Below are 111,947 nucleotides of genomic sequence, written 5' to 3' on the forward strand. Positions count from 1 at the left end.
CCCGGTCCCATCCCGAACCCGGAAGTTAAGCCCTTCAGCGCCGATGGTACTGCACGGGAGACTGTGTGGGAGAGTAGGACACCGCCGGACACTTTGTTAGGGGAAAGGCCCCGCCAGAAATGGCGGGGCCTTTCTCATTTCGGGAGCCGGTAGCGCAGCCATACGAGCCCGTCGTCGAAGCTCTGGCTGGCGATGCGTTCAAGGCGGTCGATCACGCACGGCTGGGAGCCGTACCAGGTCTGCGTTCCCTTGGAGCCCGCCAGCAGCGGATGGACCAGGAGGCTCACCTCGTCGATGAGCCCGGCTTGGAGGAGGGCGCCCGTGAGGGCTCCGCCGCTGTCCACCCGGACGATGTTGATGCCGCCCAGCGTGCCGATGGCGGTCATGGCCGCGGGGAGGTCGACCCGTTCGTTCCCGATGACGAGCTCGCGTACCGAATTGCCGTCCGGCGGTGGCGGGGTCGTGTCGGTGTGCAGGGCCAGGACGTCCGACCAGTGGCCGGCGTTGCGCAGGGACTCCCATTGGCTGACCCGGCCCTTGCCGTCGACGACGATGAGGAGCGGGCCGTCCTTGGCCGGGCCGGGGCCGCGCGCGTCGGCGAGTGCCGCCTCCTGGGCGAGGATCGTGTCGGCCCCGGTGAGCGTGGCGTCCTCGTGCCAGCCGGCGGCCAGTTCGTAGAAGCGTTCGATGTCGGGCTGGAAACCCGTGGTCGCGCCGTCCAGGGAGACGGCCACGTGAACAACTAGATAGGGGCGTCCGTAGGGAGCCCCAGTGGCGAGGGGTGACATGGTTTCAATTTACGGGCGCCCGCCGACACCCCTCGGGCATTCGCGCCGATCCGCGGGCCCGTCATTTCATGGACCGCGTCAGGGGCGCGGCCAGGCGCGTCCGGTGACCCGTTCGATGTCGGTGTTGAAGCGCCGGAGGAACGTGGCGAAGGTCGCGACGTCGTCCGGCGTCCACTCGCTCAGGATCTTGTCCAGGCCGCGGATGTTGTGGTCGCGGTGTTCGTCGAGGCGCCGTTCGCCGATGTCGGTGATGCGGAACTTGCGGGCGATGCCGCCGTCGGGATCGGGGATGCGCTCCAGCAGGCCGTCGCGCATCAGCGCCGAGGTCTGCCGGTTGAGGGTGGAGGGGTCCAGTCCGAACGCGTCGCTGAGCTCCCGGATGGTCATGGGGCCGTCGGAGCGGATGCGGCTGAGCAGGATGTAGCCGCTGCGCTCCAGCCGGTCGTCGCGCCCGGTGGGGGTGTTGACGAGGTGGCTGTGCCGGCCGAGCAGCATCGTCTCGTACTCGATCAGGTGGATGGGCCTCTCCATGCCGTCAAGCCTATGTCCATGTGCGTGATGCATATCCCATGTATGGGCCACGCTTTGTGCATCATGCACTTCGTGTGTATCGTGCACATGTCTTACTTCTTCGATCTATCAGGAGAACCTCCGTGGACGACCCCAAGTCCGCCGCGCCCCTCGACGCCCCCGTCAAGGGGGGAGGCGGCATCGTCGCGGTCCTCGCGGTGGCGGGTATCGTCGCCGCGCTGATGCAGACGCTCGTCGTCCCGCTGATCGGCCAGCTTCCGCAACTGCTGCACACCTCGGCCTCGAACGCCTCCTGGGCGGTGACGGCCACCCTGCTGGCGGCGGCGGTGGCGACCCCGGCGATCGGCCGGCTGGGCGACCTGTACGGCAAGCGCCAGATGTTGCTGCTCTGCACGATCCCGCTGATCCTGGGCTCCGCGCTCTGCGCCGTGTCCGACTCCCTGCTCCCGATGATCGTCGGACGCGGGATGCAGGGCATCGGCATGGGCCTGGTGCCCCTGGGCATCAGCGCGATGCGCGACCTGCTGCCGCCCGAGAAGCTCGGGTCGTCGATCGCGCTGATGAGCTCCTCCATGGGCATCGGCGGCGCGCTCGGCCTGCCGATCGCCGCCGCGGTCGCCGAGAACACCAGCTGGCGCGTGCTCTTCTGGGCCTCGGCCGTGCTGAGCGCCCTGATCACCGTGCTGATCTGGATCCTGGTGCCCGCCACCCCGGTCCGCGCCGAGGGCCGCTTCGACCTGATCGGCGCGATCGGGCTGGGCGGCGGCGTGGTGTGCCTCCTGCTCGGCGTGTCCAAGGGCGCCGACTGGGGCTGGACCAGCGGCACGATCATCGGCCTGTTCGCCGCCGCGGTCGTCGTCCTGCTGGCCTGGGGCTGGTGGGAGCTGCGCTCGCACGACCCGCTGATCGACCTGCGGGTGACCGCCCGCCGCCAGGTGCTGCTCACCAACGTCGCCTCGATCCTGGTCGGGTTCGCGATGTACGCCCAGTCGCTGGTCGTCATCCAGCTTCTCCAGCTGCCCGAGGCCACCGGCTACGGGCTGGGCCAGTCGATGCTGGCCGCCGGACTGTGGGTCGCTCCGTCCGGGCTGATGATGATGCTGATCTCCCCGCTGGGCGCCGCGCTCTCCCGGGTCCGCGGGCCCAAGGTCACCCTGGGCGTCGGCAGTCTGGTCATCGCCGCCGGGTACGGCTCGTCCATGGCCCTCCTCGGCTCGCCCTGGGGCCTGCTGGTCGTCACCAGCATCTGCAGCGCCGGCGTCGGCCTGGCGTACGGCGCCATGCCCGCCCTGATCATGGGTGCGGTGCCGCGGTCCGAGACCGCCGCCGCCAACAGCTTCAACGCCGTCATGCGGTCGCTGGGCACCTCGGTGTCGGCCGCGGTGGTCGGCGTCGTGCTGTCGCAGATGACCGTCACCCTGGGCGGATACGCGCTGCCCTCCGAGGACGGGTTCCGCACCAGCATGCTGGTCGGCTGCGGCGTCGCCCTGCTGGCCGCCGCCGTGACCCTCACGCTGCCCCGTTTCCGTACCGGCCCCGACGCCGGAACGGAGGCCCCCGTGGCCGAGCCCGCCGTGATCACCGAAGGCGCGGCCCGGCGATGAGCCCCGGCGCGGCGACGGCTGAGGCCGTCGCCGCGGTGCGCGGCACGGCCCGCGTGATCGTCGGCTGATCGGCCGCCTGATCTCGCGGGCGGCCGCGCGGCAAAGACGCAACCTTTTGACAAGACCGCGTCGTTAGACTCCGGCCTTTCTGGATCATCACGACGGAGAGCGGGGACGCGCATGGGTCTGTTCGGGCGCGGCGGGAACGTCGAGCAGGACGACGACGAGAGGGCGGACGGCTGGGACGCGATCACCGCCGCCCTGGACGGCCTCTATCCCGATGTCAAGCCACGCCACGTCGGCTACACGCCCGGGGTGCACTTCGGAAGCGGCCTTCAGGGGTGCAGCGCCTACGAGGCGGCGGGCCACTGGCACTACGTGACGTACGGGCTGACCGAGCTGTGGGACAAGGAGAGCGACGACCCCCAGATCAGCGGGTACGGCTTCGAGTTCACCATGCGCGTCGTCCGCGCCGCGGGGGACCCCGAGCCGCCGACGTGGCCGTTCAACGTCCTGGAGCAGGTCGCGAAGTTCGTGCGGAGCCAGGGTGCGGTCCTCGGTGACGGCCACCGGATGGACACCCGCAACTCCATCACCGGCGATCCCGCCTGCGGCCTGACCGTGCTGGCGTTCACCCTCGATCCGCAGCTTCCTCCCCTGGCCACGCCGAACGGCCGGGTGGAGTTCCTCCAGCTCGTCGGCGTCACGGCCGGAGAGCTGGCGAGGATGAAGGAGACCAGCACCGCCGAGGTGCTCGCCGAGCTCGCGTCCGGCAACCCCCTGCTGGTCACCGACCCGGCACGCGGCTGACGATCACAGGCCCTCGCCGAGCCGCCGGGTGGCGCCGCAGCCCAAAAAGGCGCGGCTCCCTTGAGCCTCCCGGCTCGAACGGCCGGCCGCGGGGGCGCGCCGGGACCGGCGGTGGAGGGCCGTGTCTCAGCGGTGGAGGGCCACGTCGAGGGTCGCGGCCCACTGCTGGAGCAGGCGGGTGCGGCGCGCGGAGTCGTCGGTGAGCAGGTCGGCGAGCCCGAGCCCGCGGACGAGGTCGAGGGTGGCCTGGACGGTCTCCCGCACGCCGGGCACGCTCTCGTCGACGCCGAGCGCCTCCACCGTGAGGCGGTGCGCCTCGCGGCCGAACCGTGCCTCCAGCGGGACGACCTGGGCGCGGAGCTGCTCGTCGGAGCTGGCCGCCACCCACAGCTGGAGGGCCGCCCGGAAGAGGGGGCTGGTGTACATCTCGCCGAGGAGGGTCAGGACGTCCAGCGTGGACGGGCGTTCGTCGGTGAGGGCGTCGAGCCGTTCGCGGACCTGGTCGACGCGGACGTCCGAGCCGTACTCGACGGCGGCCGTCACCAGCTCCTCGCGCGTGCGGAAGTGGTGCTGGGCGGCGCCGCGGGACACCCCGGCCCGCTCGGCCACGACCGTGACGGTGGTGCCCGTCCAGCCGACGGAGGCCAGGCATTCGATGGCCGCCTCGAGCAGCCGCTGCCGGGTGGCCCGGCTGCGGTCCTGCTGAGGCTCGCGGGGGAGCGCCTGCGTCGTCATCACGACCAGTGAACCAAACGACCACGGGTAAAAACAATCAAGCGCGATTGATTTTTTTATGCGGGCCTGGCAGGGTTCGGGCTATGAGTCGACCGTTGCGGATCGGGAACGCCTCGGGGTTCTACGGTGACCGCTTCACCGCGGTGCGGGAGATGCTGGAGGGCGGCCGGCTGGACGTCCTGACCGGCGACTACCTGGCCGAGCTGACCATGCTGATCCTCGGCCGGAGCCGGCTGAAGGACCCCGACGGCGGCTACGCGTCCACGTTCCTGCGCCAGATGGAGGACACGCTGGGCCTCGCCGCCGAGCGGGGCACCACGATCGTCACCAACGCGGGCGGGCTCAACCCGCGCGGCCTGGCGGTGCGGCTGCGCGCGCTGGCCGAGCGCCTGGGGGTGGACGTCGAGATCGCCCATGTCGAGGGCGACGATCTGCTGCCGCGGGCCAAGGAGTTCGGCCTGGCCGATCCCCGCTACGGGGAGCCCCTGACGGCGAACGCCTATCTCGGGGCGTGGGGCATCGTCGAGTGCCTGAACGCGGGGGCCGACATCGTCGTGACGGGCCGCGTCACCGACGCCTCCCTGGTCGTCGGCCCCGCCGCCGCGCACCACGGATGGGAGCGCCACGACTGGGACGCGCTCGCCGGGGCCACCGCCGCGGGGCACGTGCTCGAATGCGGCGCGCAGGCCACCGGCGGCAACTACGCGTTCTTCCAAGAAATCTACAATGTAAAGCCGCTGGGCTTTCCGCTCGCCGAGATCCACACCGACGGCTCGAGCGTGATCACCAAGCACGACGGCACCGGCGGCGCCGTGACCACCGAGACCGTCACCGCCCAGCTGCTCTACGAGATCGGCGCCCCCGCCTACCTCGGGCCCGACGTGACGACGCGCTTCGACACGATCGAGCTGGGTCAGGACGGGCCCGACCGGGTGCGCATCAGCGGCACCAAGGGGTCGCCGCCGCCCCCGGCCACCAAGGTGTGCCTCAACCACCTCGGCGGCAACCGCAACGAGATGACGTTCGTCCTCACCGGGCTCGACATCGAGGCCAAGGCAGACTTCGCGAAGGCCCAGCTCGAGGCCGCCTTCGGCGACGCCCGCCCCGCACAGGTCGAGTGGACGCTCATCGGCGCCCCCGCGCCCGACCCGGCCACCCAGGGCGAGGCCACGGCGCTGCTGCGCTGCGCCGTCCTGGACCCCGACCCGCAGAAGGTCGGCCGCCCGTTCAGCGGCGCCGTCGTCGAGCTGGCGCTGGCCGGCTACCCCGGCTTCACGATGACCTCCCCGCCCGGCAAGGGCGGCCCGTACGGCGTCTACAAGCCCGCGTTCGTGGCGAACGAGGAGATCACCCACACCGCCGTCCTGCCCGACGGCACCAGCGTCATCGTCCCGCCCGCGCGGGTGACGGCCGACCCGTCGCTGAGCTCCCTCGCCGCCGCCACCGCTGAAGCCGCCCCCGCCCACACCCCGCCCGCCCCGTCCGGAGCGACCGTGCGGGCGCCGCTGGGCAGGGTCGCGGGCGCCCGCAGCGGCGACAAGGGCGGCGACGCCAACATCGGCGTCTGGGCGCGGACGGACGAGCAGTGGGCGTGGCTGGAGGAGTTCCTCACCACCGAGCGGCTCCGCGCCCTGCTGCCCGAGACCCGCGCGCTCACCGTCGCCCGCTACGAGCTGCCCAACCTGCGCGCCCTCAACTTCGTCGTCGAGGGGCTGCTCCAGGAGGGGGTGTCGGCCTCGACGCGGTTCGACCCGCAGGGCAAGGCGCTGGGGGAGTGGCTGAGATCCCGGCTCGCCGACATTCCGGAGGCCGTCCTGAGCACGGAGGAGGCGCGTTGACGCTCAAGAGCACGCTCGACCCGAAGGGCCCGGACTACCGGGCGCGGCGCGAGGCCATGCTGGCCAAGCTCGCCGACCTCGAGGCCGAGCACGCCAAGGCCCTGGAGGGCGGCGGCGAGAAGTACGTGGCGCGGCACCACGAGCGCGGCAAGCTGCTGGCCCGCGAGCGGATCGAGCTGCTGCTCGACCCCGACTCGCCGTTCCTGGAGCTGAGCCCGCTGGCGGCCTGGGGGAGCGACTTCCCGGTCGGCGCGAGCGTGGTGACCGGCATCGGCGTCGTCGAGGGCGTCGAATGCATGATCGTGGCGAACGACCCGACCGTGCGCGGCGGGTCGTCCAACCCGTGGACGGTCAAGAAGAGCTTCCGCGCGTCCGACATCGCGCTGGAGAACCGGCTGCCGGTCATCAACCTGGTCGAGTCCGGCGGCGCCGACCTGCCCACGCAGAAGGAGATCTTCATCCCGGGCGGGCGGATGTTCCGCGACCTGACCCGGCTGTCGGCGGCGGGCATCCCGACGATCGCGCTGGTGTTCGGCAACTCCACCGCGGGAGGCGCGTACATTCCGGGCATGTGCGACCACGTCGTCATGGTCAAGGAGCGCGCCAAGGTCTTCCTGGGCGGGCCGCCGCTGGTGAAGATGGCCACCGGCGAGGAGGCCGACGACGAGGAGCTGGGCGGCGCCGAGATGCACGCCCGCCGGTCCGGCCTGGCCGACTACATGGCGGTGGACGAGGCGGACGCGCTGCGGCTGGGCCGCCAGATCGTCAAGCGCCTCGACCACCGCAGGCTCGGCCCCGCGCCGGGCCCGGTCCGCGAGCCGCTCTTCGACCCGGAGGAGCTGGCGGGCATCGTGCCCGAGGACCTCAAGACCCCGTTCGACCCGCGCGACGTCGTCGCCCGCGTCGTGGACGGTTCGGAGTTCGACGAGTTCAAGCCGCTGTACGGGACGAGCCTGGTGACCGGGTGGGCGCGGCTGCACGGCTACCCGATCGGAATCCTGGCGAACGCGCAGGGCGTGCTCTTCAGCGAGGAGGCGCAGAAGGCGGCGCAGTTCATCCAGCTCGCCAACCAGAGCGACACCCCGCTGCTGTTCCTGCACAACACCACCGGCTACATGGTCGGCAAGGAGTACGAGCAGGCCGGCATCATCAAGCACGGCGCCCTCATGATCAACGCGGTGGCCAACAGCAAGGTGCCGCACCTGTCGCTGGTCATGGGCGCCTCGTACGGGGCGGGCAACTACGGCATGTGCGGCCGCGCGTACGACCCTCGCTTCCTGTTCACCTGGCCGAGCGCCAAGTCGGCGGTCATGGGGCCGCAGCAGCTCGCCGGGGTGCTCTCCATCGTCGCCCGCGCCGCCGCCGAGGCGCGCGGCCAGGTGTACGACGAGGCGGGCGACCAGGCGATGCGCGAGATGGTCGAGACGCAGATCGAGGCCGAGTCGCTGCCCTACTTCCTGTCCGGGCGGCTGTACGACGACGGCGTGATCGACCCGCGCGACACCCGTACCGTCCTCGGCCTGTGCCTGTCGGTGATCCACAACGCGCCCGTCTCCGGAGCCGGAGGCTTCGGCGTCTTCCGGATGTGAGCGAGTGACTCAGAACGTGATGCCCCAGAGCACGATGATCGGCAGACTGCTGGTCGCCAACCGCGGCGAGATCGCCCGCCGGGTGTTCCGCACCTGCCGCGACCTGGGCGTGGGCACGGTCGCGGTGTTCTCCGACGCCGACGAGCACGCGCCGCACGCCACCGAGGCCGACGCCGCCGTCCGGCTCGCCGGCGCGGCGCCGGCCGACACCTACCTGCGCGGCGACCTGATCGTCGAGGCCGCCAGGGCGTCCGGCGCGGACGCGGTCCACCCCGGCTACGGCTTCCTGTCCGAGAACGCGGGCTTCGCGCGTTCGGTGATCGAGGCCGGGCTGACCTGGGTCGGCCCGCCGCCCGCCGCGATCGAGGCGATGGGCTCGAAGATCGAGGCCAAGAAGCTCATGGCCGCCGCCGGCGTGCCGGTGCTGCCCGAGCTCGACCCGGACGCGGTCACCGAGTCCGACCTGCCGATCCTGGTGAAGGCGTCCGCGGGCGGCGGCGGGCGCGGCATGCGCGCCGTCCGGACGCTCGCCGAGCTGCCCGAGGCGGTGGCCGCCGCGCGGCGCGAGGCGCAGTCGGCGTTCGGCGACCCCGCCGTGTTCTGCGAGCCGCTGCTGGAGAACGCCCGGCACATCGAGGTGCAGATCCTCGCCGACCGGCACGGCACCGTGTGGGCGCTCGGCGAGCGCGAATGTTCCATCCAGCGCCGCCACCAGAAGATCGTCGAGGAGGCGCCGTCCCCGGCCGTCGGCGGTGAGCTGCGCGCGGAGTTGTGCGCCGCCGCCGTGAACGCGGCCACGGCCATCGGGTACGAGGGCGCCGGGACCGTCGAGTTCATGCTGAACGGGGACGGGCGCTTCTTCTTCCTGGAGGTCAACACGCGCCTCCAGGTCGAGCACCCCGTCACCGAGTGCGTCTACGGGCTGGACCTGGTGCGGCTGCAGATCGAGGTCGCCGAGGGCGCGCCGCTGCCCGCCGCCGAGCCGCCCGCGCCGCGCGGCCACGCGATCGAGGTGCGGCTGTACGCCGAGGACCCGGCGGCGGACTGGCGGCCCGGCTCGGGCACCCTGCACACGTTCCAGGTGCCGGACGTCGACAGCACGTTCGCCAACCCCGAGGGGTACGGGCTGCGCCTCGACAGCGGCGTGCGGAGCGGCAGCGAGGTCGGCGTCCACTACGACCCGATGCTCGCCAAGGTGATCGCCTACGGCCCGACCCGCGCCGCCGCCGCCCGCCGCCTGCGCGCGGCCCTCACCGGCGCCCGGGTGCACGGCGTCACCACCAACCGGGACCTGCTGGCCCGGATCATGGCCGAGCCCGCGTACCTGCGCGGCGACACCCACACCGGCTACCTCGACGAGGTCGGCCTGGACGTCCTCGCCGCGCCGCTCGCCGGCGAACGCGCCGTACGCCTGTCCGCGCTGGCGGCCGCGCTCGCCGACGCCGCCGCCAACCGTGCCGCCGCCCGCGTCCAGGGCGGGCTCCCGTCCGGCTGGCGCAACCTGCCGTCGCAGCCCGAGCGCAAGTCCTACGAAGGCCCCGGCGGCACCGTCGAGGTCGCCTACCGCCTCGCCCGCGGCGGCCTCGTCGCCGAAGGCCACGAGGGCGTGCGCCTGATCGGCGCGACGCCGGACGAGGTCACGCTGGACGTCGACGGCGTGCGGCACGCCTTCGCCGTCCGTGCCGTGGGCGGCCACGCCCACGTCGACTCCGCGCTGGGAGCGGTGTCGCTGCGCGCGCTGCCGCGCTTCGCCGACCCCAGCGACCTGGTCGCGCCCGGTTCGCTGCTCGCCCCGATGCCCGGCACGGTGGTGCGCGTCGAGACCGAGGCGGGTGCGGCCGTCGCCGACGGCCAGACCCTGCTGGTGCTGGAGGCGATGAAGATGGAGCACCGCATCGCCGCGCCCGCCGCCGGCACCGTCGCCGAGCTCAACGTCGCCCCAGGGCAGCAGGTCGAGGCCGGAGCGGTCCTCGCCGTGATCGCCGAGACGTCCGAACAGACCCCCGAAGGGAACCCCTCGTGAGCTTCATCGAGACCGACGAACGGCAGGCGCTGCGCGCCGCCGTGGCCGAGCTCGGCGCCAAGTACGGGCCGTCGTACTACGTGGACAAGGCCAAGAGCGGCGGCAAGACCGACGAGCTGTGGGCCGAGGCGGGACGCCTGGGCTACCTCGGCGTCAACGTGCCCGAGGAGTACGGCGGCGGGGGCGGCGGCATCGGCGACCTCGCCGCCGTCTGCGAGGAGCTGGCCGCCGCGGGCTGCCCGCTGCTGCTGATGGTCGTGTCCCCGGCCATCTGCGCCACCATCATCGCCCGCTCCGGCACCGAGGAGCAGAAGAAGCACTGGCTGCCGCGCTTCGCCGACGGCTCGGTCAAGATGGCGTTCGCCATCACCGAGCCCGACGCCGGCTCCAACTCGCACCGCATCACCACCACCGCGCGCCGTGACGGCGACGGCTGGGTCCTCAGCGGCCAGAAGACGTTCATCTCCGGCGTGGACGAGGCGGACGCGGTGTTGTTCGTCGCCCGCAGCCAGGACCAGAAGGGCACGCTGCGGCCGTCGTTGTTCATCGTGCCGACCGGCACCCCCGGCTTCACCTGGACGCCGATCGAGATGGAGATCGTGTCGCCGGAGAAGCAGTTCATCTGCCACCTCGACGACGTGCGGCTGCCCTACGACGCGCTGATCGGCGACGAGGACGGCGGGCTGCTGCAACTGTTCGCCGGTCTCAACCCGGAGCGGATCATGGCGACCGCGATGGCGGCCGGCATCGGCCGCCTCGCGCTGGACAAGTCGGTCGCGTACGCCAAGGACCGGCAGGTCTTCAAGACGCCGATCGGCGCCCACCAGGGCATCGCGCACCCGCTCGCCCAGGCCAAGATCGAGCTCGAGCTGGCCCGGCTCATGGGGCAGAAGGCCGCCTGGCTGTACGACGAGGGCGACGACATGGGCGCGGGCGAGGCCGCCAACATGGCCAAGTACGCCGCCGGCGAGGCCGCCGTCCGCGTGGTCGACCAGGCCATCCAGACCCACGGCGGCAACGGCCTCACCACCGAGTACGGCGTCGGCATGCTCGCCGGCGCGGTGCGGCTCATGCGCATCGCCCCGGTCAGCCGCGAGATGATCCTCAACTTCGTCGCGCAACACTCGCTGGGGTTGCCCAAGTCGTACTAGAAGATTGGCCGAAGGTGGCGGATCGCTGGCAGGGCCGTACGGCTCTCCTTATGATCTTGGTGATTTTCGCCGATTCCTCAGGGGCTCCCCGTGTACGGCCCTCCGCCGCCTCAGCTCCCCGTGCCCTCCCAGGGTCCGCCGGCCTCCGTCCCGGCGGACGCTGCGGCGCCGCGCGGCCGGCGGCTCCTGGCCTGGTCGATCGACAGCGGCCTCCTGGTGGTCGTGGCGTTCCTGCTCGGCGGCATGACGTGGACGCGGTTGCAGGCCCACGTCGCCGAGGACGTGACCGGCAAGACGTGGTCGGCCGTCTCCGCGCTCCTGCTGTCGGGCGGGAACGTGGAGAAGGCCGCGACCGAGTTCGGCGCCGAGGTCTGGGGCACCTGCGTCTCGATCATCGAGCAGGCGCTGCTCCTCCTCGTCCTGGCCGAACTGCTCCACCAGGTCATCGGCACCGCCTGGGCGGGCCGGACGGCCGGCAAGGCCGCGATGGACCTGCGCGTCCGCAGCGCCGCGGCCGACGCCAAGCCCGCCCGGGCCGCCGCCGTCCGCCGCGCCCTGGTCGCGACCGCGGGCGGCACCGGCCTCTACGCGGCCGCCTGGGTGCTCCTGCTCGAAGGGCTGTTCTTCTTCGCCCTCCTGCTGTGGCTCGCCGCCGTCGCGGTGTTCCTGGCCAACAGCGTGCCCGCGCTGGCCGGCGGGCGGCGTCGCACGGCGGCCGACCTCGCGGGCGGCACGGTCGTCCAGCCCGCGCGCGGCTACCAGCGGGCCGCCGCGGCGACCCGGCAGGGCGCCGTGCGCGCGTGGGACGGCGCCCAGGCCGTGGGCCAGGTCGCCGGTCAGGCCGCGCAGTCGGCGGGGCAGGCCGCCGGTCACGCCGCCCACGCGGCGGGGGACACCGCCCGGGAGAACGCGGCGCGGCTCGCCCAGCACCAGCGCGTGCGCCAGGTGGCCGAGTCCGACGCCGCCCGCCGGGTGCGGGACCTCAGCCGCCGCGCCGGCCGCCAGTCGGCCGGCAAGGTGCGCGAGATCGCCACCGGTGAACGCGCTCAGCAGGCGCAGGACGCGGGCAAACGTTTCGGCGGCCGCGTCAAGGGCGCCTACCAGGAACGCAGGGCCGCCCGCGCCGCCTTCGGGCCGCAGGAGACCGGCCCGGAGGCCATCGTCCCGCCCCCGGCCGGGGCGCCTCCCGAAGGCCGGACGCCCGCGCTGCCCCCGCCGCAGCCGTCCTACGGCCAGCCCGCCTGGTACGACCCACAACAAGCGCCGCTCCCGCACGCCCACGACCCGTACGGGCAGGTTCCGCCTTCGCCACCTTCGCCACCTTCGCCCCCGGCTCCGCCACCGTCGCCCCCGGCTCCGCCGGTCGGGCCGCCCCCGGCTTAGGCTTCGGGGCGCGGGTGAGCGGGTCCGGCGAGCGCGGTGAGCTGGTCGTCGAGCGACGCAGGCGCCGACAGGCGGTTGTCGATCGCGGTGTGGGGGACCGGCGGCGGCACGCCGGGACGCATCCGTTCGACGAAGGCGCCGAACGCCTCCAGCTTGCCGGTGTCGCGGGCCAGGCCACGTTCACCGAGGCGGTGCCGCAACGTCGCCGCGTCGGTGCCGATCCACACCAGCCGGACCGGGGCGCCTCCGAGCGCGGCGGTCCAGGCCTCCCAGCGTTCGCGCGAGTGGATCTGACCGGTGAACGGCCCGCTCAGCAGCACCGGGCAGCCGTACGAGCGGATCTCGCGCGCCGTGGCGGTCATGCCGTCGTACTCGTGCCGCTTGACGTGGTCGTCGTACCACGGGCCCTCGCGTTCGCCCGGGTCGCGCCCGTACGCGGCCAGCGTCGCGGCGACGAACGGGCCGTAGAGGGTGTCCTTGTCGAGCAGCGCGGGCACGGGCCGGAGCCGCGCCAGCAGCGACCGGCACACCGTGGACTTGCCGGAGCCGGGCGGCCCGGCCACCACCCAGACCGTGCCGGGCGCGGTCTCGGCGGTCATGCCGGGATGCGCACCTTGTCGGACGCGAGCCGGATGATGCGCTCGTCGTCGACCTCGTGGCCCAGGCCCGGCTGGGTGAACGGGACGCCGACGACGCCGCCGGACGAGCGCACGGGCGGGGTGACGAACGCGGGACCGCCCGCCGGGTCGGACACGTCGCTCGGCAGGTCGCAGCCGGGCAGCGCGGCGAGCGCCACCGCCGCCGCCTGGCCGATGCCGAACGGCCCGGCGCCGGTGCACCAGATCCCCCAGCCCGCCGCGTACGCGCGGTCGTGCGCGGCACGCGCGGCGGTCAGCCCGCCGAGGTCGCCGAGCCGCAGGTTGAGCGCGCGGCCGGCCTCAAGGGTGATCGCGGCGTCGAGCGTCTCGATGTCGCCGACGGCCGGCGCGACGGGCGCCTCGACGCGGCGTTGCAGCCGGGCGTGCGCCTCCAGGTCGCCGGCCGGGAAGGGCCGTTCGATCGCCAGCACGCCGTAGGCGTCCAGCCCGGTCAGCACGCCGAGGTGCTCGTCGGTCTCGCCGTAGTCGTGCCCGGCGTCGACGATCAGGGCCAGCGCCGGGTACGCCTCGCGGATGAGCCGGACGGGCTCGATGTCCCAGCCGGGCCGGATCCGGACGGTGACGCGCGTGTGGCCGGCGCCGACGGCGCGGTTGACCCGGGAGACGACGGTCTCCAGGATCGGCTCGGGGCCGATCTGCGCGCCGGTGACGATCGAGGTGCGGGTGCCGCCCAGCGCGTGCGCGAGCGGCAGGCCCCGGGAACGGCACCACAGGTCCCAGCAGGCGATGTCGATCGCGGAGGCGGCCGGGCGCCCGCCGAGCTCGGCGGCGGCCGACACGTCCTCGGGCCGTTCCCACTCCAGCCCGATCAGCGCGGGGCCCAGACGTTCGGCGACGTCGGACCAGACCTCGGTGAGGTCGCCGCTGCCGTCAGGACCGTTGAGGCCGCCGGTGTCGGCCGCCTCGCCCCAGCCCACCGTGCCGTCCGCGGCGGTGAGCCGGACGAGGACGCTCTGCGGCCGGCGTCCGCGCGGCATCGCCGCGCGGAAGGCGTCGCAGCCCTGGATCTGAGGCACCCGCATCCGTCCTAACGTTCGACAAAGCCGTCCCTCCCATGATCCCCCCTCCGGGGACCTGGGACGACACCGCGGGCGGATGCTCTTTCGGTGCTCAGGCGAAACTGGCGGCCGGGCGCAGCCCGCCGTCCACCAGCAGGGCGGCCCGCTCCAGCTCGCGCACGGGCGCGATGCGGTCGGCCCAGGTCCACCAGAACCACTGCTCGCCGCCGGCGTCGGCCTCGCACACTACGGTGCCGGAACGGCTCGCCGTCGCGCGGGCGAGAACCTCGAGCCGGGGCCGGCCCCCGGAGGTCACGATCATCGTGAGATGACCGTGCCGGGTGAGAGCCTGGGCGAGCTCTTCGAGAGCGGCCGTCTCGGTGCCGGTTTCGATGACCATCTGCGCCATTTCGGGGTCCCCCTGAGTCCTTGGCGTCGTTACATGGGACGCCGCATGACGGACGGGGGTTCGATCGATCCACGAGAACGGGAGATGCTGACCACCGGTCAGGTGCGGCGCCGGAGGCGTCGGAGAGGTTTCCGACGGTAGCCGCCGTCGTCGAGCCCCGCCAGCCGTTCGAACGGATTGAACGAAGAATGGTCGCCGCACAGCACCATCGACACCCCGGCGCACGCCAGGTACATCACGATCATGACCGGGCCGAGGCAGTAGGCGTACTGGGTCGCGTGCCGTCCTTCGTGCCGCAGCAGCCGGGAGTCGTCGAGGAGCTCGCCCGAGGTGCCCCGGGAGAGCACCACGTTGCCGCACGTGAAGGCGCGGGCGATCGGCAGCGGCAGCCGGTAGCCGCCCGCCACCAGCAGGCCGTCCGGCCCGCGCCGCAGGCCCGGCCGCCGGGTCCCGGTGGCGACCAGCACCAGGCCCAGGGGCGTCGACAGGTTGACGACGTTGACGATCTGGCGGAACCGGCAGGCGGGCGTCACCCGGCGATTCTTTCGCGCGGAGCCCGCCGCGGGCCACCTGGCGGCTCCTGCCGGTCACCGCGCATCGACCGGCACGTGCCGGTCACGCGCCGGGGACAGCGGACGGCGTCGCGCGTCAGGACGGGCAGGTGGCCTCGAGCGACACCGGCTTGGCCTGCGGGCCGGGCGTCGAGCCGTCCGACGGGGTCGCGTCCGGGTCGGGCGACTCCGACGGGGTGGGGGAGCCCGGCTCGGCGGGGCTGGTCGAGGTGAGCGGCGACTGGCTCGGCTTGGCCTGCCCGTCGATCGCCCGGTCCGACAGCTTGCGGATCAGCGCGAAGTCGGGGTCGCCGGTGCTGATGAGCGGCGGCACGAACGCCAGGCTGTCGATCTGCGCGCCGTTCTTGACCTTGGTCGACAGCGAGATGAACGCCGGCAGCAACTCCTGCGGGATGTCGGTGGAGATGGCGCGCTTGGTGGCGGCCGCCAGCTTGTCGAACTTGGTCACGACGGTACGCGGGTCGGCCTGCTTGGCGATGGCCCGCATCAGGCACTTCTGCCGGCCCATGCGGGTGTAGTCGTCGCTGTTGGTGCGGGAGCGGCCGAACCACAGCGCCTCCTCGCCGGTCAGCGTGCGGTAGCCGGCCTTGAGGACGCGGTTCTCGCGGGTGTAGAGGATGTCCTCGGGGACGCGCATCCTGACGCCGCCGACGGCGTCGACGATCTCGGCGAAGCCGCGCATGTCGACCAGCACGTAGTAGTCGACGCGCTGGCCCAGGATCCCGCTGATCGTCTCCTTGAGCAGCTGGGGGCCGCGCTGGTTCTTGGTCGCGCCGGGCACCATGTCGGGGTGCTCCTCGGCGTACTGGTAGACCTCGTTGAGCAGGCCCGGCGTGCCGTAGCCGTCGCCGGTGAACCCGTAGGGGAACCGGTCGCGGGCCGGGCCCTCGGGCAGCTGGACGCTCTCCAGGTTGCGGGGGAGCCCGAGCAGCACCGTGTCGCCGGTCTTGGTGTCGACGCTGGCGAGCGTCATGCTGTCGGTGCGGACGCCGACGCGGTTGCCCGCGGCGTCGCCGCCGAGCAGGAGCACGTTGACCCGGGACTCGCCGTTCCAGGGGTCGTCGGTGTTGACCGGGCGGCCGTTGCTGTCGCCGGTCTGGAAGATGCTCGTCAGCGCGTCCCGGTAGACGTAGGTGCTGTGCGCGGCCCACACCGCCGGGACGGCGACCGCGAAGCACAGCAGCGCGACGGTCGCGGTGGCGGCGGTGCGCGCGCCGGCGGACAGGCCGTCGGGGCGCGCGATCTGGTAGGAGCGGATGACCACGGTCACCCAGACCAGGCCGACCGCCAGGATGGCGATCGCGAACGTCGAGAGCCAGACGGGCTGGACCGCCAGCTGGATGAAGTCGGGCCGGACGACCGCGAAGGTGACCGCGCCGGCGACGATCAGCAGGCCGAAGACGCCGAGCAGGATCGAGCCGGAGACGCGGCGGCCGGTCCGCAGGTGGGCGACCCCCCAGACGAGCGTTGAGGCCAGCGTGAGACCCAGGGCACGCCGGATCCCGGGGTCGGCGTCATGCTCGCCGTCCCCGCTGAGGGAATCCTCGTCCCGCTGCGCACTCGTACCAGCCGCTCGACTCGCCATGTACGCTCCGATCCCCCACCCACGGTGAAATTAGGCTCCGCCTTACATTATGGACGCGCAAAACCGGAGTTGGTTTACGTAGTAGTCGACCTAATACGGCCTGTGCGGTTGTTATGTGTTGCTTTTGCCTAGAATATGCAATTGGGCACCTCACGGGGGGCCGGAATCGCAGTGCGGCCGCGGGTTTCGATCAAGTAGCTGACGAAAACACGTCACCCCGTGACCCTGCGATTTCGCGCGATCACGGGATGTCAGGGGATTCGGTCATCTACCAGCTGCTCGACAGCGGCATCCCCTCTGCGTAGCCCGACGAACTCTGGACGCCGACCGTGGCGCGCTCGTGGAACTCCTCCAGCGAGCGGGCGCCCGCATAGGTGCACGAGCTGCGCAGGCCCGCCACGATCGAGTCGATGAGATCCTCCACGCCCGGCCGCTGCGGGTCGAGGAACATGCGCGAGGTCGAGATGCCCTCCTCGAACAGTGCCTTGCGCGCCCGCTCGAACGGGGAGTCGTCGGCGGTCCGCAGCCGCACCGCGCGGGCGGAGGCCATGCCGAAGCTCTCCTTGTAGAGGCGGCCGTCGGCGGCCCGCTGCAGGTCGCCGGGCGATTCGTAGGTGCCGGCGAACCACGAGCCGACCATCACGTTGCCCGCGCCGGCCGCGAGCGCCAGCGCGACGTCGCGCGGGTGGCGGACGCCGCCGTCGGCCCAGACGTGCTTGCCGAGGCGGCGGGCCTCGGCGGCGCACTCCAGCACGGCGGAGAACTGCGGGCGGCCCACGCCGGTCATCATCCGCGTGGTGCACATGGCGCCGGGGCCCACGCCCACCTTGACGATGTCGGCGCCGGCCTCGATGAGGTCGCGGGTGCCCTCGGCCGTCACCACGTTGCCCGCCACGATCGGGACCTGCGGGTCCAGGCCGCGCACCGCGGCGAGCGCGCCGATCATCTTCTCCTGGTGGCCGTGCGCGGTGTCGACCACGATCAGGTCGGCGCCGGCCTCCAGCAGGGCCTTGGTCTTGGGGGCCACGTCGCCGTTCACGCCGACGGCGGCGGCGACGCGCAGCCGGCCGGCGCCGTCGACGGCGGGGGCGTAGAGGGTGGCGCGCAGCGCGCCGGTGCGGGTCAGGACGCCGGTCAGGTGGCCGGCGCCGTCGACGACCGGCGCCAGGCGGTGGCCGCGCTCGTGCAGCCGGTTGAACGCCTCCCGTGTGTCGACGGTGTCCGGGAGCGTCACCAGGTCGCGGGACATGATGTCGCGCAGCTGGGCGAACCGGTCGACGCCGTGGCAGTCGGCGTCGGTCACCACGCCGACCGGGCGCTCGTCCTCGACCACGATCACCGCGTTGTGGGCGCGCTTGGGCAGCAGCGCCAGCGCCTCGCCCGCGGTGTCGCCGGGCGACAGCGTGATCGGGGTGTCGTAGACCAGGTGCCGGTCCTTGACCCAGCGGATCACCTCGGACACGACCTCGACCGGGATGTCCTGCGGGATCACCGCCAGGCCGCCGCGCCGGGCGACCGTCTCGGCCATCCGGCGGCCGGAGACCGCGGTCATGTTGGCCACGACCAGCGGGACGGTCGTCCCGCTGCCGTCGGCCGCCGACAGGTCGACCTCGAGACGGGACCCGACCGCCGACCGGCGCGGGACCATGAAGACGTCGTTGTAGGTGAGGTCGTGAGCGGAATGCTCACCGTTCAGCAGGCGCACGGCTGTTCTACACACCAATCGCGGATGAAAGTGGCTGGGCCACCGTACATTGTGATCCATACCCGGCACTGCTCCGGCCAAGCACGGGCTGACACGTCCTGACTCCCGGTGACTCCTGTCTGTCGAGAGCGCTCGCCCCCTGTGACCAGCAGGTGTGCCGTTCCGCCATGTAGCCGTGACGGAAGGGGCCTGGCGGACTCTGTGGAATGTGGTGCAACGTGAGGTTTCGCTCTCTGTAAAGTTACCTCTTGACGGCGGTGCGGCGTGGATGCACTTTTTTTACATGTGCCTCACACGGACGCCCGTCCCCCCGTAGAGGCTTCACATCAGAACACCGGGAGAGGCGCATGCAGTTCACGCTCTTGGGCCCGGTGCGCCGCGCCCGCTCCCGTTCTCCGCCGCCGCCCGGCCGTCCGCGGCGTGATCATCCTGCTGCCGGGCCAGGTGTGACGGAGCCCGGAAGTCCTGACCGGCCTTACGGAGGAGGCCGGACAGCGATGCGTTTCCATACCGGATTACCGGGCGTCGTTTTCGTCGCCGAAGGGCCCGGAAACCGACGCATCGACGGTGGTCGCGCGCGGCGACACGAGCAAGATCAATATTTGACGTCATACCGTCCCGAAATGGAATGATCTTGCAGTTGCTGGCAAAACGAACCATTGCATGCCGAGGAGGAGAGCCGTGCTGGATGCGGTCGACGCCGTGCTCGTCCGCGAGCTCCAGCGGGATGGGAGAGCGACCTTCCAGGCGCTCGCCGATCGCGTCGGGCTGTCCCGCACGGCCGTGCGGGCACGCGTGCAGAACCTTCTCGAAACCGAGGTCGTCCGCGTCGTCGGCATCGTGCACGCCGCCGTCGTCGGAGCGGAGGCGATCGGGCACGTCTCGGTCACCGTCGACGGGGCCGCCCGGGAGGTGGCGGCGGCCATCGCCGAACGGCCCGCCGTCAGCTTCACCGCGCTGACCGCCGGCCCCTACGACCTGGTCGCCCAGGTACGGACCCGGGACGACGCCTCGCTGGCCGCCGAGATCGACCACATCCGCGCCGTGCCGGGCGTGCGGTCGGCCGAGGTGTTCCGGTCGGTCTCCACCGTGCGCGACTCGCACGCGGTGGTGCGCGAGCTCGGTGACATCACCCTCGACGACATCGACTGGCGGCTGCTCCAGGAGCTGCAGCGCGACGGCCGGGCACCCTACACCAGGCTGGCCCACGTCATCGGGCTGTCCCAGGCGGCCACCCGGGCGCGCGTCGTGCGGCTCATGCGGTCGGGCGTCATCCAGGTGACCGGGCTGGCCGATCCGACCGCGCTGGGCGCCGCCGAGCTGGGCGGCTTCGGGCTCACGGTGACCGGCGGGCTCAAGCGGGTCGCCGACGCGGTCGCCGAGAAGGACGGCGTCCGCTATCTCGCGACGGGCTTCGGCCGGTACGACATCGTCGGCCAGGCCGAGGCGGCCTCGCGCGCCGAGCTGGTCGCCGTGCTGGACGCGATCCGCGCGGTGCCCGGCGCCACGGTGCGCGAGTCCTGGCACCACCTCGACGTGGTCAAGGAGTCCTACGCCGTCGAGCTTCCCGACAAGCCGCTCAACGGTTCGTGACCCCCGGCTGGGGGCGATCCGCCGTGTGACGCGGTTCGCCCTCGGTCGTGCCGGGGGAGCGGCGACAGGAGCTCTCTTCCGGCTGCCGTCCCACAGGACGGCCGCCGCCCGCGACGGCCGCACGCGACGGCCGCGGCCCGCGGTTCAGTCGCGGGTGAGGGCGGCCTCTTCGAGGTCGAGGTCGTGCAGCACCCGGGTGAGCACCTCGTCGTCCAGGCGCCGTTCGTCGCGCATCCGGATGAACACCGCGCGCTCGGCGGCCAGCATCTCCCGCCGCAGCCGGCGGTAGGTGTTGGTCGGCACCTCCTCGCCCTCCGGGCCGGTGCCGCCGCCGAGCCGTTCCCAGGCGCGCAGCTGCCGGTATTCGGCGAGCTGCCGCAGCCGTTCGAGCACCTGCTCGTCGAAATCCTCCGCGGCCGCGAGCTCCTCGAGCCGGTCGAGCGCCGCCTGCGCGGCGGCGTGCTGCGCGCCGGCCTCCGCCACCCGGTCGGTGTACTCCTCGCGGTCACCGGCGATGCCGAGCCGGCGGATCAGCGCCGGGAACGTCATGCCCTGCACCAGCAGCGTGGCCAGCACCGTCGTGAACGTCAGGAAGAGGATCAGGTCACGGCCCGGGAAGGGCTGCTGGTCGTTGGTGGACACCGGGATCGCGAACGCCGCCGCGAGCGACACCACGCCGCGCATGCCCGCCCACGACACCACGACGGGCTCGCGCCAGCCCATGAACGTCTCGCGTTCGCGGATGCGGCTCGACAGCAGGCGCGGGAGGTAGGCGGCCGGGAACACCCAGACGAACCGGGCCAGGACCGTCACCGCGAAGATGAGCAGCGCCCACCCGGTGAGGCTGGCCCAGCCGTGGCCGGACACGCCGTCGAGCACCGCGGGCAGCTGGAGCCCGATGACCAGGAAGACCACCGACTCCAGCACGAAGATGACGATCTTCCAGAACGAGTGGCCGATGATCCGGGTGACCGCCGCCGACTCGGTGAAGCGGTGCCCCAGGTAGAGGCCGCTCACGACGACCGCGATGACACCGGACGCGTGCACCGCCTCGGCGATCAGGTAGGCGGCGAACGGCGTCAGCACCGACACCCCGTTCTCCACCAGCGGGTCGTTCAGCCGGGTCCGCAGCCAGTGCAGCGGCGGCCCGAGCAGCAGGCCGATGACCACGCCGGCCACGGACGCGAACGCGAACCGCTCCACGCCGTCCAGCATCGTGAAGCCCGCGCCGACGGCCGCGGCGACCGCGACCCGGAACGCGGTGAGCGCCGTCGCGTCGTTGAACAGGCTCTCGCCGACCAGGATGGTCACCGTGCGGCGCGGCAGGCCGAGCCGCTGCGCCACGCTCACCGCCGCGACCGCGTCCGGGGGCGCGACCACCGCGCCCAGCACGAACGCGGCGGCCAGCGACAGGCCGGGCACCACCATGTAGGCGGTGTAGCCGACGGCCAGCATCGTGAACAGCACCAGCCCGACCGACAGCAGCGCGATCGGCCGGACGTTCTGCCGGAGCGTGTAGTACGAGCTCTGCCACGCCGCCGAGAACAGCAGCGGCGGCAGGAACACGAACAGCACGAACTCGGGGTCGAGCCTGAAGTCGTGCACCCCCGGTATGTACGAGACCAGCAGGCCCGCCACCACCAGGACCAGCGGCGCCGACAGGCCGGCCCGCCGCGCGGCCCCCGCCACGCCCACCGCCGCCACCGGGACCGCGAGGAGCCAGAGTGCCTCAGTCGTACTCACGCCCAGATCATGGCACGCCGGGCCGCCCCGGAAACGTCCGCCGCCGCGCCCTCCGTGTCGGACGCGTCACGCATGGCCGTGTCAGCCGCGTCAGCCGTGTCGGTCGCGTCGGCCGTGTCGGCCGCGTCAGCCGCGTGAGGCCTCTTTGGCGAACGCCAGGAACTCGCGCGCCACCGGCGGCAGCTGCCGGTGCGCGTGCACCAGCCCGATCATCTTGGTGAGCGCCGGCATGAACGACCGCACCACCAGGCCCTCGGTGTCGTCGATCTGGTTGCGGTACCAGAGCAGCGACCCCATCCCCGACCGCACCCACCCCAGCCACGAACCGCGCTCGTCGGACTCCACCGCGACCACCGGCGTCGCGCCGACGCGTTCCAGCATCGCGTCCAGCTCCGCCCGCCGCGACGTGCCGCGCGTCGGCAGCACGAGACGCATGCCGTCCAGCGCGCTGAGCGGCACCGGTTCGCGCAGCTTGAGCCCCGGCGGCGAGATCAGCACGACCTCGCGCTGCTCGAACGGATGGGCCGCCAGGTCGCCCGGCACCGGGAGGTCGGTGAGCGCCAGGTCGGCGCGGCCGGTACGGATCGCCGCGGCGACCTGGTCACGGCCCTCGCAGCGGATGACCCTGACCCGCACCGCCGGCTGGTCGCGGGCGAACCGCGGGATCAGCCGCCCGGTCAGCTCCGGCTCGAGCGAGGAGGTGGAGGCGATGCGCAGCTCCGCGCCCCGCCCGTTGGCGCGCGACACCGAGAGCCCCTCGATCGCGTCGATGGCGTCCAGCGCGACGCGCGCCTGCCGGACCACCTGTTCGCCGACCGGGGTGAGCACGACGCCGCGCCCGGAACGGGCGAACAACTCGACGCCGAGCTCCCGCTCAAGCTCGCGGACGGCCCGTGACAGGGCGGGCTGGGCCACATAGAGCGCCTGAGCCGCCGACGTCATCGTGCCGTGGTCGGCGGTCGCCACGACGTAGCGCAGCTGCCGCAGATTCATGCCCTGACCGTATGACAACGAACCGATCCGGTCTTGGACATAGCCGGAATCGGACCCGAGATTTGCAAGTCACCAGGATCGAGAAAGAGGTGGACAGATGTCCGTGTCCCGTACTCGCGCCGTGGCCGTGACGGCGCTGGGCGCCGCCGCGCTGACCGTGCCGTCCTCGGCGCTCGCCGCTCCCGGCGGGCCCGGCCCGGTGCCGCCGCTGAACATCCTGCTGACCAACGACGACGGTTTCGCCGCCCCCGGCCTCCAGGCCGTACGGCAGGCGCTGACGGCCGCCGGCCACCGGGTGACGGTGGTCGCGCCCGCCGCCGACCAGAGCGGCGTCGGCACCGCCATGACGGTCAGGTTCGGCGACCGGATCACCGCGCGGCAGGAGTCGCCGGGCGTCTGGTCGGTCGCCGGGACGCCTACCGACTCGGTGACGTTCGGCCTCCAGGTCGTCTTCGCCGGCACCAGGCCCGACCTGGTGGTCTCGGGCAGCAACTTCGGCCACAACGCGGGGGCGATCGCGACCCACTCGGGGACGGTGGGGGCCGCGGTCACCGGGCTGGAGAACGGCGTCCCGGCGATCGCGGTGAGCACCGAGCTGGACCTCCAGGCCGGCCAGGAGGCCACCCTCAGGGCGTTCCCCGCGACCGCCGCGTACGTCGCCGGCCTGGTCGGACGGCTGCGCGGCGCCGCGGGAGGGCGCGTGCTGCCCGCCGGGGTCGCGCTGAACGTCAACTACCCGATCACCGCGTCCGGGCCGAGGGGCACCAAGGTCACCCGCCTGGGCAGGACCGCGTTCGTGGTGCCCGCGTACCAGCAGGCGGGGCCGGACACCTACGTGATCACGCCGCGGTTCCCCGCCGATCCCGAACCGGTGCGCGGCGCCGACACCACCGCGCTCGCCCAGGACTACGTCAGCGTCACCCCACTGGACGCCGACTGGACCCACCCCGTGGCCCGCGTCCCCGGCCTGACCTCCCGCTGACGGGTCAGCCCGCGGTGGTCGGGTGCGGCAGCGGCCCGGCCTGACGTTCGGGCTCCAGCGGCGGGGCGCTTACCCCGCAGTGGTGCTTGCACTGGGGCGCGGCCGCCGCGGGCGCGGCCCGCAGAGTGTCGTCGCGCACGGTCAGGAAGCTCAGCACCGCGCCCGCCGCCATCATCCCGGCCGACACCAGCATCGCGGTGTGGAACCCGTCGGAGAACGCGGCCGGGTCGCGGTAGGCGTCGCCGGTCAGCCCCGCCAGGGGAGGGATGGCAGCGACCGCGAGCAGGCCGGCCGCCCGGGCCACCGCGTTGTTGGTGCCGCTCGCGACCCCGGCGTGCCGGACGTCGGCGCTGGCCAGCACGGTGGCGGTGAGCGGCGCGACCATCGCGGCCAGTCCCAGGCCGAACACCAGCGCCACCGGGAGGACGTCGGTGACGTACGAGGCGCCCTGGCCGACGCGGGAGGCCATCAGCATCCCGGTCGCCGCCAGCAGCTGCCCGGCGGTCATCGGCCAGCGCGGCCCGATCCGCTGGGCCAGTGCCCCGGCGCGCGCCGACAGCAGCAACATCAGCACCGTCACCGGCAGCAGCGCCGTCCCGGCGGCGATCGGCGAGAAGCCCGACACCACCTGGAGATTGAGGACGAAGAGGAAGAACATGACGCCCATGCCGCCGTACACCACGAACGTGACGACGTTGACGGCGGTGAACTGCCGCGAGGCGAAGATGTCGAGCGGCAACATCGGCTGCGGCGCCGCCCGGCCGGAGCGGCCGCCGCCGAGCAGGCCCCGACCGCGGCCGCGCCTGCGCTCGACGTAGACGAACGCCACCGCGGCGGCCAGCCCGAGCGCGGCGGCACCGCCGACCGCGGCCGACATCGTGCCGGCTTCGGGCGCCTCGGTCAGCGCGTACGTGGTGCCCGCGAGCGCGAGCGCCGCCAGCACCGCCCCCAGGATGTCGAACCGGCCGTGCGCCTCGGGGTCGACGCTCTCGGGCACGTGCCGGACCGCCACCAGCACCACGACCGCGGCGAGCGGCAGGTTGAGCAGGAACACCCAGCGCCAGCCGGCCGCCTCGACCAGCCAGCCGCCCAGGAACGGCCCGATCGCGCCCGCGACGCCGCCGAGCCCGGACCAGGCGCCGACCGCGCGCGGCCGGTCGTCCTCGCTGAACGAGGCCTGGATGATCGCCAGCGAGCCCGGCGTGAGCAGCGCGCCGCCGATGCCCTGCAGGGCCCGCGCCAGCACCAGCATGGTGACGTCCTGCGCGGCGCCGCACAGCAGCGACGCCAGCGCGAACCACACCACGCCGATCACGAACACCTTGCGGCGGCCGTACCGGTCGCCCAGCGCGCCGCCGAGCAGGATGAACCCGGCCAGCGTGAGCGTGTAGGCGTTGACCGTCCACTGGAGGCCGGCCATGTCGGCGTCCAGCTCGTCGGCGAGGCGCGGCAGCGCCACGTTGACGATCGTGGCGTCCAGCATCGCGACGCTGGACCCCAGCACCGTGGCCAGCAGGATCCAGCGGCCGGACGCGCTCGCCAGCCGGACGTCGGGCATTAAACGATCATCTCGTCCGCGAAGCACCAGCGCCAGTCCTCACCCGGCTCGAAAGAACGTACGATCGGGTGCCCCTCCTTCTGGAAGTGCGCCGTGGCGTGCCGCATGGGCGAGGAGTCGCAACAGCCCACGTGGCCGCAGCTCAGGCAGAGCCGCAGGTGCACCCAGCGCGTGCCCTCGGCCAGGCACTCCTCGCACCCCTGCGGGGTCACCGGCTCCGGATCGACGTCCGGCAGCGCTTGCACATGTTCACAGGTAGCCATGCTGGCATCGTCGCACGCCGGGGCTTGATCACCAGTGATCGGGGCTGAACGGCTCGTCCTCGGGACGGACGGACTGCGACAGCAGCCGCAGGTCGGACTCGACCATCATCGTGACCAGCTCCTCGAAGGTCACCTTCGGCTCCCAGCCGAGCTGCATCCGGGCCTTCTTGGGGTCGGCGCACAGCAGGTCGACCTCGGCCGGGCGGGTGTAGCGCTCGTCGAGGACGACGTGCTCCTCCCAGTCGAGCCCGACGCTGGTGAACGCGAACTCCACCAGCTCGCGCACGGACTGGGTCTTGCCCGTGCCGATGACGTAGTCCTCGGGGGCGTCCTGGGTCAGCATCATCCGCATCGCGCGGGCGTAGTCGCCGGCGAACCCCCAGTCGCGCCGCGCCTCCAGGTTGCCCATCCGCAGCTCGGTGGCCAGGCCGAGCTTGATCCGGGCCGCGCCCAGCGTGACCTTGCGAGTCACGAACTCCGCGCCGCGGCGGGGCGACTCGTGGTTGAACAGGATCCCCGAGACCGCGAACATCCCGTACGACTCGCGGTAGTTCTGGGTGATGTAGTGCCCGTAGGTCTTGGCCACCCCGTACGGGCTGCGCGGGTGGAACGGCGTCTTCTCGTTCTGCGGGGTCTCCCGGACCATGCCGAACATCTCCGAGGACGACGCCTGGTAGAAGCGGATCTGCGGGTCGCCCGGCGTCCGGGACGGGCTGATCCCCGACACCACCCGGATCGCCTCGAGCATGCGCAGCACGCCCATCCCGGTGACCTCGGCCGTGAGCTCCGCCTGCTGCCACGACATGGGGACGTAGGAGATCGCGCCCAGGTTGTAGACCTCGTCGGGCCGGACACGTTCGACGGCCGAGATGAGGCTGCCCTGGTCGAGCAGGTCGCCCGTGGTGATCTGGACGTCGCCGATGTGCTTGCGCAGCCGCGACACGTGCGGATTGGCCTGACCGCGCACCAGGCCCCAGACCTCATAACCCTGCTCGAGCAGATGCTCGGCGAGGTACGAGCCATCCTGCCCGGTGATGCCGGTGATGAGTGCTCGCCTGGACAGCGGATCCTCCATGGCTGAATAGGTCAGACAGCGGGGCCCACAGCGGGCGGAAACCCGCAATGAGTGTGAAAGACGAGGTTAGCGACCCGATGGGGATGCTGACGAGCGTGGGCACCGTTTAAACCGAATTTGCTTCAAGTTTCGCAGGTGCGGCTTGTGATCGACACGCCGGGCCCCGGCCGGGGCCCGCAGAGACGCGGATCAGGGGGCGGCGGCCTCGCGCTGGCGGGCGCGGTAGGCGGCCACGTGCATGCGGTTGCCGCACGTCCGGCTGTCGCAGTAGCGGCGGCAGCGGTTGCGGGAAAGATCTACCAGAACGCGGTCGCAGTCGGGCGCCTCGCAGGTGCGCAGCCGGTCGAGCTCCCCGGCCGCGACCACGTAGGCCAGGGCCATCCCGCAGTCGGCCGCCAGATGTTCGTCCATCGGGGCGCCCGGCGCGAAGAAGTGCACGTGCCAGTCGTGCCCGTCGTGGTCGGTCAGGTGCGGGGTCGTGCGCACACCCCCGACGATCTCGTTGATCAACGTCACGGCGGCGGGCACGTCCGGGGCGCCGAAGACGCCGTGGAACCGCGCCCGCAGCCCCCGCACGTTGGCCAGGTCCCGGGCCGTCAGGTCGCGGACGTCGCTGAACGCGTTGCGCGCCACGAAGGCGCGCAGGCCGTCGAGATCGCCCAGCCGCTCCTCGCCCGAGGCCTCCGGCGAGGTGTTGATCAGGTCGACGACGGTCGAGAGCGCGTGCTCGGCGTCATGAGTGAAGATCACACTGACTCCAGTCTCAGGGGTCGACCGGGACCGGTCGCGTGGGCAGGGGCGTCGCTGAGGGGAGCGGCTCGTGCTGTGCCCGTATTCACCATAAGTCCCAGATCGTGATCGTCCACGCAACCCCGCCCCCTCGGACCTGCCGACCCGGCGACATTCCGCTGACCGTATTCGGCCGTACCGGTCAGCCCGCATGATCGGCACTCATGATCGGAAAGACTTGACGATCTCCAGCGCCCGGCGGGCGTCACCGCGCGGCGCACGGGGAAGATCCCGCCCGTGGAGGATCATCGGATCTTCATCGTCTTCCTGGTGATCGCGGTCGTGGTGCTGCTGGCCAGGGCACTGTCGGCACGGCTCGGCGTGCCCGACGCCATCCTGCTGGTGATCCTCGGCCTCGGCGCCGGCTTCGTCCCCGGCCTGCCCCAGGTCGTCGTCGCGCCCGAAGTGGTGCTGATGGGGTTCCTGCCACCGCTGCTGTACCACGCCGCCTTCTTCACCGCGCCCCGGGAGGCCCGCGCCGACGCCATCCCGATCATCACCCTCGCGTTCGGCCTGACCACCGTCACCACCCTGGCCGTCGCCGGCACCGCCCACGCCCTGCTGCCCGGCGTCGGCTGGGCCGCCGCCCTCGCGTTCGGCGCCGCCGTCGCCCCCACCGACGCCGTCTCCGCCACCTCGGTGCTCCAGCGGCTCGGCGCCCCGCCCCGCCTGGTCACCATCCTCGAAGGCGAGAGTCTCATCAACGACGGCGTCGCCCTGACGATCTTCGCCCTCGCCGTCGAGTCGCTGTCCACGCCGTTCACCGCGGGCCACGGCGGCCTCAGGCTGCTCCAGGTCGTCGCCGGCGGAGTGGCGTACGGCCTGGTCCTCGGCTACGTCATCCGCAAGGTCAGGCGCCGCATCCAGGACCCCAGCAGCCAGATCATCGCCCTCCTGGTGACGCCCTACCTCGCCTACATCCCCGCCGAGGGCCTCGGCGTCTCCGGCGTCCTGGCCACCGTCACGGCCGGGTTCTACCTCGGCACCCACGGCGAGGGCATCCTGCAGCCCGCCTCACGCCTCGCCGGCAGCATGTTCTGGCGCATCCTGATCTTCCTGCTCGAGTCGACGCTCTTCGTGCTCCTCGGGCTGGAGATCCGCCAGGTGCTCAAGGACAGGGGCGACCACCCCTGGACGGAGATCGCGGTCGCCGCCCTGGCCGTCTCCGCCGTCCTCATCGCCGTACGGCTGCTCTGGGAGCTGTTCAACGGCCCCCTGGCCAACCTCCTGCCGGGCGGCCGCCGCACCCAGCGCGGCTTCGGCTGGAGACAGCGCCTCGTCATCGGGATGGCGGGCATGCGCGGCGCCATCTCCCTCGCCATGGCCCTGTCGCTGCCGCTCGCCGCGGGCTCCGACCGGGGCACCCTCATCCTGCTGACCGCCCTGGTCGTCCTCGTGACGCTCGTCGGGCAGGCGCCCCTCCTGCCGCCGCTGCTCCGGCGGCTCGGCCTCATCGAGACCGACCGGCGCCTCGTGGAGACCATGAACGCCCGCAAGGCCGGCCTCCAGGCCGCCCTCGCCCGCCTCGAGGAGATGGCCGACGACGACGAGATCGACGAGACCACCGCCGACACCTACCGGCAGATGCTCGAACTGCGCATCGACCGCGTCCAGAGCCGCCTGGACGAGCACCACGACCCGGAGGCTTCGCCGCCGCCCGACCGCGCCCGCGTCAAGAGCGAGCTGGTCGACGCCCAGCGCGCCAAGCTCGGCACCCTGTACCGCAAGGGGCGCATCGGCGCCGAGACCCTCCGTGAGCTCAGCCGCGAGCTCGACCTGGAGGACCCGGTGGTGACCAAGCCCTCCGCTCAGCGGGAGTAGAGCGGGTCCGCGACCACCGGGTAGAACGACCCCTCGTGCTGGACGCGCATCGTCACCGTGGCCCCCTCCAGCGAGTAGTCGGCCTTGACCGGCCGGTACATCGAGTCGCACGCCCAGGGGTTGTAGAGCCGGCCCACCGTCGCCCCGTACCGCAGGTGCACCACGTCGTAGCCGCCCGACGGCATGGCCTCCAGCGCCAGCCCGTCCGCCAGCGACACCGGGAACCGGAACTCGCCCGGCGCGTCCGGCCCGTGGATCACCGTCAGCAGGCGGATACCGCTCGCCGTCGTCTGCGCCACGATGTCGGTGTCCACCTCGATGCCGACGAACACCCGCAGGCTCGGCCGCAGCACCTGCGCCACCGTGTCCGCCGCGGGAACGTCGATCCCGATGTGGATCCGCTGCCCGTCCTTGGTCGGCACCCACACCCCGTCGCGGGCCCGCTGCCCCCAGGCGACGTCAGGGTTCTCCAGCTCCTGAGGCTCGTTCTTCCCCCGAGCGACGAGAACCCTCGAAGCGGCGTTCATCGCCGCGGCAGCCCCGTCCCGTGCATGCCTCATGGCGGGCCCCCTCGCCTTCTTTCCACACAACTTCGACATCACGCTGCATTGGGTTTACCACGGGGCAGTACGTCATGCCGTGCCTTGACCGGCACTCGGGTGGTTTGTGACGTTCTCCCGTGCGACGTCGCACCATACACCACCCCTGATCGCGCCGGTCAGGGGCGTAACTAGGATGAGCCGAATGAGCACGATCCGCGTCGCCGACCTGCCCGAAGCCGAGCAGGAGTTCATCCGCAGCACGCTGCGCAAGTCCACGCCCCTCCACGAGCTCCTCGCCCTGGAGATCGTCGAGATCGGGGAAGCGCACGCCCTGCTCTCGATGCCCGTCCGGGAGGAGGCGTTCAACAGCACCGGCAACCTCCACGGCGGCGCCATCGCCACCCTCATCGACGTCGCCGCCGGCACCGCCGCGGCCCGCGGCAGCGGCTTCGAACCCGGCAAGAACAGCCTGGTCACCGCCGACCTGCACGTCCGCTACCTCGGCCGCCCGAACGGCGACACCGTCTACGCCCGCGCCGAGATCCTCAAGGCGGGCCGCCAGCTCGTCATCGTCGAGTGCCGCGTCACCGACCCCGAAGACCGGATCATCGCCGCCGCCGACTTCTCGATGATGCTCGTCCCGCTGCGCCGCCCGCTGCGCCCCGTCGCGACCGCCAAGGACACCGACCCCGACCTCTGAAAAACAGATTGCCCCAGATCATGAACCGCCCCATCATTGAGTGCATCGAAGAGAACGAAGCACACGAAGGGGTGAGCCAGCGGATAGGCGACCGGACTCCAACTCCGGTGAAATGTGGGTTCAACTCCTACCGCCCCTGCCAGACAACATGATCGATGGGCTTGTGGTGTAACGGCAACACACCTCTCTTGCAAAGAGGCGATCGGAGTTCAATTCTCCGCTGGTCCACGCAGTACCCGCCGTAGAGGCCTTGATGGTGAGGCGCCGGGCTTCCACCCCGGGAAACGGAGTTCGAATCTCCGCTGCGGCTCGACACGCGTCGCGAGCATGAATGGTTATGCAGCGGACTCTTAATCCGTGGATCAAGGTTCAAGTCCTTGGCGACGTACGCGAGGAGGACTGGCCGAGCGGCAAGGCACCCGTTTCGAAAACGGAGATCAGGGTGACACCTGCGGGAGTTCGATTCTCTCGTCCTCCGCACGGGGGAATGCGCCGCGGCCCGACGATGTGATCGTCGGACCGCGGCATTTTCCCTTTTCTGCGCCCTTCGCCGGGTCAGGCGAGGGCGGGTTCGAGGGGGTCGGGCGGGGTGAGGCCGGGTTCGGCCACGCCGGCGGTCAGGTCGGCCAGAACGGCGGAGAGGTCGTCCAGGGAGCCGGCGACCCAGGGGAGGGCCGCGGGGTCGGCGGACTCCAACGCGGCCAGGCGCTGCTCGTCGGTCTCGCCGTAGAGGCGGGTCGGGGCCACGCGGACGCGGAGCGCCTCGGCGGGCTCACCGAAGGCCGAGGCCGGCAGGACGCTCATTCCGTAACGTTCCAAAAGGTGGTCGCACAGGGCCGTGCCGGTGTCGATGCCGTGCAGGCTCCGCAGCGTCTCGCGGAGCGGGGCGAAGTCGGGGTAGACGTAGAAGGCGGCCTCGGGCGCGCGGACACGGGCGCCGGCCCGGGCGAAGCGGCCGGCCACGGCCGCGGTCACCGCGGCGTGCAGGCGGCGGCTGAGGTCGACGTGGGCGATCAGCTCGGGCGGCTCGGCGAAGGCGAACGCGGCGGCGTGCTGGATCGGGGCCGGGGCGCTGGACCACATCTCGCTGGCGACGCCCAGCAGGGACGCGCGCAGCGCGTGCCCCAGCGGGCCGTCGGGCAGGCGTGCCACGCCGAGACGCCACCCGCCGGCGGCCAGATGCTTGCTCAGGGCGGTGGTGACGACCGTGCGCTCGGGCGCGAAGGCCGCGGGGCTGGGCACCGTGCGGGCCGGGTCGTGGACGAGGTCGCGGTAGATCTCGTCCGAGATGATCAACAGGTCGTGTTCGCGGGCGACCGCGCAGAGCTTGCGGACCGTGGCTTCGGAGGCGAGGGTCCCGGTCGGGTTGTCGGGCAACGTGACGACGACGGCGCGGATGGTGCGGCCCTCGGAGCGGGCGCGCACGATCGCGTCGGCGAGCAGGGCCGGGCTGGGCACCCCGCCCTCGCCCGGCGGGGTGGCGATGTAGACGGGGCTCGCCCCGGTGAGCGTCGCCTGCGCCGCGTACGAGACCCAACTCGGTGAGGGGATCGCCACGTCGCCGTCGGTCAGGCACATCAGCAGGCCGAACAGCAGCGCCTTGCTCCCGGGCCCGCACACGACGAGACCGGGGTCGGTCTCGAGGCCGCGGCGGCTCCAGTAGCCGGCGGCGGCGGCGCGGAGCGGGGCCGAGCCCGCGACCGGGCCATAGGCGCCGCGGCCGGCGGCCGCGGCCAGCTCGGCGGTGAGGGCGGGATGGATCGGGATGCCCGCCTCCCCGAATCCGAGCGGGAGGACCGGCAGGCCCTCCCGGCGCCTGCGGGCGATGGTGTCGTCGGCGGCCAAAGTGGGGGAGATGGGCATCCTGCGTAGGGGAGGGTGCAGCGGCTGTGACGGCGCAGGCGTGTGCTGCTGGGCGTGCATATGTCCACTCCAAGGCATGGCGAGATAACGAACTGTGAGAGGTGAATCCCCCTGAGTGACCCCGGCCGGGTTCGTTTAAATGTTTGCCCTGATCTAGCATCATCACAAGCGAGTCTCATCGATGCTGACCATAAGATGGTCTGATGCTTGAGTTGCGCAGGCTCCGTCTGCTCGCTGAATTCGCGCGGCGCGGCAGCATCGCCGCGACCGCGGCCGCCTTGGGGTACACGCCTTCGGCGGTGTCCCAGCAGCTCGCCACGCTCGAACGGGAGGCCCGCGTCCCGCTGCTCGACCGCACGGCGCGCAGCGCGGAGCTGACCGATGCCGGACGCCGGCTCGCGGAGCGGGCGGAGCAGATCCTCACGCTGGTCGAGGCGGCGGAGGCGGAGTTGTCGGCCCAGTCGGACACCCCGACGGGACGCGTGGTGGTGACGTCCTTCCCGACGGCGGCGGTGGCGTTCGCGCCCGCGCTGGCGCACAGCCTCGCCGACCATCCCGGGCTCACGTTCGTGCTGCGCCAGACGCGGCCCGGCGACGGCATCCGGCAGGTCCAGAGCGGCGAGGTGGACATCGCCCTGATCGACGACTGGACGGGCAAGATGGCCGATCAGGCGCCCGCGGCCCTGGAGTTCTTTCACCTGCGGCGTGACCCGCTGGTCCTGGCACTGCCCGCGCGACATCCGCTGTCGAACCCCGAATGCCCGGTAGACCTCCAGGCGCTGCGCGAGGAGCCCTGGATGGCGGCGCCGCAGGGCGAGCCGTCCCGGCAGGCGGTCGAACTCCTCCTGGACGCGGTCGGCGGTGCCCGGCCGGTGCCGTGGGAGTTCGAGGGCCTGCACACGATCCTGAGCCTGGTGGCCCGGGGGCTGGGAATCACCGCCATCCCCGCGCTGGCGCTGGCCGCGGGCGACCAGGGCATCGCCGTGCGGAGCCTGCCCGACCCCTCGCTGGCGCGCGAGGTGTACGCGGTCACCCGGGCGGCGAGCATCCGGCGCCCGTCGGTCGCGGTGACGCTGCGGGCCCTCTACTCCGCCGCCCAGGACGTCCGCCCCTCCTCACCCCGGGACGCGGCCCCCCGGGACGCCGGCGCTCGGGAGGGTGGAGCTCGGGACGCCGCCGCGCAGCGGGGCTGAGGCGGCTACCGGTAGTCGAACCAGCCCTGCATCTTGGCGCCGAACATCATGTCGCCGGAGATCTTGACCTTGCCGGTCATCACGCCGGTGACGCCGTTCAGCTTGCCGGCGCAGAGCCGGAGCAGGTTGGGCAGCGACATGCCGAGCGTGACCTTGCTCTTGTCGGCCGTGCCGCGCGCGGTCGTGGCCTGCCCGCCGCCGATCGTCAGCGTGTAGTGCCGCGGCCCGTCGGGGGTGCCGATGTTCCACTGCACGAGGCCGCCGTCCTGCCCGGCCTTGTCGGGCATGAACCGGGTGCCCATCAGGCCGAAGAGCCGGTCGAGGACGGCGTCGACGCCCACCGCCTGGACGAACTGGTCGATGACCTCGTCGTTCACGCCGGGCGCCTCGAGGAGCTGGCGGAGTTCGCCGGGCGTGCCGACCGCGTGGAGCATGCTCGAGAGCTGCTCGGTGTTGTCGTCGGGGGTAAGAGCCTCGCCCATCCGCGCGCCTCCTCGTCGAGAACGTGTGCGAGAAACTATTAACGAACAGTCCAATACGGTCAAGGCTCCGGGCGGGACGGTGTTCGGTGCCCCGTCCGGGCGGCCGGTATGACCGTTCGGGCAGGGGCGACCCTAGTGCCGGACGGCCGCGCGCCACCGGCTTCCGGGTTGATGTGCGGAAAGGTTCAATTTTGACCGCAATAGGTCGAGCCCCGCACTTTGCCCGCCCCAGATCCGAACTAACCCGCAATAGCCGGAACCGTGCGGCAGAACATCGATCATCACGTACCGTGGGGCGGGTTGTGACCACTTCATCAGCGGCCGTCGAGGCCGGACCGGGGGCATCTGGCTCGATGGAACGACTGCACGAGCCGGGTGGGCACCAGGGGCATCACGTCTTCGAACTCCCCAAGCTCGCCTCGATGCTCCGGCACGCGCTGCCGCGCTTCGTCGAGGGCGTGATCGCTCCGGTCGTGGTCTTCTACGCCGCGTTCGTGCTCCTCGGGCTCAACGGCGCGCTGATCGCCGCCGTCACGTGGGTGTACGGCGGCATCGCCTGGCGCTACTTCCGCGGCCACGGGGTCTCGGCGATGCTCCTGCTCGCCGCCCTCGGCGTCACCGTGCGGGCCGTGCTCGCCGCCGCCACCCACAGCGCCGTCGTCTACTTCCTCCAGCCGACGCTGGGCACCCTGCTGGTGAGCATGGCGTTCCTGGCGTCTGTGCCGCTGCGCCGCCCGCTCGCCCAGAAGATGGCGACCGACATGGTCCCGATGCCCGAGGCCTTCCTCGAGCACGCCCGGGTCCGCCAGTTCTTCCTGCGCATCTCGCTGCTGTGGTCGCTGGTCTTCTTCACCAACACGCTGATCAGCGTGTGGATGTTGTTCAACGAGTCCATCGGCATGTACCTCTGGGTCCGCACCAGCCTGGTCGCGGTCCTGGGCGCCGGCGCCGTGGGCATCTCGATCTACGGTTTCCGCCGCTGCCTCCACCACGTGAACGGCACCCCCACCGCCCCCGGCGCCGGTGCCGTCCCGGCCCCCGCCTGATCTCCTCCATGCCCTGAGCGATCCCGCCGCCTGACCGCCTCCATGGCGGCAGAGCATCCCGCAAAGGCGCCCGCCGAGCATCCGGCAGGCCGTCCCGCATGCCGTCGTCCCGCATGGCCGTTCAGTCTCGGATGCGTGTGGCCGATGTGACCGGTGTCCCATCGTGAGGTCGTGGTCACGGCCGGTGGCATCAGGGCCCTGAGCGGCGATTTCGAACTTCTGTGGCGTTCGGTGCGTCTCCAAGTTTCGGATACATTTTCCCATCTACGGGGAAATCGGGGCCTTTGGGGGAGTCTGTGGCTGGAAGTAGTCGTTTGGGGCTCGTGGTGGCCGTTGGGGCGAGTGCCGTGACGCTCGTGGCCGGCTGCAGCGTGGGGGACGGGTCGGGCGAACTGGCCTCGAGCGAGACGGGCTCGGTGACGATCACGCCCGGCAACGGCACCGCGTCCGTCAAGCCGGACAGCCCGATCGAGGTGAAGGCCTCCGGCGCCACCCTGGAGAACGTGACCGTGCAGGGGGAGGGCGTCACCGTCACCGGCACGCTCTCCGCCGACCGTACGACCTGGCGTTCGGACCGCACGCTCACGCCGGGCGCCTCGTACACCGTCACCGCCCGGTCCCGCCACGACGGCGAGGCCAGGACCGCCACCAGCACGTTCACCACGCTGAAGCCGTCCAAGACGCTGTCGATCATCGACGTCACTCCCGACCGCAAGGGCGAGAAGGTCGGCGTCGGCATGCCGATCATGGTGCGGTTCAACCGTCCCGTCACCGACAAGGCCGCCGTCGAGCGCGCCCTGCGGGTGACGCCGGAGAAGCCGGTCGAGGGCGCGTGGCGCTGGATCGGGTCCGACCAGGTCATCTACCGGACCAAGACCTACTGGGCGGCGCACCAGAAGGTGCGCTTCGACGCCAGGCTGGCCGGGGTGGACGCGGGCAAGGGCGTGTACGGCGCCAAGGACGCCGGGCAGACCATCACCATCGGCGCCGCCCAGATCACGACCGGCAACATCAGCAAGCACAAGATGACCGTGACCCGCGACGGCGAGAAGGTGCGCACCGTCCCGTTCAGCGCGGGCAACGGGCAGACCCGCGAGTACACCACCACCAGCGGCGTGCACCTGCTGATGGAGAAGGCCAGCCCGGTCACGATGGTCTCGCCGGGCCGAAAGGAAGGCGACCCCGGCTACTACAAGACCGTGGTCGACCACGCGGTGCGGTTCTCCAACAGCGGCGAGTACACGCACTCGGCGCCGTGGTCGGTCGGCTCGCAGGGATCGGCGAACGTCAGCCACGGCTGCCTGAACCTCAGCCCGTCCAACGCCCGGTGGTACTACGACATCATGCAGCGGGGCGACGTGCTCAAGCTCACCGGCAGTGACCGCGACGTCGAGTGGGACAACGGCTGGAGCTTCTGGCAGAAGTCGTTCACCGAGTGGAAGCAGGGCAGCGCCCTCACCTGAGGCGATTGGTCCACTGTCCGGCACCGTCCGGATGCCGGACGGCGGGCCCACGGATCTTGCAACGCTTTGGTCTCGGAGATCGGCGAAAACCGGGAGTTGTGGCATCATCGCCAAGTTTTGTCGCTAATGTCTCCCTGGTAACGGCGGGGTCGGGAGGTCAAGGGTGCAGCGTAGGCTTACCGCAGGGGCGCGGGTGGGCACGGGGCTTGCGGGAGCCGTGCTCATCTTCGCGACCGCCTGCTCGGGGGGCGGTAACGAGAACGGCGGTGGTGGCAGTACCACCGTCGGAGGCAAGGACGAGCCGGACGCGCCCCAGGTCACCATCACCCCGGGTAACGGAGCGGGCAAGGCCAAGCCCGAGTCCGGGGTCCAGGTCAAGGTCGCCAACGGGTCGATCGAGCAGGTGCAGGTCACCCGCAAGGGCAAGCCGGTCGAGGGCCGCATGTCGGCCGACAAGACCAGCTGGAAGTCGCGCACGCTGCGGCCGAGCTCGGAGTACGAGGTCTCGGTCGTCGCCAAGAACACCCACGGCAAGACGACGGCGGCGACGAGCAAGTTCGCCACGCTCAAGCCCGCCGCCGAGCTCACGATCGCCGACATCACCCCGAGCAGCGGCGAGAAGGTCGGCGTCGGCATGCCGATCATCGTCACGTTCAACCGTGCCGTGTCCGACCGCAAGGCGGTCGAGAGCGCGCTCACGGTCAAGTCGACCAAGCCCGCGGTCGGCGCCTGGTACTGGGTGAGCAACAGCCAGGTGATCTTCCGTACCAAGAACGGCGCGTACTGGAAGCCCAACCAGACGGTCCGGGTCAGCGCGAAGCTCGCCGGCGTGCGGTCCGGCAAGAACACCTACGGCGTCAGCGACGTCTCGCGCGGCTTCCGCATCGGCAACGAGCACATCACCACGGTCAGCACCAAGACCAAGAAGGCCACGTTCAAGGTCAACGGCAAGGTCGTCAAGCGCACCGGCGTCAGCGCCGGCAAGGGCGGCCGCGTCCGGAACGGCGTCGACACCTACCTGACGACCAGCGGCGTGCACCTGACCATGAGCAAGCACCTGGTCGAACGCATGACCTCGGCCTGGATGGGCGTCACGGACAAGAAGGACCCGGAGTACTACGACCTCAAGCTGCCGCACGCGGTCCGGATCTCCAACTCCGGCGAGTACCTGCACGCCAGCCCCGACCGCTACTGGGCGTTCGGCCGCACCAACGCCAGCCACGGCTGCGTCAACCTGCCGCCGCCTGTCGCCAAGTTCTTCTACGACCTCTCCTACCGCGGCGACCCGGTGGTCATCACCGGCAGCAAGCGCGGGCTCGACCCGTTCAACGGGTGGAGCTTCTACGAGATGTCGTGGAGCCGCTGGGTCAAGGGCAGCGCCCTCGACCGCACCGTCACCACCGGCTGACCTTTCGTCCTCCAGGAACGGGCGCGCGACCTCGGGTCGCGCGCCCGTTCCTGCTTCCCCCGAAAACCCGTTGCCGCCCGCCACCGAGATCGGGCACCGTAGTCACCAGCCGTACGAACCGACCCGAAGGGAGCGGCGCCATGACCGAAGAGCGCGAACGCTCCGGAGAACGCCCGTAGCCCTTTCTGCCGCTACGGCCGCCCTCCCACCCCTGCGGAGCGGCGGCCTCCTTCTTTTCCAGGCGCGTTCGTCCAGTGGTCAGGACACCAGGCTCTCACCTTGGAAACACGAGTTCGATTCTCGTACGCGCTACGGCCGGGTCGACTAACGGAAGGTCCCCTCACTTTCAATGAGGAAGGCGCGGGTTCGAACCCCGTCCCGGCTACCACCTCTCTGAGGCGTCGGCGAAGTGATCCGCGACTGTGGAGGAGCTGGGGAGTTCGCGGTGGCGGGGGTGACCATGGAGCGCGACCGCAGGTGCGCCACCGCGCTTCGATGAACACGTGGACGGGCGGTCGTCTGTGGTGGATTGGCGCATAAAGGTTGCCTCTTAAGGGGCGTTAGAGTGTCCGCCGAAGCGGGACTAGATCACGTAACGCATGCGCACCCCAGCCTCTCTCGGCGGCTACGTGTTAACCACGAGATCGCGGCGCTCGACCGTCGATTCATGGGCCGTGCCATATGCGAGTTTTCCCGGATCCATATTTGGCGGGCAGATTGATATCACTGATGTTCGGCGGGCCCGAAGTAGTTCGCCCCTGCTCGCGTTCAGCGGTGACCTCCATGGACGCGGCGAGGCCGCTCGACGGCGCCTGAGCCGTCACTCCGCAGGGCGGATCACACGAAGGTTGTTCCTCCTTGGGAGACGAGATGCTGAAAACGGCGGCGGGTACTCGGTCGAGGGATCTCGACACGGTCCTCGCGAAGGTGCGCAAGGGCGACTCGGACGGGGCCCCGGCGGTCTCGTTGGAGCCCGACAAGGCACTGGCCTACCGCGACTATCTGCGCACGCAGTGGATCAGCATGATCCTTCGCGTTGGAACCGGGGCGCAGCGGCTCACCGAGCAGCAGGCGCTCCAGCAGCTGGCGAATCGGTTCCACCAGAGCTTCGCCGTCACCGCCACCGAGTCGCGGCCGGCGAACGAGATCCTGATCCCGATCCTGCGCGAGATCCTGACCGCGCCCACCGGCGGAACGTTCGGTTTCGGGATCCCGGCGGCACAGATCCCGGCCCGGGGCGAGGCGACGGCACGCGAGTACCTCGACGTGCTGATCGCGCTCGCCGGGGTGAGCGCGCAGGAACTCTCGCTGCGCTACCGCACGGACTTCACCCGGCCCGACAGCGCGCTGTCCTCGGACGTCTGGGAGAACGTCCGCACGCTGCAGGCGTTCTTCCGCGACGGCTTCCAGGGTCCGCCCGATCCCGCGCACACCGACCCGGACGTGCTGAACCAGCCGATCGTGCCGGAGATCATGCAGGGCAGGGCGCCGTTCTTCCTGGAACCCGATGAATGGCTCGCGCGCCAGCGGCCCATTCCGCTGGAGAACTACTTCCAGATTCGCGCCATCTTCTCCATCGACATCCCGGCGGAAAGCAGGGAGGAGATCGAGAAGCGAGCCGCTACCGCGGGCACCCCGAAACAGGAGCTCTTCAAGGCGTACGCAGGGGCCCTCAAGATCCTGGACACGATCAAGAAGGCGTACGGCTACCTGGACAGCCGGAATTATCGCGCCGCGTTCGACCTGGCCCAGTCGGCCGCGTCCGCCACGTTCGGCCTGCTCTTCAACGACGAGCTCCCGCTGGCCGGAGTGGTGGAGGCGTTCGCCGAGCGCAAGCAGATCCCGGTGAACGCCCTGGACGACCTTCCGAAGATCACCGAGATGTGGTCCGTCGAGGGGCCGGGACCGTCCGACCAGTCATGGGAACAGTGGGTCGAGAACATCCGGGAACAGGTGGCCTACGGCCTGGTCTACGCCGACGTGTTCGCCATACCCCTGTTGATCGCCCAGGCGTCCGTCGGGCTCGGCGACTACTCTCGCGGGGTCCGCCTGGCCGCCCAGATCACGGGCTTCGCCGTGGGCAAGGCCGCGGCGGACGCGCCCTTCGCATGGCGGCCCCACTACCTGTGGGGGAACCACGACGAGGGCGTCGCCTGGAGCGACTTCTGGATCTACCACGCGGGCGTCCTTCCCTACACGGTCAACACCCGGAGCACGCCCAAGCTCCCGGCGCCCAATGACGACGACGACTACTTCTGGGGCGCGGGCCTGCCCGACTCGCCGTCCTGGCAGTTCAACCGCGAGCTCGTACCCGCGGGCATACACCCGGTCGAGCAGCTCTACTTCCGGCTCCAGCTGGGCTCGGCCATGCTGGACTGGGCGGACGCGCTCTACCGTACGGACGAGCCTGCGAACATCAACCGGGCCCGCGAGCTCTACAAGGGCGTCTACTACGTGCACGGAAACGTGCCGCCGATCAGCCCTGACTGGTCCACCGCGCCGCCGCCGCCCGCTCCCGAGTCGGCCAACCCGGCGCAGGCTTCCCAGCTCGCCCGGGCACAGCTGGGCTTCTCCCAGATCGCCGCGGGCCTGAACTACTTCGGCTTCGCACCCGACATGGTGCCGCTGCTGCGTTACTCCACGCTCAAGTCCGCGGCCGACACCGTCGCGGCGTCGGCGCAGTCGGCGCAGGAGGACTTCCTGAACGCCATGGCGCAGCTGGAGAACCTGCTCATCGAGAACATGAAGAACTCCGCCATGCTGCAACGTGCGGGCCTCCAGTCCCGCATCGCCGAGCAGCAGGCCGGCGTGGCCGCCGACCAGATCGCCATCGCGAAGATCGTCGTCGGACGGGTCAAGCAGCAGATCGAGAAGGCCAAGGCCGACATCGCGAACCACAACAGCTTCTTCGGCCAGGTCGGTGACTACTTCAACGGCATGAAGAAGATCGTGAGTGATCTGCCCGGATGGGCGACCGGGCCGACGGGATCCAGCGTCGCCCACGAGGCGGGATTCTCCGACAAGGTGTCCTCGGGGCTGCTGGGGATGGGGTCCGCCGCGACCACGGTGACCGGCATGGGCGCCTTCTTCGTCGCCAGCTACATCACCATGTCCAGCATGGCCGGCGCGGCCAACAAACGCCGGGACCAGCTCACCGACCTCCAGAAGACGGTGCTTCCGACGGCCCAGGCCCAGCTCGACGTCGCGGAGCGGTCCGCCGCGCTCGCGGGGCTGCAACGGCAGATCGCCGAGGTCGACGCGCGGCTCGCCGCCGATCTGCTCGAATTCGCGCAGGAACGTTTTCTCAACGTGGAGTTCTGGTCGTACATGACCTCCCTGCTCCAGCGCATTCTGCGCCGCTACCTGGACCTGGCGACGCGGACCGCATGGCTCGCCCAGCGCGCCCTCGCCTACGAGCAGAACACCACCGTCGACCTGATCCGGATGGACTACTTCCCGCTCGAGCACGGCGGAGCGGGCGGAGCCGACCAGCTGGGCCTCGACCTGGCGAGCCTCCACACCCGGTATCTGGAAGGGATCCGGGAGCTCGTCCCGGTGAAGTACACCGTCTCCCTGGCCCGTGACCTCCCGTTGCAGTTCGCCCAGCTTCTGACCACCGGACGGTGCCAGTTCCAGACCCAGGAGGCCACGGTGCAGTCGGCCTATCCCGGAACCTACGGCCACCGCGTCATCGCCGTCACACCACGTGTGATCCAGGCGGCCGGCACCGCGCCCATACGGGGGCTGCTGTCGAACGTGGGAGTCTCCCAGATCGGCGGTCCGGACGGGACGATGCAGCCGTCCGTCCGTCCCGCGGACGCGTTGCCGATCTCAGAGTTCGATCTGGACACCACCGACCGCGAGATCTACGGCCTGCCCGGCAACGCCCTGATGCAGTTCGAGGGCAGCGGCCTGGAGAGCCAATGGAGCCTGGAGTTCCCCCCTGCGGCCAACCAGTCGGGTCTGCTCGACGTCGTCGACGTCCTGATCACCTTCGACCTGCGGGCCCAGTACTCCGCGACCCTGCACCAGTCGCACGCCTCGCTCGCACCGGCATCGATCGATCGGTTCATCCTGATCTCCGCCTTCAAGCGCGGCCTGGAGGGGCTCACCGACCTCCGCGACGGCAAGCCACGAGCCAAGCTCTCCTTCGACCTGACCGCACTCGGCCTGCCTCCGTCCGAGAAGAACCGGGTGATCAACAACCTCGCTGTCCTCGTCTGCGGGGCCGAAGGCACAGAGCCGATCAAAGCGAAGGTGTCGGTCACGCATCCCCAGGCCGTCTCCATCCCCGTGTCCATGCCCAACGGCGTCGCGTTCTCCAACCGGCCGCCGATCACCGAGCCACAGTCGACCGTCCCGCCGTCACCGCTGAACGCCCTGGGCGGGATCACGGCCGACCAGGTCGTCCTGGTGACCATCGACCGCGGCGACAACGACGACGTGGACTTCGGCAACGTACGAGACGTGCTGCTGGGAGTGGACTACACAGCCGGGACCACCGCCGGCTGACAGGACCGCTCCGAACGGGATTCCCGCACGAACGGCCCACATGATGATCATGTTATCGGTCCGTGCCGCCCTCGCTGGCGGCACGGCCGAGGCTCAAGGGGTCGGACAAGCCGCAGGCGCTCTGGCTGCTGTCCTGGCGTGGTCATGATCGTCATCCCGGCCATCCTCGTCGGCGGTCGCTTCGCCGTGGTCCGCGAGGAACCGCGCGGGAAGCCCCGCGACGTAGCGGCGGTCTCCAGATCCGCCGAGGCGGTGACGGCGCGCGGCCGTACCGTTTCCTGGACGCACCCAGCAAGAACTACCGGTACTCGACTCGGGCGTCGAGCGTTCCCGCCGCGGCGCCAGCGTGATGGCCGACGGCGGCTGACCAGCACCGCTTGATCATGACGGGACAGCCTTTTAGGCCCGGGGGACATGCCCCAATTCGGAACGTACTCTTTTACCGCCGGTCGGTTGGCATTGCGTTACGTCTGGGTGGGCTGTGTCCTTGCGATGTAGACGGTGTTGGTCGCCGTGCGTTCCTGCAAGGGATTGGGGAATTCGATTACGTGCGCTTGTGATTCGTGAAAGGTCTGAGCGAGGTCGGTGGTGAAGTGTTCGTCCGGTGGGTCGTTGGACCACAGCGCGAATACACCGCCAGGGTGGAGCCGGCCGGTGAGAGCACGCAGGCCATCGGGCCGGTAGAAGGCCGCGTGAGCGGGGTCCAGCAGATGGTGTGGCGAATGATCGATGTCGACGACGATGGCGTGGAAGCGCCGACCTGGAACGGCGGAATCAAAGCCACCTGGATCGGCGGCAAGGGAGAAGAAATCCGCTTGGAGGAGGCGGCAGCGGGGATCGGAGGTCAGGCCGGCGCCGAGGGGCACAAGATGCCGCTGGTGCCATCCGATCACTTCGTCGAGTGCTTCCACGACGATGAGCGAGCGCACGCGCGGGTCTTCCAGCACGGCATGGGCGGTGTACCCGAGACCGAGCCCGCCCACGATCACGTCGAGGTCGGCGTCCGGCAGCGGTTCGAGGCCGAGCCGGGCCAGTGCGATCTCTCCCGCCGTGAACTGGCTGGACATGAGGAAGTCGTCATCAAGCTTGACCTCGTACACCTCGGTGCCTGAGGACGGGTCTCGTCGACGCCGCAGGCTGATGGCCCCCTTGGCCGTCGGACACCAGTCGATCTCCTCGAAACGCGCGATCACGCACTCTCCGTTCCCTCTGCCGCGTCCGTGAACGCCATGGACGTGCGACCGGTCGGCACCCGCGATCACAAGCCGCCGACAAGCCGGGACCAAACACGGTCCAGGTCCAGGCGCGGCTAACGCTACGCCCTCAGAGAGGGAGGCGCCGCGCCAAGCCGAGCCAGACAGCCGGTTTCGTCTCGGTGGCTTCGACAGGTGCAGCAGTCAAGCGCCCAAGCTGAGCCAGCTGGCCACCGAAGTCTGTGATGTGCCCGGTTCACCAGATGCCGCGCGGTCTCGGCGGGGAGGTCTTCAACGACGAACTCCCGCTGGTAGCGCTCACGGTGCCGGCGGAGGCGGACCTCAGCGAGATCAAGGCACTGCTGGTCCGCGGTGAGCACGAGGGCTGGTGGCACTTCGCGGTTTCCTGTGGACTGACGCATGGCGCACTGCGTAGGTCGGGAGCGATCACGAAACGGCCATGTCCACTCCAGCGGCCGCTAACGACGCCGCCGTCGAGTACTCCGAGCGGGGGCGCCGGAAGCGTGTGGGAGTGCGCGGTGGGTAAAGGAGCGTGCCTGCTGTCGAAGGACGGGGTGGCGCTGCGGATTCCATCATCTATTCGAGTAGGGCTGCATGCGCCACGGATGAAGGGAAACGTTTCGATGTTCAGGTCACGGCGGATCAGCGGCGTTCTCGCCGCATCTTTGCTGGCCGTCGGGGGGCTGGCCACGCCGGCCCACCCTGATGGGCCGGCCACTGTGGGCGCCGCGGCGTCTGATGGTCGTACGGTCTATGTGACGAACAGCGCCAATCTCGGCGGCACTGCCAACGTCACTCGCTTCGCGGTCGGCGGCAGCGGTGGTCTGAAGCCGGTGGACGGGGTGGAGGTGGGCGATGGCGCCGGGGCGCGCAGCATGGTCTTCACACCCGAGCTGCGCTTCGCCTACCTCGCGAACACTGCGGCCGACCAGGTGGTGCTGTTCCGGATCGCAGCGAATGGGGCGCTCGAACGTTTCGGGATGGTCGAGACCCCGGGCCCGTTCGCCATGGCGATCGCCCCGAACGGGAAGACGATCTACGTGAGCAACACGGGCACCCGCACGGTGTCGCCGTTCGCGGTCGGTTCCGAGGGCGAGCTCACGCCGCTTCGCCCGGTGGACACCGGAGCGAAGGCCGCCAAGGGGGTCGCCGTGACCCCGGACGGCCGGTTCGTGTACGTCAGTCACGGCTCGCCCAGCGACATCGCGGCGAGCGTGATGACCGGCTTCGCCGTGCTGCCGGACGGCGCTCTGGGACGCGAGGTCGCGCGGGAGAAGATCGGAATTTCCGGCGCGGAGACCGTCATCACCCCGGACGGCCGGTTCGTGTACGTCGTGAACCAGGGCTCGGACGACGTGCACGGGTTCCGCATCGGTTCCCACGGCGGCCTCACCCCCGTGCCGGGCTCACCGGTCGGGACCGGCGACTTCCCGGAGGGCGCTGCGATAAGCCCCGACGGGCTCCGGCTGTACGTCGCCGCGGTCGGCGTCGCCGGCAATGACCCGGACGCGCTCGCCGGCCAGGTGCTGGGCTTCACGATCGGCGACGACGGGCGGCTCGTCGAGAACGTCGAACGCGTCGGGATGTCCAGTCCGATCGGCCTCGGATTCTCGGCGAACGGGCGCTACCTGCACGTCAGCGACTACACCGACAGTAAGATCAACACGTTCGCGGTCGCTCTGGACGGCGAACTGGATCTCATCCAGAGGGTGAATTCGAACGGGCCCCGCCCGGCGTTCCACTCGGTCAACGTGCTGCCTCGCGAGGACGTACGGCCCCGGTCGTGAGGCTCATAGCGCTTCGGCCGTTGGGGCGCGCAGGGCGATCCTCGCGCCGGGGGCGGCCACGAAGCCGAACTGGAGGAGGGTTTCTCCGCTGTCGGAACGGAGGGTCTCGCCGTTAGTTGCAGACGCAACTAACGGAGCGTGACGCCATGGAGTGCTACGCAGCCCGCCCCGACACCAGCCCCGGCGCCGACGGGGTCCAGGTCTGCGGAGTGTGCGGTCGCGCGACCGAAGGCGCTGGCGACACCCTCCGCCACGTCGGCGATGCCTTCCGGCCGCCCATCGTCTCCGCCAAGGCCGACATGGCGATGGTTCGTCGCGCACAGGCCGTGATCGAGCGCGTCCCGGACGGCGTTGAATGGGCGCTGGGAGTGACCAACGAGGACAGCGCCCTCGCCGCAGCCCTGGACCTGTACCGCGACGGGATGATCGCTGGGCGGCAGCGCGACGTCCGGCCACGCTCCACGAAGCGCCCGCGACCGAGCCGGCCGGTCGCTGGTGCGCCTGAGAGGGGTGGAACCGAGCTAAATCTCTTCTATGTCGACTACAGAGTTTTGCCGGGGGAGTCCAATATTCGAGACGGTGACGCCTTCTTCATTGAAGTTGTTCCCTAACCTGGTTCCAGGAGTTTACCGTGGCCAATCCGCCTGTCGTGTCCTCAGAGGGCCTGGTGCGTGTGGATCATCACGTCTTCTATCTGCTGGAGCGGGACTCAGGTGGCATGAATTCGCCTGCATCCTTCCTCAACGGCCTCGTGGATTCCGAGGAAGGTATCGTGGCTATCAACACAGGAATTCATTCCGGATCCGTCCGCCTCAGGGTCGAGGTTTGCAACACTGAACCGGCGCTGGAGCCGGCAGGCTGGGAAGATATCGCCGAAGTGTCGGTGTCGCTTGACACGGACATTCTCTTCATCTGCGATTCATCGATGATTTCAAACCCTGACTTCGAGTTCCTCGAGTTTGAATTCAGTGGAGAGTATCGCGTGCGGGCTCACGCCCAAGAAAGAGACGCGGCTGTAGATCTCGTGGTCCACGATGGAGCAGAGCGCCACCTTCTCCAGTTCTGGCCCTCCGTTTCAGCCGATACGGTGGAACACAAGATCAGCAGCCGCTACGGCGCAACTCGTCGACGCCTGGCGAGAGAGCGATCTTGATCCGAGCAACCCATGGCGAGGTAGGCGACGGTTTCCGCCCTCACCATGTGCACGCTGAACGAGCCAGGTAGGAACTGAGGCCATGTTCCCGCCGGGGTGTGTCGTTTCTGATCTGAGCGTGGAGCACGGCCTGAACAACGGAATCCCGCCCTCCTGCCGCCGAAGCGGAGGAGGGCGGGCCTCTTGTTACGACGTTCGGGACGGCCGTGGGCCGATGCTGCGGCTGGGGGGATCTACTCGCGCGCGACCTCGCCAGGGATCACCTTCTGGACCCGCGTGCCGTCCTCAGCTACCGGCCCCGCAGTGAGCGCAGCGCCGTACGTCGCCAGCCGCTCCGGGCTGACGTTGACACCGAGAGAGAGCGCCAGCTGCCCGACCGCGCCGAGGGCGAAGCTGAACCGGCAGGTCCTCGGCGATCTGCTGGACGGCCCGTCCGGCCCGCAGCAGATCGAGCACCTTAGGACGGAACCCGGGGGATAGCTCCTGGGCATGCTGACCTCTCTTGAGGGCCAAGACATGCATGTCAACCAAAGTGGACTCCACGGAAACTGGGGAAGATCAATGCCTCCACGGTTCCAGGGGATTGCCACTTCGTCGGTGGCAGGCCGGGGGCGGAGTGGCAGGGCTGGATCAGGCGGGCTTGGCGCGTTCGGCCGCGTCGGTGAGGTGCCGCAGGACGTGGGTCCAGCCTTCGGCGGTCTCGTCGCCGAGTGAGGGTGGCAGGCCGCTGTGCCGGAGCGTGAGCTTGGTGCCCTCGCCGTCGGGGGCGAGCGTGACCTCGACGAGGGAGGTGCCGGGGGCGATGTCGGGTGCCTCGGGGGCGGGCTCCCAGCCGAAGGTGAACACGATCCGCTCGTAGGGGACGAGTTCGACGAACGTCCCGCGCATCACGGGCCGGGGGCCGTCTGGCATCGCGACGCGCAGGTCGCCGCCGGGCCGCGCGTCGAGGTCGGCCTGGCCCCACCACTGGGCCAGGCGGTCCGGGTCGGTGAAGAATCGCCAGAGGGTCTCCGGGCGGGCCTGGATCCGCATCGTCCGCTCGAATCTCACGATGAGCCTTCCTCTCGTTCGGCGGCGTCCTTCAGCCTGCGCAGGGGGTCGGACCACATCGACTCGAAGAAGACGGCCGCCTCGGCCAGGCCGTCGGGACGCATCCGGTACAGCCGCCGGTTGCCGTCGCGGCGCATGTCCAGGAGCCCGGCGGTGACCAGGATCCGCAGGTGCTGGGAGACCGCGGGGCGGCTGATGCCGGGGAACCGCGCGGCGATGTCGCCGGCCGGCAGCTCCCGGTCGCGGACCAGCACCAGGATCGTGCGACGGGTCGGGTCGGCGACCGCCCGCAACGCCTCGTCCACCGCGCTCTCCTCATGTGTAAGTATTTAAGCAACATCTTACACAGGAGGGCTCATGCCGGAGAACAAGGACCTGGACGTGCTCGTGGGACGGTGGCGGTCGGAGGGCGGGACCACCGACGACCCGCCGGTGCGGATCGCCGGGTGGGACACCTACGAGTGGATGGCGGGGGGATTCTTCCTCGTTCACCGGGTGGACGTGCGGATGGGCGGCGACCGGGTCGAGGCGATCGAGATGATCGGGCCGTACGACCCGGCGACCGGGGGCTACCCCATGCGCTCGTTCGACAACGGGGGCGGGTTCGTCACCATGCACGCGACCGTGGACGAGCGCGGCGTCTGGACGTTCGCCGGCGACGCCGAGCGCGCCACCCTGGTGGTCGGCGGCGACACCATGACCGCGACGTGGGAGCGCACCGACGACGGCGGGGCGACCTGGCGGCATTGGATGGACATGACCTTCACCAGGGAATCCTGACGCCACGGACCCCGGCCACTGGTCGGGGGCCGGGTGCCTGACGTCTGGACACGTGTCCGGTAACCAGCGGAGCGGCCAGGTTCTGGCCGACGAGTCCACTCGGCGGCGGCTCACCGACCGGCAGGCCGACACCTCACCAGTCGGCGGGCGCACCTGGGCCGGGCCATCCCGCTGTTTAAGGCGACGCTTGCCGATCCGGAGTGGTGCTGGGCAGCGACGCTCCCTCTACGCCAAGATCGTGCGTCAGAGCCCGTTGACTGCCCGCCCCGACTGATGATCACCCTCCGGGATTTGAAGACGCCCTCTCAACCAGCTCCACGGGCCCGACGCCGAAACCGACGTCGGGTAACCCCCGGACCTGGCCGCGTGGCGGTGCGTTCCGGCCATCCATCAGCGCGGGGGAGGGGCGCACCCCTGGAAAGCCCGGTTCGCTCAAGGCCCGGCCAGCAGATCCGGGGCGTCGGTGTCGGTCGGTGGGGTCGTGCGGGGGCCGGGGTCTGCAGTGGGTCAGTGGGGTGTCAGGGTGAGTTGGGCTGCGTGGCGTGTTCGCCGACGGCCCAGCAGGCAGCGTGTGGCCGGCAGTTGACGCCGAGCAGGGTGGCGATGTGGTCCAAGCGGGTCCAGGTGCGGCCGCCGTCGAAGCTGATATCGCTGCCGTTGAAGCCGACGGTGACGGCGGTCTCCCGGGTGTGGGGGAGCCAGGCGATGCTGGTGCGTGTCCCGGTCGCGGTGCTCGTTTGGGGCCATGATCGACCGGTGTCGAAGGTGCGGGCGGCGGTGCTGGCAATCCCGGATCTGGGCGGGGCGCCCCCGATCGCCAAGCCGTCGCGACGGTCGCGGAACGACAACGAGAAGATGCCGAACGGGGCACCGGGAATCGGTGTCGTGGCCGCCGTCCATGTCCGGCCTGCGTCTGGTGACGGCCAGGCCGCCGAGCCGCAACGCGCGCCTTGATGGCCTTCCACTCGGTCCGCGTCACCAGCCGCAAAGCAGCAGAGAGGTATGTAGCGGTCCATGGCGAACGCCGAGAAACGGCGGGCGAAGGACAAATCGCACCCGACGAATCGGTTCTGTTCGGCGACTTCGCGCTCGGCTACGTACGTTCGCCGTCGGACGTTCTGTGGTTGGTTTCCCTTGAGGCTCGGCACGGTGAGGGTGCCCGCTGGCCCGATCGGCTGTTCGGGCCGGCGGAGCAGAGTGAGTTGAGGGAGTGATACGAGGGGTTCCCCTCGACGTGTGCGGCCACACCGGCGTAGGGTGTGGCCACACCCCCTGGGAGCGAGAGGTGCCGGCCCCATGAGGCTCGAACTTACCAACCACGAAGCCCTGCATGGGTGGGGCGTCGTCAACAACAGTGCCGATTGGCATGCTCAGCGCAACCGCAAGCCCCCTGCGGCCGAACAGGCGGTCGGAGACATCCTCTTCAGGGCTTACGACTGCCGGACCAGCACCTCGACCACGGTTGAGCTCAGCGACGACGAGCGTGCGAGTCTCGCCCAGCTGGTCAGCGAACACATCGCAGTATGGGTGAAGCGCGGCCAAGACAACGCCGCAACGCCTCATCTGCGTTCGCTGGTCGTGAAGCTGGGCGGCTGACATGCCTACGGCAGGCAGCCCACAACGGAAGTTTCGCCTCGCTGACGATGCCCTGTGGGCCGAGTACGGCCAGGCGTGCCGTGACGTCAACGGCAGCGCGGACCGCAGTGACGACATCCGCAAACACGTCGAGGCCGTCGTCGCCGAATGGAAGAGGCGACGCGAGCAGAGCTGATCTCCGAAGTGGCAGCTCGTCCTCAGGGGCACTTCACTCCAGGGAGCTGTTCTGATCCAGGTTTGCGAGGGTGGCCTGTGCGGCACCTGCGCGGGCCGAGGTGTGGACTCCGGCGCTGGGGCTCCTGGAGGCCGTCAGCGCTCGCGCAGGCGCGCCTGAGGGGTCCGGGACGTCTGTCAGGTGTTCCGTGAGGGTGTTGCACGTCGTGCGGGACGTGCAGAGGAAGCGGAACGATGCCGTTCGACGCTCCTGCTGCGTGTGGCGGGCACCGGGTGGGTGGCGCGGCGTGTCCGCGGGCGGTCCGTCCTCGCGGGGGAGGTTCCGGCGGCGGTGTGGGAAGGGGTACGGGCGCCGGTGATGCGAGCCAGTTCGGTGTCGCCCGGGCGCACGCTGGTGGTGCGCGGAACGATGCCCGCCGTGGTCATCAGGCGGTTCATGTCGCGGCGCTGGGAGGGGAGGACGAGCGTGACCACGGTGCCGGACCGTCCGGCGCGGGCGGTGCGGCCGCCGCGATGGAGGTAGTCCTTGTGGTCGGCGGGCGGGTCGACGTTGACGACGAGGTCCAGGTCGTCGATGTGGATGCCGCGGGCGGCGACGTCGGTGGCGACCAGGACATCGAGGTCTCCCGTGCGGAAGCCGTTCAGGACGCGGTTGCGCTGGGACTGTGACTTGCCGCCGTGCAGCGCGCCGGCGCGGAGACCCTGGGATGCCAGCTTGCGGACGAGCCGGTCGGCGCCGTGTTTCATGGCGACGAACATGAGGACCCTGCCGTCGCGGGCGGCGATGTGCGCGGTGGTGTCGTGCTTGTCGGCGTCGGCGACGTGGAGCAGGTGGTGCTCCATGGTGGTGACAGCTCCGGCCGAAGGGTCGGCCGAGTGGGTCACCGGGTCGCTGAGGAACCGGCGAACCAGGCGGTCGATGTTGCGGTCGAGCGTCGCGGAGAACATCATCTGTTGACCGCCGGGCGCGACCTGCTCGAGGAGACCGGTGACCTGGGGCAGGAAGCCCATGTCTGCCATCTGGTCGGCTTCGTCCAGCACGGTGATCGCCACCTTGTCGAGCCGGCAGTCACCGCGGTCGATCAGGTCCGCGAGGCGGCCCGGCGTGGCGATCAGGACCTCGGTGCCGCGTTTGAGCGCGTTCGCCTGGCGGGGCAATGACATGCCCCCGACCACCGTGGTCAGCCGCAGCTTCACGGCTTCGGCGTACGGGGTGAGCGCGTCGGTGACCTGCTGGGCGAGTTCCCGGGTCGGGACGAGGACCAAGGCGAGAGGACGCCGCGGTTCAGCGCGGCTGCCCGCGGTGCGGGCGAGCAGAGGGAGGCCGAAGGCGAGGGTCTTGCCCGAGCCGGTGCGGCCGCGGCCGAGGACGTCCCGCCCGTTCAAGGCGTTCGGCAGTGTCGCGGCCTGGATGGGGAACGGAGTGGTCATCCCATGACGGGCCAGCGTCGTCAGCAGCGCCGAAGGCATGTCCAGGTCACCGAACGCCGAGATCGGGGGCAGAGGCGGCGTGGATGTCTTCGGAAGCGTGAACTCACCGCTCGGCCGAGTCGGCGACGTACGGTGATCGGTAGTTCGGGACGAACGGCCGCGTACGGGCCGTCGGGTGTTACGGGACATGTCTGTGGAACCTTCCTCGAATCGGCGCGTATCGAGGAGGGCCCCGGGTCACGAAGACGAGCGGAGATTTCTCAAGAACGAACCGGAAGACAGCGGGCGACAGGTATGCGCCCGGCCTGGTGAAATACGGCAACGATCGTGGTGACGTGCCGCCGCATCGGGCGACGTCCGCGACGGGGTGGCTCAATGCCACGCCCGCCGCGACGCCGTCAGCGCGATGCTCAGGCGGGAACGATGTTCTCCGCCTGGGGGCCCTTCTGGCCCTGGGTGACGTCGAACGTCACCTTCTGGCCCTCCTGGAGCTCACGGAAGCCCTGGGCCGCGATGTTGGAGTAGTGAGCGAAAACGTCGGCGCCGCCGCCGTCCTGCTCGATGAAGCCGAAGCCCTTTTCCGCGTTGAACCACTTGACGGTGCCGGTGGCCATGGTGATCTCCTTCTGGTCGGATCCCGGCCTGCACCGTGCAGGACCGGGCGCCGCGATGACCCATCCGGAAGATCCAGAACAACAAAAAGGCGCCTGAGGTAGAGACCGTCAGGCGCGCACAAAATGTCTATGGGAACCGCAACTGGTCCCCAGCATAGCACGCAGGTGGGTGAAGGGGCGGGAATCGCCTGGCGAGCGGTGTGACTTCGCGAAAGACGGAGAGAATTTCGTCGCGACCGCCATCACGGGGCGCATACTGTGAGGAATGAAAACTCCCCGGGCCGCCACGCGGCGGCATCTGCCCACCAGCCCCTTCAAACGCCCGCCCGCCCCGGTCTTCGAGGAGTTCGCGTCGGGTGAGCTGGTCACCCATGACAAGTACGGCCTCGGGCGCGTCCTGAAGGTCGAGCACCAGGCGGTCGTCATCGACTTCGGTCCCCAGAAGATGCGGATCACCGAACCGTACGCCAAACTCTTCAAACTCTGAACTTTCCGCGGAGCCGTCGAACCGACCGGTCGGGCAGACCAGCTCCGCACAGGCGTCCGGTCGCGCCGCAAACCCACCGCGATCAGGCCACGGCCCCACACGATGATGGTCGCGCTGCCGGGAGTGCTTCACCAGCTCTGTCCCTCAAGCAACACGGTCGTCGCCGATGGCGAACGTGTGCCCGGCGGGTGCCATCGGTTGTTCGTTCAGTGTCGCGGCGGGATGGTGATCACGACGTTGCCGATCTTCTGTCCTGTCTCCACGTACCGGTAGGCGTCGACGATCTGGTCCAGCGGGTACTGCCGGTCGATGACCGGTGTGAACGTCCCGGAATCGATCAGCTCCCGCAGCCGGCGCACGATGGCCTGGTCGTCCCGCGGGAACGGGAACTTCACTTTCCTGCCGCGCAGCAGCGGGGTGACCAGGGCCAGGATCGGGTTCTGCGCCCAGGGACCCAGCTCCGAGGACAGGTACACGCCGCCGGGCTTCAGCAGCCGTTTGCAGCGGCTGAACGTGCTCTTGCCCACCGCGTCGAACACCGCGTCGTAGGTCTGCTCGTCCTTGGTGAAGTCCCCGGCGGTGTAGTCGACGACCCGTTCGGCACCCAGATCCTTCACCAGTGACAGGTGCTCCGTGGCGCACACCGCGGTCACGGTGACACCGAGGCTCTTCAACAACTGCACGGCCGCCGAGCCGATCGCACCGGTCGCGCCGTAGACCAGGACGTCCTGACCGGCACGCGTCTCCGCGTGCCTGATGAACGCGAGTGCGTAGTGCGCGCCTTCGGTCCCGCAAGCGGCCTGCTCGAAGGTTGCGCGTGCGGGCACGGTCGCGATCGAACCGTTCTGCGGTACTGACAGGTACTCGGCGTGTGCTCCGAACGCGCCCTCGTTGTACCCGAACACCCGGTCACCGACCGCGAAGGAGGTGACGCCGGAGCCGACCGCCTCGACCACGCCGGCGAACTCGGTCCCCATGATCGTCCGCCGTGGCCGGGTGAGGCCGGTGAGCAATCGCATGAAGAAGGGCTTGGCGGCCCGGTAGGCACAGTCCGTCCGGTTCACCGTTGTCGCATGGACCCGGACGAGCACGTCGCGGTCCCGGACCACCGGCCTGTCCACCTCGCGGATCCGAACGACCTCCGGCGGACCGTACCTGGTATGGACCGCAGCCTTCATGGCGAAACCATAACGCCCGTACTTGTCTGCCGTGACGACGGCACCGCGACACGGCAGGTAGGCGAACCCGTACGGCAGGAGCGCGACGAGTGGCCAGTGACCCAAGATCGTAAAGCCTTGAGCTCGACGTGATCTTCAGTAGAGTCCGTCCGGACGAATCCGGAGAAAAGGATCACGGAGGAAACGTGACTCAGACGGGTGCCAGTCGGCGCGAGTTCGCAAAGCTGCTCGGCGTGGGCGGACTGGTGGCGGCCGCGCCGTCGGTGCTCACCGGATGCTCGGCGGGTGCCACGCAGGTGGCGGGCGTCGCGGCGGCGCGCACCTGGAAGGTGTCCGGCACGGCGGGCGCCGGGCTGGGCGGCTTCGACACGGCGATCAAGAAGCTGATGCAGGACCGGAACATCCCGGCGGGGGCGCTGGCCGTGATGCGGGGCGGCAAGCTCCTCTTGGCGCGCGGCTACACCTGGAGCGACGACACCTCGCTCAGCGCCCGGCCGACGTCGCTGTTCCGCCTCGGCAGCCTCAGCAAGGCGGTCACCGCGACGGCGATCATGCGGCTCGTCCAGGACGGCCGGCTCAGCCTGTCCACGCCGGTCACCTCGCTGCTCGACCTGACGCCGCCGTCCGGTCAGACCGCCGACCCCCGCCTCGCGGACATCACCGTGAAGCGGCTGCTGCAGCACCTCGGCGGCTGGGACCGCGACATCACCCCCGACCCGACGTACCAGGACCGCCTGATCGCGAGCACGCTCGGAGTCTCGCTCCCCGTCAGCAAGGCCGACATGGTCAAGTACGGGGCCGGGCTCAAGCTGAACCACGCGCCCGGCAGCGCCTACGCCTACAGCAACTACGGCTACCTGCTGCTCGGGCAGATCATCGAGAAGGTCTCCGGCCTCTCCTACGCCACCTACGTCCAGCAGAAGGTGTTCGCGCCGCTCGGCATCACCCGCGCACGCCCCGGCAAGTCGCTGAAGGCCGACAAGGCGCCCGGCGAGGTGCCGTACTTCTCGCAGTACACCGGCAAGTCGGTCTTCGACGCCGCCGGGACGACCGTGCCGTCGCCCTACGGCTCGTTCAACGTGGAGAACCGCACGGCGATGGGCGGCTGGCTGGCGTCCGCCGTCGACTACGTCCGATTCACCAAGATCTTCGACCTCGGTACGACCGTGCTCACCCAGGCTTCCGTCGCCCAGATGTTCGCCAAGCCCGAGACCGGCCTGAACGCGAGCGGCTACTACTACGGCTTCGGCTGGAACGTCCGCGACGTCACCGGCGGCAAGAACACCTGGCACGACGGCAGCCTGTCCGGCACCACGACGATCGTGACCCGCCGCTACGACGGTGTCACCTGGGCCGTCCTGTTCGACCAGCGCGACGACCCGTCCGGCCTGACCTACACCTACGCCGACATCAGCGCGCCGCTGCACACCGTTGCCAACAACCTCAAGACCTGGCCCACAACCGACCTGTTCCCCAACTACTTCTGATGTGGCGGGGATCTCGCCTGGTCAGCGGGCTACGGCTTGACGGTAGGGCTGGTGGGTGCTGAGGAGGGCCCGGTGGGTGTCCTCCATGGTGATGACGCCGTCGTCCAGGACCAGGACCCGGTCGGCGGCGTCCAGGAGGGGCGGGCTGGTGGTGATCACGATGGTGGTGTTCGGTCGCTGCTCACGGATGGGGCGGTAGGGCGGGGAGCGGTCGGCCGAGCGGCGATTGATGCTTCAAGAAGTGGCGTGTTCACGCCACCGTCTGTACTGATCCGCGTACGCAAGGTGACTCTGGGTCTCGAACGGTTCTCGGGGCTCCGGTCCAAAGAGCCACCTTCGAGACAGGAGCGCGCATGAGGAACCAACGTCCGTTGACCAGGGCGGCGACCGTGACGGCGGCGGGTCTGCTGACGGCGGTCGCGTTGGGGGCGAGCGGTCAGGCCGCCTCCGCTGTCGCCGGCTCGGCGAGTCGGCCGGCGATCCCGACGCAGGCGGCGGCGACGGGGAACGTCTCGTCGCCCTCGGTCCGCCTGAACTTCCGCGTCCAGGTCGCGCAGTGGGCGCAGCCCTATCTGCGCATCCGCAGCAATCCGGGCTGGCCGGGCGGCCGGCCCGGCGACGTGATCGGCACGATGCGGCCCGGGGCCTCCGCCTCGGCCATCTGCTCGACCCAGGGCGCCGACATGACCGCCTACGGCAGGACCGGCTCGACCTGGGTGAAGATCAGGCTGGGCGTGCCGCCCACCGCCTGGGCGTGGGATGGCGGGCTCAACCCCCACGAGGTCCTTCCCCCGTGCGGCGGATGCGAGCGAAGCAAGACCGACCGCGCGGCCGGGAGCACGGCCGGCCGCACCGACTGCGAAGCCCGCCAGGAGGGCCGATGAACCGCTACCGAACCGGGGCCGGAACGGTGGCGACGCTGGCGCTGCTGGCCGTGATGCCGCCCGTGGCCGCGTTCGCCGAGTCCCCGGCCCGCGTCCGCGCGGACCGGGTCACCGTCGGCGACTGGGCCCGGCCCCTGCACGTGCGGGCCGACCCGGGGGCGCCGGGCGTCCCGCCCGGCAAGATCCTCGGCTCGATCATGCCGCCCGCGGAGGCCAGCGCCCTGTGCCACATCACCGACGGAGCGCAGATCACCTCCTGGGGCCGGACCAGGTCGGACTGGGTCAAGATCCGGTACGGCTGGGAAGGGCACGCGTGGTTGTGGGGCGGCGGCCTGAACCCCTACTCGCTCCGTGAATGCTGAGCACCAGAGGTCAGAAGCCCTCACCTTCGAACTGGCCGTCGAGGCCGCCGGTCATCAGGACGACAGAGTCTCGGTCAGCCCTGCTCGCTGGGTTTGAGTTTCCTCCGGTGCGGTGAACGCGCCGGGGGCCTCATAGGTGAGGTTCAGCGCTTTGGTCGGCCTGCCGCCATAGCGTCCGCAGCGCGTCGTTGACCGGGACGGGTTGCTGGACCTGCGGGTAGTAGCCGGGCACCTTCAGGGACCGGGCGCCGATCCGGTCGGCGATGAACTCCGCGGCGGCGATCAGCGGCTCGCCCGCGTACCGGCGGTAGAGCTCGGGGGCGTCCTCCCAGGTGCCCGAGATCATCAGCTTGGGCCAGGGCGCGGTGGCGAGCGGGTCCAGCGGGATGTCGGCGTCCCAGCAGGGCCGCTCGCGCATCGCGGTGCGCACCGCCCGCAGACGTTCCAGCGTGGCGTCCGGCACGGGCATTCCGATGCCTTCGGTGGACGCTCGCAAGTACTCCTGCGGGGTCATCTCCGGCGGCAGTTCGGCGGTGCCGGCGCGAGCACGTTCCAGTGCCTGGTCCACCACCGGATGCCCGGCCGCGGGCCGCAGGGTGCCGGGCTGGATCAGCGTCAGCGACCGCACCAGGTCGGGACGGCGCACGGCGGCCAGCATCGCGCCCGCGCCGCCGTACGAATGTCCCACCAGGTGGGCGCCGTCCCCGAGCAGGGTGATGATGTCGCCGGCGTCCACCTCGTAGTCGCCGCCCTCGATGTCCGGGCTCGCCCCGTGACCGCGCCGGTCCATCATGACCAGCCGGAACTCGTCCGCCAGCGGTCGCTGGCCGCCGAACCCGTACAGCTCGTCGGTGCCCCAACTGAAGATCCCATGCACGAACACCGCCGAAGCCGCGCCGTCTCCCCACACCGTCGCCCGCACGTCCGCCATGGACACCTCCCCATCGTCGTCGGACCCCAGTTCATCATGATCAACGAGCAGTGGCGGCGGGCCACCGCCTCACCACCCTGCCGGCGAACGCTTCCCCGGGGCGACCACAACCGTGGCCGGGGCGGGCTTTGGTCGCGGTGCGGCGCGGGGTTCACCAGCTGATTCGGGCCGCGACCGGGCGGTGGTCGCTGCCGGTGGCGGGCAACACCCATGAGCTCTGCGGCTTCACGCCTTTGACCAGGATCTGGTCGATCCGTACCACCGGGAACTTCGCGGGCCAGCTGAAGCCGAAGCCCTCCCCGGCCGCGTCCTGGACCGAGCGCAGCCGCGAGGTGATGCCGGCGAACGCGCGATCGTCCATGGTGCCGTTCAGATCGCCGAGCAGCACCACCCGCTCGTTCTGCTCGGCGGCGATGGCCTCGCCGAGCGCCTGCGCGCCCCTGTCCCGATGGACCGTCCCGAAGCCGGCCCTGGGGTTCACCCGTACGGACCCCAGGTGCGCCGCGTACACCGCCAGCGGCCCCTGGCCGGTGGCCACCGTGGTGCGCAGCCCCCGGGCGTAGGCCGTCTTGAGCGCGGCCGGTTTGGCGTCGCCGAGCGGCCCGGTGTCCATCTTGATGTCGACCATCCGGGTGTCGGCCAGCGGCAGCCTGCTCCACAACCCGACCGTGCCCTGCACCGCGTGGAACGGGTAGGCCTTCGCCAGCTCCCGCTCGTAGGTGCCCAGGTCCTGCTGGGTCAGCTCCTGCAGAGCCAGCACCTCCGCGCCGGAGGCGGCCAGCTCGCGGGCGGTGCCGGCCGGGTCGGGGTTGTCGGCGCCGACGTTGTGGCCGACCACGGTGAGGTCGCCGCCCGGGTGGGACCTGTCGCCGAACTGCCCGCCGAAGACGTTCAGCCACACCATGACCGGCAGCAGCAGCGCGGTCACCGCGGAGGCGGAGCGCCGCCACAACGCCCCCGCCAGCAGGACGGGGATGAACAGGCCGAACCACGGCAGGAAGGTCTCCACCAGGCTGCCGAGGTTCCAGATCCCGTTCGGGATCATCGCGTGCAGCAGCATGAGCAGGCCGAGCAGCAGCGCCAGCGCCGCGAGGACGAGGCCGCGCTTCCAGGGCTCCGGCCGCGAGCCCCTGTGGATCGCCCGGCGGATGCCCGCGCGCCGGGTCCCGGCGCCGGTATCCCCGCCGCCAACGGCGGCGGCCTCTTCGGTCTCCGCCGTGTCCACCTGCGCCATCGTTCGTCCTCTCGCCGTGCCGGTCACTGCTGCTTCCTCGGATCCTGGGTGGGTCGGTGTACAGACGCGGGCGACGAAGGACGTCTGACGCGTCCTTGCGTGGGAGCGGGCAGCTTTCTGATGGCTTCCGTGACGCCCGTGCAGTCGAACGGTCAGGTGGCCTTGCCGCGGGCGATGTAGAGGTTCATGCCGGTGAAGTCGAGGGTGACGTTGTAGGGCTTGTGGAAGCAGTGGGAGAAGGCGGCCGGCGCGTCGAACCCGAAAGGAGCGAGCGCGGCGTTCGGGTTCGCCTCGCAATAGACCTCCTTGGCGACGGCGTCGCCGAGGCGGATCTCTTTCGGATAGCAGGGGTAGGTGACGGCCGGATGGCTCTGGGCGAAGGTCCCGATCGGACGGTCGTAGTCGGTGCGGATCCGCAACTGCTCGGCCGTTTCCCCGAACACGACAGCGGCGCTCTCGCCGCCCTTCCCACCGAGGTTGACGCCCACCACTCGCGGGCCGGAGCCGGCGATGCCGCCCCTGCTGTGCACATATTGCTCACGGGCCAGCCACAGCGGCAGGGGCTCGACGCCCGCCCGTGCGGCGTCGGCGCGTACCTTCCTGGCCGTTCCGGGTGTGCGGGGGCGCAGGATCAGCGAGCGGCCCGCGTAGTCGAACGTGGTCAGCAGGTGGTAGAAGACCCACGTGCCGATCATGCCGTCGCTGTCGGTGTCGGTGTCGTCGCCCGACTCCGTCGACGACCAGCCCACGGGGACGTTGCGCAGTTCGATGCCGCCCAGCTTGAACGAGTCGAGCACCCCGTAGTGGGCCCATATGGTGCCGCCCTCGTACTCGATCTTCTGGCTGGCGACGGGGCTCAGCCCGGCCTCCTTGGCCACCGACGCGCGCATGCTCAGGTTCGGGGCGCCGGTGTAGAACGTGAAGCGCTTCGGCGGTCCGCCGTTGACCGAGACCTCCACCAGCGGCATCGGGTCCATCTGCTGGAAGGGCACCCGCGCGATGTCGCCGTGGACCTGATACGCCTCGCCGCGGATCGCCGCGAACCATGTCGCGTAGGCTTCCTCGCCGATTGATCGCCAGTGCGGTGCGGACAGGGCGAATTTGTCCTGCCTGATGTAGCAGTCGGCCAGGAAGTAGTTGGCGTCCTTGTCGTCGGGGGCCAGCCGGAGGGCCATGGTGAGATACTTTTCGGCGTCGGGGAACTGGTTGGCCAGCAGCCCGACATGGCCGCGCCGGCGGGCCGCGTGCAGGTTCGCGGGATCCGTTTTCAGGATCTCCTCATAGGCGCGGCCGGCCTGCTCGAACTTCCCGGCCTTGAACAGCGCGTCCGCGTCCGCGTCACCGACGCCGGCCCGCGCCGTGGCCGCCTTGCCCAGCAGCGGCGTGGCCGCGGCGGCACCGGCCACCACGGCGGCGCCCCGCAACACCGACCGCCGGCCCCAATTCCCGTCATCAGCCACGGCCGTCCCCCTGTGTTTCGTGATCGCTTCCGCCCGCAACCTTTCTAGCCAACGGACGGTCACAGCCCGGTGCCCAGACCTGTGACCCGGCTGTGACCCGGTCCTGCAGCCAGGAGCCGGGCCGGCTCCGAGCCATTCATCACGGATCTCGACCTGCTCCGAGGCTCTACCGTTGGGCGGCCGCGTGAGATGGAATGGGACGTCGATCCGAGGAAGAGATCGGAGTAATCGGTGGCTCCGCGCGTGTTCGTCTCCTACGCCCAGCACGAGGGGCACAGCCAGGTGGTGCGTGACTTCTGGGAGTTCCTCCGAAGCAACGACATCGATGCGCGGCTGGACCTGTCCGCCGCTGCTCGGCGCCAAGACTGGGCGTTGTGGATGGGCGAGCAGATCCGTGAGGCCGACGTCGTGCTGTGCGTGGCCTCCAAGCTCTATAGAGAACGGGCGGAGGGCCGTACCGGGCCAGATGCGGGCAGGGGAGTGCAGTGGGAGGCGCGACTGATCCGTGACGCCTTCTATGCCGGTCAGGACGATCTGCAGAGATTCGTGCCCGTCGTCCTGGAAACTGATCATGGCGGAGTGGGCGGCAGGCCACTATCAGACGATGGCGAACCTCCTGCAGAACATCTCAGACTTCGTCTCGCCCGCGAATTGATCAGGCGGGCGCCGGCCACCTTCACCAGGTCACTGGACGCGGCGGTCCAGATCGTCGGTCCGGCTGGCGGGCAGATACGACTCGCGGGCCGGCGGCACCCGCCCGCGCTCGGCCGCATGGTGAGCCGATTCCAACGTGATCGGTGCTGGGCACAGGCCGGTTACGGGCCGCGTTTCCCGGCCGTCCGCCTCTGGTGCCGCTCAACCGTGCCGCGCTGATCAGCTCGTTTGGAGCAGTATGAGGATTGTCATCGCCGGAGGCCACGGCAAGGTCGCCCTCCGGCTGACCCGGCTCCTGGCCGGACGCGGCGATGCCGTCGTGGGCATCGTGCGCGACCCCGGCCACGCCGGCGATGTCAGACAGGCCGGCGGTGACGCCGTGGTGCTCGACCTGGAGCGCGCCACCGTCGATGAGGTGGCCGCCGTCCTGGTCGGCGCCGACGCCGCCGTCTTCTCGGCCGGCTCGGGCAAGAGCGCCACCGCCGTACGCCGGGACAAGGTGGACCGGGCCGCCCCCGTGCTGGTCATGGACGCGGCCGAACAAGCAGGTGTGCGACGGTTCCTGCACGTCAGCTCCATCAACGTGGGCTGTGCCGACAACCCCGACATCGGCGAAGGGTACGCCGCTTACTTGCGGGCCAAGCGCGCTGCCGAACAGCACATCATGGCCCGTGATGGGCTCGGCTGGACGCTGCTGAGGCCCGGCGTGCTCACCGACGAACCCGGCGCCGGTACCGTCCAGCTCACCGCCGGGCATCCGGCCGGCAGCGCGGTCGCCAGGTTCGACCAGGTCTCCAGGGACGATGTGGCCGCCGTGCTCGTCGCGCTCCTCGACCGGCCGGACACCGCAGGCCGCGCCTACGTGTTGGTCGGCGGCGAGACCCCCATCGACCAGGCCCTGACCAGTGAGCGCTTCCCGTGACGACAGCCATCGGCGGCACCGCGAGCAAGGAACGGTTCCTCGAACATGGCGGGCGGGGGCCGGGGCGATATGACGATGTTCCGCCCCGGCCTGGCCTGGGTGCGGAACATCGTTCGGGCGGCGGGCGCGAGATCCATACCGTCCGGCGCTTGAACCGAGCCGCCACCCGCGTGAACGAATCATCCAGACCGGCTTGCAGCGCGTTCGCGGTGACGCGTTCCGCCGTGGCCATCGCGGCCAACCGTTCGATCTTCAGTTTCGACGGACCTGAAGCCTTGTAGCGGTGGCAGCCCTATCAACTGCCGGCCACGTGGGCCCATGCTCACCTGTCAACGGTGTCCCGTGGTGTGGTGGCAGTCATCAAGATCACCATCTGCGGCGGGAGTGCTAGGCGGGCAGGCCGACCTTGGCGGTCACGAGGTCCGAGAGGCGCTGCGCGGTGGTGAAGCCGGAGGTGAGGCGGGTCTTGGTGATGGCGAACGATGTGCCGGTGGCGGGGTCGGCGTAGGCGTAGCCGCCGCCTCCGCCGGGCCAGCCGAACGTGGTCGGCTGCTCGTCCGGCAGGGCACCGATGCGGCCGAGCGGGTAGCCCAGCGCCAGCCGGGCGGGGTTGCCGAACACCTGGTCGGTTCCCTCGAAGGCGAGGGCGGACAGCTCCGCCAGCTGGTCCGCGGAGATCAGTCGGCCGTCCAGGATCGCCGCGTACACGGTCGCGATCCCCCGTGCGGTGAAGGTGCCCACCGACGGGACGTCGGACCGGAGGAGGTCGGGGCTGTTGCCCATCGACGCCCGGGGTTGCCGTTCCCACGGCGCAAGGATGTTGTCGTGCGCGAGCGGCTCGGGGGGATGCGGTTCGGCGTCCTCCAGCCGGGCTAGGCGGGCGAGCTCGGTGGGGGGCACGGCAAAGTACAGCTCGCCGGCGATTCCGAGAGGCTCGGCGACCCAGTCGTGCAAGAGCCGTCGCATCGGTTGCCCGGTGACCCGCCGCGCGATCTCGCCGACCAGGAACCCGAAGGTGTAGGAGTGGTACCCGGTCCGGGCGCCGGGCCGCCACCGCGGCTCGGCCCCGGCGATCGCCGCGCAGACGCGTGGCCGGTCGGCCAGGTCGGTGGGGCCGAGGCCGTCGGGCATCGCAGGCAGCCCCACCGTGTGCGTCAGCACGTGTCGCAGGGTCGCGGTCTCCTTGCCGCGCACCCCGAACTCCGGCCACACCTCCGCCACCGGCGTGTCGTAGCCGATCAGGCCGTTCCTGACCAGCAGGTGGGCGATCAACGCGGCCACGCCCTTGGCGGTGGAGAAGCCGAAGAACGGGGTCTGCGGGGTCACCGGCCGTCCGGTGGTGGCGTCGGCGACGCCGGCGACCGCGTCGACGATCCGGTCCCCCCGGTGGTGGACGGCGACCTGCAGGCCGGTCTCCGCCCCGGTGGCGACCAGTTGGTCGAGGACGTCCTGGACCCGGCGCTGGAGGGTCATCAGAGCTCACCGCGCAGCACGGCCCGGCCGGAGTCGGCGTCGAACGGCACCGACGCGTGCTCGTGGACGATCGTCCAGCCGCCGTCATGCCGGCGGAGGCAGCTCGTCGCGCGCACCCACATGCCGACCTCGGTGCCGTCCCGCATCGTGCCGCTGATCCGGACCAGGAAGTGGCAGAACGCGAGATCGGCTCCGGCGGTGATCTCCAGGTCGCGGATCTCGTGTCCGATCCCGGTGCCGTACAACGCGACCCAGTTCTCCAGCCGGCCGGTCGGGTCCTCGCCGCGGCGGACGAACGGGCCGACCGCGTCGTACAGCACGAGGTCGTCGTCGTACCCGGCGGCCGCGGTGGCGGCGTCCCGGCGGCCGAGCGCCCAGGTGCGGGTCTCCAGCAGCTCGCGGATCTGCCGTTCCCCGTCCGCCGTCATCGCGGGGCCACCAGACGGCCGAGGGCGTCCAGCCAGTCGCCGGTGCCCTGCTCGCGCCACTCGGGCTGTTCCCGGTCGTCCAGGAAGGTGCCCTGTTCGGTGAGCACCAGGCGGGTCCCGGCGTCGTCGCGGACGAACTGCACGGTGGTCAGCGACACGGTCGACAGGACCTCGTCGGTGTACAGGGCCGTGGTGTAGACGATGCGCTCGTCGGGGACGATGTCGCGGTACTCGCTCCTCGCGACGAGGCCGGCCCCGTCGCCGCCGCCGTGCACGGCTTCGGTGCCGCCGACCCGGAAGTCCAGCGAGTAGCGGCCGTCCTCGGCCGCGAACCACTTCGCCTTCGTGTCGCGGTCGGACCAGGCCGCGAAAACCGTGGCGGGCGAGGCGGCGTAGCTCCGCTCCAGCGTGAACGTGCTGTGCTTCACCGAGTGGTCGGTCATGATCGTGACTCCTTCGTCTGGTCGTCCTGCTGGTCATCCGTCTGGTCGTCGAGGACCGCTCCGAGGCGGTCCAGGCGGTGCTCCCACGCCGTGCGCTGGCGCCGCAGCCACTCTTCGGCGTTGCGGAGGCCGGCCGGATCGATCTGGCAGGTGCGGACCCGCCCGACCTTCTCCGACCGCACCAACTCGCTGTCCTCCAGCACCCGCAGGTGCTGGACCATCGCGGCGACGGTCACGCCGAGCATGGCCGCCAGCTCGCTCACGCTGGCCGGGCCTCGGGTCAGGCGCTCGATCACCGCTCGCCGGTTGGCGTCCGCGAGCGCGTGGAACACCTGGTCGGCGCCCTCCGACTCATACTTAAGCATGCACTTAACTTTAGTCGCCGGGCTCGAAAAGTCAAGTGGTGACTTAAGCTTTTGCCTCCAAGATCTCCAAGTGCGGCTGGAGCACTGGACGCGCTCATGTGGGTGAGCTTCGGCGGTGGTGGTGCGGAGGCTGCGTCGGCGTGACCGCAGGGGAGTGGTTCGGGGCGCGGGGCCGGCCGTGTCAGGTTTGCTGTGAGGGGGAGTCGGGCCGGTCGGGTGCGGGGGCCCAGGCTTGTGGGGTGAGGCGTTCCAGATGTGCGGCGATTGCGCGGGACCGGCGTGCCAGGTTGGAGTGGCCGGGGGCGCCGCTCCGGACTTCCACGCTGATCCCGTTGCCGAGGGTGGCGTCGATGATCAGCCGGTCGGCCACCGGGAGTTGCGCACGGTAGGTGGTGGCGTCGGTGGAGTTCGGGTCGCGGCCATCATGGTCGAAGTGGTCGGCCTGGCTTCAGGCGCCGGGGTGGGTGCGGGGGAGGCCCAGCTTCGGCAGGTCGAGATGGAAGCCGCGCCCGCGGCCGACCGTGGTTCCGCTGTAGACGAGGTCGGCCGGATCGATGCCCAGACTCTGCAGTTCCTCGACGAGGATGCGGGCGGCCGTTCTGGCATGCGCGGCGTCGTCCATGGCATTGGGAAAACGGCGTTGCCAGAGCGAGTGTGAGAGCTCCCAGCCGTTCTGCGCCAGCCGGGCGGGGGCGGCCAGATCCGGGTAGTGCACGTAGCCGGTGGCCTCGACGACGAGACTCAGATTCTGGCTCCAGCATTGGACGAAGCGCATGGGGTCGCGGGCCGACCCCAGGTGCATGATGAACCTGCCAGGGAAGAACGGGATGTCGTAGTTGAGAGAGCGCAACGCCCTGTACAGGTGCTTCTGTATCTCATCCCAGCCGGGGAGGGCGCGGGCAGGCGCAGCGGGCAGGTCGGCCGGGTCGGCTGCGCGCCAGGAGCCGCGGGAGTCGCCGCGGCCACCGGCGTCGGCATCGGCGTCGGTGGGCACCAGTTCGAGGCTCACCTCGCCTTCGTCATGCAGGTGCACGACGAAGCTGGTGCCGGGGCGCCGCCACAACATCCACGGGCCCGTGTCACCACCCCACGACGTCGGCGGGCCGAGTTCCTCCTCCATGACCCACCAGGCGGCCCGGACATGGCCGGCGGCGGTCGAGACGTCGTCGGCGGGCATGTCGACGACGCGTACGTTCAGCCTGCGGACCTGCTCGGGGGTCGAGGCATCGGCGATCACGGTGGCGTATCCGCCCCAGGGGCCCTTCCGGGCAACGAACCGGCGCCAGATCTGGCCCGCGACCTCCGTGGGCTCCCGGAGTTCCCAGCCCGGCGCCGAAATGGCGCGTTCGAACTCCGCGAGGCTCCAACCGCCCAGATCCAGATGGACGACCTGCTTCACCAGCTCACGGAAGATGTCGACGTCGAGCCAGTCGCCGCGGGGAATCTCGTTCTTCATTCGGCGAACAATAGCGATCTTCGGGGGCAAGGGGATGTGAAATTCGCCTCGCTCAGGTAGATGGTCGAGGAGTGGCTTCGAGGCGGGTGCGTAGTGCGGCCACCTGCTGTCGGAGGCGGTGCGAGTTCTGCAGGGAGATGAAATCGGCGTTCCAGGCAGCGTGTCCGCCGGCGAAGAGAGGCTCGCCTTCCGAAGAACGGCCGGTGAGCTCCGACCCCGTTCTGCATCGCACGGCCAGGCGAAGGTCTATCTCGTCCTCGGCCAGGTCGACCACGGACTGGGTGTCATCGTCATAGGCGAAGGAGAAGGTGCTGATGACGAGTTCGTGATCGTAATAGTGGACAAGCCGAGTCTCCGCCGGAACCTCAGTGGCGTCGGAGGTGGGCCCATATGCGTCGACGAACCGGCGAAGCCCCTGGTGCGTCAGAGGGAGGAGGCGGACGGGAAACCCCGCGACGGGCTCGCAGATCGACCTTTCCGTCCGGAGGGAGACTAACCATCGGTCGTCGGCCTCGTCATGGTGGAAGCCCAGCCTGAGCGGGTCGTCGCCGCCCTCGGCGCGGAAGGCGAACTCTGTCACCGGCACCGTTCCGCCGGACGGTTCGGGGAGGTCGAGGCCATCGATACGCGCGCGCAACGCACGCAATCTGCCGAGCAGCCGGTCGCGATTCTGAGTGGACTCGAAACGGCAACCTGGCGCGATGGAAACCGCTCGCGCATCCGGCCGGTAAAGCGGTCTTCCCTTCCCGTCGTACCCGGCCAGGTCCTGGCGGAAATCGACGTCCAGGTCGACGGCCAGCCATACCGACCCGGCGTCGTCCAGGAGTGGTTCCGCCAGCACCGAACCACTGACATAGCCGTCGTCGAAGAACTGCGCCGGGTCCGCGAACACCCCTGCCTTGAGCACGCTGAGGCATGCCTGAATAAACCGCTGGATTTCCTGTGGCCGGACCGCCGCCCGCCAGACCGGCCAGAATTCAACGAACCATTCGTCCTCAAGAAGGTCCTGATAAAAACGCAGGCAGTAGCCAGGGTCCCCGGCCTGGAACCCGTCGATCTCGGTGACGAGAACAGCCGTCTCGTTCAGTTCCATTCGCGCGGTCGACCAGCCGTCTCGTCAGGGGAAGGCCCACGTTCGGGACGGAGCCTCACCGCTGGGTCACCTCCAGATCCTCCCCGCACATGCCCGGACATCCCGAACCTCAAACAGACACCATCGTACTCTAGGGGTTCGCCCAGGAACGTCGGCCGGGCACGGGCGGTTGCGGGCACATGTCGCCCGTCATTTTGGAGAAGATCCAGGTATGGACGTCTCCACCGCCGTGCCGCCACAGGACGAACCGACCTCTTCCCCGGGCGGTGAGCTGCCCGCGGACCGCTTTCTCGAACGGGAGGAGAGCTGGCTCCGCTTCAACCAGCGGGTCCTGGAGCTCGCCGAGGACACCGAGGTCCCGTTGCTGGAACGGCTCAGGTTCCTGGCGATCTTCTCCAGCAACCTGGACGAGTTCTTCAGCGTGCGCGTCGCGGGCAGCGTCCGGAAGCTGGCCGCGGGGATCGCCGACGACCCCCACAGCGCCAGGTCCACCGAACAGGTGCTGGAACGCCTCAACCAGGTCGTCGCCGAACTGGTGGAACGGCAGAGCCGGTGCCTGTCCGAAAGCGTCGGACCCGCGCTGGCGGACGAGGGCATCGAGGTCCTGCGCTGGAACGACCTCACCGCCGAGGAGCACCACCGGCTGGGCCGCCTGTTCGAGGAGCAGATCAACCCCGTCCTCACTCCGCTGGTCATCGACCAGGCGCATCCGTTCCCGCACGTGTCGGGGTTGTCGCTGAACCTGGCGGTGCTGGCCCGCGACCCCGCCGACGGCGCCGAGAAGCTCAGCCGGGTCAAGATGCCCCCCACCCTGCCGCGGTTCGTCCAGGCGTCCCCGGGCCGTTTCGCGCTGCTCGAAGAGGTGATCGCCGGACATCTGGACGAGCTGTTCACCGGGATGGAGATCCTGGAGACGCACGCCTTCCGGGTGACCCGCAACGCCGATCTGGACGTCGACGAGGAGATCACCGAAGACCTCCTCCAAGCGCTGGAACGCGAACTCTCCCGGCGCCGGTTCGGCATGGTGGTGCGGCTGGAGGTGGAGAAGACCATCAGCGCGCGCGTGCTCGAGCAGCTCACCGAAGAGTTCGAGATGGAAGGCGAGCACGTGTACCGGCTGCCGGGGCCGCTGGACCTGGCCGGCCTCAACGAGATCGCCGATCTGGATCGCCCGGAGCTGAAGTTCGCGCCGCTGGAGCCCGGCGGCCACGTTCTGCCCGCCGGAGGCCAGAGCTTCGCCGTGATCGGCGACGGCGACGTCCTCGTCCACCATCCCTACCAGTCGTTCGGCCGCAGCGTGCAGCGTTTCATCCAGCAGGCCTGCGCCGACCCCGCCGTGCGGACGATCAAGCAGACCCTGTACCGCACCAGTGGTGACTCGCCCATCGTGGACGCGCTCATCGAGGCCGCCGAGGCCGGCAAGCAGGTCGTCGTCCTGATGGAGATCAAGGCCCGGTTCGACGAGGCCGCCAACATCGCCTGGGCCCACAAGCTCAGCCGCGCCGGCTGCCACGTCGTGTTCGGCTTCGTTGACCTCAAGACCCACTGCAAGCTGTCACTGGTGGTCCGCGAGGAAGCCGACGGATCCCTGCGCCGCTACTGCCACATCGGCACCGGAAACTACAATTCCTCCACCGCCCGGCTGTACGAGGACCTGGGGCTCTTCACCTGCGACCCCGACATCGGCGCGGACGTGGCGGCGCTCTTCAACCACCTCACCGGCTTCTCCCGCCCCTCCGGCTACCGGCGTCTGCTGGTGTCGCCGCACACCGCCCGTCCCGGCCTGCTCGACCGCATCCAGGCCGAGATCGACCATCACCGCGCGGGACGTTCCGCCGGCATCGCCTTCAAGTGCAACTCCCTGGAGGACGAACAGACCATCGACGCCCTCTACCGCGCCTCCCAGGCGGGTGTCCCCATCCGGCTGTGGATCCGTGGAATCTGCCGGCTGCGGCCCGGCGTCGCCGGGCTGTCGGAGACGATCCGCGTGCACAGCGTCCTGGGGCGCTTCCTGGAACACTCCCGCGTCTACGCCTTCGGCAACGGCGGCGACCAGGAGGTGTGGATCGGCAGCGCCGACCTGATGCACCGCAACCTCGACCGCCGTGTCGAAGCCCTGGTCCCGGTCACCGACCCGCCGGCCCGGCGCTACCTGACCGACCTGCTGGACCTCGCCGCCGACGACGACTGCCGCGCCTGGTCACTGGATTCGGACGGTACCTGGCGGCGGCACACGGGACCCGGCTCCTTCGACATCCAGCAGCGCCTCATCGGCCTGCACCATACCTCCACCCCAGACCCCCAGCCCTAGCCCGACCGCCTCGGGAGGCCGACCGCCGACCGCCTGCCCGTTCCGCGGGCGATCACGCTGAACGGCGGCGGCCTGATCCGAACACACGCGGCCGCCTTCCGGCATCGGAAACCGGACCTCCCGCCGCGGCGAAGATTGGCCCTTCATGATCCCCGAGAGTGCCGGGAAGATCGTTCTCTCTGAACGAACCGGAAGGGGCCGGCCATGGCAAAGATCGTCAACTCCACCTTCGTATCGCTCGACGGCGTGGTGAACCACATGGAGAAGTGGCATTTCGACTACCTCAGCGACCAGGGCGACCAGCTCGCGCCGGCCCAGCTCGAGGAGGCCGACGCGATGCTCATGGGACGCGACACCTACGAGGTGTACGCCGGCGCCTGGCCGTCGCGTGACGGGGACTACGCCGACCGGATCAACGCGATACCGAAGTACGTCGCGTCCTCCACGCTCAGCGACCCCACCTGGCACGGCACGCAGGTACTCGCGGGCGTCGGCGACGAGAACGACGTCCTGTTCGAGGCCGGACTCCACACGCGGCTCGAGACGTTCAACGTGCAGGCCTTCGACAACGGCGTGGTGGTGCTCTCGTTCCGCAAGCCGACATGATTCCGGTCGGTGATGCCGCAGGGTCGCGATCTCTACGGTTCGGACCGTTCGCCCTTCAGCGCGTGGGCCACGGCTGAGGCGCTGCGGCGGCTGACGATGCCGGCGCACCGCTCCAGTCCTGAGCCCGACCCTAGGAGGCGCTGTTGCGGCGGATGACCGGCTCGATGAACCAGAGCCAGGCGGCCAGCAGGGCGGCGCCGGCGGCGGTGATGAGGGGTAGTGGGCCGTTGAAGAGGAAGTCGACGACCATCATGGTGGCGGCGGTCATGGAGACCGCGAGTGCCAGTGTGCCGATCATTCCGTAGGCGTTGGAGCGGCGGACCAGTGATTCTTTGAGGCCTTGGCGGAACAGGACGCGGTGTTGGGCCACGGGGGCGATGAAGAACATCGTGGCGATGGCGGCTGCTACGAGTGAGATGTAGTAGAGCCATTTGTCGAACGAGTCGAGTTTGGTGAAGCCGATCGAGAAGGGGACGGTCAGCAGGAAGGCGAACAACACCTGGACGCCGGTGACGGCCACGCGCAAGCCTTGGAGGAGTTCGACGAAGTTGCGGTCGGCGCGCTCGGCCGGGGTCTCTGACTCATTCCCATGGCGGGCGGACTGCGGCGCTTCGGACACGCTGAACTCCTCAGAGGGCACAAATGGTCGGATGTGCTGATCGTTGTGCTTTACCCCGGCAGTCCCATGTCAAGCCGCGGAGCGTCAGGCACGCCTCGACCAGGTGGGGGTGAGGAGGCCGGTCAGGAGGCTTCGGACGGTTCGTTCGAAGAGGTCCTGGTCGGGGGCGGGTGGCGTGGTCCGGCTGAGGGCCGCGGCGAAGTGCGGGTAGGCGGTGAGGTCGTGGCCCGCGAAGGGGTTCGCCGTGCCGGTGGCCTCGTTGCGGGCGAAGAGGCTGACCACGCCGGTCATCATCGCGATCGCCTCGAACTTGGCGCTGGTGGAGCTCGGCACGGGTTCCAGGATCCACAGGCAGTGGTCGAACCAGGCCATGCTCTGCGGGCCGATGCCCGATGGCCGGTGAAGCACCTCCAGCAGCCAGGGGTGGCGGCGGTACAGCGCGAGCTGGCGGCGGGCCATCAGCAGCATCGTGTCCAGCCAGTCCCCGTCGGGTCGGGGGTAGGGCTGGAGTTCGCCGATGGCCCGGTCGGTCATCAGGTCGAGCAGGTCGTCACGGGACGACAGGTACCGGTAGAGCGATCCGGCGGCGGTGCCCAGCGAGGTGGCGACGGCGCGCATCGTCGCCGCGGGGAGCCCTTCGGCGTCGGCCAGGGCGATGGCGGCCTGGACGATGGCGTCCCGGCTGTGGGCGGGAGTGGGGCCGCGGGTGCCGCGCTCGGGCCTGGTCCAGATCGGCTGCCGGCCCGCGCCGGAATCAGTGGGTGCGTCGCTCACCCGTCCACTGTAAACTGCGAACGACGTTAGCAGTTTTCGGGCAGGATACGGAGAGGCGATCATGGAACGGATCACGGCACGGGACGGCGCCGACCTGGCGGTGCACTCCAGCGGGAACGGGCCAGGCATCGTGGTGGTGCACGGCGGCGGGGTCACCATCCACGACTACCGCCGGCTGGCCTCGGCGCTGGCCGACCGGTTCACCGTCCACCTCTACAACCGGCGGGGACGGGGCGACGCCCCGCCGGTGTCGCGACCCGACGCCATCGAGCAGGACATCGACGACCTCGCCGCCATCATGGAGCACACCGGCACCGGCAACGTCATCGGGCACAGCTCGGGCGGCTTCATCGCGCTGAAGGCGGCGCTCCGGCTGCCGATCGACCGGCTCGCGCTCTACGACGCCGCGGTCTCCATCGACGGCAGCTTTCCCGCGCCCTGGTTCGAGCCCGCGCGGGAGGCGCTGCGCCGCGGCGACACCGCACGAGCCCTCACGATCGCCAGTGCGGGCATCAACCCGCAGATGGCGGCGTCGAGGCTTCCGTTCGGCGTCCAGCTCGCCGTCGTCCGCGCGTTCATGCGCACCCGGATCGGCCGGACCATGGGCGACCTGCTGCCGCTGACCCTGGACGAGGGCGAGCAGATCCTGCGGCACGACGGGCCCGCCGAGCAGTGGGCGGGGATCACCGCCGCCGTCCTGCTGGCCTGCGGCGCCAACAGCGCCCCCTACTACGTCGAGAGCAACGAGGCGCTCGCCCGCGTCCTGCCCCAGGCCGGCACCCTGCGGATTCCCGGCAGCGGCCACGACGCCCTCAACCGGGCGCGCCCGAGGCTCACCAACCCCCTCGCCGCGTTCTTCGCCAGCGCCGGGAACGATCGACCCGCCCACAAGCCGCAAACCGGCCAAGCACTCTGAACCGATCTTCCGGGGACGGCGGAGGTAGGGCGCAGCGAGGTCAGGTGAGCATGGTCAGACGGTCCCGGTCGGTGTTCTCGTCGAACTCGGTGCGCCGTTGCGCGTGGCCGGCGCGCAGGGTGGACGCCTGGGCGAAGGTGTGATGCGACGCCAGTTCGGCGAGCTCGGGGGAGTACCCGGCCAGGATCTCCCGGAACCGCCGTTCGGCGGGATCGCCCAGCGAGTCGTAGATGCGCACGCACAGCCGCCGCGCCTCGTCGCGCGGCCAGTCGGAGGGCAGGAGCTCGGCGGGCAGGTCGGGGTCGAGATTGGGGAACGCCCGCCAGTCCGTCATGACCGCGGTGCGCAGCCGTAGCGCCTCGGCGGGGGAGATGCCGGGCCGGGCCGCCTTCGTCCCTTCCTCGCGGTAGGTGGCGATGAAGTGGTCGTACCGTTCACGCAGGGTGGTGATGTCGAAGGCGCGGTCGAGGACGCCGTCCAGGCCCTGCTCGGTCATCTCGCGGGCACGGAAGACCGTGACCCCGGGGACGTCCAGCCTGCGGACGAGTGCGACGACGTCGGAGGTCCGGTCGTGGGGGCTGACCCAGACGGCGTCGAACAACATCCCGAAATGCAGGAGGCGCAGGCCGTCGCGCAGCGCGCGCCGGGTGTCGCGCTGCTCCTCGGGCACGGAGAACATCGCCACGGTCCACTCGCCGTCCCACGTGGGCATGGTCGCGCCGAACGTCAGCAGCCGCAGCACGTGCGCCACGATGACGTCGTGGGCGCGGGGCGGCAGGCCGTACGCCGTCGTACGGCCGGAACGGGAGCTGGTCAGCAGACCGCGCGAGGCGACCCGGCGCAGCGCCGCGCGCGCGCCGGTCTCGCTGATGTCGAACTCTTCGAGCAGGCGGACCAGGGCCGCGGACGGGATGTGCTCGTCGCGCCAGAACCAGTAGTCGCCCAGCAGTGTCGTGAGCAGGCGCTGAGGCTCGGCTCCCTGCCTCCCCCGAGGCAGGGAGCTCGTCACGGGTGCGGTCACCCGGTGTTGCCCATCGTGCGTTCTCCTCGGTCGGTGTAGGAGCCCCGGTCGTCAGCGTCCCACGTCCTGGCGGGCGCCGTGGGCGCGGCACGCGTGAACAGCGCGCCTTCACCGGCGCGGCGGCGCAGGGCCTGCGGGGTCACCGCGGGCCAGCGTCCGGTGTCGACGCGTTCGAGCAGGACGGACAGCGCGGCGGCGCGCTCGGCGGTGCTGAACGTGCAGTGCCCGGCCCGGTCCACGAACGCCTGCCGCAGCGGCGAGGCGGCTCCCGCCCGGGTCACGGTGTCGCGGTAGGCGCGCTCGTCGGACACCGGCCCGGCCGGGTCGCCGACCGTGTGCAGGGTGAGGACGGGGTCGCGCAGTTCGCCGTCGTAGGTGATGAACCGCTCGGCCTTGGCGAGGGCGTCCGGGGCGGCGGCGATCCGGGGTGCCCGCGCGAGCCTGCCGAGATCCGCGCGCAGGTCGGCGCCCGCCTTCCGGTAGATGACGCCGATCGTCCTCTCCCGGCCGGAGAGACGGAGCTGGTGACGGTAGTCGACGCCGGTGTTCCAGGACGGGTTGCCGCCGAGGTACTGCTCGTACGCGGCGCGGATCTGGGCGCCGACGCCGAACGGCAGCCCGGCGATCCAGCCGTCGGTCAGTGCCTCGGTGTCCCGGGGACCGGGCCGTGGCACGGCCGGGTCGTTCCAGGCGGGCACCTGCGCGAACGCGGCGGCCAGCGCCAGCCGTGCCCGGCCCTCCGGGGTGGCCTTGGCGCGGTCGATCAGGCCGGTCAGGGCCGCCTGCTCGGCGGCGGGGTCGGCGATGTTCACCAGCGACATCGGCGAGTCCGGGTCGATGAGCGTCCTGAGGGCCCAGGCGGCGTCGAGCTTGGCGTTCCACATGGCGACGGTGCCTGCGCCGCCGCCGCACGCCGGGAGCGCGCCGTCCACGAGGTGGCCGTAGTACTGGACGAAGCCGCGGGTGAGCAGCCCGCCCTGGGAGTCGCCCATCACGAGCGTGCGGGCGGGGACGCTGACCTTCTCGTCGAACACCGCCCGGGTGGCGGCGATGTTCCGCAGGTCGTCGCCCAGGCGCCAGCCGGGCCGCGACTCCGTGCCGGCGACGGCGTGGCCCTGGCGGGTCACGTGCTCCTGGAAGGCGGCGCCGAGGCGCTCCCGGTTGGCGACCAGCAGCAGGGTGCCGTCCCAGCGGGGCGGAACGGTGATCGTGTAACGGGTGCCGTCGGCGTGCACGCCGGTCAGCTCGCGCGGAGCCGCGGGGCCGGCGTCGGCGGTCGCGGGCGCCGACAGGGCGGCGAGCGTGGCGAGGGCGGCGAACGCGGCGATCGTCGTGCGCGGTCTCATCGGAGGCCTCCGGGAACGTGCGGGCGCAGGAAACGGTCAGGGGTGAAGCGGACGAACCGCGCGGTCCCCAGGTCGGGGTCCCGGGCCGCGAGACGGGCGGCGAGCCGTCCCAGCTCCGGTGCGCCGGCGCCGTCGCCCCACCGGCCCGTCTTGACGCGCGTCTCCAGGGTCAGCACGGTGGCGACCAGTTCGGCTCCGGTGTAACCGCAGTGCCCGGGCCGGTCGACGAACGCCTGCCGCAACATCGGCCCGTCCCCCGCCCGCCGGACGGCGTCGGAGTACGCGCGGGCCTGCGTGACGGTGGGGAAGTTGTCACCGCGCTCGTGCAGCGTCAGAACGGGAACGTCCAGTTCGCCGTCCGGGGTGAAGTTGCGCTCCATGTAGGCGACCGCGCCCGGGTCGGCTGAGATCCGCGGTGCCGAGCCGAGGCGGGTCAGGTCGGCGTCGAGGTCGAGTCCGGCCGCCGCGTAGAGGGCCCGTACCTGCCGGGTGCGTCCCGAGTGCCGGAGCAGCGCGCGGTAGTCCACGCCGGTGTTCCAGGACAGGTTGCCGCCGGCGCGCTGTTCCAGCGGGAATCGGGGCGAGAACACGGTGGGCATGAACGCCGCGTACTGCTGTTCCTGCTGTCCCGCCCAGTCGTCGGCGGCGGGCTCGGGCGTGCCGGTCACGGACCAGGTCGAGATCTGCGCGAAGGCGGCGGACAGCGCGATGCGGGCCCGGCCCTGCGGGGTCCGCTGCGCGGCGTCGAGGACGTTCCTGGCGGCGGCGTTCGCGCCTGCCTCGGTCCCGGCGGAGCCGAGCCGCACGAGCGGAACGCCGGCGTCGGGCGCGAGCAGGGTGGTGAACGCGAACGCGCCGTCGAGGGCCTGATTGAGCATGGCGACCGGCCCGGCGACCGAGGCGCAGTAGGGAAGAGCGCCGTCCACGAGGTCGGGGCGGCGTTCGGCCAGGCCCGCCGCGATGTTGCCGCCCATCGAGGAGCCCCACGCCAGCGTGGTTCTGGGCTTCCCTGCCGTACGGGCGAGGACGGTGAGGGTGGTGGCCGAATCGCGCAGCGTCTCCTCGACCGCCCAGCCGTCCCCGTACGGGCGGGTCCCGGCGAGGGCGTAGCCGTGGTCGAGGAGCCAGCGCTGAGCGGCGGCGTTGCCGCCGAGACCGGCGGGCCGCCGCTGGTCCCCGGCGCCCTGGCCGTAACCCGGGCTGAACGACAGCACGGTGCCGTTCCATCCCGCGGGGATCTCGATGGCGTAGGTGGCTCCGGTGGGGTGGACGCCGCGGAGGCTGACCGGCGCGTGTCCGCCGGCGGAGCCGACAGCGGCGGCGGACGCGGTCGCGGGCGGGGCGGCGACGAGGGGCGGCGCGATGGTGGTGAGGGCGAGCGCGGCGGTTGTGACGGCGGTGGCCGCGCGCCGGAACGGGGGGTGGGGGAGGTGCATGTCCGGCTCCCGAAGGAAAGGAGACAGTAGTTCGACGGTCGTCCTGATAAAGCCGTAGGTAATGTTGGACAGGAATCTTACGGCCGTCACAGAAGTGTTGACAATGCCTTTTCACCTGCCTACTTTGAGCCGACCACCCCGCATCAAGGGAGTCCCTGATGTTCCGGAAGACATCCACCAGCGTGATCGCGATCACCGCAGTGGCCGCCCTCGTCTCGGCCTGCGGGTCCGGTCCCGGCGCCCGCGGCGCCGGCGGGAGCGGTGGCGGCGGGAGCCGTCCCGGCCAGCTCGTCTTCGCCGCGGTCCCGTCCGAGCAGACCGACAACCTCCAGGCCGCCTTCGCCCCGATCACCGCCGCGCTGGAGAAGGACGTGGGCGTCCCCGTCAAGTTCCAGGCGGTCGCCAGCAACGCCGCCGTCGTGGAGGCGCAGGTCGCCAAACGTGTCGACGTCGCCGTGTACGGCGCGTTCAGCTACTACCTGGCGCGCAGCCGCGCCAAGGTCGAGCCGGTCGCCGTGCCGCTGCAGGCGCCCGAGGGCGACCCCGGCGCCTACGCCTACGGGGTCACGCGCGGGAACGACACCTCCGTCACGTCGCTCAAGGACGTCAAGGGCAAGGACATCTGCTTCACCGACCCCGGCTCCACCACCGGCTACCTCCAGCCGCTGGCCTCGCTCAAGGAGGCCGGGGTGGACGCGGCCAAGGACGCCAAGAGCGTGTTCACCAAGGGCCACGACACCGCGGTGGCCTCGCTGCTGGCCGGTGACTGCGACATCGCGTTCGTCGGCGACGTCTTCATCGACCAGCTGCTGCCCGCCCGGGGGCAGCTCAAGCCCGGCCAGGTCCGCAAGGTGTGGACCTCGCCGCTCATCCCGGGTCCGCCCGTCGTGGTCGGAAGCTGGCTGCCCAAGGACGTCAAGGACAAGGTCACCCGGTCGGTGACGGGACTGACCGCCACCGGCGCCGCCTCCGCCGGGCTCTGCAAGGGCAAGGAGATCAAGGGCCCGGCGCCCTGGAAGCGGTACGCGGGAGCGACCGCGTGCCCGCTGGGGTCGTCGAACGCCTGGACGTTCATCACCGCGAGCGATCAGACGTACGCGCCGATCGCGCGGATCTGCGAGATCACCAAGGCCGAGGTGTGCACGTCCGGTGACTGAGAGGCCCCCCATGAACGACACCCGCGACGCGGCCGTGCTGCGCCTCGCCGGAACGACCAAGGCGTTCGCCGGCACGACCGTGCTCGACAGGATCGACCTCACCGTTCCCGAGGGCGAGTTCGTCGCCCTGGTCGGGCCGTCCGGTGCGGGGAAGTCGACCCTTCTCCGGCTGGTCAACGGGATGCACCTGCCGGACGGCGGCACCGTCCGCACGCTCGGCGCCGACCCGGCCGGCTGCTCGAGCCGCGAGCTGCGCGCGCTGCGCGCCCGGGTGGGATTCGTGTTCCAGCAGTTCGGACTGGTCGGCAGGCTCTCGGCACTGGAGAACGTGCTGATGGGCGCGCTGGCCACGCTGCGCTGGCCGCGCTACGGCGTGATGACCTACCCGCGTGCCCTGCGCGAACGGGCCGTCCGGCAACTCGATCGCGTCGGCCTCGCCGACCAGCGTTTCCAGCGATGCGACACGCTGTCGGGCGGGCAGCAGCAGCGGGTCGCCGTGGCCCGCACGCTGGTGCAGCGGCCGGAGCTGATCCTGGCCGACGAGCCGGTCGCCTCGCTCGACCCGGCCGCCAGCGTGCTGGTGCTCGACACGCTCAAGCGGATCAGCGCCGAGGACGGCATCTCGGTCGTGTGCAGCCTGCACCAGATCGACCTGGCCCTGTCCACCGCCGACCGGGTGGTGGCGCTGCGCTCGGGGCGGATCGTGCTGGACGAGGCCGCCGCCGGACTGCCGGAGAGCCGGCTGCGCGCCGTCTACGAGACGGCGGGATCCGCCCATGACTAGCCCCGCGCCGGTCGTCCGCGCCGAGCCAGAGCCCGAGCCCGAGCACGCCCCAGGGCCGCTCCGCCCGCCGCTGGAAGCCCGGACGGCCGTCGCGGCCGGGCTGCTCATCGGCGCCGTCGTCGTCACCGGGGTGACGTTCTGGTGGATCGGCCTGTCGCCGCTGTCCCTGGCGGCCGGGCTCGGGGACACCGGGCGGCTCCTGGAACGGATGGTGCCGCCCGAGTTCCCCGCCGCCGGCGACATCGCCATGCTCGTCCTGGAGACCCTCCTGATCGCGGTCGCGGGAACGGGGCTCGCGACGCTGGCCTCGGTTCCGCTGGCCTTCGCCGCCGCCCGCACGCGCCCGGTCCGCCGCTGGATCGGCCCGGCCGCCCGGCTGGTCATCGTCCTGACCCGGGCGGTGCCGACGCTCGTCTTCGCGATCCTGTTCGTCCGGGCGTTCGGGCTCGGGCCGCTCGCGGGAGCGATCGCGGTCGCCGTGCACTCGGTCGGCATGATCGCCAAACTGCTGGCCGACACGATCGAGGAGGCCGACCCGGTCCCGGCCGAGGCCGTGCGCGCCTGCGGCGCGCGCGAGGCCCAGGTGGCGGCGTCCAACGTGCTGCCGCGCGTGTTCCCCGCGCTCGTCGCCATCGTCCTGTACCGCCTCGACATCAACATCCGGGCGTCGGCGGTGCTCGGCGTCGTCGGCGCCGGCGGCATCGGGGTGGCGCTCCAGACCGCGCTGGGGAGCCTCGACTACCGGCGTGCGGCGGGCATCATCTGCGTGATCATCGTGTTGATCCTGCTGCTGGAACTGCTGTCGGTCGCGATCCGCCGTCGTTCCGGCAACGACCGGACCGGGCCCGCCGCACTGCCCGCGGGCGAACGCGCCCCCTACGACGTCGGCTGGGACCGCGATCGTGTGCTGCGGTTCGCCGGCATGACCGCGGCCGCCGCCGTCTTCCTGCTGTCGTTGTGGTCGCTGGACTTCAGCCCCGGCCGGCTCGGAGACGCCTGGCCGAACGTGCGCGGCATGCTCACCGGCATGTGGCCGCCCGCCTTCTCCGGCGACGTCCTCATGGGAGTGCTGGAGAGCCTGCTCATGGCGCTCGGCGCCGCGGCCGTCGGCACCCTCGGCGGGCTCGTGCTCGCCCTGCTCACCGCGGCGAACGTGACACCCTGGCGGCCGCTGTCGGCGGTCGTCCGCGCGCTGGTCGTGGTGATCCGCGGCATCCCCGACCTGGTGTACGCGCTGCTGTTCGTGGCGGCTCTGGGGCTCGGTCCGTTCGCCGGGTTCCTGGCCCTGTGGATCTCGTGCACCGCGCTGGCCGCCAAGTTCTTCACCGACTCGCTCGAGGTGCTCGACCCGGTCCCGCACGAGGCCCTGACCTCGGTCGGCGCCTCCCGGCCGCAGGCGTTCGCCGGTGGGATCTGGCCGCGGTTCGTCCCGTCGTTCACCGGCAACGGCCTGTTCGTGGCCGACCTGGCGCTGCGCGAGTCGATCGTGCTCGGCATCGTCGGCGCGGGCGGCATCGGTTACCTGATGCAGGAGTCCATCGCCACCCTCCGCTACGACGTCACCAGCGCCATCGTCATCACGATCGCCGTCGTCGTCTACGGCATCGAGGCGCTCGCCCGCCTGGCCCGCCGCCACCTGCTCTGATCCGCTCCGGCTCACCGACCGCTCCCGCCACCGAGAATCGGGGACGCATGACCACCGAACGCCCGCCCGACTGGGATCCGCGCGAGCCGGAGACCTTCGACAGCCCCCACGCCGTCTACGCCGACCTGCGACGGCGCTGCCCCGTGCCATGGAGCGACGCCTTCGGAGGCTTCTGGGCGGCGACCCGCTACGAGGACGTGGTGCGGATCGCCCGCGACAACGAGACGTTCAGCACCGCCGTCCAGAACGTCGTCCCGCACGTCCCGCGCAGCAGCCGCAGGCCTCCGCTGCACTTCGACCCGCCCGAGCACGGCATCTACCGCGCTCCGCTGGACCGGGTGATGAGCCGCGCGACGGTGCGCCGCCTGGAGCCGGCCTTCCTGGCGGCCGCCGGGGACCTGCTGCGGCCGATGCTGGCGCGCGGCGGCGGCGACTACTCCAAGGAGTTCGCGCTGCCGTTCGCCGCACAGTGCTTCGCCGAGTTCCTGGGCCTGCCGCTGGACCAGGTCCTGGAGATCCGCCGGATCGGCGTGGACTACAGCTTCGCGATCCAGGACATGGACAAACCCCGGATCATGAGGGCCAGCGACGAGCTCTACGGCATCGCCCGCGCCCTCGTCGACGAACGACGCCGAGACCCGCGCGACCCCGCCACCGACATGGTCACCGGCCTGCTGACCGCGGACCCGCCCATCCCCGGCGACCTGGTGGTCGGAACGGTCCGGCAGACCATCGTCGCGGGCATCGGAGCCCCCCACGCCGTGCTCGGCAGCGCCGCCGTCCACCTGGCCCGCGAGCCGGACTTCCAGCAACGACTGCGCGACCGCCCCGACCTGCTGCCGAACGCCATCGAAGAACTCCTGCGGCTGTACGCGCCGTACCGCGTGTTCGCCCGCACCGCCACCCGTGACGTGGAGGTCGGCGGCCGGACCGTCCGCGCGGGCGAGCCGATCACCATGCTCTTCCCCTCGGCCAACCGCGACGAGACGGTCTTCCCCGACCCCGACCGCCTCGACCTGGACCGGAGCCCGAACCGCCACCTGGCGTTCGGCCGAGGCGCCCACCGCTGCCCCGGCACCGCCCTGGCGCGCATGCAGATGGCCGCCGCCCTCCGGTCCCTTCTCGAAAGCACCTCCGAGATCACCTTGGACGGGCCGGTCGAGATGTTCAACTGGCTGGAGTTCGGCCCCAAATCCGTCCCCCTCCGCCTCATCGGCTCGCTCCCGACGGGTGAGGAGGCTCCGGTGGCGGGATGACGGAGAATGGAAGGGATGCGTGCGCGGGCCATTTCCTTCGAACGCCTGGTGGACGAGGTGTGCGACCGGGTGGCGGTGGCGCCTCGCGAAGGGTGGGTGCGGGTCGCGGTCGACGGGGCACCGGCCGCGGCGCCCGGTGCGCTCGCCGATGCGCTGCTCGACCCGCTGCGGGTACGGGGGAGAGACGCCGTGCGGGTCTCGGCGAACGGCTTCCTGCGTCCGGCCTCCCTGCGTTTCGAGTTCGGACGGGAGGACCCGGACGTCTTCTACGACGAGTGGCTCGACATCGGGGGGCTGGAGAGGGAGGTGCTCGGGCCGCTGGCGCCGGGCGGCTCGGGGAAGATCCTGCCGAGTCTCTGGGACAGCACCACCGACCGTGCCACCCGCGAACGGTATCGCTCGGTCGCGGAGGGCGGAGTGTTGCTGCTGGACGGCGCCATGCTGCTCGGACGCGGGTTCGCTTTCGACCTCACGGTCCATCTGAGCATGTCGGCGGCGGCGCTGGCCCGCCGGACGCCCGAGGCTGAGAAGTGGACGTTGCCCGCGTACGAGCGGTACGAGAACGAAGCCGATCCGATGCGGACCGCCGACCTCGCGGTGAAGGTCGACGATCCGCGTCATCCCGCTCTGATCACGGGATGAACCGCCCCGGCCGGACGGTCGTGGATGCGGCCGGTTCGCGCTCCCGCCATCGCGGGCCGGTGCCCGGTCTGATCGACCCGTCCGCGGATCGGTCGAACGGTAGGTTGCTCGTACATCTGATCTTTCGTACCGAGGAGCCAGGTCGTGGTCTCAACGGAATCGCGTCAGCGGCGGCTCGCACTGCTGGAAGAACATTTCGCTTCCGAAGTGGAGAAGGAGTTCGACCGGACGGTCGCGACGTTCGCCGGGCCTCCCCGCTACGAGATCATGGCGACCGGGCAGGTGCACGACGGCGAGGAGGCGGTGCTCGCCTACCACCGGGCGCAGCGGGCGGCGTTCCCCGACCAGCGGCACGAGAACGTGCGCATGCACGTCGCCGACGACACCGTGGTGGCCGAGTTCGATCTGCTGGGGACCAACCTCGGTGAGTTCTACGGCGGGCCGCCCACCGGGAAGGCGTTCCGGGTGCCCGTGATCGCGGTGTTCTTCTTCGAGGGCGACCTCCTGACGAACGAGCGCATCTACCTCGACGTGGCGAGCCTGCTGGGGCAGATCGGGCGGACCGACCTCCTGGGGCTGGCCGCGGAGCTCGGACGGTAGCCGTTCCCCGCACGTTCGCCGCCACGCTCGGCCGTCCCAGCCGATCAGGCTTTCGCGCCGGCGGTGAGCAGGTTGAGGATGAGCTGTAGCGGGGGCCAGTTGGCGTGGCCGCGGCGGACCACGGCATGTGAACGGAGCGTCACGGGCGGGTCGGCCAGCGGCAGCAGCTCGATCCCGGGGCGCACCGGCTGGTCGGCCGGCAGCAGCCCGATCCCGAGGCCGGCGAGGATGAGGTCCTGCACCAGCTCCAGGCTGTCGGCGTGGTGGGTGATCCGCGGCTCGTAACCGGCCATCGAGGCCAGGACGCGCACCACGTGCTCGTCCGCGCTGCCGCGGGAGTTGACGATCCAGTCCTGGTCGCGGACCGCGGCGAAGACCGAGGGGGCTTCGCCCCGGGGCGCGGTGACGGTGTGCGGCACCGCCAGGTCCCACCTCGTCGTCCACAACGGCCGGGATTCCACGCCGGGGTCGGCGACGGCGGGAGCGAGGTCGTAGTCGTAGGTCAAAGCGAGATCGACGGTGTTCGCGGTCAGCATCGCCAGTGCCTCGGCGGGTTCGTGCTCGTGGATGTGCAGGCTCACTCCGGGGTGGTCGGACAGGTCCGCCATCACCGGCAGCAGCGAGCGGCGCACGGCCGTGGCGAAACCGGCGACCCGCACGGTGCCGGCCGGCTCGGCGCCGGGGTCCAGATCGAGCCGGGCCTCCTCCACCGCCGCCAGGATCGTCACGGCGTGCTTCGCCAGCCGCCGGCCCGCCGGCGTCAGCCGTACCCGGCGGCCCTGCGGTTCGGTCAACGCCGTGCCCGCCTCCCGCGACAGCGCGGCGATCTGCTGCGACACCGCCGAGGTGGTGGTCCCCATCTCCTCGGCGACCTCGCGCATCGACCCGAGCCGGGACAGCTCCAGCAACATCTGCAGGCGGCGAACGTCCATCCGTCCATCATTCATGATCACTTAACAATGTGTCCAGGAATCTCACGTGGACATGAACGGTAAAGATCCCTTCTACTGGAGTCCATGACCTCCTCGACCACATCGATCACGTCGGCTCCGGGCGCCACGGGCGCCCGTACCGGCGCGGGCCTGGCCCTGGCCGCGATGACGTGCGTGCAGCTCGGCCTGGCCGTGTCGATCACGCTGATCGACCGGATCGGCGCCGAGGGCGCGGCCTGGCTGCGGCTGGCGTGGGCCGGGGTGCTGCTGGTGGTCGTGGTACGGCCCCGGCTCGGGGACTTCCGCCGCGCCGACCTGCTGGCGTGCACGGCGCTCGGCGGAGCCACCGCCGGGATGACGCTGCTGTTCATGGCCGCGGTCGAGCGGCTCCCCTTGGGCACCGCCAGCGCGCTGGAGTTCCTCGGCCCGCTGGGCGTCGCCGTGGTCCGGGGCCGTGGCGGCCGCAAGGTGTGGCCCCTGCTGGCCGCCGCCGGCGTGCTGCTGCTCACCGAGCCGTGGCACGGCGCCACCGACCTGGTCGGAGTCGCCTGCGCCCTGGCCGCCGCGGCCTGCTGGGCCGCCTACATCCTGCTGACCCAGCGCGTCGGCGACCGGGTCGCCGGGGTCGCCGGACTGGCCATCTCCATGCCCGTCGCGGCCCTGGTGGCCACCGTGATCGCCGGCCCCTCGGTCCTGGACCGCCTCACCTGGCCGATCCTGGTGGCCGGGCTCGGCCTGGCGGTGCTGCTGCCGGTGGTGCCCTTCATCCTGGAGATGATCGCCCTGCGCCGGCTCAGCACCGTCGCGTTCGGCACGCTGATGAGCCTGGAACCGGCCATCGCCACCCTCATCGGCCTGATCTTCCTCCACCAGGTACCCGGATGGCTCGCCGCCGCCGGGATCGCCCTGGTGGTCACCGCCGGCATCGGCGCCGAACGCACCGGCGCCCGCACCGACCTCCCACCCACCGTGCCCCACGCTTACGGATCTCCTTCTCGAACGGACGTCGATGCCTGCCGAACTGCGTGAGCTGACCGTCCACATCGACACGGGCCGAGCGGCTGCTGACCGCACGACGTGGGGACCGGGTCACGGCACCACCGCGCCGACCCCTGGACCCGTCCTCGGTGCCGGCTCCGACCCCGACGCCGTGAGCGTCGCTACCTGACGCGGGCCTTTCAGCAGAACTCGGTCTTGAGGACGGCGTCCTCCAGCGCCTGCTCGCCCCAGTCGCCGTTGCGGTTCATGGTGAGGACGTGCCGGCCGTCGCTGGTGGCCGCCGTGCGGGACGCCGACCCGGGGATCATGCCTCCATGGCCCCAGACCCAGCATCCCGGCGTCAGCTTGAACTTACGGATGCCCAGGCCGTAGCGGTCCTCGGCGCCGCCGTGCCCGTCGGCCCCCTCGACGGCGACGGTGCGGAACATCGCCCGCTGCTGCGCGGGGGGCAGCACCTTGCCGCGCAGCAGCCGGGACAGGAACATGTTCACGTCCGCGGTGGTCGAGATGATCTCTCCCGCCGAGAACGCCACGGTGGGGGAGAGCTCGGTGACATCGCGGATCTCGGCGTTCGGCCCGTCCTCGAACAGCGTGGAGTAGTGGATCGCGTGCGGCCGGGGCAGGCTCGGTGAGGTGCCCGGCACGCTGGTGCCGCTCAGGCCGAGAGGCTTGATGATCTGCTCCTCGACCTGGTCCCGGTAGCTGCCGTCCCCGGCCTTCTCGATCACCATTCCGGCCAGGATGTAGTTGGTGTCGGAGTACTTCCAGCGTCCCGGCGTCCCGGGCTGGAACACCGGGGGGTGGGCCAGCGCGATGTCCACCAGCTCGCGCGGGGGCACCCGGTCGTAGCGGTTCTTGTCGAACGCGTCCCCGGCGTATCGGGCTCGGAAGCCCTCGTCGTCGTTGTAGTTGAAGATTCCGCTGGTGTGGTTGAGCAGCTGCCGGATGGTGATCTTCGTGGGCCGGTAGCCGGGGCCGCGCACCACTCCGGGCAGCCAGCGCTCGACGCTGTCGTCGAGCGACAGCCTGCCGGCCGCCTCCAGCTTCAGCAGCACGGTGGCGGTGAACGGCTTGGTCATGCTGGCGATCCGGAACCGTTCGTCGGAGGTACGCGGGCGGCCGCTGAAGTCGGCGACGCCGGCCGTCCCGGTCCAGCTGCGGCCGCCGGACCTCACCTCGGCGATCGCACCGGGCGTGCCCTGCCGGACGATCGCCTCCAACGCGGCCTGGGTACGTGCGTGCGACCAGGCCTGGGACCCTGCGGTTCGGACGGCCGCGTGCGGCCCGGGCTCGGGGGCATCGGCCGATGCCCACCCTGTCGTGGCGGCGGAGAGCACGCCCACCGAGGCGAGGACGGTGAGCGCGCGCTGATGTGAGTTGACCATGGAACGAGCCAAGCGTCCGAGGGCGTGTCCGCACCATCGGGAATCCCCCGGAGATCGTTATCAGGGTTGCCGAACGGACGCGGGCGACGGCGGCGCGGGGACCTGCGGTGTTCCCAAGTTCAGGTCGCAGAGCCGAACGCCAGGAGCCAGCACCGTCCCCGCTCTCTTCGTCTGGGGCCTGGCCGACCCGGTCAGCGGCGCGCACGTACTCGATCGAATCCGCGAACGCCTACCCGAGACGACGCCGCCGTGCTGGCGGAAATCGGCCACTACCCGCAGATCGAGGCACCGGAGGAAACCGCGGCGGCGATCGGCGATTTCCTATCATCCTGAAACGTATGGATGGTGTCTTGGCGCGGGACGCGAAGGGGAACGTGCTCACGGCGTTCCTGCCGGCCGCGGACACCCCCCGCGCACCGGACGACGTTCCGATGTGCGCGGCCCTGATCGCGGTGTGGCACGGCCGGGAACTGCTCCTGGTGTTCGACCGCTTCCGTGACGGCTGGGAACTGCCCGGCGGCCGGATCGACCCTGGTGAGACGCCTGCCCAGGCGGCCGTACGGGAGTTGCGCGAGGAGAGCGGCCTGCACCTGCCCGACCTGACCCTGGCGGGGTACGCACGGTTCCGGCTGACCGGTCCGCCGCGCGAGGAGTGCGCCGCCGTCTACACCGCGCACGCCCCCACCAGAGTTCAGGAGTTCACGCCGAACGAGGAGATCAGCGCGATCCGCTGGTGGGACTCCACCGGCCCTCCCCCCGAGAACGCCCAGATCATCGATGTGGCGCTGGCCCTCCGCATCCGCGTCGAAGGAGCCTGAGCCGGCCTCGTCAGCGGGGCGTCGCGTGATCCAGACTTGTGGTGAGAAACTGATCCAAAACGAGCGAGGAGAACCCCCCTCTCATGCGTGGCGTAGTCCTGAACGGGCTGGGCGGCGTCGCCTCCGGCCCCGGACCATGACGATCGCACGGCGCGGCCGGGCCACGGCGCCGTCCGGTGCCGGCACCTGGCAGATCGTCGCGACGGTGAGCCTGGGGACGACGATGCTCGTGCTCAGCAGCACCGTCCTCAACATCGCACTGCCGCTCATCGCCGGGCACTACGGCGCGGGACCGCTGGCGGCGACCTGGGTCGTCCTGGGGTTCATGCTGGTCCAGACGTCCCTGCTGGTCGTGTGCGGCAGGCTCGCCGACCGCTTCGACCGGCGCAAGGTGTACCTGTCGGGGCTCGCCCTGTTCACCCTGGCCAGCCTCGCGGCCGCGGCGGCGCCGACCATCGAGGCGCTGATCGTTCTGCGGACGCTGCAGGGGATCGCCGCCGCCATGGCCATGGCCAACGGGACGGCGCTCATCGCGGCCGCCGTGCCGAAGGAGCGGCTGAGCCAGAGCATGGGCGTCTACCTGGGAGCGCTCGGCGTGGCGCCCCTGCTCGGCCCGTCCCTGGGCGGCTATCTCGCCGACACGTTCGGCTGGCAGTGGGTGTTCCTCATGGACGTCCCCGTCGGCATCACCGCGCTGGCGTGGGGCGCCTACTGCCTGCCCCGGACCGCGACCTCCTCGCGCGGCCCGATCGACGTGGTCGGCGCGGCCCTGCTGACCGGATGGGTCGCCCTCCTCGTCCTGGTCGTCTCGCAGGCGGGCTCGGGGAACTGGCTCGAGGCGCCGCGGCTCGTGCCGCTGGTGCTCTGCCCGCTGGTGTTCGCCGGCTTCGTGCTGCATCAGCGGCGGTCCAGGTCGCCGCTGATCGACCCCGGCCTGTTCTCCACGCGCACGTTCGTGCTCGGCAACCTCGCCGCGCCGCTGAGCGCCGTCGGCATGGCAGGCATGGCGTTCCTCGTCGCGCTGTACCTGCAGAACGTGCGGGGCATGTCCACCGCGGAGGCGGGACTCGCCGTCCTCGCCGGACCCCTGGCCGGCATGATCGCCCCGCCGATCAGCGGCCGGCTGGGAGCACGGTTCGCGCCGCAGCGCATCGCGATGTGGGGCACCCTCACCGCCACGGCGGGCCTGGCGCTCCTGGCGATCACCCTGGCCGGGGACACGTCCTACCCGCTGATCGCCGCCGGAATGGTGCTGGCCTGCGCCGGCAGCAGCGTCTTCTACACCGCCAACACCACCCTGCTCATCATGGGCGTCCCCGCCGAGACGCTCGGCGTGGTCAACGGCGTGCGCCTCACCATCCACTTCCTCGGCATCTCGCTCAGCCCCGCGATCTGCCTGGCCATCGTCTCCTCACGCCTCGCCCCGGACGACAGGCACGTGCTGTACGCCAGCGCGCAGACCCGGCCGTCGGCGGCGGCGCGCGAAGCACTCCTCTCCGGCTACCGCCTCAGCTTCTGGCTCTTCGCCGTCGCGGCCCTGACCTGCGCGCTCCTCGTCGCCCGCATCTCCGGCTCGGCCCCGACCCGCGACGCGGCGCCCACCGGACGGGAGGCGGACCGGGCGAAGGACAGCGCGACCGGATAGATGCGGGGCCAGGCCGCAGGGTGCTCTAGAGCTGGGCGTAGACGGTCTTCGTCTGGAGGTAGGCCTCGATGCCGTCCTTGCCGAACTCGCGGCCCCAGCCGGACTGCTTGTAGCCGCCGAACGGCAGCGCGTGGTCGTACACCAGCTGGCAGTTCAGCGTGATGGTGCCGGCCTCCAGCCGCTTGGCGAGGCGGTGGGCGCGGCTGAGGTTCTGGGTGTAGACGCTGCCGGCCAGCCCGTAGGCGGTGTCGTTGGCGAGCGCGACACCCTCGTCCTCGTCGTCGAACGGCAGGACCGTGACGACCGGGCCGAAGATCTCCTGCTGGTAGAGCCGCATGCCGCGGTCGACGTTGGTGAGCACGGTCGGATGGACGAAGTAGCCGCGCCGGTCGAGGCGGTGCCCGCCGGTGACGACCTCGACGCCGTCGCGCTTGCCCTCGTCGACGAACCCCATCACGCGGGTGAGCTGCTTCTGGCTGATCAGCGGGCCGATGACGGCGCCCTCCTCGCTCGGGCCGCCCAGCCGCAGGGTGTTCGCCATCCCCGCCAGGCCCTCGACGACCTGGTCGTAGACGCCGCGCTGGACGAAGACGCGGGAGCCGCAGACGCAGCCCTGGCCGGAATGCACGAAGATGCCCATCGCCGCCGAGAAGACGGCCGTCTCCACGTCGGCGTCGTCGAAGATCAGTACGGGCGACTTGCCGCCCAGCTCCAGCATGACCTTCTTGAGGTTGCCGGAGGCGGCCTGCACGATCAGCTTGCCGACCTCGGTCGAGCCGGTGAAGGCGATCTTGTCCACGCCCGGGTGCGCGCTCAGTGCCGCTCCGGCGGTGTGGCCGTACCCGAGGACGAGGTTCACCACCCCGTCCGGCACGCCCGCCTCGGCGAGGATCCGCTCCAGCACGATCGCCGAGAGCGGCGTCTCCTCGGCGGGCTTGACCACGCTGCTGCATCCGGCGGCCAGGGCCGGCGCGAGCTTGGCGCACGCGTTGAAGATCGGGCCGTTCCAGGGGAAGATCAGCCCGACCACGCCGAACGGCTCCTTGAGCGTGTAGGCGTGCAGGTCGGCGGCCGAGCCGGTGATCCCGGTCGTCATCTGGACGTCGTAGGCGTTGCCCTCGGTCTTGGTGCACCAGCCGGCGTAGTACCGGAACATCTCCGCGCACGTGGGCAGGATCATCTGCGCCGCGATCAGCGGCATGCCGGCGTTGAGCGAGTCGAGCCGGTTGAGCTCGTCGGCGTGCTCCTCGATCAGGTCGGCGATCCGCCACATGATCTTGGCGCGCTCGCGTCCCGGCAGGCCGCGCCAGACACCGGACTCGAACGTGGCCCGGGCACGGGCGACCGCCTCGTCCACCGCCGCGGCCCCGCCGTCGGTGAACTCGGTGATCTGGTCCTCGGTCGCCGGGTCGATGACGGGGATCACCTCTCCGGTTCCCGGGCGCCTGCGAATGTCGTCCAGCACCGTCCGCACAGTCATCCTTGCCTCCCGCCAGGGCCGCGGAACCAGCCTCTCGGCAATCAAATTTCCGATTGTCGAGAATGCTGTTCTCACTATGTGTCAACGACTATGCCACCCGCCCGGAAGGCGCACAAGTGGCCCGATCCCGGCGGAGGGCTACGCCGCGGGCCCCTCGACGGGGCCGGGCCTGGGGATGCGGACGGCCATCAGCACCACGTCGTCCTCGGTGGCCCCGCCGGCATCGCTGAGCTGGTCGGCCATGCTGCTCAGCAGGACCGGCAACGGCCTGTCGGGATCGCCGGCCAGCAGGCGCCGCAGGGTCTCCTCCGCCTGGTCGACGCCGACGTCGAAACCCCGGGTGCGGCGTTCGACCAGCCCGTCGGTGTAGAGCAGCAGCAGCGCGCCGGGCGGCAGCACCCTGCGATGAGTGGTGCGCGGCCAATCCCGCAGCCCGGGAGACAACAGGTGGTCGTGCTCCTCCAGGCGGACGACGGCTCCCTCCGGCGAGACCAGCAGCGGCGGCGGATGCCCGGCGTTGGTCCAGGTCATCGTCCAGCCTCCCGCCGGAGCGGAGGCCGCCGGGCGCAGATGGGCGTGGACCAGAGTGCCGCCGGCGTTGAGGCCGAGATGCTCGGACGCCTTCTCCAGCGCGGTCACCGCACGCGCCGGATCCTGCCCCGGATGGTCGATGTCCGCCTGCCGGAGCATGGCGCGGGTCTGCCCCATGATCGCCGCGGCGTTCATGTCGTGCCCGGTGATGTCGCCGACCGTCACCGCCCATCCCCGCCGATCGCGGCGCGCCGCCGGATCGGCGTCGGGGAGGGGGTAGGCGTCATACCAGTCGCCGCCCACCATCTCCGCGTCGGCGGCGGGCCGGTACACCGCGGCCCAGTCCAGGCTGGTGGGTTCGGGCAGCTCGGTGAGCATCGCCATCTGCAGCTTGTGCGCGACGCCCACCCGCTCGTCCACGAACAGGGCCCGCTCCACCGCCTGGCCCGTGTAGACCGCCAGGCCCGCCAGCACCGCCTGCTCCACCACGTCGATGTCATGTCTGCTGGCCCAGCCCAGCACCAGCGCCCCGAGGGTCGACGGCCCGCCCGGCACCGGACGGGTGGCGAGCAGCGGCATGCACACCGCGCTGGCGAGCCCCAGCGAGTCGAACCCCGCCACCGCCTCGACGCTGTAGCCGGCGACCAGCGCCTCACGGTCGGGCACGATCACCACCCTGCCCTCGCGCGCGGCCTGCGCGGTCGGCCACGCGTCACCCAGGCCGTAGCTCTCGTACTCGGCCTCCAGCCGCAGCGGGTTCTGGGAGTCCACCACCCGCCGCAGCCGCCGCCCCTCCACCAGCACCAACCCCACGTAGGCGGGCTTGAGATCGCCGCTCACCAGGTCGGTGACACGGCGCCGCACCTGCTCCAGCCCCGTGGTGTCGGCCAGATCCTCGGCCGCCCGCAACAACAGCTGCGAACGTCCCAACGCCACCCGCGACTGCCGCTCCAAGTCCTCCGCGCGTCCGGTCGTCCTCTCCGCCAGAGCCTGCGCCGACTCCGCCACCCGCTGCGCCGACTCGGCCACCTCCTGAGCCTGCGTGGCCTCCTTCACGGCCGTCTCGGCACCGCGTCGCGCCCGCTCGGCCTCGCCCCGCGCCGCCTCGGCCCGTTCCTGGAAACGTCCCGCCTGCGCCGAGAGGATCCGCAGCCGCAACTCGGCGCTGCACGCCGCCGCCAGATCCCGCAGGTTCTGGAGCTCCTGCCCGGTCCAGTCACGCGGCACGGTGTCGATCACGCTCAACGACCCCAGCACATGACCTTCACCGTCGGTCAGCGGCATCCCCGCGTACGCGACCACGTTCAGGTCGGCGATCGCCGCGCTCTCCCGCGTCCGCTCGTCCTCGCGCACGTCCGGCAGCACCAGCGGCTCGCCGGAGGCCGTCACATGCCGGCACAACGAATGCGTCAGCGGCGTGCTCCGCGCGCTTCCCCACGGATCGGCCAGCCCCAGCATCCCCGGGAACACCTGGCGATCGGCCTCCACCAGCGACACCAGAGCCACCGGCACACCCAGCACACTGGCCGCCAGCCGCGCGAACCGGTCCATTTCCGCGTCCGCCGCCGCGGACAGCCCCGTCGCCGCCAGCGCCTCCAGCCGCCCCGCCGCACCATCCGGATCGGCAGGCTCACGTCCCGGCCCGGCCGCACCGTCAAACGGCGACGCCATCCAACCTCCCCCGGCGCAGTGACCACGGAACGCCTGCTGTTGCCACCTTTACCGACGCCCCATCGTCAAAAGCGGTTGACACGAGAAAGCGTAGCCAAATCCGCCCCCCGACGACCGAACCTCGCGGTCGGCGTCCCGGCTCCACGGGTTATTCCCCGTGCCAGGCCGTCCGCGTAGCCGGAGAGGGGGGCGGAACGAAACCACAGAGCTCATTTTGACGTAGCCGGGGCGGAGCCCGCGGACGTCGGCCGAGGTGGAGGCCCGGAGCGGGTCGGCGAGCCACGAGCGTGCCCGGCGGGGGCGAAGCCGGCGGATCGCTCAGGCTTCTTCTTCGCTCAGGCGCGTGAACGGGCCTCGACGGCCGCGTCCACCGTGCGGAACCTCGCAACGAACGGCCCCCGCTCCGGCCATGCCGGTCGTTCCGGCGGGCCGGAGCGGGGGCCGATCAGGTGCGTTCACTATCGGCGGGGCACGATTGCCCGCCCGTGAAGGGCTCAGCCGCGCGGGGGATACGGGTCGGTGGCCGGAGCGATCGTGCGCTTGTCGCGGATCTTTCCGTCCTCACCATGAATGACCAGCTCGCCGCCGCCATCGTTGTGAATGATCTCCCGGGCGCGGCCGATGGCCTCTTCCTGGGTTTCATGGACCTCGCTGGCCTGCGCCTTGTCGGACTTGGCGATTTGCCAGCCACGTGCGTGCGGGAGTACGTGCCGATCGCCCATCGTGTCACCTCTTCATCGATCCGGGGCGTACGGGCGCCACCTACCCCGATCCCGCAGATCATGCCTGGGTGAGCGGGACGCCAGCGCGTACGCCGGGCGCCCGGGGATTCGGCACCCCGCGCGGAAGGCGTCCTGGGAATGTCCAGCGGTGGCTTCGACTTCGGAGACCTCTGGGACGATCTCGGCGAGGTGCGAGCGCCGACGATGCTGGTCCCGGGCTCCCGGTCAAGCGTGGTCTCAGCCGAAGACGTCACCGACTTCACGGGCTGGACGAACGGGTTGGCCGAGTTTGAAGGTCAGAGGTGTGGTGAGGGTGGTTGTGCGGTTGTGGATTCTTATGCCGCCGGCGGCTTTGAAGTTGAAGTGGGTGTGGAGGGTGGCGGTGATGTGGTCTTGGGCGGCCTGGCCGAACTCTAGGCGGGTCACCTCGACCGGGCAGTGGACGGCTGTGAGGTAGATCGAGCCGTCGATGAAGCCGCTTTCCGGTTTTGGCGGGAAGGAGAAGGCGCGGCGGCTCAGTGCGGTCAGGTCGGTGGCGGGCAGGCGGATGTCGTCCAGGGAGATCTCCGTGGTGATGAGGTCGGGCCCGCCGGGGCCTGGGCGGAAGGTGGCGGGCTCGTATTCGTCGTCCGCGGAGAAGGGGGCCAGCGGGATCGTGATGCTCCAGGTGCCGGCGACCGGATGGTCGAGGTCGGCCGGCCAGTGACAGAGGGTCCCGGGTTCGACCTTGAGGAGGTCGTCAGTCAGTTCGATCACGGGGGGAGTCTGCCAAGGCGCGGTGACCGGGTGACGCGTTGCGGTGGATCTCGTCCAGGGTGTCGTAGAGGTCCAGCACCGCGGTCATGCCCGTGCGGCGGAGCAGGTGGCGGCTGTAGGGCGGGCCGCCTGCGATCATGAGGTGGCCGCCGCGTTCCTGCATCTGCCGCCAGGCCGTGACGATGATGCGGAGTCCGGTCGCGGCGAAGTGAGTGACCTGTTCGAGGTCGAGCACGAGGGTCGACGGTTCAAGGAAGCTCAGGGACGACCCGATCGTTCGTTGCGTCAGGTCGGCGTCGAGCGCCTCGACATCGCCGGTGAGGCGGATGGTCAGGAACCGGTCGGATTCGGGGACGGCCGGTGGTGAGGGGCGGTGCGGTGCTCTCTGTCTGCTGTGGTTCACGCTCTCAGCCCACCCTTGACGGTTGCGCGGCGCTCCAGCATGCGCCGCCCATGGCCGGGTGGTCATCGGTAGCCGGACCTATTCGGTGTACCTAGATGCCCTGCGGGTCCCCGCGCGCGCCGGCAATCTGCCCGCCGAGCTGAGCCCGTTCGTCGGGCGACGGCGCGAGATGGCCGAGGTGCGCCAGGTGCTGGAGCGGGCCCGGCTGGTGACGTTGTGCGGGGTCGGCGGGGTCGGCAAGACGCGGCTCGCGCTGAAGGTGGCCGGGGAGATACGCCGACGCGCTGCGGACCCGGATGAACGCCGAGGCGGGGCCGGCCTGGGAGGCCCTGCGCGGCCGCGGCCTGGACGAGCTGGCCACGGCGATGGGCGAGGAGGCGTTCGCCGCCGCCCGCGCCCGGGGCGCCGCCCTGTCCGACGCGGAGGCCATCCGGGTGGTGAGAGGCGAACCCTCGCGGGCCGCGACGGCGTCCGCACCCGGCGAGCGCAGCCCGCTGACCAAGCGCGAACTGCAGGTCGCCGGGCTGGTCGCGCAGGGGTTGTCCAACCGCCAGATCGCCGAGAGGCTCGTCATCTCCAAGCGCACGGCCGACTCGCACCTCGAGCACATCCTCGCCAAGCTCGGCTTCATCTCGCGCCCCCAGATCGCCGCCTGGGCGGCCCTCGCCGACCGCACCGACCCCGACGCCTAGGCGTCCGGCCGTTCGCCCAGATGGCGACCTCGACGTCCCGGGCGCGCAGCGCCTCGACGATCCGGCCGGACACCCGAGCCAGGGGGTGAGGGCTTCGAAAGCATGGTTCTCAAAAACAGATTCTCATAATTAGGTTTTGAGAATCCGGTACACGGTGGCACGGGAGACACCGAAACGGGCGGCGAGATCCTCGGCCGCGTGGCCGGCCTGGTGAAGGGAGCGCACCTGCTCGGACTGCTCCTCGCTCAGCGCCGCCGGGCGCCCGCCGCCGCGCCCTCGCGGCCGTGGCGGTGGTGGCGGCGGCGCGTCCAGGAGGGCCCATGCGCCGTCCAGGATGAGGCGCCGGAGCTCTGGCGCCGGCACGTGGTGGAACGCGACGATCGGATCGCCGAGGCTCGCCACCACCTGCGCGGCGCGGACTCGCCGCTCCAGCCGCCGGTCGGGCCCGCAGACCAGGTCGTTCGCCAGGAGCAGGACGGCCTTGAAGCGCTCGGCCACGGGGGCCTGCACCAGCAGCGTCATGTCCCGGACGAGCATGACCAGGGTGTGCCGGTGCCGGAGGCTGACGTCGACGTACCCCTCGATGGCCTCGCGGCGGACGGTCCGCGGGTCCTCGTGCCGCTCCGCCTCGGCGAGCACGGCCTCCAGTTCGTCGAGGACGGGGAGGGTGAGGCTCCGCAGGATCTCGTCCTTGGAGGCGAAGTGGTAGTAGAGGGCCGCCTTGGTGATGCCGACCTCCCGCGCGATCGCCTGCATCGAGGTGGCGCGGAATCCGTGTTCGGCGAACAGCGCGCCCGCCGCGTCCAGGATCCGCCGTGGCGTATCGTTCATCACCCTCCCTTACCGCGAGTCTAGTCACGGTGCTACTCTCCTGACCGGCGGTCAGTGAATGAGGGAGGCGGTCATGGCCGATCACGTCACGTTCGGCGCCGGATGCGCGGGACGTCTGTTCCTTCCGGACGGCGCGGCCGAGCGCGTTCCCTGCGTGGTGCTCTGCCACGGGTTCAGCGGAACGATGGACCGGCTGTTCCCGCACGCCGAGGCCTTCGCCGCCGCCGGGCTGGCTGCCCTGATCTTCGACTACCGCAACTTCGGCGAGAGTGCCGGGGAGCCCCGGCAACTGGTCGACATCGACGGCCAGCAGGAGGACATCCGCGCCGCGGTCGCGTTCGCCCGCGGGCACGGGCGGATCGACCCGGACCGCATCCTGCTCTGGGGCAACTCGCTGGGAGGAGCGCACGTCATCAACGTCGCCGCCGACGATCCGCGCATCGCCGCCGTGGTCGCGCAGATCCCGTACAACGGTTTCCCGCGCAAGGTCGAGGGCCGGTCGGCCCTGGCCACGCTCCGGCTCCAGGGCGCCATCCTCTGGGACGCGCTGCGCGGCCGGCTCGGGCTGAGCCCGTTCTACATCCCCATGATCGGTGCGCCCGGAGAGCTGGCCGTGACCGCGACGGCCGAGGCCGAGCAGCACGTCAGGACCCTCGCGGGGGAGGGCGAGCGGACCCTCTGGCGCAACGAGGTCGCGCCGCGCGCGTTCCTGCGCATGGCGCGCTACCGCCCGGCACCCGAACGGCTGCGCGCGCCGCTCCTGGTCTGCGTCGCGGCCGAGGACCACGAGACACCGGAAGAGAAGACCCGCGTCCTCGCCGAGCGCGCCCCCGACGGCGAGTTGAGGCGTTACCCGGGGACGCACTTCGGCTTCTACAACGACCCCGCGATCAGGGACAAGGCTTTGACCGACCAGATCGCGTTCTTCACCCGCGACACCTCCGACTGACCCGCCCGCCCGCCCGCTCGTCGCCGGAGCCGCGGTCGGTTTCCTGATCTAGATCGTCCGGTGGGAATGCCGTGACGGCCGCCGGGGTAGGTGGCCCAGGTGCCTACCCGGGACGCCAGTGCGCGGGCGCGGCGAGTGCTTGTCGCCGCCGCGGTCCTCGCCGTGTGCGCGGGGTGTGACCGTGCGGGGGACGACGGTGATGTCCGCGCAGCCGCGCGGAGCTTTGTGTCCGCCGTTCAGGAGCGGGATGGCGCGGGCGCCTGCAGAGCCCTGTCGCCGAAGGCGGCCGAGAGCCTGGAGTCCGGAGGCAGGGACTGCGCGAAGGAGATCACCGAACTGGGTGTGCGGCCGGGTGCGATCACGGCCGTTCAGGTCTGGGGTGAACGGGCGCAGGTGCGGCTGGAGGGCGAGGTCCTCTTCCTGGTGCGTTTTCCCGACGGTTGGAAGATCGCCGCCGCGGGATGCCGGCCACAGCCCGAGGGCCCGTACGACTGCGAGGTGGAGGCCTGATGCGCACCGTCTTCACCGTCACGCTGCTGATCATTGTGGTCGGGCTCGTGTACATCATGGTCATCGGGTTGATGGGGCGGTGAGCGCGATGCGCACGTTCGTCCGCGAGAACTCGCTCAGCCTGTTCTTCCTGGGCGCCCTCCTCGTGGCGCTGGTGGGGCAGGCGCTGTCGGGCTGGTACGAGTACAACAACCAGGCCCTCGCCCAGGCCGGCGCCGAGATCTCGTTGGCGCGGTACGTCTCTTCTTCGCAGTTCGGCGTTGACGTCGCGGAGAACTGGCAATCGGAGTACCTGCAGTTCTTCCTCTACATCCTGGTGACGGTGTGGCTGGTCCAGCGCGGCTCGCCGGAGTCCAAGACGCTCGGTGACGAAGGCGAGGAGTCCGACCGGGACCAGCACGTCGGCCGCCACGCGACCGATGATTCGCCGGGCTGGGCCAGGGCGGGCGGGCTGCGCGGCGTGGTCTTCGCCCGCTCGCTCGGGCTGGTGATGGGCCTGGTCTTCCTGGCGTCCTGGCTGGCTCAGTCGGTCACCGGACGGGTCGCCTACAACGTCGAACGCCTCGCCGACTACCAGGACCCCGTCTCCTGGGCGGGCTATGTGACCTCCGCGGACTTCTGGAACCGTACGCTCCAGAACTGGCAGTCGGAGTTCCTGGCGGTCGCCTCCATGGTCGCGCTCAGCATCTACCTGCGCCAACGCGGATCGCCCGAGTCCAAGCCCGTCGGCACCTCCCACAAGGCCACCGGAATCGAAGGCTGACCGGCCTGCCCCGCCGGGACGTCAGCGCTGGAGGAGGCGGCGGACGGCTTCCTCGGTGGCGCCCTGGGTGGCCAGCTCGCCGTACTCGGAGTCCTCGCCGAGACGGGGGAGGGTCCGGGCGATGGTCACGCCCTGCTCGAAGAGATCGATGATCTGCGGGTCGATGTAGGCGTCGCGTGCCACCGCCGGTGTGTTGCCGAGGAGGTCGGCGACCTCCTGGACGGCACGGCGCACGGCCCGGTCGCGGGCCGGACGGGACTCCGGTGGCGGGGCGGAGACGGCCAGGGCCACGGCGGCGAGGACCGTCGCGTGCCAGGTCCGGAAGTCCTTGGCCGTGAACTCGTCGCCGGAGATGTCCCGCAGGTAGTCGTTGACCTCCTCGGCTCGAACGTTGTGCCACGACTTCCCGTCGCGGTAGGCCAGCAGCTCCGCGCTCTCATCCGAGCGGCGCTTCAGGCCGCGTACCACGGCGCAGACGCTCTTCTCGGCGATCGCCCGTTCGCGCAGCCGGGAACCTTTGGCCGGATATTCGAAGGTCACCTCGCTGCCGGAGCAGCGCACATGCTCCCGGCGGACGGTCGACAGCCCGAACGTGCCGTTCTCCTCGGCGTACGCGCGGCCGCCGAGCCTGAAGAAGCCGAGGTCGATGAGGCGCACGGCGGCGGCGAGGACCCGTTCTCGGGTGAACCCCCGCTGCCGGAGGTCGGCGGCGACCCTTTCGCGGATCCGGGGGAGCGCGGCGGCGAAGGCGACCATCCGCTCGTGCTTGTCGGCGTCGCGCCGCTCCCGCCAGGCGTCGTGGTAGAGGTACTGCCGGCGCCCGGCCGCGTCCGTGCCGACCGCCTGGATGTGCCCATCCGGCGACGGGCTGATCCAGACCTCGCGCCAGGCCGGAGGAATGACCAGCGCCTTGATCCGGGCGAGCTCGGCCTTGTCGCGCAACGGCTCGCCGCCGGGCGTCGCATAGCTGAACCCCTGGCCGCGCCTGCGCCGGGTGATCCCTGGCCCCTCTGGGTCACTGCGCTGCAGGCCGGATGACTTCATGACCGATCTCTACCCGCGCTCATGCGCGCTGCCTACCCGCGGCCGGTGCCCCCATGCCCGCCGGGGGCACCGGCCGTCTCTCCGGCTCTCAGTCCTTGGGAGCGTTGGCGTAGACGAGGTGCACCACGCCGGTGGCCTCGAAGGTCGTCGAGGACACCAGCTTCAGCGGCACGGTCTCGCCCTCGGTGAAGAGCTTGGCGCCATGCCCGACGACGATCGGGTGCAGGAGCAGGTGCAGTTCGTCGACCAGGCCCTGCTCGATCATCCAGCGGACGAGGGCGGCGCTGCCCGTGGTACCGAGCCTGGTGTCGGCCTTCAGGCGGGTCAGCTCCGCCGCGACGTCGCCGTTGACCAGCGAGGAGTTCTCCCAGGTCGCCTCGGTCAGCGTGCTGGACACCACGTACTTGCGCGAGCTGTTCATCGTCTTGGTCATCGGGTCGTCGGGGTCGGCGCCGGGCCAGTAGGAGGCGAACCCCTCGTAGGTGTGCCGGCCGAGGAGCGTCGCCTCGGCCTCACCCATCAGTTCCCCGACGACGGCGCCCATCTGGTCGTCGAAGTAGGGGAAGTGCCAGGTCTCCGGCGCCTCGATCACGCCGTCGAGGGAGATGAAGAGGCTGGACTTGATGAATCCCATCGCGATGCTCCTTGTGGTCGTGTCCGAGGCGGGCCGCCCGGACGGGTCCGTCAATCACAGGTCGAACGGCGTCCCGGCCGGATCGACGGCCGCGGGCGATTTTTTTTCCTGATTCCACCGAACGGGCTCGGCGGCAAGCTACATGATCTGCGGCGCCTGCCCCGAGGGACCTGAGTCCCGGGTCGTGCGCTCGAAACGCGGGGCCAGGAGGTGGGCCGAGGTCCGGTGGGTCGCAAGGACGATCGCGCCCAGCACCTCGGCGCGGTCGCCGAGGTGCCCGCCGCTGACGGTGATGCCCTGGCTGAGCGCCGGGGGCAGGCGGTGGGTCAGCACGTCGCGGACCCCGTCGAGCAGCGGCCTGCCGACGGCGGCGACCTCGCCGCCGATGATGACCATCCGCGGTTCGAGCATCGCGCAGATCCCCGCCAGCGCCCGGCCGATCAGGTGGCCGGCGTCGGTGACCACCCGCCGCGCCCCCGGATCGTCGGCGGCGAGCAGGGCGACCAGGTCGGCGATGGTGGTGTCCGGGCCGCGGGTACGGGAGAAGGCCGCGGTGAGCGCCTGCGCCCCCACCGCGGTCTCCAGGCAGCCGCGGTTGCCGCAGCGGCAGACGTAGCCGCCGTCGACCACCGCGATGTGGCCGAGCTCGCCCGCCGCCCCGGTCGAGCCCTGGTAGGGGCGGCCGTCCAGGATCAGCCCGGCGCCCACGCCGTCCGACACCATGATGTAGATGAGGTCGTCGACGCCGCGTCCCGCGCCGAAGGTCCACTCGGCGAGGGCGCCGAGGTCGGCGTCGTTCCCCACGTGGACGGGCAGCCCGATGCGCTCGCCGAGGCGCGTGGCGAAGTCGGCGTCGGTCCAGCCGGACAGCATGGACGGCAGGCTCAGCGTGTGCGACCGGGACTGGACGGGCGCCGACACCGCGACGCCCATGCCGAAGATGCGCCCGGCGTCGCGTCCCGCGGTCGCGACCAGGTCAAGAGCGGTCCCGGCGATGAAGTCGAGCGCCTCGTCCGGCCGGTGGTCGACGTCGACCCGGTGGTGACGCTCGCCCAGCACGCCGCCGGACAGGTCGGCCAGCAGCACGCGGATGTCGGTGTGGCGCAGATGCACGCCGAGCAGGCCGCCGCCTTCGGGATTGAGCGTGAGCGGTGTCGCGGGGCGCCCGCCGCGGGCCGCCGGCGGCACCGAGGTCTCGGCCGACTCGGTCAGGACGCCCTCCGCCAGGAGGCCGGCGACCAGGCCGGAGACGGTGGTCCGCGACAGCCCGGTCGCGCGGGCGATGCCGACCCTGCTGATCCGGCCGTGCCGGCGGACGGCGTCGAGGACGAGCAGCCGGTTGCGCGACCGCAACGAGGTGAGGGACCCGGGGGAGCCGTCCATGACCGCAGCCTATGGAGTTCGTCCGTAGTCCGTATTAACCATGGCCTTTTGTGGTCGCTTTTGTCCTTGACGCTGATTAACTCCCGTTCTTACAGTGCGGCAAGGCCGACGGCCCGACGGCCAGGTGGGGCCCGGCCTCCACCCCTTGGAGCCGTCATGCGCAAGGAGCCCTCGACACCTGTCGCCAACGACACCGTCCTCCGCAGGGGGATCGTCGCCGTGACCGCGCTGGCCGCGGTGTCGGCGCTCACCGTCACCGCGTGCGGGGACGGATCCGACGGCTCGGGCGGCACGTCGGGCTCGGCGGCGAGCGGCAAGGTCGGCGTGATCCTGCCCGACACCACCTCCTCCACCCGGTGGGAGAGCTTCGACCGGCCGTACCTGCAACAGGCGTTCAAGGCGGCGGGCGTCCAGTACGACATCCAGAACGCCGAGGGCTCGACCCAGCGGTTCCAGACGATCGCCGACCAGATGCTCACCAGCGGGGCCAGCGTCCTGCTCGTGACCGGGCTCGACTCCAACTCCGCGGCCGCGGTGCAGCGCAAGGCCCAGGCCCAGGGCGTCAAGACGATCGACTATGACCGGCTGACGCTGGGCGGGGTGTCGGACTACTACGTCTCGTTCGACAACGTCAGGGTGGGTGAGGAGCTGGGCAAGGGCCTGCGGAGGTGCCTGGGGGACAAGGCGGCCAACATCGCCTACCTGAACGGCTCGCCGACCGACAACAACGCCACGCTGTTCGCCCAGGGCGCGCACAAGATCCTGGACCCGGTCTCCAGCTACGAGAAGGTCGCCGAGCAGCCGGTCCCGGACTGGAGCCCGGAACGGGCCGCGACCATCTTCGAGCAGATGTGGACCCAGCAGAAGGGTGAGATCGACGGTGTGCTGGCAGCCAACGACAACCTCGGCAACGCCGCGGTGGCGGTGGCCAAGAAGAACCAGCAAGGCGGGAAGGTCGCCATCACCGGCCAGGACGCGACCGCGCAGGGGCTGCAGAACATCCTGGACGGCACGCAGTGCATGACCGTCTACAAGCCGGTGAAACAGGAGGCCGACGCGGCCGCCAAACTGGCCATCTCCCTGTTGAAGGGGCAGAAAGGCGAGACGAGCTCGACCGTGAACGACCCGCAGGGCAAGCGCGACGTGCCCTCGGTGTTGCTGACCCCGATCGGGATCTTCAAGGACAACGTCAAGCAGGTCGTCGACGACGGCTTCGTCAAGGCGGCCGAGTTGTGCAAGGGCGCCTACGCGGCCAAGTGCAAGGACGCCGGCGTCCAGTGAGACCGGGCGGCCGCCGCCCCTTTTGGGCCCGATGCCGCGGTCATCGGGCGGAGTCGTCTCCGGGCGGGGCGAGGCCGGCGAGGGCGAGGTCGACGATGGCGCTGGTGTGCTCGGCGTCGGCGGTGCGCGTGGTGAGCAGCCGCCGGTAGTAGATGGCGCCGTAGAGCAGCTCGCAGACCAGGTCCGGGTCGGCGTCGGCACGGATCTGGCCCTGGCGTTGCGCGATCCTGATGCGGTCGGCGGCGGCGCCCGCCAGGTGGCCGATGAAGCGGTCCCACAGGGCCCGCTGCAGCTCGGGGTCGTGCTGGGCTTCGCCGATCAGCGCACGGTAGTGGGGGAAGACGCTCGCGCCGCCGAGGGTGCGGGAGGCCGCCGCCATCTGCGTCTTGATGTCGGTGACGAAGTCGCCGGTGTCGGGGAACGACGCGTCCAGCTTCCAGTTGGACAGCAGCCCGTCCAGCAGCACGGCGGCCTTGGACGGCCACCAGCGGTAGATCGTGTTCTTGCCGACGCCCGCGCGCGTGGCGATGCCCTCGATGCTGAGCTTGCGGTACCCGACCTCCTGGCACAGGTCCAGGGCCGCCTGGATGACGGCGTTGGCGGCCTCTTCGCTACGGCGCTCGGGACGTCTGGGTGACATGGGGACAGCATAGCGCTCAGGCGGCACGGAACGTTCCGTATTGACTTGAGAGCCGGCGCTGGGCATTCTGAAGCGGCACGGAACGATCCGTGCCGCCAGCAAGGGAACAAGGCTCATGAAGGTCGAGATCGCTCACGACATCGCCTGCGTCTGGTCGGCGCTCGGTTACGCCCGCTTCCGGCGGGCCGCCGCCGAGCACCGGGCCGATGGCGGCGAGCTGGAGGTGGTCTTCAGCCCGTACCGCATCGCGTCCGGTGCCGCGGGGCTGCCGCTGAGCCGCGTGCACCCCCAGCTCACCCCCGCCGCGCGGGCCGACCGGATCGTGCGGGTGGCCGCGGCGGACGGCCTGGTGATCAACCTCGACCGGATCGTGCCCGCCGGGACCCTGCACGCCCACCGGCTCATCGCGGCGGCGGCGGCGCACGGCACGGCCGAGGACATGGCCGCCCGCCTGTACCGCGCCTACTTCACCGACGGTCTCGACATCGCCGACGCGGGCGTGTTGCAAGGTCTGGCGTCCACGATCGGGGTGCCCTGGACCCGTGAGAGGGCCGCCGAACGGCTCGACGCGGAGTTCGCGCGGTCCGGCCCGCGAGTGCCGGTCTTCCGGTTCCCGGACGGGACCGTCCTCGCCGGTGCCGTGTCGCTCGCGGCACTGCGGCACGAGCTGAGGCAGGCCCTCCGCACCGCAGCCTGAATACGCGCCCGGTCAGGCCTCGCAAGACGCTCGCTATGATCCCGGGTTTCGGCGATCGGAGCGGCATCGTCCACGCCGGCTTCAGCCTGGGGAGACGAGCCAGCCGGGCGGTCCGCTGTCCGGCCTCGCGGCGAGCGGCGTGCTCGATGAGGTGAACGGCCGGGCGTGCGGCCGGGCCGTCCACCTCGCCGAGCGGGCGGGAACGGTCACCTCCAGGTGTCGTTTCTGGTCTGGGTGCCGCCGGAGGCCGTGGTGAACGTGCGGTTGCCGCCCGATTCCCAGGTGACGGTGCCGTCGGGGTCCTTCTTGATGTACTTGTACTCGACGGCGGTGCCGGGCGGCAGGGTGACCGTGGTGCGCCACACGGGGTAGGCGGCGGAGGACAGGGCGATGGCCCGGCCGGGGTTCCAGCCGCCGAGGGCGGGGACGCCGCCGACCAGGAAGACGTTCTGCCCGTACCACGTGGTGACGTCGGCGTTGAACGAGACGGCGACCTCGGCCGCGTCGGCGTCGGCCTTGGCGTTGGCGTGGAGGGCGACCGCGTTGTTCGGCGGGATGGTGACGATGGCCTTGCCCGCCGAGACGGTGACCTGCGTGCCGGTGCAGCCGTTCGACGTCGCGGTGCCGGAGATGACGTCGCAGTACCGGCCGTCGGCCAGGCCGGTGGTGAACTGCGCGGTCGCGGCGGCGCCGGAGTCGTTGATGCCGATCCAGGCGCGGTCGCCGCGGTGGAAGCCGATCACGTGGTCGTTGACGGCGGTGAAATCGGAGATCGTCTTCACGTTCCTGGCGGTGTTGGCCCAGCCGACCATGCCCTTGATCCCGGTGCTCCGGGTGAGGCAGTTCCAGGCGGCGCCGCAGGCGGCGTCGGTGACGAACCCGCTGCCGTTGGAGGGCGGCGACGCGTTGCGGTCGGTGTAGGTGAAGCTGTCGTAGACCGAGGGCTTGCCGTGCGGGTAGGCCAGCACGAAGTAGTTGGCCAGCGTGTAGTCGCCGCCGTTCCGCCACGACAGGGTGACGCCGTCACGTTCGAGGTCGTGGTTGGTGACCATGGCGAACACGTTCGCGCCGGGCGCGTCGAGGTTCCAGCCGCCGATGCCGCCGAGGGTGGAGATCGACCCCTGGAACCCGGCCTTGATCCCCTTGGCGTAGGCGAAGTCCAGGACGTCGCCGTTGCCGATGAACGCCCGCGCCTTCAAGGCGTCGTTGGTGGCGCCGTCGAAGATCTCCTGGGCGACGTAGGGCCGCCTGTTCTCGGCCGTGGTGTTGCCGACCCGGGCCAGGATCGCGGCGAAGTCGTCCTTCCTGATGTGCTTGACGGCGTCCACCCGGAACCCGTCGACCCCGAGCCCGACCAGGTCGTTCAGATACCCCGCGATCTTGCCGCGCACGTCGTCCTTCTCGGTGTAGAGGTCCGACAGCGACAGCAGTTCGCAGCTGGTCACCTGCGACTCGTTGTTCCAGTCGTTGATCCCCCCTCCGGTGGGGCAGTTGTCGCCCGGATGGTGGAAGTCCCCGTACCCGTAGGGCACCTGCGGGTAGCCGTACCCGGTGAACGTCGAGCCGGCGTAGCCGACGACCCCGGCGGCGTTGTTGGTGCCGGCCATGTGGTTGACGACCGCGTCCACGTAGACGCGCACCCCGGCGTCGTGGCACGCGGTCACCATCGCGGCGAACCGCGCGCGGTCGCCGAAACGTGAGTCGAGCTTGTACGAGACGGGCTGGTACACCTCGTACCAGGGATGGGCGCCGTCGGAGGAGTTCGGCAGGCTGACCGACTCCTGGGGCGGTGCGACCTGGACGGCGCCGTACCCCGCCGGTCCCAGATGGCCGGTGCAGGCCGAGGCGACGGACGTCCAGTTCCATTCCCACAGGTTGGCCGTCACCTCGCTGTCGTTGAGGGCTGCCGCCGCGCGCACCTGAGGCGCGGCGGACACGGCGGGCACGGCGCCGGTGGCGGGGACGGCGACCAGCACGGCCGCCGACATGATGCCGCATGTTCCCAGAGTGGCGACGAGGAGATTGCGGAGCGGGCTGCGGCGGGGGGATTCGAGGCGCATGGGAGTGGACCTACTTCCGGGCCGAAGCGTGCAAGGGGTGGGGACGGCCGTCCGCGTAGAAGAACCATGCGCGATGGATCAACGCTGTGCAAGAGCTTGCTGAAACTTTCTGAATCCTTTCTAGGCGGGTGCCGGAGGCCGCACGCAGGGCCGTTAGCGAGGGAGTGGGGTGGTGTCGGCCATGGGATCGCCGTGACTTTCGGTGGCGACGTCATCACTCATTGAGGTCCAGCAAATTCTGGCGAGGTGTGAGGTTTGGGCGTGAGGGCACCCCGATTGAACGGGTCAAATGCATGTTCGAGGGATGGTCATCCTATAAACGATCTTGAATGGCGCGAGGTCGTCATGATGGATTGCGACGGTGGTGATACGAATGGTGACGGCCGTGTGGGCTGTTTGTTCGGTCGAGCGTTAGTTGTCGCGGTCCAGGGCGTGTGGGTGCGGACGTAAAGGGGTTCAGGGTCTGCCCTGTATGTGCTAAGTTCGGGCGGAACGGACAATGTTGTCGAAGGTACGGGGTTCCTGGGCACCAATGCGTCGTCCCCTTGAAGTAAGGGCGTCCCCCGCCGAGAAGACGTCACAGACATTTGCTCCCTTGTCATATTCGTGGATTGCCGCGCTCTTCGCGGTGAGCCTCGGAATGTGGATCGGACTGCTCGCTTCCGCGCAAGTCCTGCTGCCCTCCCACATTGAGATCATCAACCCCGTGCGCAAAGAGTGGTCTCTCGGGGTGGTGACGGCCGCGGGGGCGCTGGCGGCGGTGATATCCGCGCCGGTCGTGGGCGTTCTCTCCGACCGCACCCGATGGCGGTTCGGGCAACGCCGGTCCTGGGTCGTCGGCGGCTCGGCATTGTGCGTGGCCGCACTGCTGGCGCTGCCCCTCCAGTGGTCGATCGTGGGCGTCGGCGTGTGCTGGACGTTCGTGCACGGCGGCGTGGGCGGCATCCACGCGGTCCTGTGCGCGGTGATCGCCGACCGGGTGGCGGTCGACCGCCGCGGCACGGTGTTCGCGATCGCCGGTCTCGCCCAGCCGGTCGGGCTGGTGGCCGGCACGTTGCTGGTGTCGAGCCTCTCGGTCGAGACCGGCTACCCGCTGGTCGCCGTGCTGGTCGCGCTGCTCGCCCTTCCCTACGCGCTGATCGGCCGGGACGCGCCCCGGCCGGAGCGGAGCGCGCGGGACGAGCGGTGGCTTCCGGACCTGAAGGCGCTGGGGCCCGACTTCGCCTGGGCGTGGACCGGGCGGTTCGCGGCCCAGCTCGCGACCTCGCTGGCCACGGTCTATCTGCTCTATTTCCTGCGGGACGAGATACGGATCGACGACCCGGCCGCGGGGGTGGCCGTTCTCAGCCTTCTCTTCACCGCGGGAATCGTCGTGGTGGGTCTTCTGATCGGCCGTATTTCGGACCGGATCGGACGGCGCAAGGTGTTCGTCATCATCGCCGCGGGATTGATGGCCGTGGCATTGACGGGAATGGCGCTCATTTCCACCTGGACGGTGGCCGTCGTCGCCGCGACCGCACTCGGCGCCGGATATGGCGCCTATTTGGCGGTCGACCAGGCGTTGGTGACACAACTGCCCCGTGACAACGGCGACCGGGGCAAAGACCTGGGGACGATGAACATGGCGGGGAGTGGCGCCGTGGTACTCGCTCCCGTCGTGGCGATCGTGTGCGTCGGCCACGGGGGTTACACGTTCTTGTTCCTGCTGGCGGCCGTCATGGCCGTATTGAGCGGGCTCCTGATTCAGCCGATCAGATCGGTGCGCTGACCAATGTGGCATTGGCGCCAATGGATTGCGTTCAACGGGGTTGTGTGGTCATGGTGGATGGTGTTTTCTTCCGGGTGCTGGGGCCGTTGTCGGTCGGCGTGGGGGAGGGCTCCGTCGCACCGCCCCGATCGCCGGTTCTCCAGGGTCTCCTCGGCGCGCTCGTCCTGGCGCGCGGCGAGCCGTTGCCGACGGGACGGCTCGCCGACCTCGTCTGGAGCGACCGGGCCCCGGGCACGAGCCGTGAGTCCGTCCACGTCGCGGTGTCCCGCCTGAGGAAGTGGCTGGCGCGGCTCGACGACGGGCGGCCGGATCCAATCAAGATCAGTTACCAGAACGGGTATTTCCTGGAGGGCGCCGAGGAACGGTCGGATCTCGGCGGGTTCATGGCGTCGGCCGATGACGCGCGGTCCATGACAGAGCCGGCCGCCCGGTGCGCGGCGTTCTCGTCGGCGTTCGCCGAACGCAGGGGACCGCTGCTGGCCGGGCTCGCGCGGATCGATCGCGAGGACCCGCTGGTCCGCGGCATCGAGGACGAGGTTCGCCTGGCCGCGATGGATCTGGCCGGCGCCGCACTGGACTGCGGCGACGCCCAGAAAGCGATTTCAGCCGTCGCGCCGCTGACCGAGGAGTTCCCGTTCGACGAACCGCTCCACGCGGTCCTCATCGACCTGCTGACGGCGAGCGGCCGTCCCGCCGAGGCCCTCCAGGCCTACCGCCGGCTCGGCGACCGGCTGTCGGCGGAGCTCGGGATCGAGCCCAGCGAGGAGGTCCAGCGGGCACACATGCGCGTCCTCTCAGCCGACCGTGCCGACCGTGCCGACCGTGCCGACCGTGCCGACCGTGCCGACAGCGGGGCCGACCGTGCCCCCGACGACGAGGGCGCCGCACCCGCCGCACCGGTGCCCGCCCAGCTCCCGCCCGACATTCCCGACTTCACCGGGCGGTCCGCCGAGGTCGCCGAGATCGTCGACACGCTCACGGGGGGCACCGGCCCGGCGCGCCAGAGGACCGTCGCCCTGGCCACCGTCGCGGGCATGGGCGGGGTCGGCAAGACCACGCTCGCCCTGCACGCCGCCCACCAGATCTCGAACGTCTTCACCGGCGGCCAGCTGTACGCCGACCTCCGCGGGGACGGCGCCGGTCCCGCCGAGCCGGCGGAGGTGCTCGGCCGTTTCCTGCGTACGCTCGGGATGCCCGGCGCCGGCATCCCGCCCTCCCTCGAAGAACGCGTCGCGCTCTATCGCAGCCGCCTGGCCGGGCGGCGCACGCTCATCGTCCTCGACAACGCCGCCGAAGAGGCGCAGGTGCGGCCGCTCCTCCCCGGCACACCCGAGGCCGCGGTGCTCATCACCAGCCGCAACCGCCTCATCGGCCTGGAGGGCGCGCGGCTGCTCAACCTGGACGTGCTGCCGTCGGCGCAGGCGGTCGACCTGATCAGGAACATCATCGGCGACGAGCGCGTCGCGGCCGAGCCGGAGGTCGCCGTCGAGATCGCCGAGCTCTGCGGTCACGTGCCGCTGGCGGTGCGCATCGCCGCCGCCCGGCTGCTGGGCCGCGGCCACTGGATGTTGTCGCACCTCGCCGACGTCCTGGGCGAGGAGCGGCGCCGGCTGGACGAGCTGGTGGCCGGTGACCTGGAGGTGCGGGCGGGGTTCGAGATGAGCTACCGGCTGCTGCCGGCGCGGACGCGGCGCGCGTTCCGGATGATCGGCCTGCTCCACGCCCCCGACTTCGCGTGCTGGACGGTCGCCGCGCTGCTGGACGTCCCGGTGACCCAGGCGCAGAGGCATCTGGAGACGCTCGTGGACGCGCACCTCGTCGGCGTCGTCGGCATGGACGAGACCGGCCAGCTCCGCTACCGGCCGCACGACCTGCTCCGGCTGTACGCGCGTGAGCTGGCCGAACGCGAGGACCCGCGGGCGCAGCGCGAGGCCGCGCTCAGCCGGGCCTGGGGCGGGTGGCTGGCGCTGGCCGAGCGGGCGGCCGACCGGGTCCCGGGACCGTGCTACGCCGGCATGCACGGCGACGCCCCGCGCTGGACGCCGCCGGCCTCCGTCACCGAGCGGCTGCTCGCGGATCCGATGCGGTGGTTCACGTCGGAACGGGCGGCCCTGGTGGCGGAGGTCGCGCACGCCTGCGGCAGCGGCCAGGTCCAGGTCACCTGGGATCTGGCGGCCTCCATGGAGAGGTACTGCGACGTCCGCGGCCTCTACGACGACTGGCGCCGGATGCACGAGCAGGCGCTCACCCTGTGCCAGGAGACCGGTGACAGGCGGGGCGAGGCCGTGCTCCTGCGCGGCCTGCTGGAGGTCACCACCTGGGCGTCGCCCGCGGGATCGGGCCCGGCGATGCTCCGGACGCGCGAGATGGCGGCCCGGCTCCTGGAGCTGTTCACCGAGCTGGGCGATCCGGCCGGGGCCAACGACGCCATGGTGGCGATGGTGTGGGGCAAGGTGGCGGACGGGGAGGCCGCCGAGGCGCTCGTCCTCGCCGAACGTGCCCTGCGGGTCGCCAACCAGGCCGGTTACCTCGGCGGCCAGGCGCGGACCCTGCACGTCATGGCCGTCGCGCACGGTGAGGCCAACCCGCACGGCGCCCTCGAATGCCTCGAACGGGCGCTCGTCGTCGTCAAGGAGCTGGGCAATCCGCGGTTCGTCGCCACGATCGTGCAGTTCCTGGGCGCGGCGCAGGCGCTGTGCGGCGACATCGCGGGCGGCAGGAGCCTGCTGGAGGAGTCGGTCGGGATGGCGCGCGACCTGGACGACCGCTATCTCGAGACCTTCTCGCTGCTCTATCTGTCCAAGTTGTTCTTCCTGACCGGGGACGCGCGTGCCAGGGCGACCCTCGACCTCACGCTGACCTACAGCCGCGCGGGCAACTTCCGCCATCACCTCGCCGACGCGCTCGCCGTCCTCGGCGAGCTGAACCTCGCCGAGGGCGATCTGCCGGGCGCCGTGTCCTGCCTCGAACGGTCCGTCGAGGTGTGGCGCACCCGCGGCTGGATCCCGTTCCTGGCGCGGACCTTGCGTACTCTCGGTGACGCTCGCACCGCGGCGGGCGACCGGGAGGGGGCGCGCGCCGCGTGGTCGGAGGCCCGCGTGCTGTTCGACCAGACCGGCGACGACGCTGGTCGCGGGTCCGTGGAGGAGCGGCTCGCGGCCGGCGGCCTGATCGGCTAACGGTCGGCCCGCCGTCCGGTTAGCGATCGGTAAGGGGGCCCTCGGTAACGTCGGGTAATGACCGACGGCGGGCCCTTCTCAGGGGTCTGCCGACAGTAGCGTAACCGAACGCTGTGGTTCGATTACCCACTTCCCCGCACCGGGTCGACCACGGGCTCCCGAGAGCCTCGGCGCAGTGAACGGTGAGTGAGTCTGCTTCGTGGGCGGCTTCATCTTTCTGGTTGGGGAATGGTCGAATTGGACGGAACAGCACATGATTCCTTGTCGAGCGAGAACGCGCTCGTCAGGCATCTCTCGCTCCAGCAGGAGGGCATCGAGCGGTCGGTGGTCACGCGGGTGCCGATAGCGTCGCTGGTGACGACGGGGTCACCGCGGCTGGAAGGGGAGGACACGGAGCACGTGCGCGTGCTCGCCGACACGGGCGGCGCACTCCCGCCGATCGTGGTGCATCTGCCCTCGCGGCGCGTCGTCGACGGCATGCACCGCCTCCGCGCCGCCGTCCTCCGCGGTGAGAAGGACATCGACGCGCGCTTCTGGCACGGCACCGAGGCGGACGTGTTCCTGCTCGCGGTCACCGCCAACATCCAGCATGGCCTGCCCCTGTCGCAGCGCGACCGGCTGGCGGCGGCCGAGCGCATCTTCGTGAGCCATCCCGAGTGGTCGGACCGGATGGTGGCGATCGTGGTGGGAATGTCGAGCAAGAAGGTCGGCCGGCTGCGGCGCCAGGTGGCCGGCGACCATCCGCAGCCGGCCGTCAGGATCGGCCGGGACGGGAGGGTCCGCCCGGTCGACGGGGCGGCCGGCCGGGTCCGGGCGGCGAAGCTGATCGCCGACGACCCGGACGCCTCGCTGCGCCGGATCGCCCGGGATGCCGGCATCTCGCCCGCCACCGCCGCGGACGTGCGCGCCAGGGTTCGGCGCGGTGAGGACCCGGTCCTGCCGCGGCCGGCGGTCAGGGCCAAGACCGGCGAGACCGCCTCCGCCGAACGCGCGGAGCCCTGCGTCCCGATGCCGTCCGGATCGTCGACCAAGCTGATGCCGGAACTCGTCACCGGCTTCGAACGGCTCCGCAGGGACCCTTCCCTGCGGTTCACCGAGGCGGGCCGGGCGCTGCTGCGGATGTTCGAGGCGTGCCTGGCGGTCGTGCGGCACGAGGAGACCATCAAGAAGGGCCTTCCGCCGCACTGCCTGTCGTCGACGGCCGAGCTGAGCCACGTGTACGCGGCGATCCTGAAGTCGTTCGCGGCGGACCTCCAGCACCTGGAGACGGCGCGGTCCGGCGAGGTCGTGGCGGCTCCGGCCGAGACCGGGTGACCGCCGGCGGCCCGGCTCAGGCCGGACCGCCGCCCCGTGCGGTGCCTACCGGGTGGTGCACACCCAGGTGGTCCAGCGGCCGCCGCCCGCGTTGGAGATCGCGTCTCGCTGGGCCGCGGCCTTCGTGTCGCCCCTGCCGCCCCAGTACTTGTTGGTCCTGGAGTTGAACGCGATCGCGCCGCAGCCGTTGACGAAGGTCGTGAGGACCTTGCAGCCGGAGGTGGGGCACTCGTTCAGCGCCCGCCGCCGGGCGGCGGACGCGGTGTCGAAGTCCCAGGCCCGGCCGACGGCTCCGTTGCGTCCCACCGCGATGGCCCCCCAGTTCTGCGGCGGGGGCGAGTACGTGTAGGACGGGCGGGTCGGCGTCGTGGTGGGCGGGTCGTAGGTCGGCGGCGTGTAGCTCGGCGGGGTCGGGAGGTCCGGAATGGAGGATCCCGCCGACGTGCGCGACGGATCGTCGTCGTCGCCGCCGAGGAACAACCACACGACGGCTCCGCCGCCGACCAGCATCACGAAGGCCGCGACGATCACGATGATGACCAGGGCCGGGTTGCCGTTCGGCCGCCGGGGAGGGCCGGGCGGACCCCAGCCCGGCGGCCCCGGTGGCCGCGGCGGACCGGGGGGTCCCGGTGGTCCGGGCGGTCCGGGGGGACCGTAGTTGGGCGGATAGCCACCATGCGGCGGC

Annotated in this window: 103 protein-coding genes, 7 tRNA genes and 1 rRNA gene; 58 read left to right on the forward strand and 53 right to left on the reverse strand. The window is 70.9% G+C overall.

The window, feature by feature from the left end; genetic code table 11:
* A 5S ribosomal RNA gene (gene rrf / locus ABZ810_RS41530) occupies positions 1–90 on the forward strand; the annotation flags it as partial.
* 44 nt (positions 91–134) lie between these two features.
* Here rrf and ABZ810_RS41535 read toward each other — a convergent pair.
* Both ABZ810_RS41535 and ABZ810_RS41540 read right to left on the reverse strand, forming a co-directional pair.
* Positions 135–788 (reverse strand): dihydrofolate reductase family protein, encoded by a 654-nt coding sequence (locus ABZ810_RS41535; RefSeq protein WP_358412567.1) that lies wholly within the window; start codon positions 786–788, stop codon positions 135–137.
* A 78-nt stretch (positions 789–866) separates the two neighbouring features.
* The gene (locus tag ABZ810_RS41540) at positions 867–1,319 is read right to left on the reverse strand and encodes a MarR family winged helix-turn-helix transcriptional regulator (protein ID WP_358412569.1); all 453 of its coding nucleotides are present in this window, start codon (positions 1,317–1,319) and stop codon (positions 867–869) included.
* A 122-nt stretch (positions 1,320–1,441) separates the two neighbouring features.
* Between ABZ810_RS41540 and ABZ810_RS41545 the strand changes: the two genes are divergently transcribed.
* Positions 1,442–2,923, forward strand: coding sequence for an MFS transporter (locus ABZ810_RS41545; protein ID WP_358412571.1), 1,482 nt, complete (start codon positions 1,442–1,444; stop codon positions 2,921–2,923).
* Positions 2,924–3,103: 180 nt separating this feature from the next.
* On the forward strand, positions 3,104–3,733 hold the full coding sequence (locus ABZ810_RS41550) for a suppressor of fused domain protein (protein WP_358412573.1): 630 nt from the start codon (positions 3,104–3,106) through the stop codon (positions 3,731–3,733).
* A 126-nt stretch (positions 3,734–3,859) separates the two neighbouring features.
* Here the strand turns inward: ABZ810_RS41550 and ABZ810_RS41555 are convergent, their stop codons facing one another.
* On the reverse strand, positions 3,860–4,468 hold the full coding sequence (locus ABZ810_RS41555) for a TetR/AcrR family transcriptional regulator (protein ID WP_358412575.1): 609 nt from the start codon (positions 4,466–4,468) through the stop codon (positions 3,860–3,862).
* 83 nt (positions 4,469–4,551) lie between these two features.
* On the opposite strand from ABZ810_RS41555, the gene ABZ810_RS41560 reads away from it, so the two are divergent.
* The 5 genes from ABZ810_RS41560 to ABZ810_RS41580 all read left to right on the forward strand — a co-directional run bounded on the left by ABZ810_RS41560 (position 4,552) and on the right by ABZ810_RS41580 (position 12,452).
* Positions 4,552–6,306 carry an acyclic terpene utilization AtuA family protein gene (locus ABZ810_RS41560; RefSeq protein ID WP_358412577.1) on the forward strand — a complete coding sequence of 585 codons (1,755 nt, stop codon included), beginning with the start codon at positions 4,552–4,554 and terminating at the stop codon, positions 6,304–6,306.
* Between the two features lie 56 nt (positions 6,307–6,362).
* A complete protein-coding gene (locus ABZ810_RS41565; RefSeq protein WP_358412814.1) occupies positions 6,363–7,895 on the forward strand; it encodes a carboxyl transferase domain-containing protein in 1,533 nt (510 codons plus the stop codon).
* A gap of 34 nt (positions 7,896–7,929) precedes the next feature.
* Entirely contained in the window at positions 7,930–9,918 is a 1,989-nt protein-coding gene (locus ABZ810_RS41570) for a biotin carboxylase N-terminal domain-containing protein (protein WP_358412816.1), read from the forward strand.
* The gene (locus ABZ810_RS41575; RefSeq protein ID WP_358412579.1) at positions 9,915–11,069 is read left to right on the forward strand and encodes an acyl-CoA dehydrogenase; all 1,155 of its coding nucleotides are present in this window, start codon (positions 9,915–9,917) and stop codon (positions 11,067–11,069) included. Before ABZ810_RS41570 ends, ABZ810_RS41575 begins: the two co-directional genes overlap by 4 nt.
* 90 nt (positions 11,070–11,159) lie before the next feature.
* Positions 11,160–12,452, forward strand: a complete 1,293-nt coding sequence (locus tag ABZ810_RS41580; RefSeq protein WP_358412581.1) for an RDD family protein — start codon at positions 11,160–11,162, stop codon at positions 12,450–12,452.
* Here ABZ810_RS41580 and ABZ810_RS41585 read toward each other — a convergent pair.
* The 6 genes from ABZ810_RS41585 to ABZ810_RS41610 all read right to left on the reverse strand — a co-directional run bounded on the left by ABZ810_RS41585 (position 12,449) and on the right by ABZ810_RS41610 (position 18,380).
* Positions 12,449–13,051, reverse strand: coding sequence for an AAA family ATPase (locus ABZ810_RS41585; protein WP_358412583.1), 603 nt, complete (start codon positions 13,049–13,051; stop codon positions 12,449–12,451). The genes ABZ810_RS41580 and ABZ810_RS41585 overlap by 4 nt on opposite strands.
* Positions 13,048–14,133, reverse strand: coding sequence for an enolase C-terminal domain-like protein (locus tag ABZ810_RS41590; protein ID WP_358412584.1), 1,086 nt, complete (start codon positions 14,131–14,133; stop codon positions 13,048–13,050). The genes ABZ810_RS41585 and ABZ810_RS41590 overlap by 4 nt, the downstream gene beginning before the upstream one ends.
* Positions 14,134–14,221: 88 nt before the next feature.
* Positions 14,222–14,518: a hypothetical protein gene (locus ABZ810_RS41595; RefSeq protein ID WP_358412586.1), complete on the reverse strand. Its 297-nt coding sequence runs from the start codon at positions 14,516–14,518 to the stop codon at positions 14,222–14,224.
* A gap of 98 nt (positions 14,519–14,616) precedes the next feature.
* Entirely contained in the window at positions 14,617–15,051 is a 435-nt protein-coding gene (locus ABZ810_RS41600) for a hypothetical protein (RefSeq protein WP_358412588.1), read from the reverse strand.
* 115 nt (positions 15,052–15,166) lie between these two features.
* Complete coding sequence (locus ABZ810_RS41605) at positions 15,167–16,675, reverse strand: LCP family protein (RefSeq protein WP_358412590.1); 1,509 nt, start codon at positions 16,673–16,675, stop codon at positions 15,167–15,169.
* 268 nt (positions 16,676–16,943) lie between these two features.
* Entirely contained in the window at positions 16,944–18,380 is a 1,437-nt protein-coding gene (locus ABZ810_RS41610; protein ID WP_358412591.1) for a GuaB1 family IMP dehydrogenase-related protein, read from the reverse strand.
* A gap of 681 nt (positions 18,381–19,061) precedes the next feature.
* Between ABZ810_RS41610 and ABZ810_RS41615 the strand changes: the two genes are divergently transcribed.
* Positions 19,062–19,973, forward strand: a complete 912-nt coding sequence (locus ABZ810_RS41615) for an Lrp/AsnC family transcriptional regulator (protein ID WP_358412593.1) — start codon at positions 19,062–19,064, stop codon at positions 19,971–19,973.
* A 144-nt stretch (positions 19,974–20,117) separates the two neighbouring features.
* Here the strand turns inward: ABZ810_RS41615 and ABZ810_RS41620 are convergent, their stop codons facing one another.
* On the reverse strand, positions 20,118–21,716 hold the full coding sequence (locus ABZ810_RS41620; protein WP_358412595.1) for a Na+/H+ antiporter: 1,599 nt from the start codon (positions 21,714–21,716) through the stop codon (positions 20,118–20,120).
* A gap of 126 nt (positions 21,717–21,842) precedes the next feature.
* Positions 21,843–22,709, reverse strand: a complete 867-nt coding sequence (locus ABZ810_RS41625) for a LysR family transcriptional regulator (protein WP_358412597.1) — start codon at positions 22,707–22,709, stop codon at positions 21,843–21,845.
* Positions 22,710–22,806: 97 nt separating this feature from the next.
* On the opposite strand from ABZ810_RS41625, the gene surE reads away from it, so the two are divergent.
* Positions 22,807–23,691 carry a 5'/3'-nucleotidase SurE gene (surE, locus tag ABZ810_RS41630; RefSeq protein ID WP_358412599.1) on the forward strand — a complete coding sequence of 295 codons (885 nt, stop codon included), beginning with the start codon at positions 22,807–22,809 and terminating at the stop codon, positions 23,689–23,691.
* Between the two features lie 4 nt (positions 23,692–23,695).
* On the opposite strand, the gene ABZ810_RS41635 is transcribed toward surE, so the two are convergent.
* The 4 genes from ABZ810_RS41635 to ABZ810_RS41650 form a co-directional block, all read right to left on the reverse strand.
* Positions 23,696–25,249: an MFS transporter gene (locus ABZ810_RS41635; RefSeq protein ID WP_358412601.1), complete on the reverse strand. Its 1,554-nt coding sequence runs from the start codon at positions 25,247–25,249 to the stop codon at positions 23,696–23,698.
* Complete coding sequence (locus ABZ810_RS41640) at positions 25,249–25,512, reverse strand: UBP-type zinc finger domain-containing protein (protein WP_358412603.1); 264 nt, start codon at positions 25,510–25,512, stop codon at positions 25,249–25,251. Before ABZ810_RS41640 ends, ABZ810_RS41635 begins: the two co-directional genes overlap by 1 nt.
* A gap of 28 nt (positions 25,513–25,540) precedes the next feature.
* Positions 25,541–26,575: a GDP-mannose 4,6-dehydratase gene (gene gmd, locus ABZ810_RS41645; RefSeq protein ID WP_358412818.1), complete on the reverse strand. Its 1,035-nt coding sequence runs from the start codon at positions 26,573–26,575 to the stop codon at positions 25,541–25,543.
* A 201-nt stretch (positions 26,576–26,776) separates the two neighbouring features.
* Positions 26,777–27,337, reverse strand: a complete 561-nt coding sequence (locus tag ABZ810_RS41650; protein ID WP_358412605.1) for a CGNR zinc finger domain-containing protein — start codon at positions 27,335–27,337, stop codon at positions 26,777–26,779.
* Between the two features lie 276 nt (positions 27,338–27,613).
* Between ABZ810_RS41650 and ABZ810_RS41655 the strand changes: the two genes are divergently transcribed.
* Entirely contained in the window at positions 27,614–29,197 is a 1,584-nt protein-coding gene (locus ABZ810_RS41655) for a Na+/H+ antiporter (protein WP_358412607.1), read from the forward strand.
* On the opposite strand, the gene ABZ810_RS41660 is transcribed toward ABZ810_RS41655, so the two are convergent.
* A complete protein-coding gene (locus ABZ810_RS41660; protein WP_358412609.1) occupies positions 29,185–29,757 on the reverse strand; it encodes a hypothetical protein in 573 nt (190 codons plus the stop codon). The genes ABZ810_RS41655 and ABZ810_RS41660 overlap by 13 nt on opposite strands.
* A 184-nt stretch (positions 29,758–29,941) precedes the next feature.
* On the opposite strand from ABZ810_RS41660, the gene ABZ810_RS41665 reads away from it, so the two are divergent.
* The 6 genes from ABZ810_RS41665 to ABZ810_RS41690 all read left to right on the forward strand — a co-directional run bounded on the left by ABZ810_RS41665 (position 29,942) and on the right by ABZ810_RS41690 (position 30,917).
* A complete protein-coding gene (locus ABZ810_RS41665) occupies positions 29,942–30,439 on the forward strand; it encodes a PaaI family thioesterase (protein WP_358412611.1) in 498 nt (165 codons plus the stop codon).
* Between the two features lie 67 nt (positions 30,440–30,506).
* Positions 30,507–30,581: transfer RNA gene (locus tag ABZ810_RS41670), tRNA-Trp, on the forward strand.
* A gap of 15 nt (positions 30,582–30,596) precedes the next feature.
* A tRNA-Ala gene (locus ABZ810_RS41675) sits at positions 30,597–30,667 on the forward strand.
* Between the two features lie 10 nt (positions 30,668–30,677).
* A tRNA-Gly gene (locus ABZ810_RS41680) sits at positions 30,678–30,749 on the forward strand.
* A 6-nt stretch (positions 30,750–30,755) separates the two neighbouring features.
* A tRNA-Lys gene (locus ABZ810_RS41685) sits at positions 30,756–30,827 on the forward strand.
* Between the two features lie 5 nt (positions 30,828–30,832).
* A tRNA-Ser gene (locus tag ABZ810_RS41690) sits at positions 30,833–30,917 on the forward strand.
* 77 nt (positions 30,918–30,994) lie between these two features.
* Here the strand turns inward: ABZ810_RS41690 and ABZ810_RS41695 are convergent.
* Positions 30,995–32,302 carry a pyridoxal phosphate-dependent aminotransferase gene (locus tag ABZ810_RS41695; protein WP_358412613.1) on the reverse strand — a complete coding sequence of 436 codons (1,308 nt, stop codon included), beginning with the start codon at positions 32,300–32,302 and terminating at the stop codon, positions 30,995–30,997.
* Between the two features lie 203 nt (positions 32,303–32,505).
* On the opposite strand from ABZ810_RS41695, the gene ABZ810_RS41700 reads away from it, so the two are divergent.
* Positions 32,506–33,495: a LysR family transcriptional regulator gene (locus tag ABZ810_RS41700; RefSeq protein WP_358412615.1), complete on the forward strand. Its 990-nt coding sequence runs from the start codon at positions 32,506–32,508 to the stop codon at positions 33,493–33,495.
* Positions 33,496–33,500: 5 nt separating this feature from the next.
* Here ABZ810_RS41700 and ABZ810_RS41705 read toward each other — a convergent pair whose 3' ends face one another.
* The gene (locus ABZ810_RS41705; protein ID WP_358412617.1) at positions 33,501–33,977 is read right to left on the reverse strand and encodes an SCP2 sterol-binding domain-containing protein; all 477 of its coding nucleotides are present in this window, start codon (positions 33,975–33,977) and stop codon (positions 33,501–33,503) included.
* 353 nt (positions 33,978–34,330) lie between these two features.
* Here ABZ810_RS41705 and ABZ810_RS41710 point away from each other — a divergent pair, with 353 nt between their 5' ends.
* The 6 genes from ABZ810_RS41710 (at position 34,331) to ABZ810_RS41735 (ending at position 42,406) form a co-directional block, all read left to right on the forward strand.
* Complete coding sequence (locus tag ABZ810_RS41710; protein ID WP_358412619.1) at positions 34,331–35,023, forward strand: VC0807 family protein; 693 nt, start codon at positions 34,331–34,333, stop codon at positions 35,021–35,023.
* A 347-nt stretch (positions 35,024–35,370) separates the two neighbouring features.
* Positions 35,371–36,486, forward strand: a complete 1,116-nt coding sequence (locus tag ABZ810_RS41715) for an Ig-like domain-containing protein (protein ID WP_358412620.1) — start codon at positions 35,371–35,373, stop codon at positions 36,484–36,486.
* A 193-nt stretch (positions 36,487–36,679) separates the two neighbouring features.
* Positions 36,680–37,894: an Ig-like domain-containing protein gene (locus ABZ810_RS41720; RefSeq protein WP_358412622.1), complete on the forward strand. Its 1,215-nt coding sequence runs from the start codon at positions 36,680–36,682 to the stop codon at positions 37,892–37,894.
* A 240-nt stretch (positions 37,895–38,134) separates the two neighbouring features.
* Positions 38,135–38,206, forward strand: a tRNA-Glu gene (locus tag ABZ810_RS41725).
* A gap of 1 nt (position 38,207) precedes the next feature.
* Positions 38,208–38,282 (forward strand) — tRNA-Glu (locus tag ABZ810_RS41730).
* A 482-nt stretch (positions 38,283–38,764) separates the two neighbouring features.
* Entirely contained in the window at positions 38,765–42,406 is a 3,642-nt protein-coding gene (locus ABZ810_RS41735; RefSeq protein WP_358412624.1) for a hypothetical protein, read from the forward strand.
* Between the two features lie 464 nt (positions 42,407–42,870).
* On the opposite strand, the gene ABZ810_RS41740 is transcribed toward ABZ810_RS41735, so the two are convergent.
* Complete coding sequence (locus ABZ810_RS41740; RefSeq protein ID WP_358412626.1) at positions 42,871–43,599, reverse strand: spermidine synthase; 729 nt, start codon at positions 43,597–43,599, stop codon at positions 42,871–42,873.
* A gap of 539 nt (positions 43,600–44,138) precedes the next feature.
* Here ABZ810_RS41740 and ABZ810_RS41745 point away from each other — a divergent pair.
* The 3 genes from ABZ810_RS41745 to ABZ810_RS41755 all read left to right on the forward strand — a co-directional run bounded on the left by ABZ810_RS41745 (position 44,139) and on the right by ABZ810_RS41755 (position 46,560).
* On the forward strand, positions 44,139–45,407 hold the full coding sequence (locus ABZ810_RS41745; protein WP_358412628.1) for a beta-propeller fold lactonase family protein: 1,269 nt from the start codon (positions 44,139–44,141) through the stop codon (positions 45,405–45,407).
* Positions 45,408–45,553: 146 nt separating this feature from the next.
* A complete protein-coding gene (locus tag ABZ810_RS41750) occupies positions 45,554–46,018 on the forward strand; it encodes a hypothetical protein (protein WP_358412630.1) in 465 nt (154 codons plus the stop codon).
* 20 nt (positions 46,019–46,038) lie between these two features.
* Complete coding sequence (locus tag ABZ810_RS41755) at positions 46,039–46,560, forward strand: hypothetical protein (protein ID WP_358412632.1); 522 nt, start codon at positions 46,039–46,041, stop codon at positions 46,558–46,560.
* Between the two features lie 630 nt (positions 46,561–47,190).
* On the opposite strand, the gene ABZ810_RS41760 is transcribed toward ABZ810_RS41755, so the two are convergent.
* Both ABZ810_RS41760 and ABZ810_RS41765 read right to left on the reverse strand, forming a co-directional pair.
* Entirely contained in the window at positions 47,191–47,610 is a 420-nt protein-coding gene (locus ABZ810_RS41760) for an SRPBCC family protein (protein WP_358412634.1), read from the reverse strand.
* Positions 47,607–47,915: a metalloregulator ArsR/SmtB family transcription factor gene (locus ABZ810_RS41765; protein ID WP_358412636.1), complete on the reverse strand. Its 309-nt coding sequence runs from the start codon at positions 47,913–47,915 to the stop codon at positions 47,607–47,609. Before ABZ810_RS41765 ends, ABZ810_RS41760 begins: the two co-directional genes overlap by 4 nt.
* Before the next feature lie 52 nt (positions 47,916–47,967).
* Between ABZ810_RS41765 and ABZ810_RS41770 the strand changes: the two genes are divergently transcribed.
* The 3 genes from ABZ810_RS41770 to ABZ810_RS41780 all read left to right on the forward strand — a co-directional run bounded on the left by ABZ810_RS41770 (position 47,968) and on the right by ABZ810_RS41780 (position 49,986).
* A complete protein-coding gene (locus tag ABZ810_RS41770) occupies positions 47,968–48,390 on the forward strand; it encodes a DUF1579 family protein (protein WP_358412638.1) in 423 nt (140 codons plus the stop codon).
* Positions 48,391–48,993: 603 nt separating this feature from the next.
* Positions 48,994–49,344, forward strand: coding sequence for a hypothetical protein (locus tag ABZ810_RS41775; RefSeq protein ID WP_358412640.1), 351 nt, complete (start codon positions 48,994–48,996; stop codon positions 49,342–49,344).
* A gap of 342 nt (positions 49,345–49,686) precedes the next feature.
* Positions 49,687–49,986: a hypothetical protein gene (locus tag ABZ810_RS41780; RefSeq protein ID WP_358412642.1), complete on the forward strand. Its 300-nt coding sequence runs from the start codon at positions 49,687–49,689 to the stop codon at positions 49,984–49,986.
* 351 nt (positions 49,987–50,337) lie between these two features.
* Here the strand turns inward: ABZ810_RS41780 and ABZ810_RS41785 are convergent, their stop codons facing one another.
* Both ABZ810_RS41785 and ABZ810_RS41790 read right to left on the reverse strand, forming a co-directional pair.
* Positions 50,338–51,630 carry a DEAD/DEAH box helicase gene (locus ABZ810_RS41785; RefSeq protein WP_358412644.1) on the reverse strand — a complete coding sequence of 431 codons (1,293 nt, stop codon included), beginning with the start codon at positions 51,628–51,630 and terminating at the stop codon, positions 50,338–50,340.
* Between the two features lie 371 nt (positions 51,631–52,001).
* Positions 52,002–52,205 (reverse strand): cold-shock protein, encoded by a 204-nt coding sequence (locus tag ABZ810_RS41790; protein ID WP_155343844.1) that lies wholly within the window; start codon positions 52,203–52,205, stop codon positions 52,002–52,004.
* 265 nt (positions 52,206–52,470) lie between these two features.
* Here ABZ810_RS41790 and ABZ810_RS41795 point away from each other — a divergent pair, with 265 nt between their 5' ends.
* Entirely contained in the window at positions 52,471–52,692 is a 222-nt protein-coding gene (locus ABZ810_RS41795; RefSeq protein ID WP_358412646.1) for a hypothetical protein, read from the forward strand.
* A gap of 206 nt (positions 52,693–52,898) precedes the next feature.
* Here the strand turns inward: ABZ810_RS41795 and ABZ810_RS41800 are convergent, their stop codons facing one another.
* Complete coding sequence (locus ABZ810_RS41800) at positions 52,899–53,870, reverse strand: NAD(P)-dependent alcohol dehydrogenase (RefSeq protein WP_358412648.1); 972 nt, start codon at positions 53,868–53,870, stop codon at positions 52,899–52,901.
* 185 nt (positions 53,871–54,055) lie between these two features.
* Between ABZ810_RS41800 and ABZ810_RS41805 the strand changes: the two genes are divergently transcribed.
* Positions 54,056–55,357 (forward strand): serine hydrolase, encoded by a 1,302-nt coding sequence (locus tag ABZ810_RS41805; protein WP_358412650.1) that lies wholly within the window; start codon positions 54,056–54,058, stop codon positions 55,355–55,357.
* 21 nt (positions 55,358–55,378) lie between these two features.
* Here ABZ810_RS41805 and ABZ810_RS41810 read toward each other — a convergent pair whose 3' ends face one another.
* Positions 55,379–55,516: a hypothetical protein gene (locus tag ABZ810_RS41810; RefSeq protein ID WP_358412652.1), complete on the reverse strand. Its 138-nt coding sequence runs from the start codon at positions 55,514–55,516 to the stop codon at positions 55,379–55,381.
* Between the two features lie 194 nt (positions 55,517–55,710).
* On the opposite strand from ABZ810_RS41810, the gene ABZ810_RS41815 reads away from it, so the two are divergent.
* A complete protein-coding gene (locus ABZ810_RS41815; protein WP_358412654.1) occupies positions 55,711–56,241 on the forward strand; it encodes a hypothetical protein in 531 nt (176 codons plus the stop codon).
* The gene (locus ABZ810_RS41820; RefSeq protein ID WP_358412656.1) at positions 56,238–56,603 is read left to right on the forward strand and encodes a hypothetical protein; all 366 of its coding nucleotides are present in this window, start codon (positions 56,238–56,240) and stop codon (positions 56,601–56,603) included. Before ABZ810_RS41815 ends, ABZ810_RS41820 begins: the two co-directional genes overlap by 4 nt.
* A 130-nt stretch (positions 56,604–56,733) precedes the next feature.
* Here the strand turns inward: ABZ810_RS41820 and ABZ810_RS41825 are convergent, their stop codons facing one another.
* The 3 genes from ABZ810_RS41825 to ABZ810_RS41835 all read right to left on the reverse strand — a co-directional run bounded on the left by ABZ810_RS41825 (position 56,734) and on the right by ABZ810_RS41835 (position 60,228).
* Positions 56,734–57,534, reverse strand: a complete 801-nt coding sequence (locus ABZ810_RS41825; RefSeq protein ID WP_358412658.1) for an alpha/beta hydrolase — start codon at positions 57,532–57,534, stop codon at positions 56,734–56,736.
* 151 nt (positions 57,535–57,685) lie between these two features.
* Positions 57,686–58,768 carry an endonuclease/exonuclease/phosphatase family protein gene (locus ABZ810_RS41830; protein WP_358412660.1) on the reverse strand — a complete coding sequence of 361 codons (1,083 nt, stop codon included), beginning with the start codon at positions 58,766–58,768 and terminating at the stop codon, positions 57,686–57,688.
* Between the two features lie 152 nt (positions 58,769–58,920).
* Entirely contained in the window at positions 58,921–60,228 is a 1,308-nt protein-coding gene (locus tag ABZ810_RS41835; protein WP_358412662.1) for an aspartyl protease family protein, read from the reverse strand.
* A gap of 243 nt (positions 60,229–60,471) precedes the next feature.
* Between ABZ810_RS41835 and ABZ810_RS41840 the strand changes: the two genes are divergently transcribed.
* The 3 genes from ABZ810_RS41840 to ABZ810_RS41850 are packed head-to-tail and all read left to right on the forward strand — an operon-like array spanning position 60,472 to position 62,085.
* Positions 60,472–61,101 carry a toll/interleukin-1 receptor domain-containing protein gene (locus tag ABZ810_RS41840; protein WP_358412664.1) on the forward strand — a complete coding sequence of 210 codons (630 nt, stop codon included), beginning with the start codon at positions 60,472–60,474 and terminating at the stop codon, positions 61,099–61,101.
* A 19-nt stretch (positions 61,102–61,120) separates the two neighbouring features.
* Positions 61,121–61,804, forward strand: coding sequence for an SDR family oxidoreductase (locus ABZ810_RS41845; protein ID WP_358412666.1), 684 nt, complete (start codon positions 61,121–61,123; stop codon positions 61,802–61,804).
* Positions 61,801–62,085, forward strand: coding sequence for a hypothetical protein (locus ABZ810_RS41850; protein WP_358412668.1), 285 nt, complete (start codon positions 61,801–61,803; stop codon positions 62,083–62,085). The genes ABZ810_RS41845 and ABZ810_RS41850 overlap by 4 nt, the downstream gene beginning before the upstream one ends.
* 106 nt (positions 62,086–62,191) lie before the next feature.
* On the opposite strand, the gene ABZ810_RS41855 is transcribed toward ABZ810_RS41850, so the two are convergent.
* The 6 genes from ABZ810_RS41855 to ABZ810_RS41880 all read right to left on the reverse strand — a co-directional run bounded on the left by ABZ810_RS41855 (position 62,192) and on the right by ABZ810_RS41880 (position 67,062).
* Entirely contained in the window at positions 62,192–63,277 is a 1,086-nt protein-coding gene (locus ABZ810_RS41855; protein ID WP_358412670.1) for a serine hydrolase domain-containing protein, read from the reverse strand.
* Positions 63,277–63,705 carry a nuclear transport factor 2 family protein gene (locus ABZ810_RS41860; RefSeq protein ID WP_358412672.1) on the reverse strand — a complete coding sequence of 143 codons (429 nt, stop codon included), beginning with the start codon at positions 63,703–63,705 and terminating at the stop codon, positions 63,277–63,279. Before ABZ810_RS41860 ends, ABZ810_RS41855 begins: the two co-directional genes overlap by 1 nt.
* Positions 63,702–64,148 carry an SRPBCC domain-containing protein gene (locus ABZ810_RS41865; RefSeq protein WP_358412674.1) on the reverse strand — a complete coding sequence of 149 codons (447 nt, stop codon included), beginning with the start codon at positions 64,146–64,148 and terminating at the stop codon, positions 63,702–63,704. The genes ABZ810_RS41860 and ABZ810_RS41865 overlap by 4 nt, the downstream gene beginning before the upstream one ends.
* The gene (locus ABZ810_RS41870; protein WP_358412676.1) at positions 64,145–64,513 is read right to left on the reverse strand and encodes a metalloregulator ArsR/SmtB family transcription factor; all 369 of its coding nucleotides are present in this window, start codon (positions 64,511–64,513) and stop codon (positions 64,145–64,147) included. Before ABZ810_RS41870 ends, ABZ810_RS41865 begins: the two co-directional genes overlap by 4 nt.
* A 448-nt stretch (positions 64,514–64,961) precedes the next feature.
* Complete coding sequence (locus tag ABZ810_RS41875; RefSeq protein WP_358412678.1) at positions 64,962–65,969, reverse strand: hypothetical protein; 1,008 nt, start codon at positions 65,967–65,969, stop codon at positions 64,962–64,964.
* A gap of 52 nt (positions 65,970–66,021) precedes the next feature.
* Complete coding sequence (locus ABZ810_RS41880; protein ID WP_358412680.1) at positions 66,022–67,062, reverse strand: hypothetical protein; 1,041 nt, start codon at positions 67,060–67,062, stop codon at positions 66,022–66,024.
* 211 nt (positions 67,063–67,273) lie between these two features.
* On the opposite strand from ABZ810_RS41880, the gene ABZ810_RS41885 reads away from it, so the two are divergent.
* Entirely contained in the window at positions 67,274–69,373 is a 2,100-nt protein-coding gene (locus ABZ810_RS41885) for an RNA degradosome polyphosphate kinase (RefSeq protein WP_358412682.1), read from the forward strand.
* Between the two features lie 204 nt (positions 69,374–69,577).
* On the forward strand, positions 69,578–69,979 hold the full coding sequence (locus tag ABZ810_RS41890; RefSeq protein ID WP_358412684.1) for a dihydrofolate reductase family protein: 402 nt from the start codon (positions 69,578–69,580) through the stop codon (positions 69,977–69,979).
* A 130-nt stretch (positions 69,980–70,109) separates the two neighbouring features.
* Here ABZ810_RS41890 and ABZ810_RS41895 read toward each other — a convergent pair whose 3' ends face one another.
* Both ABZ810_RS41895 and ABZ810_RS41900 read right to left on the reverse strand, forming a co-directional pair.
* A complete protein-coding gene (locus tag ABZ810_RS41895; protein WP_358412686.1) occupies positions 70,110–70,598 on the reverse strand; it encodes a DUF6328 family protein in 489 nt (162 codons plus the stop codon).
* Positions 70,599–70,682: 84 nt separating this feature from the next.
* Positions 70,683–71,372: a TetR/AcrR family transcriptional regulator gene (locus ABZ810_RS41900; protein ID WP_358412688.1), complete on the reverse strand. Its 690-nt coding sequence runs from the start codon at positions 71,370–71,372 to the stop codon at positions 70,683–70,685.
* 61 nt (positions 71,373–71,433) lie between these two features.
* Between ABZ810_RS41900 and ABZ810_RS41905 the strand changes: the two genes are divergently transcribed.
* Positions 71,434–72,288: an alpha/beta fold hydrolase gene (locus tag ABZ810_RS41905; protein WP_358412690.1), complete on the forward strand. Its 855-nt coding sequence runs from the start codon at positions 71,434–71,436 to the stop codon at positions 72,286–72,288.
* Between the two features lie 40 nt (positions 72,289–72,328).
* Here ABZ810_RS41905 and ABZ810_RS41910 read toward each other — a convergent pair whose 3' ends face one another.
* From ABZ810_RS41910 to ABZ810_RS41920, 3 genes are read right to left on the reverse strand one after another with little or no spacing between them, the layout of a single operon-like run.
* The gene (locus ABZ810_RS41910) at positions 72,329–73,297 is read right to left on the reverse strand and encodes a PaaX family transcriptional regulator C-terminal domain-containing protein (RefSeq protein ID WP_358412692.1); all 969 of its coding nucleotides are present in this window, start codon (positions 73,295–73,297) and stop codon (positions 72,329–72,331) included.
* A gap of 8 nt (positions 73,298–73,305) precedes the next feature.
* Positions 73,306–74,655, reverse strand: coding sequence for a hypothetical protein (locus ABZ810_RS41915; RefSeq protein WP_358412694.1), 1,350 nt, complete (start codon positions 74,653–74,655; stop codon positions 73,306–73,308).
* Positions 74,652–76,091 (reverse strand): alpha/beta hydrolase, encoded by a 1,440-nt coding sequence (locus ABZ810_RS41920; RefSeq protein ID WP_358412696.1) that lies wholly within the window; start codon positions 76,089–76,091, stop codon positions 74,652–74,654. The genes ABZ810_RS41915 and ABZ810_RS41920 overlap by 4 nt, the downstream gene beginning before the upstream one ends.
* A 158-nt stretch (positions 76,092–76,249) precedes the next feature.
* Between ABZ810_RS41920 and ABZ810_RS41925 the strand changes: the two genes are divergently transcribed.
* From ABZ810_RS41925 to ABZ810_RS41950, 6 genes are all read left to right on the forward strand, one after another.
* Positions 76,250–77,248: a phosphate/phosphite/phosphonate ABC transporter substrate-binding protein gene (locus tag ABZ810_RS41925; protein WP_358412698.1), complete on the forward strand. Its 999-nt coding sequence runs from the start codon at positions 76,250–76,252 to the stop codon at positions 77,246–77,248.
* Positions 77,249–77,258: 10 nt separating this feature from the next.
* Positions 77,259–78,032 (forward strand): phosphonate ABC transporter ATP-binding protein, encoded by a 774-nt coding sequence (gene phnC, locus ABZ810_RS41930; RefSeq protein ID WP_358412700.1) that lies wholly within the window; start codon positions 77,259–77,261, stop codon positions 78,030–78,032.
* Positions 78,025–79,677 carry a phosphonate ABC transporter, permease protein PhnE gene (phnE, locus tag ABZ810_RS41935; protein WP_358412702.1) on the forward strand — a complete coding sequence of 551 codons (1,653 nt, stop codon included), beginning with the start codon at positions 78,025–78,027 and terminating at the stop codon, positions 79,675–79,677. The genes phnC and phnE overlap by 8 nt, the downstream gene beginning before the upstream one ends.
* A gap of 47 nt (positions 79,678–79,724) precedes the next feature.
* Positions 79,725–80,933, forward strand: coding sequence for a cytochrome P450 (locus ABZ810_RS41940; protein ID WP_358412704.1), 1,209 nt, complete (start codon positions 79,725–79,727; stop codon positions 80,931–80,933).
* A 15-nt stretch (positions 80,934–80,948) separates the two neighbouring features.
* Complete coding sequence (locus tag ABZ810_RS41945; protein ID WP_358412706.1) at positions 80,949–81,575, forward strand: uridine kinase; 627 nt, start codon at positions 80,949–80,951, stop codon at positions 81,573–81,575.
* 144 nt (positions 81,576–81,719) lie between these two features.
* Positions 81,720–82,175, forward strand: a complete 456-nt coding sequence (locus ABZ810_RS41950) for an ester cyclase (protein WP_358412708.1) — start codon at positions 81,720–81,722, stop codon at positions 82,173–82,175.
* 44 nt (positions 82,176–82,219) lie between these two features.
* On the opposite strand, the gene ABZ810_RS41955 is transcribed toward ABZ810_RS41950, so the two are convergent.
* Positions 82,220–83,107, reverse strand: coding sequence for a LysR family transcriptional regulator (locus ABZ810_RS41955; protein WP_358412710.1), 888 nt, complete (start codon positions 83,105–83,107; stop codon positions 82,220–82,222).
* Positions 83,108–83,191: 84 nt separating this feature from the next.
* Here ABZ810_RS41955 and ABZ810_RS41960 point away from each other — a divergent pair, with 84 nt between their 5' ends.
* A complete protein-coding gene (locus tag ABZ810_RS41960) occupies positions 83,192–84,136 on the forward strand; it encodes an EamA family transporter (RefSeq protein WP_358412712.1) in 945 nt (314 codons plus the stop codon).
* 149 nt (positions 84,137–84,285) lie between these two features.
* Here the strand turns inward: ABZ810_RS41960 and ABZ810_RS41965 are convergent, their stop codons facing one another.
* On the reverse strand, positions 84,286–85,491 hold the full coding sequence (locus tag ABZ810_RS41965; protein ID WP_358412714.1) for a serine hydrolase domain-containing protein: 1,206 nt from the start codon (positions 85,489–85,491) through the stop codon (positions 84,286–84,288).
* A 338-nt stretch (positions 85,492–85,829) separates the two neighbouring features.
* Here ABZ810_RS41965 and ABZ810_RS41970 point away from each other — a divergent pair, with 338 nt between their 5' ends.
* Positions 85,830–86,309, forward strand: coding sequence for an NUDIX hydrolase (locus ABZ810_RS41970; RefSeq protein WP_358412716.1), 480 nt, complete (start codon positions 85,830–85,832; stop codon positions 86,307–86,309).
* Between the two features lie 136 nt (positions 86,310–86,445).
* A complete protein-coding gene (locus tag ABZ810_RS41975; protein ID WP_358412718.1) occupies positions 86,446–87,954 on the forward strand; it encodes a DHA2 family efflux MFS transporter permease subunit in 1,509 nt (502 codons plus the stop codon).
* Positions 87,955–87,979: 25 nt separating this feature from the next.
* Here the strand turns inward: ABZ810_RS41975 and ABZ810_RS41980 are convergent, their stop codons facing one another.
* The 5 genes from ABZ810_RS41980 to ABZ810_RS42000 all read right to left on the reverse strand — a co-directional run bounded on the left by ABZ810_RS41980 (position 87,980) and on the right by ABZ810_RS42000 (position 93,517).
* A complete protein-coding gene (locus ABZ810_RS41980) occupies positions 87,980–89,434 on the reverse strand; it encodes an aldehyde dehydrogenase family protein (protein ID WP_358412720.1) in 1,455 nt (484 codons plus the stop codon).
* A gap of 138 nt (positions 89,435–89,572) precedes the next feature.
* A complete protein-coding gene (locus tag ABZ810_RS41985) occupies positions 89,573–91,636 on the reverse strand; it encodes a SpoIIE family protein phosphatase (protein ID WP_358412722.1) in 2,064 nt (687 codons plus the stop codon).
* A gap of 494 nt (positions 91,637–92,130) precedes the next feature.
* A complete protein-coding gene (locus tag ABZ810_RS41990) occupies positions 92,131–92,358 on the reverse strand; it encodes a DUF2188 domain-containing protein (protein ID WP_358412723.1) in 228 nt (75 codons plus the stop codon).
* Between the two features lie 237 nt (positions 92,359–92,595).
* Positions 92,596–93,114 (reverse strand): hypothetical protein, encoded by a 519-nt coding sequence (locus ABZ810_RS41995; protein ID WP_358412724.1) that lies wholly within the window; start codon positions 93,112–93,114, stop codon positions 92,596–92,598.
* On the reverse strand, positions 93,098–93,517 hold the full coding sequence (locus ABZ810_RS42000; protein WP_358412725.1) for an STAS domain-containing protein: 420 nt from the start codon (positions 93,515–93,517) through the stop codon (positions 93,098–93,100). Before ABZ810_RS42000 ends, ABZ810_RS41995 begins: the two co-directional genes overlap by 17 nt.
* Positions 93,518–93,813: 296 nt before the next feature.
* Here ABZ810_RS42000 and ABZ810_RS42005 point away from each other — a divergent pair, with 296 nt between their 5' ends.
* A complete protein-coding gene (locus ABZ810_RS42005; protein WP_358412726.1) occupies positions 93,814–94,209 on the forward strand; it encodes a helix-turn-helix transcriptional regulator in 396 nt (131 codons plus the stop codon).
* Positions 94,210–94,338: 129 nt separating this feature from the next.
* On the opposite strand, the gene ABZ810_RS42010 is transcribed toward ABZ810_RS42005, so the two are convergent.
* Positions 94,339–95,040, reverse strand: a complete 702-nt coding sequence (locus ABZ810_RS42010) for a TetR family transcriptional regulator (RefSeq protein WP_358412728.1) — start codon at positions 95,038–95,040, stop codon at positions 94,339–94,341.
* A 73-nt stretch (positions 95,041–95,113) separates the two neighbouring features.
* On the opposite strand from ABZ810_RS42010, the gene ABZ810_RS42015 reads away from it, so the two are divergent.
* From ABZ810_RS42015 to ABZ810_RS42025, 3 genes are all read left to right on the forward strand, one after another.
* Positions 95,114–95,989, forward strand: a complete 876-nt coding sequence (locus ABZ810_RS42015; RefSeq protein ID WP_358412730.1) for an alpha/beta fold hydrolase — start codon at positions 95,114–95,116, stop codon at positions 95,987–95,989.
* Positions 95,990–96,214: 225 nt separating this feature from the next.
* Positions 96,215–96,499, forward strand: coding sequence for a hypothetical protein (locus ABZ810_RS42020; RefSeq protein WP_358412732.1), 285 nt, complete (start codon positions 96,215–96,217; stop codon positions 96,497–96,499).
* 88 nt (positions 96,500–96,587) lie between these two features.
* Positions 96,588–97,262 carry a DUF6766 family protein gene (locus ABZ810_RS42025; RefSeq protein WP_358412734.1) on the forward strand — a complete coding sequence of 225 codons (675 nt, stop codon included), beginning with the start codon at positions 96,588–96,590 and terminating at the stop codon, positions 97,260–97,262.
* A 21-nt stretch (positions 97,263–97,283) separates the two neighbouring features.
* Here the strand turns inward: ABZ810_RS42025 and ABZ810_RS42030 are convergent, their stop codons facing one another.
* The 3 genes from ABZ810_RS42030 to ABZ810_RS42040 all read right to left on the reverse strand — a co-directional run bounded on the left by ABZ810_RS42030 (position 97,284) and on the right by ABZ810_RS42040 (position 100,323).
* Complete coding sequence (locus tag ABZ810_RS42030; protein WP_358412736.1) at positions 97,284–98,306, reverse strand: DNA topoisomerase IB; 1,023 nt, start codon at positions 98,304–98,306, stop codon at positions 97,284–97,286.
* An 88-nt stretch (positions 98,307–98,394) separates the two neighbouring features.
* Positions 98,395–98,940 (reverse strand): dihydrofolate reductase family protein, encoded by a 546-nt coding sequence (locus tag ABZ810_RS42035; RefSeq protein ID WP_358412738.1) that lies wholly within the window; start codon positions 98,938–98,940, stop codon positions 98,395–98,397.
* Positions 98,941–99,078: 138 nt separating this feature from the next.
* Positions 99,079–100,323 carry an ROK family transcriptional regulator gene (locus tag ABZ810_RS42040; protein ID WP_358412740.1) on the reverse strand — a complete coding sequence of 415 codons (1,245 nt, stop codon included), beginning with the start codon at positions 100,321–100,323 and terminating at the stop codon, positions 99,079–99,081.
* A gap of 156 nt (positions 100,324–100,479) precedes the next feature.
* On the opposite strand from ABZ810_RS42040, the gene ABZ810_RS42045 reads away from it, so the two are divergent.
* Positions 100,480–101,604 carry a substrate-binding domain-containing protein gene (locus ABZ810_RS42045; protein WP_358412742.1) on the forward strand — a complete coding sequence of 375 codons (1,125 nt, stop codon included), beginning with the start codon at positions 100,480–100,482 and terminating at the stop codon, positions 101,602–101,604.
* Between the two features lie 40 nt (positions 101,605–101,644).
* Here ABZ810_RS42045 and ABZ810_RS42050 read toward each other — a convergent pair whose 3' ends face one another.
* On the reverse strand, positions 101,645–102,244 hold the full coding sequence (locus tag ABZ810_RS42050; protein WP_358412744.1) for a TetR/AcrR family transcriptional regulator: 600 nt from the start codon (positions 102,242–102,244) through the stop codon (positions 101,645–101,647).
* A gap of 115 nt (positions 102,245–102,359) precedes the next feature.
* Between ABZ810_RS42050 and ABZ810_RS42055 the strand changes: the two genes are divergently transcribed.
* Positions 102,360–102,941 (forward strand): DsbA family protein, encoded by a 582-nt coding sequence (locus ABZ810_RS42055; protein ID WP_358412746.1) that lies wholly within the window; start codon positions 102,360–102,362, stop codon positions 102,939–102,941.
* A 206-nt stretch (positions 102,942–103,147) separates the two neighbouring features.
* Here the strand turns inward: ABZ810_RS42055 and ABZ810_RS42060 are convergent, their stop codons facing one another.
* Positions 103,148–105,001, reverse strand: a complete 1,854-nt coding sequence (locus ABZ810_RS42060) for a carbohydrate-binding module family 20 domain-containing protein (RefSeq protein WP_358412748.1) — start codon at positions 104,999–105,001, stop codon at positions 103,148–103,150.
* A gap of 532 nt (positions 105,002–105,533) precedes the next feature.
* On the opposite strand from ABZ810_RS42060, the gene ABZ810_RS42065 reads away from it, so the two are divergent.
* The 3 genes from ABZ810_RS42065 (at position 105,534) to ABZ810_RS42075 (ending at position 111,262) form a co-directional block, all read left to right on the forward strand.
* A complete protein-coding gene (locus tag ABZ810_RS42065) occupies positions 105,534–106,769 on the forward strand; it encodes an MFS transporter (protein ID WP_358412750.1) in 1,236 nt (411 codons plus the stop codon).
* A 50-nt stretch (positions 106,770–106,819) separates the two neighbouring features.
* On the forward strand, positions 106,820–109,948 hold the full coding sequence (locus ABZ810_RS42070) for a BTAD domain-containing putative transcriptional regulator (protein ID WP_358412752.1): 3,129 nt from the start codon (positions 106,820–106,822) through the stop codon (positions 109,946–109,948).
* A gap of 261 nt (positions 109,949–110,209) precedes the next feature.
* Positions 110,210–111,262 carry a streptomycin biosynthesis regulator gene (locus ABZ810_RS42075; protein ID WP_358412754.1) on the forward strand — a complete coding sequence of 351 codons (1,053 nt, stop codon included), beginning with the start codon at positions 110,210–110,212 and terminating at the stop codon, positions 111,260–111,262.
* A gap of 45 nt (positions 111,263–111,307) precedes the next feature.
* On the opposite strand, the gene ABZ810_RS42080 is transcribed toward ABZ810_RS42075, so the two are convergent.
* Complete coding sequence (locus ABZ810_RS42080) at positions 111,308–111,793, reverse strand: DUF4189 domain-containing protein (protein WP_358412756.1); 486 nt, start codon at positions 111,791–111,793, stop codon at positions 111,308–111,310.
* Positions 111,794–111,947 lie beyond the last annotated feature (154 nt).

The sequence above is a fragment of the Spirillospora sp. NPDC047279 genome, assembly GCF_040643285.1.
GTDB lineage: Bacteria > Actinomycetota > Actinomycetes > Streptosporangiales > Streptosporangiaceae > Spirillospora.

Excerpts from the sequence above, each read along its gene's own strand:
- ABZ810_RS41535 (WP_358412567.1), bottom strand. The coding sequence starts at position 788 with ATGTCACCCCTCGCCACTGGGGCTCCCTACGGACGCCCCTATCTAGTT.
- ABZ810_RS41540 (WP_358412569.1), bottom strand. The coding sequence starts at position 1,319 with ATGGAGAGGCCCATCCACCTGATCGAGTACGAGACGATGCTGCTCGGC.
- ABZ810_RS41550 (WP_358412573.1), top strand. The coding sequence starts at position 3,104 with ATGGGTCTGTTCGGGCGCGGCGGGAACGTCGAGCAGGACGACGACGAG.
- ABZ810_RS41555 (WP_358412575.1), bottom strand. The coding sequence starts at position 4,468 with ATGACGACGCAGGCGCTCCCCCGCGAGCCTCAGCAGGACCGCAGCCGG.
- ABZ810_RS41560 (WP_358412577.1), top strand. The coding sequence starts at position 4,552 with ATGAGTCGACCGTTGCGGATCGGGAACGCCTCGGGGTTCTACGGTGAC.
- ABZ810_RS41565 (WP_358412814.1), top strand. The coding sequence starts at position 6,363 with ATGCTGGCCAAGCTCGCCGACCTCGAGGCCGAGCACGCCAAGGCCCTG.
- ABZ810_RS41570 (WP_358412816.1), top strand. The coding sequence starts at position 7,930 with ATGATCGGCAGACTGCTGGTCGCCAACCGCGGCGAGATCGCCCGCCGG.
- ABZ810_RS41585 (WP_358412583.1), bottom strand. The coding sequence starts at position 13,051 with ATGACCGCCGAGACCGCGCCCGGCACGGTCTGGGTGGTGGCCGGGCCG.
- ABZ810_RS41590 (WP_358412584.1), bottom strand. The coding sequence starts at position 14,133 with ATGCGGGTGCCTCAGATCCAGGGCTGCGACGCCTTCCGCGCGGCGATG.
- ABZ810_RS41595 (WP_358412586.1), bottom strand. The coding sequence starts at position 14,518 with ATGGCGCAGATGGTCATCGAAACCGGCACCGAGACGGCCGCTCTCGAA.
- ABZ810_RS41605 (WP_358412590.1), bottom strand. The coding sequence starts at position 16,675 with ATGGCGAGTCGAGCGGCTGGTACGAGTGCGCAGCGGGACGAGGATTCC.
- ABZ810_RS41625 (WP_358412597.1), bottom strand. The coding sequence starts at position 22,709 with ATGAATCTGCGGCAGCTGCGCTACGTCGTGGCGACCGCCGACCACGGC.
- surE (WP_358412599.1), top strand. The coding sequence starts at position 22,807 with ATGTCCGTGTCCCGTACTCGCGCCGTGGCCGTGACGGCGCTGGGCGCC.
- ABZ810_RS41635 (WP_358412601.1), bottom strand. The coding sequence starts at position 25,249 with ATGCCCGACGTCCGGCTGGCGAGCGCGTCCGGCCGCTGGATCCTGCTG.
- ABZ810_RS41640 (WP_358412603.1), bottom strand. The coding sequence starts at position 25,512 with ATGGCTACCTGTGAACATGTGCAAGCGCTGCCGGACGTCGATCCGGAG.
- ABZ810_RS41660 (WP_358412609.1), bottom strand. The coding sequence starts at position 29,757 with ATGAGGCATGCACGGGACGGGGCTGCCGCGGCGATGAACGCCGCTTCG.
- ABZ810_RS41665 (WP_358412611.1), top strand. The coding sequence starts at position 29,942 with ATGAGCACGATCCGCGTCGCCGACCTGCCCGAAGCCGAGCAGGAGTTC.
- ABZ810_RS41695 (WP_358412613.1), bottom strand. The coding sequence starts at position 32,302 with ATGCCCATCTCCCCCACTTTGGCCGCCGACGACACCATCGCCCGCAGG.
- ABZ810_RS41700 (WP_358412615.1), top strand. The coding sequence starts at position 32,506 with ATGCTTGAGTTGCGCAGGCTCCGTCTGCTCGCTGAATTCGCGCGGCGC.
- ABZ810_RS41705 (WP_358412617.1), bottom strand. The coding sequence starts at position 33,977 with ATGGGCGAGGCTCTTACCCCCGACGACAACACCGAGCAGCTCTCGAGC.
- ABZ810_RS41710 (WP_358412619.1), top strand. The coding sequence starts at position 34,331 with ATGGAACGACTGCACGAGCCGGGTGGGCACCAGGGGCATCACGTCTTC.
- ABZ810_RS41735 (WP_358412624.1), top strand. The coding sequence starts at position 38,765 with ATGCTGAAAACGGCGGCGGGTACTCGGTCGAGGGATCTCGACACGGTC.
- ABZ810_RS41750 (WP_358412630.1), top strand. The coding sequence starts at position 45,554 with ATGGAGTGCTACGCAGCCCGCCCCGACACCAGCCCCGGCGCCGACGGG.
- ABZ810_RS41770 (WP_358412638.1), top strand. The coding sequence starts at position 47,968 with ATGCCGGAGAACAAGGACCTGGACGTGCTCGTGGGACGGTGGCGGTCG.
- ABZ810_RS41775 (WP_358412640.1), top strand. The coding sequence starts at position 48,994 with ATGTGGTCCAAGCGGGTCCAGGTGCGGCCGCCGTCGAAGCTGATATCG.
- ABZ810_RS41780 (WP_358412642.1), top strand. The coding sequence starts at position 49,687 with ATGAGGCTCGAACTTACCAACCACGAAGCCCTGCATGGGTGGGGCGTC.
- ABZ810_RS41785 (WP_358412644.1), bottom strand. The coding sequence starts at position 51,630 with ATGCCTTCGGCGCTGCTGACGACGCTGGCCCGTCATGGGATGACCACT.
- ABZ810_RS41790 (WP_155343844.1), bottom strand. The coding sequence starts at position 52,205 with ATGGCCACCGGCACCGTCAAGTGGTTCAACGCGGAAAAGGGCTTCGGC.
- ABZ810_RS41795 (WP_358412646.1), top strand. The coding sequence starts at position 52,471 with ATGAAAACTCCCCGGGCCGCCACGCGGCGGCATCTGCCCACCAGCCCC.
- ABZ810_RS41800 (WP_358412648.1), bottom strand. The coding sequence starts at position 53,870 with ATGAAGGCTGCGGTCCATACCAGGTACGGTCCGCCGGAGGTCGTTCGG.
- ABZ810_RS41815 (WP_358412654.1), top strand. The coding sequence starts at position 55,711 with ATGAGGAACCAACGTCCGTTGACCAGGGCGGCGACCGTGACGGCGGCG.
- ABZ810_RS41820 (WP_358412656.1), top strand. The coding sequence starts at position 56,238 with ATGAACCGCTACCGAACCGGGGCCGGAACGGTGGCGACGCTGGCGCTG.
- ABZ810_RS41825 (WP_358412658.1), bottom strand. The coding sequence starts at position 57,534 with ATGGCGGACGTGCGGGCGACGGTGTGGGGAGACGGCGCGGCTTCGGCG.
- ABZ810_RS41830 (WP_358412660.1), bottom strand. The coding sequence starts at position 58,768 with ATGGCGCAGGTGGACACGGCGGAGACCGAAGAGGCCGCCGCCGTTGGC.
- ABZ810_RS41845 (WP_358412666.1), top strand. The coding sequence starts at position 61,121 with ATGAGGATTGTCATCGCCGGAGGCCACGGCAAGGTCGCCCTCCGGCTG.
- ABZ810_RS41855 (WP_358412670.1), bottom strand. The coding sequence starts at position 63,277 with ATGACCCTCCAGCGCCGGGTCCAGGACGTCCTCGACCAACTGGTCGCC.
- ABZ810_RS41860 (WP_358412672.1), bottom strand. The coding sequence starts at position 63,705 with ATGACGGCGGACGGGGAACGGCAGATCCGCGAGCTGCTGGAGACCCGC.
- ABZ810_RS41865 (WP_358412674.1), bottom strand. The coding sequence starts at position 64,148 with ATGACCGACCACTCGGTGAAGCACAGCACGTTCACGCTGGAGCGGAGC.
- ABZ810_RS41870 (WP_358412676.1), bottom strand. The coding sequence starts at position 64,513 with ATGCTTAAGTATGAGTCGGAGGGCGCCGACCAGGTGTTCCACGCGCTC.
- ABZ810_RS41875 (WP_358412678.1), bottom strand. The coding sequence starts at position 65,969 with ATGAAGAACGAGATTCCCCGCGGCGACTGGCTCGACGTCGACATCTTC.
- ABZ810_RS41880 (WP_358412680.1), bottom strand. The coding sequence starts at position 67,062 with ATGGAACTGAACGAGACGGCTGTTCTCGTCACCGAGATCGACGGGTTC.
- ABZ810_RS41885 (WP_358412682.1), top strand. The coding sequence starts at position 67,274 with ATGGACGTCTCCACCGCCGTGCCGCCACAGGACGAACCGACCTCTTCC.
- ABZ810_RS41890 (WP_358412684.1), top strand. The coding sequence starts at position 69,578 with ATGGCAAAGATCGTCAACTCCACCTTCGTATCGCTCGACGGCGTGGTG.
- ABZ810_RS41905 (WP_358412690.1), top strand. The coding sequence starts at position 71,434 with ATGGAACGGATCACGGCACGGGACGGCGCCGACCTGGCGGTGCACTCC.
- ABZ810_RS41915 (WP_358412694.1), bottom strand. The coding sequence starts at position 74,655 with ATGAGACCGCGCACGACGATCGCCGCGTTCGCCGCCCTCGCCACGCTC.
- ABZ810_RS41920 (WP_358412696.1), bottom strand. The coding sequence starts at position 76,091 with ATGCACCTCCCCCACCCCCCGTTCCGGCGCGCGGCCACCGCCGTCACA.
- ABZ810_RS41925 (WP_358412698.1), top strand. The coding sequence starts at position 76,250 with ATGTTCCGGAAGACATCCACCAGCGTGATCGCGATCACCGCAGTGGCC.
- phnC (WP_358412700.1), top strand. The coding sequence starts at position 77,259 with ATGAACGACACCCGCGACGCGGCCGTGCTGCGCCTCGCCGGAACGACC.
- phnE (WP_358412702.1), top strand. The coding sequence starts at position 78,025 with ATGACTAGCCCCGCGCCGGTCGTCCGCGCCGAGCCAGAGCCCGAGCCC.
- ABZ810_RS41940 (WP_358412704.1), top strand. The coding sequence starts at position 79,725 with ATGACCACCGAACGCCCGCCCGACTGGGATCCGCGCGAGCCGGAGACC.
- ABZ810_RS41945 (WP_358412706.1), top strand. The coding sequence starts at position 80,949 with ATGCGTGCGCGGGCCATTTCCTTCGAACGCCTGGTGGACGAGGTGTGC.
- ABZ810_RS41955 (WP_358412710.1), bottom strand. The coding sequence starts at position 83,107 with ATGGACGTTCGCCGCCTGCAGATGTTGCTGGAGCTGTCCCGGCTCGGG.
- ABZ810_RS41960 (WP_358412712.1), top strand. The coding sequence starts at position 83,192 with ATGACCTCCTCGACCACATCGATCACGTCGGCTCCGGGCGCCACGGGC.
- ABZ810_RS41965 (WP_358412714.1), bottom strand. The coding sequence starts at position 85,491 with ATGGTCAACTCACATCAGCGCGCGCTCACCGTCCTCGCCTCGGTGGGC.
- ABZ810_RS41970 (WP_358412716.1), top strand. The coding sequence starts at position 85,830 with ATGGATGGTGTCTTGGCGCGGGACGCGAAGGGGAACGTGCTCACGGCG.
- ABZ810_RS41975 (WP_358412718.1), top strand. The coding sequence starts at position 86,446 with ATGACGATCGCACGGCGCGGCCGGGCCACGGCGCCGTCCGGTGCCGGC.
- ABZ810_RS41980 (WP_358412720.1), bottom strand. The coding sequence starts at position 89,434 with ATGACTGTGCGGACGGTGCTGGACGACATTCGCAGGCGCCCGGGAACC.
- ABZ810_RS41985 (WP_358412722.1), bottom strand. The coding sequence starts at position 91,636 with ATGGCGTCGCCGTTTGACGGTGCGGCCGGGCCGGGACGTGAGCCTGCC.
- ABZ810_RS41990 (WP_358412723.1), bottom strand. The coding sequence starts at position 92,358 with ATGGGCGATCGGCACGTACTCCCGCACGCACGTGGCTGGCAAATCGCC.
- ABZ810_RS42005 (WP_358412726.1), top strand. The coding sequence starts at position 93,814 with ATGAACGCCGAGGCGGGGCCGGCCTGGGAGGCCCTGCGCGGCCGCGGC.
- ABZ810_RS42010 (WP_358412728.1), bottom strand. The coding sequence starts at position 95,040 with ATGAACGATACGCCACGGCGGATCCTGGACGCGGCGGGCGCGCTGTTC.
- ABZ810_RS42015 (WP_358412730.1), top strand. The coding sequence starts at position 95,114 with ATGGCCGATCACGTCACGTTCGGCGCCGGATGCGCGGGACGTCTGTTC.
- ABZ810_RS42025 (WP_358412734.1), top strand. The coding sequence starts at position 96,588 with ATGCGCACGTTCGTCCGCGAGAACTCGCTCAGCCTGTTCTTCCTGGGC.
- ABZ810_RS42030 (WP_358412736.1), bottom strand. The coding sequence starts at position 98,306 with ATGAAGTCATCCGGCCTGCAGCGCAGTGACCCAGAGGGGCCAGGGATC.
- ABZ810_RS42035 (WP_358412738.1), bottom strand. The coding sequence starts at position 98,940 with ATGGGATTCATCAAGTCCAGCCTCTTCATCTCCCTCGACGGCGTGATC.
- ABZ810_RS42040 (WP_358412740.1), bottom strand. The coding sequence starts at position 100,323 with ATGGACGGCTCCCCCGGGTCCCTCACCTCGTTGCGGTCGCGCAACCGG.
- ABZ810_RS42045 (WP_358412742.1), top strand. The coding sequence starts at position 100,480 with ATGCGCAAGGAGCCCTCGACACCTGTCGCCAACGACACCGTCCTCCGC.
- ABZ810_RS42050 (WP_358412744.1), bottom strand. The coding sequence starts at position 102,244 with ATGTCACCCAGACGTCCCGAGCGCCGTAGCGAAGAGGCCGCCAACGCC.
- ABZ810_RS42055 (WP_358412746.1), top strand. The coding sequence starts at position 102,360 with ATGAAGGTCGAGATCGCTCACGACATCGCCTGCGTCTGGTCGGCGCTC.
- ABZ810_RS42060 (WP_358412748.1), bottom strand. The coding sequence starts at position 105,001 with ATGCGCCTCGAATCCCCCCGCCGCAGCCCGCTCCGCAATCTCCTCGTC.
- ABZ810_RS42065 (WP_358412750.1), top strand. The coding sequence starts at position 105,534 with ATGCGTCGTCCCCTTGAAGTAAGGGCGTCCCCCGCCGAGAAGACGTCA.
- ABZ810_RS42070 (WP_358412752.1), top strand. The coding sequence starts at position 106,820 with ATGGTGGATGGTGTTTTCTTCCGGGTGCTGGGGCCGTTGTCGGTCGGC.